Origin of the sequence: Paenibacillus sp. HW567, from assembly GCF_000374185.1 — a bacterium.
In the GTDB taxonomy this organism is placed as follows: Bacteria; Bacillota; Bacilli; order Paenibacillales; family Paenibacillaceae; genus Paenibacillus_AQ.
This window is the reverse complement of the sequence record NZ_KB910518.1, coordinates 125,622-222,566: the sequence shown is the minus strand read 5'-3', so window position 1 is coordinate 222,566 and position 96,945 is coordinate 125,622. Positions and strand designations below refer to the sequence as shown.

85 protein-coding genes, 1 rRNA gene, 2 pseudogenes, 1 riboswitch and 1 other annotated feature (1 of these 90 cut by a window edge) are annotated in these 96,945 nt (G+C 52.4%); of the genes and pseudogenes, 19 read left to right on the top strand and 69 right to left on the bottom strand.

Annotated features, from left to right (window positions below):
• Positions 1 to 201: 201 nt before the first annotated feature.
• The 20 genes from B212_RS0101175 to B212_RS0101075 all read right to left on the bottom strand — a co-directional run bounded on the left by B212_RS0101175 (position 202) and on the right by B212_RS0101075 (position 17,787).
• Positions 202 to 1,752 (bottom strand): 16S ribosomal RNA (locus B212_RS0101175).
• A 402-nt stretch (positions 1,753 to 2,154) separates the two neighbouring features.
• Positions 2,155 to 3,030, bottom strand: a complete 876-nt coding sequence (locus tag B212_RS0101170) for a nucleotidyltransferase-like protein (RefSeq protein WP_019908436.1) — start codon at positions 3,028 to 3,030, stop codon at positions 2,155 to 2,157.
• A gap of 412 nt (positions 3,031 to 3,442) precedes the next feature.
• Positions 3,443 to 5,164, bottom strand: coding sequence for a glycosyl hydrolase family 18 protein (locus B212_RS0101165; RefSeq protein ID WP_019908435.1), 1,722 nt, complete (start codon positions 5,162 to 5,164; stop codon positions 3,443 to 3,445).
• 209 nt (positions 5,165 to 5,373) lie between these two features.
• Complete coding sequence (gene perR, locus B212_RS0101155; protein WP_019908433.1) at positions 5,374 to 5,805, bottom strand: peroxide-responsive transcriptional repressor PerR; 432 nt, start codon at positions 5,803 to 5,805, stop codon at positions 5,374 to 5,376.
• Positions 5,806 to 5,931: 126 nt separating this feature from the next.
• Entirely contained in the window at positions 5,932 to 7,794 is a 1,863-nt protein-coding gene (locus B212_RS35175) for a DUF4097 family beta strand repeat-containing protein (RefSeq protein ID WP_019908432.1), read from the bottom strand.
• 41 nt (positions 7,795 to 7,835) lie between these two features.
• Positions 7,836 to 8,306: a GNAT family N-acetyltransferase gene (locus B212_RS0101145; RefSeq protein WP_019908431.1), complete on the bottom strand. Its 471-nt coding sequence runs from the start codon at positions 8,304 to 8,306 to the stop codon at positions 7,836 to 7,838.
• Between the two features lie 93 nt (positions 8,307 to 8,399).
• Positions 8,400 to 9,833, bottom strand: coding sequence for an Asp-tRNA(Asn)/Glu-tRNA(Gln) amidotransferase subunit GatB (gene gatB / locus B212_RS0101140; RefSeq protein WP_019908429.1), 1,434 nt, complete (start codon positions 9,831 to 9,833; stop codon positions 8,400 to 8,402).
• Positions 9,834 to 9,930: 97 nt separating this feature from the next.
• The gene (gatA, locus tag B212_RS0101135; protein ID WP_019908427.1) at positions 9,931 to 11,388 is read right to left on the bottom strand and encodes an Asp-tRNA(Asn)/Glu-tRNA(Gln) amidotransferase subunit GatA; all 1,458 of its coding nucleotides are present in this window, start codon (positions 11,386 to 11,388) and stop codon (positions 9,931 to 9,933) included.
• A 23-nt stretch (positions 11,389 to 11,411) separates the two neighbouring features.
• Complete coding sequence (gene gatC, locus B212_RS0101130; protein ID WP_019908426.1) at positions 11,412 to 11,699, bottom strand: Asp-tRNA(Asn)/Glu-tRNA(Gln) amidotransferase subunit GatC; 288 nt, start codon at positions 11,697 to 11,699, stop codon at positions 11,412 to 11,414.
• A gap of 311 nt (positions 11,700 to 12,010) precedes the next feature.
• Positions 12,011 to 12,394: a hypothetical protein gene (locus B212_RS0101125; RefSeq protein ID WP_019908424.1), complete on the bottom strand. Its 384-nt coding sequence runs from the start codon at positions 12,392 to 12,394 to the stop codon at positions 12,011 to 12,013.
• A gap of 154 nt (positions 12,395 to 12,548) precedes the next feature.
• Entirely contained in the window at positions 12,549 to 13,322 is a 774-nt protein-coding gene (locus tag B212_RS0101120; RefSeq protein ID WP_019908423.1) for an ABC transporter permease, read from the bottom strand.
• Entirely contained in the window at positions 13,319 to 14,233 is a 915-nt protein-coding gene (locus B212_RS0101115) for an ABC transporter ATP-binding protein (RefSeq protein WP_019908422.1), read from the bottom strand. Before B212_RS0101115 ends, B212_RS0101120 begins: the two co-directional genes overlap by 4 nt.
• The gene (locus B212_RS0101110; protein WP_019908421.1) at positions 14,233 to 14,424 is read right to left on the bottom strand and encodes a PLD nuclease N-terminal domain-containing protein; all 192 of its coding nucleotides are present in this window, start codon (positions 14,422 to 14,424) and stop codon (positions 14,233 to 14,235) included. The genes B212_RS0101115 and B212_RS0101110 overlap by 1 nt, the downstream gene beginning before the upstream one ends.
• Positions 14,425 to 14,472: 48 nt before the next feature.
• A complete protein-coding gene (locus B212_RS0101105) occupies positions 14,473 to 14,694 on the bottom strand; it encodes a hypothetical protein (RefSeq protein WP_019908419.1) in 222 nt (73 codons plus the stop codon).
• Positions 14,691 to 15,017: a DUF5345 family protein gene (locus tag B212_RS0101100; RefSeq protein ID WP_019908418.1), complete on the bottom strand. Its 327-nt coding sequence runs from the start codon at positions 15,015 to 15,017 to the stop codon at positions 14,691 to 14,693. The genes B212_RS0101105 and B212_RS0101100 overlap by 4 nt, the downstream gene beginning before the upstream one ends.
• The gene (gene sigY, locus B212_RS0101095; protein WP_019908417.1) at positions 15,007 to 15,540 is read right to left on the bottom strand and encodes an RNA polymerase sigma factor SigY; all 534 of its coding nucleotides are present in this window, start codon (positions 15,538 to 15,540) and stop codon (positions 15,007 to 15,009) included. Before sigY ends, B212_RS0101100 begins: the two co-directional genes overlap by 11 nt.
• A gap of 60 nt (positions 15,541 to 15,600) precedes the next feature.
• Complete coding sequence (locus B212_RS0101090; protein ID WP_156830042.1) at positions 15,601 to 15,780, bottom strand: hypothetical protein; 180 nt, start codon at positions 15,778 to 15,780, stop codon at positions 15,601 to 15,603.
• Between the two features lie 193 nt (positions 15,781 to 15,973).
• Positions 15,974 to 16,603: an MBL fold metallo-hydrolase gene (locus tag B212_RS0101085; RefSeq protein ID WP_019908415.1), complete on the bottom strand. Its 630-nt coding sequence runs from the start codon at positions 16,601 to 16,603 to the stop codon at positions 15,974 to 15,976.
• Positions 16,604 to 16,609: 6 nt separating this feature from the next.
• On the bottom strand, positions 16,610 to 17,176 hold the full coding sequence (locus tag B212_RS0101080; RefSeq protein ID WP_019908414.1) for a thioredoxin family protein: 567 nt from the start codon (positions 17,174 to 17,176) through the stop codon (positions 16,610 to 16,612).
• Positions 17,173 to 17,787 (bottom strand): DedA family protein, encoded by a 615-nt coding sequence (locus tag B212_RS0101075; protein ID WP_019908413.1) that lies wholly within the window; start codon positions 17,785 to 17,787, stop codon positions 17,173 to 17,175. Before B212_RS0101075 ends, B212_RS0101080 begins: the two co-directional genes overlap by 4 nt.
• Before the next feature lie 261 nt (positions 17,788 to 18,048).
• On the opposite strand from B212_RS0101075, the gene B212_RS0101070 reads away from it, so the two are divergent.
• Complete coding sequence (locus tag B212_RS0101070; protein ID WP_019908411.1) at positions 18,049 to 18,360, top strand: autorepressor SdpR family transcription factor; 312 nt, start codon at positions 18,049 to 18,051, stop codon at positions 18,358 to 18,360.
• Between the two features lie 29 nt (positions 18,361 to 18,389).
• Entirely contained in the window at positions 18,390 to 19,010 is a 621-nt protein-coding gene (locus B212_RS0101065) for an SdpI family protein (RefSeq protein WP_028530533.1), read from the top strand.
• 20 nt (positions 19,011 to 19,030) lie between these two features.
• Here B212_RS0101065 and B212_RS32905 read toward each other — a convergent pair whose 3' ends face one another.
• The 4 genes from B212_RS32905 to B212_RS30470 all read right to left on the bottom strand — a co-directional run bounded on the left by B212_RS32905 (position 19,031) and on the right by B212_RS30470 (position 24,195).
• Positions 19,031 to 21,355 carry an O-antigen ligase family protein gene (locus tag B212_RS32905; RefSeq protein WP_019908409.1) on the bottom strand — a complete coding sequence of 775 codons (2,325 nt, stop codon included), beginning with the start codon at positions 21,353 to 21,355 and terminating at the stop codon, positions 19,031 to 19,033.
• Between the two features lie 141 nt (positions 21,356 to 21,496).
• Positions 21,497 to 22,690 carry a class I SAM-dependent methyltransferase gene (locus B212_RS0101055; RefSeq protein WP_019908408.1) on the bottom strand — a complete coding sequence of 398 codons (1,194 nt, stop codon included), beginning with the start codon at positions 22,688 to 22,690 and terminating at the stop codon, positions 21,497 to 21,499.
• 27 nt (positions 22,691 to 22,717) lie between these two features.
• Positions 22,718 to 23,521, bottom strand: coding sequence for a PhzF family phenazine biosynthesis protein (locus tag B212_RS0101050; RefSeq protein WP_019908407.1), 804 nt, complete (start codon positions 23,519 to 23,521; stop codon positions 22,718 to 22,720).
• Positions 23,518 to 24,195, bottom strand: coding sequence for a DUF6483 family protein (locus B212_RS30470; RefSeq protein WP_019908406.1), 678 nt, complete (start codon positions 24,193 to 24,195; stop codon positions 23,518 to 23,520). The genes B212_RS0101050 and B212_RS30470 overlap by 4 nt, the downstream gene beginning before the upstream one ends.
• Positions 24,196 to 24,438: 243 nt before the next feature.
• Between B212_RS30470 and B212_RS30465 the strand changes: the two genes are divergently transcribed.
• Both B212_RS30465 and B212_RS0101035 read left to right on the top strand, forming a co-directional pair.
• Positions 24,439 to 24,972 (top strand): winged helix-turn-helix domain-containing protein, encoded by a 534-nt coding sequence (locus B212_RS30465; RefSeq protein WP_019908404.1) that lies wholly within the window; start codon positions 24,439 to 24,441, stop codon positions 24,970 to 24,972.
• Positions 24,950 to 26,239 carry an MFS transporter gene (locus B212_RS0101035; protein WP_019908403.1) on the top strand — a complete coding sequence of 430 codons (1,290 nt, stop codon included), beginning with the start codon at positions 24,950 to 24,952 and terminating at the stop codon, positions 26,237 to 26,239. The genes B212_RS30465 and B212_RS0101035 overlap by 23 nt, the downstream gene beginning before the upstream one ends.
• Positions 26,240 to 26,329: 90 nt before the next feature.
• On the opposite strand, the gene B212_RS0101030 is transcribed toward B212_RS0101035, so the two are convergent.
• Both B212_RS0101030 and yyaC read right to left on the bottom strand, forming a co-directional pair.
• Positions 26,330 to 27,115: an alpha/beta fold hydrolase gene (locus tag B212_RS0101030; RefSeq protein WP_019908402.1), complete on the bottom strand. Its 786-nt coding sequence runs from the start codon at positions 27,113 to 27,115 to the stop codon at positions 26,330 to 26,332.
• Positions 27,116 to 27,233: 118 nt separating this feature from the next.
• Positions 27,234 to 27,761, bottom strand: coding sequence for a spore protease YyaC (gene yyaC / locus B212_RS0101025; protein ID WP_019908401.1), 528 nt, complete (start codon positions 27,759 to 27,761; stop codon positions 27,234 to 27,236).
• A 147-nt stretch (positions 27,762 to 27,908) separates the two neighbouring features.
• On the opposite strand from yyaC, the gene B212_RS0101020 reads away from it, so the two are divergent.
• Both B212_RS0101020 and B212_RS0101015 read left to right on the top strand, forming a co-directional pair.
• Positions 27,909 to 28,133, top strand: a complete 225-nt coding sequence (locus B212_RS0101020) for a DUF1128 domain-containing protein (RefSeq protein WP_019908399.1) — start codon at positions 27,909 to 27,911, stop codon at positions 28,131 to 28,133.
• A 115-nt stretch (positions 28,134 to 28,248) separates the two neighbouring features.
• The gene (locus B212_RS0101015; protein ID WP_019908398.1) at positions 28,249 to 28,674 is read left to right on the top strand and encodes a YtxH domain-containing protein; all 426 of its coding nucleotides are present in this window, start codon (positions 28,249 to 28,251) and stop codon (positions 28,672 to 28,674) included.
• Between the two features lie 86 nt (positions 28,675 to 28,760).
• Here the strand turns inward: B212_RS0101015 and B212_RS0101010 are convergent, their stop codons facing one another.
• The 8 genes and pseudogenes from B212_RS0101010 to B212_RS0100975 form a co-directional block, all read right to left on the bottom strand.
• Positions 28,761 to 29,531, bottom strand: coding sequence for a sigma-70 family RNA polymerase sigma factor (locus B212_RS0101010; RefSeq protein WP_019908397.1), 771 nt, complete (start codon positions 29,529 to 29,531; stop codon positions 28,761 to 28,763).
• The gene (rsbW, locus tag B212_RS0101005) at positions 29,528 to 29,980 is read right to left on the bottom strand and encodes an anti-sigma B factor RsbW (RefSeq protein WP_019908396.1); all 453 of its coding nucleotides are present in this window, start codon (positions 29,978 to 29,980) and stop codon (positions 29,528 to 29,530) included. The genes B212_RS0101010 and rsbW overlap by 4 nt, the downstream gene beginning before the upstream one ends.
• Positions 29,981 to 29,998: 18 nt before the next feature.
• On the bottom strand, positions 29,999 to 30,337 hold the full coding sequence (locus B212_RS0101000) for an STAS domain-containing protein (RefSeq protein WP_019908395.1): 339 nt from the start codon (positions 30,335 to 30,337) through the stop codon (positions 29,999 to 30,001).
• A 91-nt stretch (positions 30,338 to 30,428) separates the two neighbouring features.
• Positions 30,429 to 31,646, bottom strand: a pseudogene (locus B212_RS30460) (ATP-binding protein); the annotation flags it as partial.
• Positions 31,647 to 31,668: 22 nt separating this feature from the next.
• A complete protein-coding gene (locus tag B212_RS0100990) occupies positions 31,669 to 32,535 on the bottom strand; it encodes a CheR family methyltransferase (RefSeq protein WP_019908392.1) in 867 nt (288 codons plus the stop codon).
• 505 nt (positions 32,536 to 33,040) lie between these two features.
• On the bottom strand, positions 33,041 to 34,198 hold the full coding sequence (locus B212_RS0100985; protein WP_019908391.1) for a PP2C family protein-serine/threonine phosphatase: 1,158 nt from the start codon (positions 34,196 to 34,198) through the stop codon (positions 33,041 to 33,043).
• Between the two features lie 266 nt (positions 34,199 to 34,464).
• Entirely contained in the window at positions 34,465 to 35,001 is a 537-nt protein-coding gene (locus B212_RS32900) for a hypothetical protein (protein ID WP_019908389.1), read from the bottom strand.
• A 37-nt stretch (positions 35,002 to 35,038) separates the two neighbouring features.
• Positions 35,039 to 35,539 carry a DUF948 domain-containing protein gene (locus B212_RS0100975; RefSeq protein WP_019908388.1) on the bottom strand — a complete coding sequence of 167 codons (501 nt, stop codon included), beginning with the start codon at positions 35,537 to 35,539 and terminating at the stop codon, positions 35,039 to 35,041.
• A 194-nt stretch (positions 35,540 to 35,733) separates the two neighbouring features.
• Between B212_RS0100975 and B212_RS34240 the strand changes: the two genes are divergently transcribed.
• Complete coding sequence (locus B212_RS34240) at positions 35,734 to 35,892, top strand: hypothetical protein (RefSeq protein WP_156830041.1); 159 nt, start codon at positions 35,734 to 35,736, stop codon at positions 35,890 to 35,892.
• A gap of 201 nt (positions 35,893 to 36,093) precedes the next feature.
• Here B212_RS34240 and B212_RS0100970 read toward each other — a convergent pair whose 3' ends face one another.
• The gene (locus B212_RS0100970) at positions 36,094 to 37,164 is read right to left on the bottom strand and encodes a C40 family peptidase (protein ID WP_019908386.1); all 1,071 of its coding nucleotides are present in this window, start codon (positions 37,162 to 37,164) and stop codon (positions 36,094 to 36,096) included.
• A 214-nt stretch (positions 37,165 to 37,378) separates the two neighbouring features.
• Entirely contained in the window at positions 37,379 to 38,248 is an 870-nt protein-coding gene (locus tag B212_RS0100965) for a cation diffusion facilitator family transporter (RefSeq protein WP_019908385.1), read from the bottom strand.
• 137 nt (positions 38,249 to 38,385) lie between these two features.
• On the opposite strand from B212_RS0100965, the gene B212_RS0100960 reads away from it, so the two are divergent.
• A complete protein-coding gene (locus B212_RS0100960) occupies positions 38,386 to 38,571 on the top strand; it encodes a hypothetical protein (RefSeq protein WP_019908384.1) in 186 nt (61 codons plus the stop codon).
• Positions 38,572 to 38,667: 96 nt separating this feature from the next.
• Here B212_RS0100960 and B212_RS0100955 read toward each other — a convergent pair whose 3' ends face one another.
• The gene (locus B212_RS0100955) at positions 38,668 to 40,293 is read right to left on the bottom strand and encodes an ABC-F family ATP-binding cassette domain-containing protein (RefSeq protein ID WP_019908383.1); all 1,626 of its coding nucleotides are present in this window, start codon (positions 40,291 to 40,293) and stop codon (positions 38,668 to 38,670) included.
• Positions 40,294 to 40,521: 228 nt separating this feature from the next.
• On the opposite strand from B212_RS0100955, the gene B212_RS0100950 reads away from it, so the two are divergent.
• Together B212_RS0100950 and B212_RS0100945 are read left to right on the top strand one after the other, a co-directional pair.
• Positions 40,522 to 41,655, top strand: coding sequence for a virulence factor (locus tag B212_RS0100950; protein WP_019908382.1), 1,134 nt, complete (start codon positions 40,522 to 40,524; stop codon positions 41,653 to 41,655).
• A 100-nt stretch (positions 41,656 to 41,755) separates the two neighbouring features.
• Positions 41,756 to 41,965: riboswitch (Lysine riboswitch) on the top strand.
• A 137-nt stretch (positions 41,966 to 42,102) separates the two neighbouring features.
• Positions 42,103 to 43,602, top strand: a complete 1,500-nt coding sequence (locus B212_RS0100945) for an amino acid permease (protein ID WP_019908379.1) — start codon at positions 42,103 to 42,105, stop codon at positions 43,600 to 43,602.
• A gap of 119 nt (positions 43,603 to 43,721) precedes the next feature.
• On the opposite strand, the gene B212_RS0100940 is transcribed toward B212_RS0100945, so the two are convergent.
• The 9 genes from B212_RS0100940 to xylA all read right to left on the bottom strand — a co-directional run bounded on the left by B212_RS0100940 (position 43,722) and on the right by xylA (position 58,494).
• Positions 43,722 to 44,861, bottom strand: coding sequence for a transglutaminase domain-containing protein (locus B212_RS0100940; protein ID WP_019908378.1), 1,140 nt, complete (start codon positions 44,859 to 44,861; stop codon positions 43,722 to 43,724).
• Positions 44,862 to 45,313: 452 nt separating this feature from the next.
• The gene (locus B212_RS30450) at positions 45,314 to 47,695 is read right to left on the bottom strand and encodes a glycoside hydrolase family 95 protein (protein WP_019908377.1); all 2,382 of its coding nucleotides are present in this window, start codon (positions 47,693 to 47,695) and stop codon (positions 45,314 to 45,316) included.
• 106 nt (positions 47,696 to 47,801) lie between these two features.
• Positions 47,802 to 49,541: an ABC transporter substrate-binding protein gene (locus B212_RS0100930; protein WP_019908376.1), complete on the bottom strand. Its 1,740-nt coding sequence runs from the start codon at positions 49,539 to 49,541 to the stop codon at positions 47,802 to 47,804.
• 194 nt (positions 49,542 to 49,735) lie between these two features.
• On the bottom strand, positions 49,736 to 50,635 hold the full coding sequence (locus B212_RS0100925; protein ID WP_019908375.1) for a carbohydrate ABC transporter permease: 900 nt from the start codon (positions 50,633 to 50,635) through the stop codon (positions 49,736 to 49,738).
• A 13-nt stretch (positions 50,636 to 50,648) separates the two neighbouring features.
• The gene (locus B212_RS0100920; protein ID WP_019908374.1) at positions 50,649 to 51,635 is read right to left on the bottom strand and encodes an ABC transporter permease subunit; all 987 of its coding nucleotides are present in this window, start codon (positions 51,633 to 51,635) and stop codon (positions 50,649 to 50,651) included.
• Positions 51,636 to 51,742: 107 nt separating this feature from the next.
• Entirely contained in the window at positions 51,743 to 53,620 is a 1,878-nt protein-coding gene (locus tag B212_RS0100915) for a sensor histidine kinase (RefSeq protein ID WP_019908373.1), read from the bottom strand.
• Between the two features lie 60 nt (positions 53,621 to 53,680).
• Positions 53,681 to 55,222 (bottom strand): response regulator, encoded by a 1,542-nt coding sequence (locus B212_RS0100910; protein ID WP_019908372.1) that lies wholly within the window; start codon positions 55,220 to 55,222, stop codon positions 53,681 to 53,683.
• A 90-nt stretch (positions 55,223 to 55,312) separates the two neighbouring features.
• On the bottom strand, positions 55,313 to 56,809 hold the full coding sequence (xylB, locus tag B212_RS0100905; RefSeq protein ID WP_019908371.1) for a xylulokinase: 1,497 nt from the start codon (positions 56,807 to 56,809) through the stop codon (positions 55,313 to 55,315).
• A gap of 368 nt (positions 56,810 to 57,177) precedes the next feature.
• On the bottom strand, positions 57,178 to 58,494 hold the full coding sequence (gene xylA, locus B212_RS0100900) for a xylose isomerase (protein WP_019908370.1): 1,317 nt from the start codon (positions 58,492 to 58,494) through the stop codon (positions 57,178 to 57,180).
• 309 nt (positions 58,495 to 58,803) lie between these two features.
• Between xylA and B212_RS0100895 the strand changes: the two genes are divergently transcribed.
• A complete protein-coding gene (locus B212_RS0100895; RefSeq protein WP_019908369.1) occupies positions 58,804 to 59,964 on the top strand; it encodes an ROK family transcriptional regulator in 1,161 nt (386 codons plus the stop codon).
• Positions 59,965 to 60,058: 94 nt separating this feature from the next.
• Here B212_RS0100895 and B212_RS35860 read toward each other — a convergent pair whose 3' ends face one another.
• From B212_RS35860 to B212_RS0100875, 4 genes are all read right to left on the bottom strand, one after another.
• Complete coding sequence (locus B212_RS35860; protein ID WP_019908368.1) at positions 60,059 to 60,703, bottom strand: GNAT family N-acetyltransferase; 645 nt, start codon at positions 60,701 to 60,703, stop codon at positions 60,059 to 60,061.
• A 107-nt stretch (positions 60,704 to 60,810) separates the two neighbouring features.
• Complete coding sequence (locus B212_RS0100885) at positions 60,811 to 61,044, bottom strand: glutaredoxin family protein (protein WP_019908367.1); 234 nt, start codon at positions 61,042 to 61,044, stop codon at positions 60,811 to 60,813.
• A 33-nt stretch (positions 61,045 to 61,077) separates the two neighbouring features.
• On the bottom strand, positions 61,078 to 62,019 hold the full coding sequence (gene trxB / locus B212_RS0100880) for a thioredoxin-disulfide reductase (protein ID WP_019908366.1): 942 nt from the start codon (positions 62,017 to 62,019) through the stop codon (positions 61,078 to 61,080).
• Positions 62,020 to 62,225: 206 nt separating this feature from the next.
• On the bottom strand, positions 62,226 to 64,193 hold the full coding sequence (locus B212_RS0100875; protein ID WP_019908365.1) for a heavy metal translocating P-type ATPase: 1,968 nt from the start codon (positions 64,191 to 64,193) through the stop codon (positions 62,226 to 62,228).
• 638 nt (positions 64,194 to 64,831) lie between these two features.
• Between B212_RS0100875 and B212_RS34235 the strand changes: the two genes are divergently transcribed.
• Entirely contained in the window at positions 64,832 to 65,200 is a 369-nt protein-coding gene (locus B212_RS34235) for a hypothetical protein (protein ID WP_019908364.1), read from the top strand.
• Positions 65,201 to 65,437: 237 nt separating this feature from the next.
• Here B212_RS34235 and B212_RS0100865 read toward each other — a convergent pair whose 3' ends face one another.
• The 7 genes from B212_RS0100865 to B212_RS0100830 form a co-directional block, all read right to left on the bottom strand.
• Positions 65,438 to 66,496, bottom strand: a complete 1,059-nt coding sequence (locus B212_RS0100865; RefSeq protein ID WP_019908363.1) for a hypothetical protein — start codon at positions 66,494 to 66,496, stop codon at positions 65,438 to 65,440.
• An 833-nt stretch (positions 66,497 to 67,329) separates the two neighbouring features.
• On the bottom strand, positions 67,330 to 68,622 hold the full coding sequence (locus B212_RS0100860; RefSeq protein ID WP_019908362.1) for a homocysteine synthase: 1,293 nt from the start codon (positions 68,620 to 68,622) through the stop codon (positions 67,330 to 67,332).
• A gap of 234 nt (positions 68,623 to 68,856) precedes the next feature.
• The gene (locus B212_RS0100855) at positions 68,857 to 69,348 is read right to left on the bottom strand and encodes a GNAT family N-acetyltransferase (RefSeq protein ID WP_036668670.1); all 492 of its coding nucleotides are present in this window, start codon (positions 69,346 to 69,348) and stop codon (positions 68,857 to 68,859) included.
• Between the two features lie 102 nt (positions 69,349 to 69,450).
• Positions 69,451 to 70,128 (bottom strand): deoxyribose-phosphate aldolase, encoded by a 678-nt coding sequence (gene deoC / locus B212_RS0100850; protein WP_019908360.1) that lies wholly within the window; start codon positions 70,126 to 70,128, stop codon positions 69,451 to 69,453.
• 111 nt (positions 70,129 to 70,239) lie between these two features.
• Complete coding sequence (locus tag B212_RS0100845) at positions 70,240 to 71,997, bottom strand: methyl-accepting chemotaxis protein (protein ID WP_019908359.1); 1,758 nt, start codon at positions 71,995 to 71,997, stop codon at positions 70,240 to 70,242.
• Between the two features lie 245 nt (positions 71,998 to 72,242).
• Positions 72,243 to 73,322 (bottom strand): bifunctional 3-deoxy-7-phosphoheptulonate synthase/chorismate mutase, encoded by a 1,080-nt coding sequence (locus B212_RS0100835; RefSeq protein WP_019908357.1) that lies wholly within the window; start codon positions 73,320 to 73,322, stop codon positions 72,243 to 72,245.
• Between the two features lie 473 nt (positions 73,323 to 73,795).
• The gene (locus tag B212_RS0100830; RefSeq protein WP_028530528.1) at positions 73,796 to 75,079 is read right to left on the bottom strand and encodes an SLC13 family permease; all 1,284 of its coding nucleotides are present in this window, start codon (positions 75,077 to 75,079) and stop codon (positions 73,796 to 73,798) included.
• Between the two features lie 236 nt (positions 75,080 to 75,315).
• On the opposite strand from B212_RS0100830, the gene B212_RS0100825 reads away from it, so the two are divergent.
• Positions 75,316 to 76,419, top strand: coding sequence for an LLM class flavin-dependent oxidoreductase (locus tag B212_RS0100825; RefSeq protein WP_019908353.1), 1,104 nt, complete (start codon positions 75,316 to 75,318; stop codon positions 76,417 to 76,419).
• A gap of 404 nt (positions 76,420 to 76,823) precedes the next feature.
• Here the strand turns inward: B212_RS0100825 and B212_RS30440 are convergent, their stop codons facing one another.
• Together B212_RS30440 and B212_RS0100815 are read right to left on the bottom strand one after the other, a co-directional pair.
• The gene (locus B212_RS30440; protein ID WP_019908352.1) at positions 76,824 to 77,063 is read right to left on the bottom strand and encodes a hypothetical protein; all 240 of its coding nucleotides are present in this window, start codon (positions 77,061 to 77,063) and stop codon (positions 76,824 to 76,826) included.
• A gap of 4 nt (positions 77,064 to 77,067) precedes the next feature.
• Positions 77,068 to 78,069, bottom strand: coding sequence for a TIR domain-containing protein (locus B212_RS0100815; RefSeq protein WP_019908351.1), 1,002 nt, complete (start codon positions 78,067 to 78,069; stop codon positions 77,068 to 77,070).
• Positions 78,070 to 78,154: 85 nt separating this feature from the next.
• Between B212_RS0100815 and B212_RS34230 the strand changes: the two genes are divergently transcribed.
• Entirely contained in the window at positions 78,155 to 78,331 is a 177-nt protein-coding gene (locus B212_RS34230; RefSeq protein ID WP_156830038.1) for a hypothetical protein, read from the top strand.
• A gap of 2 nt (positions 78,332 to 78,333) precedes the next feature.
• On the opposite strand, the gene B212_RS0100810 is transcribed toward B212_RS34230, so the two are convergent.
• The 3 genes from B212_RS0100810 to B212_RS0100800 form a co-directional block, all read right to left on the bottom strand.
• Entirely contained in the window at positions 78,334 to 79,341 is a 1,008-nt protein-coding gene (locus B212_RS0100810; protein WP_019908350.1) for an HD-GYP domain-containing protein, read from the bottom strand.
• A gap of 114 nt (positions 79,342 to 79,455) precedes the next feature.
• Entirely contained in the window at positions 79,456 to 81,036 is a 1,581-nt protein-coding gene (locus B212_RS0100805; protein ID WP_019908349.1) for a response regulator, read from the bottom strand.
• Positions 81,037 to 81,055: 19 nt separating this feature from the next.
• Positions 81,056 to 82,876 (bottom strand): sensor histidine kinase, encoded by a 1,821-nt coding sequence (locus B212_RS0100800; protein ID WP_019908348.1) that lies wholly within the window; start codon positions 82,874 to 82,876, stop codon positions 81,056 to 81,058.
• Between the two features lie 170 nt (positions 82,877 to 83,046).
• On the opposite strand from B212_RS0100800, the gene B212_RS0100795 reads away from it, so the two are divergent.
• The 3 genes from B212_RS0100795 to B212_RS0100785 all read left to right on the top strand — a co-directional run bounded on the left by B212_RS0100795 (position 83,047) and on the right by B212_RS0100785 (position 86,192).
• A complete protein-coding gene (locus tag B212_RS0100795) occupies positions 83,047 to 83,937 on the top strand; it encodes a carbohydrate ABC transporter permease (RefSeq protein ID WP_019908347.1) in 891 nt (296 codons plus the stop codon).
• Complete coding sequence (locus B212_RS0100790; RefSeq protein ID WP_019908346.1) at positions 83,937 to 84,773, top strand: carbohydrate ABC transporter permease; 837 nt, start codon at positions 83,937 to 83,939, stop codon at positions 84,771 to 84,773. The genes B212_RS0100795 and B212_RS0100790 overlap by 1 nt, the downstream gene beginning before the upstream one ends.
• Before the next feature lie 108 nt (positions 84,774 to 84,881).
• Entirely contained in the window at positions 84,882 to 86,192 is a 1,311-nt protein-coding gene (locus B212_RS0100785; protein WP_019908345.1) for an ABC transporter substrate-binding protein, read from the top strand.
• 81 nt (positions 86,193 to 86,273) lie between these two features.
• Here B212_RS0100785 and B212_RS0100780 read toward each other — a convergent pair whose 3' ends face one another.
• The 5 genes from B212_RS0100780 to B212_RS0100760 all read right to left on the bottom strand — a co-directional run bounded on the left by B212_RS0100780 (position 86,274) and on the right by B212_RS0100760 (position 92,972).
• Positions 86,274 to 87,536, bottom strand: coding sequence for an Nramp family divalent metal transporter (locus B212_RS0100780; protein ID WP_036668668.1), 1,263 nt, complete (start codon positions 87,534 to 87,536; stop codon positions 86,274 to 86,276).
• Between the two features lie 565 nt (positions 87,537 to 88,101).
• Positions 88,102 to 88,296, bottom strand: a complete 195-nt coding sequence (locus B212_RS0100775) for a DUF2933 domain-containing protein (RefSeq protein ID WP_028530527.1) — start codon at positions 88,294 to 88,296, stop codon at positions 88,102 to 88,104.
• A gap of 119 nt (positions 88,297 to 88,415) precedes the next feature.
• Entirely contained in the window at positions 88,416 to 90,101 is a 1,686-nt protein-coding gene (locus B212_RS0100770) for a glutamine--tRNA ligase/YqeY domain fusion protein (RefSeq protein ID WP_019908342.1), read from the bottom strand.
• Between the two features lie 83 nt (positions 90,102 to 90,184).
• Positions 90,185 to 90,447 (bottom strand) — a binding site (T-box leader).
• 50 nt (positions 90,448 to 90,497) lie between these two features.
• Positions 90,498 to 92,054: a tetratricopeptide repeat protein gene (locus tag B212_RS0100765; protein ID WP_019908341.1), complete on the bottom strand. Its 1,557-nt coding sequence runs from the start codon at positions 92,052 to 92,054 to the stop codon at positions 90,498 to 90,500.
• A gap of 39 nt (positions 92,055 to 92,093) precedes the next feature.
• The gene (locus B212_RS0100760) at positions 92,094 to 92,972 is read right to left on the bottom strand and encodes a copper amine oxidase N-terminal domain-containing protein (protein ID WP_019908339.1); all 879 of its coding nucleotides are present in this window, start codon (positions 92,970 to 92,972) and stop codon (positions 92,094 to 92,096) included.
• A 154-nt stretch (positions 92,973 to 93,126) separates the two neighbouring features.
• Here B212_RS0100760 and B212_RS0100755 point away from each other — a divergent pair, with 154 nt between their 5' ends.
• The gene (locus B212_RS0100755) at positions 93,127 to 94,326 is read left to right on the top strand and encodes an oxalate decarboxylase family bicupin (RefSeq protein WP_019908338.1); all 1,200 of its coding nucleotides are present in this window, start codon (positions 93,127 to 93,129) and stop codon (positions 94,324 to 94,326) included.
• A 96-nt stretch (positions 94,327 to 94,422) separates the two neighbouring features.
• Here the strand turns inward: B212_RS0100755 and B212_RS0100750 are convergent.
• A pseudogene (locus B212_RS0100750) lies at positions 94,423 to 94,813 on the bottom strand (ArsB/NhaD family transporter); the annotation flags it as partial.
• A 366-nt stretch (positions 94,814 to 95,179) separates the two neighbouring features.
• On the opposite strand from B212_RS0100750, the gene B212_RS0100740 reads away from it, so the two are divergent.
• A complete protein-coding gene (locus B212_RS0100740; protein WP_019908336.1) occupies positions 95,180 to 96,253 on the top strand; it encodes an LLM class flavin-dependent oxidoreductase in 1,074 nt (357 codons plus the stop codon).
• A 71-nt stretch (positions 96,254 to 96,324) separates the two neighbouring features.
• Here B212_RS0100740 and B212_RS0100735 read toward each other — a convergent pair whose 3' ends face one another.
• Positions 96,325 to 96,945, bottom strand: partial view of an invasin domain 3-containing protein gene (locus B212_RS0100735; RefSeq protein WP_019908335.1) — the 3' end only. It continues 3,672 nt past the right edge of the window; only the last 621 of its 4,293 coding nucleotides appear in the window; the start codon falls outside the window, past its right edge; its stop codon occupies positions 96,325 to 96,327.

Here is a 96,945-nt window from a genome sequence, read left to right as displayed (position 1 = left end):
GTGTTAACACAAGTTCAGCTTAAAGGAATGTTCTAAAACGCATTTTCGTTTCGGTATCCAGTTTTCAAGGATCAAGTTTCTTACAATTGAGAGCTTAAACTCTCAAAACTGACCAACGAGTGAGTCACAGGCCTAAACCTGAGTTGTGGAAGCTTAGCTTCCGATTTGAATGTTCTCATCGCAGAGAACGATTCTCCATAGAAAGGAGGTGATCCAGCCGCACCTTCCGATACGGCTACCTTGTTACGACTTCACCCCAATCATCTACCCCACCTTCGGCGGCTGGCTCCCTTGCGGGTTACCCCACCGACTTCGGGTGTTGTAAACTCTCGTGGTGTGACGGGCGGTGTGTACAAGACCCGGGAACGTATTCACCGCGGCATGCTGATCCGCGATTACTAGCAATTCCGACTTCATGCAGGCGAGTTGCAGCCTGCAATCCGAACTGAGACCGGCTTTGCTGGGATTNGCTCCACCTCGCGGCTTCGCTTCCCGTTGTACCGGCCATTGTAGTACGTGTGTAGCCCAGGTCATAAGGGGCATGATGATTTGACGTCATCCCCACCTTCCTCCGGTTTGTCACCGGCAGTCACTCTAGAGTGCCCAGCCTTACCTGCTGGCAACTAAAGTCAAGGGTTGCGCTCGTTGCGGGACTTAACCCAACATCTCACGACACGAGCTGACGACAACCATGCACCACCTGTCTCAACTNTCCCCGAAGGGCACCTGATGCATCTCTGCTTCGTTAGTTGGATGTCAAGACCTGGTAAGGTTCTTCGCGTTGCTTCGAATTAAACCACATACTCCACTGCTTGTGCGGGTCCCCGTCAATTCCTTTGAGTTTCAGTCTTGCGACCGTACTCCCCAGGCGGAGTGCTTACTGTGTTAACTTCGGCACCAAGGGTATCGAAACCCCTAACACCTAGCACTCATCGTTTACGGCGTGGACTACCAGGGTATCTAATCCTGTTTGCTCCCCACGCTTTCGCGCCTCAGCGTCAGTTACAGCCCAGAAAGTCGCCTTCGCCACTGGTGTTCCTCCACATCTCTACGCATTTCACCGCTACACGTGGAATTCCACTTTCCTCTTCTGTACTCAAGCCATCCAGTTTCCAGTGCGACCCCAGGTTGAGCCCAAGGTTTAAACACCAGACTTAAACAGCCGCCTGCGCGCGCTTTACGCCCAATAATTCCGGACAACGCTTGCCCCCTACGTATTACCGCGGCTGCTGGCACGTAGTTAGCCGGGGCTTTCTTCTCAGGTACCGTCACTCCGATAGCAGTTACTCTACCGGACGTTCTTCCCTGGCAACAGAGCTTTACGATCCGAAAACCTTCATCACTCACGCGGCGTTGCTCCGTCAGGCTTTCGCCCATTGCGGAAGATTCCCTACTGCTGCCTCCCGTAGGAGTCTGGGCCGTGTCTCAGTCCCAGTGTGGCCGTTCACCCTCTCAGGTCGGCTACGCATCGTCGCCTTGGTGGGCCGTTACCCCACCAACTAGCTAATGCGCCGCAGGCCCATCCTCTAGTAGCAGATNNNTCCGCCTTTCATCCTTCCTTCAGGAGAAGAAAGGAATTATCCGGTATTAGCTACCGTTTCCGGTAGTTATCCCAGTCTACAGGGTAGGTTGCCTACGTGTTACTCACCCGTCCGCCGCTAAGCTTCCCCCGAAGGATAAGCTCCGCTCGACTTGCATGTATTAGGCACGCCGCCAGCGTTCGTCCTGAGCCAGGATCAAACTCTCCAAATTGGTATTTAGAAAGAGCGATTCGCTCATTTTGAAACATCTGACGAGAATTTGCATTCTCATTTTGGAAGTCACTCACGTGATTTCCGATACTCACTCGTTGTTCAGTTTTCAAAGATCAAGTTCTCGTTTTTCTTCGTCGTTGCTTGTCAGCAGCGACCTTTATAATATATCACAGCGCCCTCATTTTAGTCAACCATTTTTTTAATTTCTTTTTTTTCGATTGTCTGCCGCTTGCTTTGCAGCATATTGATGCGTCAGAGGGACGAGTTATAATGTACCACAACAACAACAGAAGAGTCAACAATAATATTCCCTGATCTTTGCGGTTCATCCAGGACTAAAGACAAACAAAAAAAGAGAGCATACAGCCTCTCCTTATCCCAGTATTTATTCTCTTTATATTTATAAAGTGTAGCGGACCGTATGCCCATCTCCGGCATCCTCTGCCCAGAAGGCGATTCCCCTTATCAGTGAACGTGATTCCAGCTTGCGCAAAACCAGAGGCAGTTCGGCGCCCAACTGGCTGCAACCGGTATGCTGAAGCAGTTCTTTTATACTCCAAGGCTCTTTGCGGCTGTTCAGAATGTTGAGCAGCATAGTGCAGCAATCAGACATTTTGGACATCAGTGCAAATTCACATGCCAGCAAAATCAACTCCACTCTCTGATCCAGAGTCTCGGTACTTACGGTCAGTTCTTCATACAGCTTATGAACAGATGAATTGAGGCCTTTCACTTGCTCCCATACTGCGGGGTCGGGAAAATATCCAGCTTCAGCGACTTCTATCCGCGCCCAATGATATAAAGCGATTAATACACAATTGTAGGCATCCATGGTACAGCCGGCTTCGAGGTATCGTTTTGATTTCACGTACATATGCAGAAACCTGGCAAACTCAGTGAACAGCACCCGCTCCCTAAGCGGGTTCTGAAACTGCACGATCTCCCGTCGCATTTCTCCGAGGACTCCCTTGGCGTCCCAAATGACTTCACCCGCCATCAGACTGGTTAGAAGCTCGTTGTTATCCCCTGCCATTACAGCTCTTTCTAACGCATCCAGACCTACATGTACCGTCTGTGTACGTCTCTCACCTGCTATAGTATGGGTAATAATGCGTTCTTCTTCCTGTTCCTCATGCACCATCAGTACCACCATATCAAAATCATGGAGAAGCGCACTCTGAAACGGGGCATTGCCCTCCTGCCGCAAAGCGATTGCTCCCAGAATGTTATCATCAAACATTTCTCCACTAAATAAAGTCAAATTAGACAGTTCCATGCTTCCCTCCATCAAATTTGGCGATTTCGCGTCCGTCAGTTGTAATTCTCTTAAACATTAATATTCTACATATTCATATTAGTTCCTCCTGAACAACCGAACTATATTTCAGTTAGGAGCAAATACTTATGAAGTATAAAACGGCAAAAATCAATGTTTTTCGCACATGAGGATTATTGCTTACATGTTAGGAATGGGGCTACCCTACCCACCATGGACCCGGAGCAGGCAACCATCCCCGCAGAGCCGCTTGAAAGCCAGCAGCTTAAGCACTGAACACCCGAAAACGCCGCAGAACTTGGCTCTATCTTCATAGTATTTACTCCTGTATTGAACTGCTGCTGAATAAACGTATAAAAATAAGGAGGCTCCCGGAATGGGGCCTCTTAACTATGACTATGCTGATGCCAAACTACTGATTAATCTCTTGCAAAACCTCCCAGGCCTCCTGGCTTGCGAAACTGCGGTTCCAGGACCCTACGCCTCCCAGCTTAAAGGACTTGGCCAGTTCAACTCTCGCTTCAAGGGAGAGCTTGTCTTCAACCCATATTTTGCGCAGAACACCGTCCTCTTTGTACTCCACGTAGTTCTGTCCCGCCTCCTGATCCAGCTTAGGCGTGAGCTTTTTCTCGGAAATAATGTCCTGTACTGCATTCATGCCAACCGCCTTGGAGCTTACTTTCGTTTTGCCATCCGCTGTGGTCTCTGACCAAATACGGGTGTAAAGCGGTACGCCCAGAATTAGCTTCTCCGCAGGGACGTCATCCTCTTCGAGGATGCGGTTTATGGAATTCTCCACCCATGGGAGCGAAGCAACAGAGCCTGCGGTGGGACTGGAAGCCCAATGCTCATCGTAAGCCATGACAATCATAAAATCCACCACCTCTCCAAGCGCCTTCCGGTCGAGAAAGAGCGACCACATTTCGCTTTTGGATTTTGGGGTTACATCCATAGAGACAATGAGGTTTTTGGCTTGGGCCATAGGCTTCAGCTCACGCATGAACTGCGTAACATTATCTCCGTCCTTAGTATAAACGTTCTCAAAGTCGATATTAATACCATCCAGGCCGTATAAATCAGCATATTCCAGCATCTGAACGATAGTATTCATCCGTTTCTCATAGCTCGATAAAGCCTGGGTGGTAAGATCAGCCTCAAAACTGTTGGTCAGCACTCCCCAAACCTCCATGCCCTGATTATGAGCCCACTGCACATAGGCGCTGTCCGCCTGGCTCCGCACGTTGCCCTTCACATCGACGATCTTGAACCAGGTGGGACTGGCGACATTGACTCCCGGAAACTTACCGAATTTAGCCGGGTTAGGCTTACGTTCATATACAGCTTCCCAGTATAGATTGACGGGTTTTCCTTTCCAGCTACGTTCCGCACGTGTGGGGACTGCCGGTTTCTTGTCCACTGTCTTAAGACCGTTCTCAATAATATCACCTGATTTGACATAGCCCGTAATACCGCTGCCCGTCTGCACATACAGCCAGTCCGCATTGTCTGCGTTCCAGATCTTCACATCAGTTCCCGGAGGCATATCGGCAAGAATCGGAGCATGAACTGTGGCCTTGCTGCGCAAAGCTCTTGTCCTCTCCCCCTTGTCGCCCTTTACCTTGCCCCGTGATACAGTTTCTCCGGCAATCATCAACAGTACAGCTCCGGTGTCGGTATCCTCTTCGACCTCAAAACCGTACAAATTCTCCAGGGTGTCGGCTGGTAGATAGGTGACCCCCTTCTTTTCTTCCGGTGCCAGACGAAGCTGGAGCGGCTTATTGTTCAGACTGGCAGCAGTTGAATCCTCTTGCATATATAAAAGTTCATTGTCTGTCGATAAAATGACTGATTTCGTCTCTTCCTCATAACGAATGGATGCGTCCACATATTTCTGCAGCAGCGGAAGCGGCAAAAGCAGCTTATCTCCTGTGCCTGATGCGGAATATCCCGTAAGCTCTCCTTTGACGAAAACAGGCTGTTTCAACCCTTTCCAGTCAGGATCGGTATGAAAACGGTTAGGCAATACATCATATACAACCCAGTAGGCTGCGGCAGCTATAATGACCAGTCCCAGTAAACGGCGAAAAAGACTTCCGCGCTTCCGGGTGCGTCTTTGTCTCTGTCTTCTATTCAAAATGTACCTCCAAATAAAAAGCTGAATTTGAATGCGGGGATAATCAATCTTAAGTATACGCTATACAAAGCTGTTTGGTTGCGCAAAAATACTTGAAGGTTTGTCTTTTTCTGATAGATTTCAAGGAGGAAATATTCCGCATATGGGTCAAATGCAAAAAAACGTGAGGCCTCCGCTTCCGGATTCCGCACGTTATTCATGCTAATATATCAATGACGCTTCTCGCTGCAGCACTTGCAAACGCCATACAGTTCCATGCGCAGGCCATGAATTTTGAACCCTGTATCCTGCTCGGCACGCTGCTCTACCTCATGAAGTGAAGGATAACTGAAATCCTCAATCTTCCCGCACTCTTGGCAGATAACATGATAATGGTCAGAAACATTGGCGTCAAATCGGCTGGAATTGTCACCGTAGGTCAGCTCGCGGACCATTCCGGCTTCCATGAACATCTTCAGGTTGTTGTACACTGTTGCCACACTCATACTCGGAAACTGCGGCTCAAGCGCACGATAAATGTCATCCGCTGTAGGATGATTCATCGCTTCCATCAAATACGTAAGAATCGCATGACGCTGGGGCGTTATACGGACACCAGTTGTCTTCAATTGTTCCAATGCATGCTGTACGCCACTACCCATCAATGCCACCGCCTTTGAATTAGAAAACATAATAATGGCTCTAATGTAATTGTAAGACCGGCCTTTCAATGTTGTCAACGGAACTAATACATTATATTCATTATTATATAATAAAAATTACTTAATTCAATATTTCCTCACATTTAGGTTGCTGTTTCCTTCGACATGAAGCTTATATTCGCCTGTGCCTATTTGACCGGAGATGTTCTTCTTATCAATGGTCAGACCGGGGAAATCGGATTCAATATTGCCATAGCCGCTTGAACCATCTACTGTGAAGTTCCCCAGCAAAGGCAAATACAGTTCAATGTCACCCACCGCACTGTAAATGTCCCAGTCACCGCCGAAATCGGCTGAACGTACATTTATTGAGCCATTGAGGGATTCGGCATGCAGCTTCGTTCTGGTCCCATCAACAGTCAGGTTGCCATTTTTACTGGAAAGGTCCAATTCATCCCCGCTCCCGGCAGCAGAAATATTGCCAACAGCCGTCGACAGCTTCATTGCTCCGGTAACATCCCAGGCAAACATATTTCCGCCGCTTGTGGCTAGTTCAGCGTTTCCCTGAACGTTTCTGACGCGAACATCCCCATTCAGCGTTTTGCCTTGGACATCGCCGAAAATCCGGTGCAGAATCAGCTCGCCATTTCCGGTCTCTAATGAAATATCCTTGATCGCCTCTACATTCTGCAAGGTAATGCCGCCATTCATCGTCCGTACCTCCAGATTAAACCTGCGGTCTTCGGGGACGGAAATATCTAAATCCATACGCGGCTGCCGTCTGCCGGAATCTCCGTAGGCTTTGGTTTTCGGGATGATTTTAATAGTTGAGCCTTCAGTTACTTCTACAAAAGACTGTTCTGCAATCGCCTCGGCGACTGCGCCCTCCAGTTGATCCACCCATACAGTGGACGAAATTTCAATATTCCGCACTGGCGCACGATGAATCAGAATATCGCCGTTGATGGCGTCGACAGTAATTTTTGAGGTGCCCAGTTCAACAGGTACAAGCAGCGGGTCCTTCACAAACTTACTTCCCTTGGCTTCGCCGTAATCAACGGCCGCTGCGGTCAAATTCAGGCTGACCCGGTTCCATAAATGCAAATAATGCTCTTGTTCCGCAACAATAAATACACTGGCCGCGAGCACAATGGCAGACAATAGTCCGCGCAAATCCATCCGTGCACGATTTCGTGACCTACCTTTGACAAGACGCCCCGAGAATAAGGAAATCAGCAGGTACTCCAGTCCCCAGAGCACAGCTATAATCGGCCACCATTTGAGCAGCAGCAGCATATTGTCGGTTCCGTTTCTCCAGTCCAGGAATAAGAGAACAGCTACCGCTATAAGCAGTGTTGCGGCTGTATATCTGCCCACCCGGCGGCTCCGCCGTTCATTGCTATCGCGCTGAAGCAGTCCCTTCGCAATCTCCCGGATACCAAGGTATACACCACAACCAGCCAGTACTGCCGCTATTGCCACACTCGCATAATGCTCAATAAAATATTGCAGCCAGGCGGGCTTCTGCCGGAAAAGAAAGAGCAGCGCTCCGCCAATCAGCAGCATAAGTCCAAACGAAATCCCCGGTTCGCTGACCAAACGGCGCCGTTTTCTCTTCGAGGGCGGAGGCGGCAGCGATTCAGGGTCTTGTTCCGCAGGCAACCGCAGAAGGCGGTCAGCGGACTGCAGCACATCAAATACATTATAGAAATATAGTACCGGGATCATTAAAGCCAGCAAAATAAGCAGCGGCACATTAATCTGCATCCCTATGGACGAGAAATAGAGCAGTGCAGCAATATCAAGCAAAATTATAAAAATGAAGGAGATCCCTTTACGGAGCAGCCCGAAATACAAATGCCCCGCGCCAGGGACCAGCGCCGCCAGGAGCCCGGCAATGAACTTGCGTTTGCGGCGGGGGCGCCGCTTGAGGCGCGGAGGCAAAGGCGCTGCTGGAAGCTTGGCGGAATCATCTTGTTCAGTGCTCATACGCGGACTCCTCCTTTCATCATAACTTCGCTTCTTGCGCTTCAAATTCTGCCGCTCCGGTGGAATTCAATCAGCTCGACACCGGGAGCAACCTCCTCTACCCCGACTGGCACAAAACCATGTTTTGTATAAAGCGCAACCGCCGGAGTGTTAAGCTTCCCGGTGGATACGATAAACCGGTTCCTTCCGGCATAATGGTCAAAAATAAATTCCAAGAGCTGTCCGGCCACTCCCCGGCGAAAAAAATCAGGACTTACCATCATCCGTGTAACGGTAAGCTCGCCTGGCGACTCTTCCAAGGCCGCAACGGCTCCCATTAATTCATCGCTGTCATCAAAGCAGCCGTAGAATATCTCCTCAGAGTGTCTCAGCATGTCCCTGGTCTCCAGCAGCGGCGGAATCTCATGGAACCCTATCATCTCCGCTTCCAGCCGGTAGGCCTTGTGCTGCATAATCCATAGCTCACTCAGGATGCCGTCATCCTGCAGATCCAGCTTGATTATCTTGTTCATCCGCACATTCCCCTTATATGCCGCGAAAGGCCTGCCGTTGCCGACAAGCCCTAGCGCTTATGTTCCTAAAAGTATATTATCCAAAAACGGAATCTATCTGTTCAGCACTTCGGCCAGCAGCGTATTTACAAGCCCCGGATTGGCTTTGCCTTTGCTTTCTTTCATTACCTGTCCCACCAGGAAGCCAATCGCTTTCTGCTTGCCTGCCTTATAATCCTCCACGGATTGCGGATTTGCGGCTACGACCGCTTCGACAATCTGCTTAATTGCACCTTCGTCGCTGATCTGTACAAGACCTTTCTCCTCAACGATTGCCGCCGGAAGCTTGCCGCTCTCCAGCATTTCCTTGAAGACGGTCTTGGCAATCTTGCTGCTGATCGTTCCGCCTGTGATCAGACCGATCATTTCGCCCAGTCCCTGTGGTGTAATCTTCACTTCGGACAGCTCCAGCCCGCCACCGTTCAAATAGGCCAGCAAATCACCCATCATCCAGTTGGCTACAGCCTTCGCATCCTGCGTATAGGCCAGAGAGCCCTCAAAGAAATCGGCCAGCAGTTTGGAGGAGGTAAGCACACCGGCATCGTAGGCGGTGAGGCCGTACTCTTCGCTGTATCGGCTCTTCCGTGCATCCGGCAGCTCGGGAATGGTAGAGCGGATCGCTTCTTTCCAAGCATCATCAATATGCAGCACAATAAGATCCGGGTCCGGGAAATAGCGGTAGTCGTGAGCTTCTTCCTTGCCGCGCATGGATAAGGTTTTGCCTTGGGCTTCGTCCCAGCGGCGGGTCTCCTGTACTACGATGCCCCCATCATCCAAAATCTCTCCTTGACGGAATTGCTCATATTCCAGACCGCGCAGAACGCCGCGGAAGGAGTTCATGTTCTTCAGCTCCGCACGAATCCCAAACTCTTCCTGGCCTTCCGGACGCAAGCTGATATTCGCGTCGCAGCGCATCGAGCCCTCTTCCATCTTCACATCGGATACGTCACAGTACTGCATAATGGCCCGGATTTTCTCCAGATAGGCCCGTGCCTCTTCGGGAGAGCGCAAATCCGGTTCGGAGACGATCTCGATCAGCGGTGTTCCCACACGGTTGAAATCGACCAGTGACGCAAAGCCGCCATCCACATGCGTCAGCTTGCCGGCGTCTTCCTCCAGATGCAGCCGGGTGATGCCGATCCGCTTGGTCTCTCCGTTCACCTCGATATCAATCCAGCCGTTCAGGCCAATCGGCTGATCATATTGCGAAATCTGATAGGCCTTCGGGGAGTCGGGATAAAAGTAGTTTTTGCGGTCGAATTTGCTGACATCACCAATGGTGCAGTTCAGCGCCATAGCCGCTTTCATGGCATATTCCACAGCCTGGCGGTTCAGAACCGGCAGCACGCCGGGATGGCCCAGACAGACGGGGCAGGTGTGTGTATTAGGCGGAGCACCGAATTCCGTGGAGCAGCCGCAAAAGATTTTGGACTTGGTGTGAAGCTCCACATGAACTTCCAGCCCGATGACCGTTTCGTATTTAGCCATATCTATTCTCATTCCCTTAAAAGTTTTGTGAGCATATACTCCAGTGAGCATTTTCTGGCAAAACCTGCTCTGAAGACCCGGCTTCAAAGACTGCAGTTTATAGCTGCGGAGATTCTTTGTGGTAATCCGTATTCTGTTCAAAAGCATGGGCGACGCGCAGAATTGTACGCTCGTCAAATTCTTTGCCGATAATCTGCAGACCGACAGGCAGCCCTTCGGCAAAGCCGCATGGAATGCTGACGGCCGGAATGCCGGCAAGGCTGACCGGAATGGTCAGAATATCATTCAGATACATCGTCAGCGGGTCTTCCGTCTGCGAGCCCAGCTTAAAGGCTGGAGTTGGCGCAGTTGGTCCAATGACTACATCATATTTGGTAAAGACTTCGTCGAAGTCCTGCTTAATCAATGTGCGCACCTTCTGCGCCTTCAAATAATAAGCGTCATAATAGCCGGAGCTGAGCGCATAGGTACCAAGCATAATCCGGCGCTTAACCTCAGGTCCAAACCCCTGGCTGCGGGAATTATGGTACAGGTCAAGCAGACCTCCCCCATCATCGACGCGCACACCGTAACGCACACCGTCAAAACGCGCCAGATTAGAGGAAGCTTCGGAAGAAGCGAGCAGATAATAGGCCGCTACCGCATATTCAGTATGCGGCAGAGAGACCTCTTCCCACACTGCGCCAAGGCCTTCCAGCACTTTCAGTGCAGACAGCACCTTTTCGCGGACGGAGGCCTCTACGCCTTCACCGATATATTCCTTCGGCACAGCGATACGCAGGCCCGAGATATCGCCAGTAAGAGCGCTAAGGTAATCGGGAACCTCCACTTTGGCTGAAGTGGAATCCTGAGCGTCATAGCCGGAAATGGCTTGCAGCACATAAGCCGAGTCTTCCACATTCCGTGTGATCGGACCAATCTGATCCAGCGATGAGGCAAAGGCTACCAGGCCGTAACGGGACACCAGGCCATAAGTAGGTTTGAGGCCGACTACTCCGCAATACGAAGCGGGCTGACGGATGGAACCCCCGGTATCGGAGCCAAGCGCGAACAATACTTCTCCGGCAGCCACTGCTGCCGCCGATCCGCCGCTGGAGCCGCCAGGCACACGTTCCAAATCCCAAGGATTGCGCACGGGGCCGAAGGAGGAATTCTCATTGGAGCCGCCCATGGCGAACTCGTCCATATTCAGCTTGCCGATGGTAACAGCATCTGCCTGACGCAGCTTGGAAACTACAGTGGCATCATAAATCGGCTGGAAATTGGAGAGGAATTGACTGGCGCATGTTGTGCGCAGCCCCTTGGTAACAATATTATCCTTAATGCCAGCCGGAAGGCCAAACAACAGGCCGCGGGCTGCGCCGGAAGCCAGCTTGTCATCCAATGCACGCGCCGAAGCACGGGCTCCCTCTTCATTCAAAGTCAAAAATGCATGCACCTTCCCATCATGCTCCGCGATGGTTGCCAGTGATTGTTCGGTCAGCTCACTGACTGAAATCTCTTTGCTGTGCAGCATATTATGTAATTCAGGTAATCTATATTGAAACAGGCTCAACATTCTTCCTCCTTTCGTTATAATTATTCCAGAACTGCGGGAACCTTGAAATGTCCGTCTTCAGCCTCCGGTGCATTAAGCAGCGCTTCCTCTTGAGACAGACTCTCCTTCACCACATCATCACGCATCACATTGCTGACTTGCAGCACGTGGGTCGTCGGCTTCACATTCTCTGTGTCAAGCTCATTGAGTTTCTCAGCATATTGTAAAATAGCATTCATCTGTTCTGTAAAGGTTGCCTCTTCTTCCGGGCTTAATTGCAGACGGGCCAGCTTGGCCACATGCTGCACATCTTTGACCGTAATGCTCATTAGAATATCCCTCCTGTTTAAAGGGCTAAAGCGCCCGGATAACGTTTTTAATTATATTGTAGAAGCCTGTACAATTCAATGCGCTTGTGCGTTTCATGGCCATTATAAAAAGAAAAGCCCCACCAGAATGGGACTGCATGCGGAAAGGTGATTGTCGTTCAAGTTAGAATTCAAACACGTAATACAAGCAGAAACGGCTTAGCCGTTCTTAAAGGGACGGTAGCCGTTTCTGAGGGAATATAAGGATGATTGATCGGCATGAAACATATAAATTCTTAATTAGAAAAAGAGCCGGCATACGCCGGCTCTTCCTAAATCCAAGCCCGAAGATTCACCTGTTTGATGAATTCCGCTTGGGACAAGCTTTCTTTAGACACTGTTTCCGTCTCTTCTGTATCCAAATCCTCACCATTCATCAAATGGTGGAACAGCTTCTCATTGTGCGTAGACAAAGCATAATCAATCAACGCTTCATGCGTTGCTCTCTCAGCTTCCACTATCAGCAATTGCTCCTCCGCCTCGATGTCCTCAGCCGTAACATAGAAATTCCGGTTCGCCTGCGGGACACGGATGACATAATCAAAAGCATTGTCAGGATTGCGGTCATAAGCAATCAGGTAGCCGTAGTCTCCGATAGGAAGACTTTGCTCAAAAGCGTCCGCGACAATGACAATCTTCTCTCCTAAACGCAGCATCATCCTACCTCCTGACTGAAATCTATCATGGTTCTGCTTGTTTCCACAGTCTACTAAAAAAAGATAGAGCTGTCCAGCGCAGGAGGAGTGCATCTATGAATTTATATTGAAAATATTCTGAAAACGGATGAAAAGCAGTCATTTGCGCAGTTTTTTATCCATTCGGAAATGAATTCCTGCGAATTAACAGCGAAGCTGACGCAATGCAGAGAATGATCAGCACTCCCGCAGAAAGAACCGGACCGGGACCGGCCTTGCTGCCTTCCGTGAGGAGCTTGGCGGACAGCCCGGGAAGAGCAGCCGGCATCCAGGAGAGCTGTGCAGGAAAAAGGCTGTGGGCAAGCGACATTGCCGCCGAAATCAGCAGCGCAAGAAAAGCGGCGGCGGCTCCGCGCAGGCAGGAGCTGAACAACAGCGCCAGCGAGACGGCGCACAGCAGCCAAAGGCCATACAATCCGGCTGCAGCCAATACGTCGCTCCAGGAGAGCGGACCCATCAGCTCTACAGTATAGTAAGCGGCTCCGGCCGCCCCCAGGCCAAGAGCGATAATAAGCACGGTTAGCTGCGCGGCCCATTTGGCCGAGACGATTGCCGCCGGAGCTACCGGCTTGACCAATAGCAGTTCTGCCGTACCGCTGCTCCGTTCACCGGCCAGGCTGTTCATCACTCCCAATACCAGAATCAGCATGCCGATTGTTCCATATTGTCCAAGCGCTTGCGCCATGACAGCGGCTGCATCCGGCATTTCATAGCCCTCCAGCAGCCCTGGAGGGACGTTGCCCGAAGCCTTGAGAATTTCCGGCATATAATAGGTCGTGAGCGGCTGCAGGATACCAAGAATAATGAATACCGCCGGAACCCAGATCAACTTATAGCTGCGCAGAGCCTCCATCATTTCTTTTTGGTAGAGTGTCCATAGGTTCCTCATGACCCCACCACCTTCATGAACAAATCCTCCAGCGTTGAGGAGCCTGCTTCGAATTGCAGCAGCGGAATGCCAAGCTTCCCCGCTTCCTGCAGGATCGTACGGCGCGCCAGCTCTACATCGCTAACATTAAGAGTAGCCGCTCCACCCGTAATCACGGACTGCTCAACAAACGGTCTGTGTGCAAGATCCTCCAGCCACCGGAGCGCCGCAGCTTCCGGCTCTGTTGTCAGCTTGATGACAGGAAGACTGTACTGTGAGCGGAGCCGGGAGATGGCTCCCTGCTCTGCAATTAAACCGTGATTCATAAGAATCACCTCATCACATATCTCTTCAGCATCATGCAGAACATGCGTGGAGAAAATTACTGTGGTCTCCTCGCGGATGTCCCGCAGCAGCTCCATAACCTCCCGGCGGCCGATCGGATCAAGCGCCGAGACCGGCTCATCAAGCAGCAGCAGCCGGGGCCGGTGCACGAGCGCCTGTGCCAGACCCAGCCGCTGCTTCATGCCGCCGGAATATCCGCCGATCCGGCGGCGTGCAGCATCCCGAAGGCCAACCCGCTCCAGAACAAGAGGCGCCATTGCAGCAGCCTCCTTGGCATTCAGTCCGCTCAGCTTCCCGGAGAAGATAATATATTCCTGCCCGCTCATCCAGCCGTAAAAGGCAGGGGACTGAGGCAAGTAACCAAGCGACTTGCGGTAATCGCCGGGAGAAGCGCCGCCGTCAAAGGAGATCCGGCCCGAAGTAGGCGGCAGCAATCCCGCCAGCATGCGCAGCGTAGTCGTCTTGCCGGCCCCATTCGGCCCCAGCAGAGCCACACATGTACCTGCTTCAATCTTAAAGGTGATCCCGTCTACTGAAACCTGCCTGCCATAGCTCTTGCGTAAATTTACAACCTCCAGCAGCGGCATCAGCTTTCTTTCCTTCCTATGGTGAAGTATGCGACGCTGCCCAGCAAATTGCCAAAAATCAAAATAATCACCCACAGCCATTTCGGCCCGCGGACCCGCTCCGCCTTAGCCAAAGAAATCAGGCCGAGAATGGCAAGCAGAGCTTGCAGGGCCATTAGCGGCCAGATTAATCCCCATTTAATTTCATCCATGATAACACCCACCTTTGGAATTACTGTGCCGGTGCAATACCCGGTTGATCAAGGTCTTCGCTTTGCTCTCCGCCGATCCGGAAGTACTACAAAAAGCAGGTAACAAAAAAGCGGAGTGGGAAAACCGGTAAGTCCCCATAATCCCCAGAACCAGGCCATTCTGCCTTTGCCCCGCTTTTGCGCATTCCGAAACAGCAGGGTTCCCTGCAGCAGCAGCACCGCAGCCAAGCAAACCCACACTACAAAGGGCACATCCTGCAGCTCCTTCACTCTTCCGCATCCTCTCGTCTGCGCCAGATCCGCATTACTGCCAAACCTCCCAGAGCTGCGATTGGAAATGCCGCCTGCAGAACCCAGTACATTACCGGAGCAAACCCTAAGGCGGCCAGAACCACGCCAAGCAGGAGCAGAGCTACAAGCAGGAACATCTGCAGCTCCTTGCGGAGCTTAGCCTGCCTGCGAAGCGCTTCAACAGCAATGAACTGCTCCATTCTCTGCAGGGAAGGCAGAGCGATGTCTTCGTATTGTGCATCCAGCCGGTCAAGCTCCGAAGACAGCTTGCGCAGCAGCTCTTCATCCTTATCATTCTTCATCCTCACTCAGCTCCTTTCGCAGTTGATTAAGACCTGCAGCCACCCGCGATTTGACTGTACCGGACGGAATCTGCAGAATGGTGCCAATTTCATCATAACTATAGCCGTAATAGTGCTTCAGCAGCACCGCTATCCGCTGGGCAGAGGGCAGGCGGGAGAGCGCATCCAGCACCTCGCTCCACTCCATATTCCGGCTCTCAAAACGCCAGCGGATGGAACGGACTCCCTCCTCCTGCCTCCGCCACTGCGCTTCAAGCTTCCAGCGGCGCTTCCGGTCAATATACAGCCGGGTAGCAATGGTGATCAGCCATGAGGAAAAAGAAGAAGCACCGTTATAGGAAGATATCTTCTCCATGCACCTGACCATGGTATCCTGCGCAAGCTCCTCTGCAAGCGAAGGGTCCATAGTTGCTTTGACCAGATATTTATACAGGAAGATATAATGATCCCGCAGCAGCACGGCCAATGCTGAAGAATCTCCCTGCTGTGCCTGACTGATCCTCTCCAGCATCCCGTCGTTCATTGGCTCCTCCATCCGCAGCTTTCATCTACACCTGTAATACGAATATGTATGGCGAATCGTTCATTCGCGGTCCGAATTATTTTGCAGCTCCCATAACTTGCGCCGCCAAGGCTGAATGGCTCCCTTGCCGCCCGGAAAGCTCCAGAAGAGGCATTCCCTCCTGCACCTCTCCTCTGAAGCAGACGCCGGCTTCCCGGCCTCCGCATCTGTCTGGATTTCGCGTTCAATATTATTATTCAAGCCCGTTCCCCCCATTAGCATTCCCCACCTGATTCCTATATGTAGACAAAAAAAGAACGCAAACCGGGATTATTCCACAGTCTGCGTGCTTCGCGAGGTTAAATGTTACATTTAATTAACATTATTGTAGCAACTTTGTATTCTCTTGTCCATCAGTTTTTTGCCGCTTTATGTCGACTTCCTGGATATGTAGTCACATAGGCACGTATGGATTACGAAGCCTTTCAAAACCGATGGTTGTCCGTGGTCCATGACCGGGAAAAACCCTGACTTCTTCATCCAACCTGTACAGCTTGCCGCGGATGGAGTCGATAAGATCGCGTTCACGGCCGCCTGGCAGATCGGTGCGTCCTACTCCCAGCTTGAACAGCACATCCCCGCAAAAGAGATCGCTGCCACAAAGGAAGCTTACGCTCCCCGGGGAGTGTCCCGGGGTATGGAATACACGGAAGGTAAGTCCTAGAAGCTCCAGCACTTGGCCCTCCGCCAAATCATATTCGGCAGGCTCTGTGCGGATAGGCGGCGTAACATCCGGCCACAGCAGCGATCCGTTCAGCTTGGGACTGCCGAGCCATTCACTCTCAAGGGGATGCAGATATACAGGGCATTTCTTGGCTTTGCGAATCTCGTCAAGGCCGGCAATATGATCGAAGTGGGCATGTGTAAGCAGGACTGCCTCAATCTCCATACCTTCAATTGCGCGCAAAAGGGCGGCTGGATTGGCGCCGGGGTCGATAATGATACCCCGTCCCGGATCAGCACCTGTCAGCAGGTAGGCATTCGTCTGGAGCGAACCGAGATTATAGGAACGTATATTGAGCATCGCTTGTTAAAATCCGGAGATCAGACTGCGCAGCTCTTTGGCAATTACTGCGTGTGATTCCGTTCCTTCTCCGTAGGCTTGCCCCATAGCCTTGCGTACTTCAGCGATTTTGCTGTCGTAATCGGCAGCCTCGCGGTCCGGGTTCTCACGCTTGAACGCGTTCATCAGCGCTTGCACATGCTCCGGACGCGGCCCCCAGTGGCCCAGCACATACCCGCCGGTATCGGCAAAGATGACGATAGGTACGGCTCTGCCGCCCATAGTGAGGAAATCATCCATCACTTCCTGATTTTCTTCCAATATCAGCACTTCGGTCTTGATTCCCGCCGTCTCCAGAATGCGGAATACAACCGGTACATTGCGGACAACATCGCCACACCAATCTGCGGCCAGAATTAGCACACGCAGATCGTCGCGGTGATTCAGGCTCTCAAAAAATTCGCGGTCGGCGCTGTCTTCCCAGGCGAATTGTTCATACCAGGATTCGAATGTCTGCCGGTTCTTCGTCATGCCTTCAACGAACTGGCGCGGAGTCAGACCTTTACCATACTTATGGGCCACGTTCTGCTTCATACTGCACTACCTTTCTTCTTGGACTTGTACCATTTGAACAGGAAATAGATAACAATGAGAGCAAGAGCGCCAAGCAGCAGCTCATGGGTATACTTGGCAGCGACTTCATCAATCGTTTCCCATTTATCGCCAAGCGTATAACCCAAATATACAAAAAGCGTGCTCCAAGGAATAACAGCCAGCGTGGTCAGCAGGGTGAATTTGCTCAGAGGCATGCGGGAGATCCCGGCAGGAACGGAGATGGCATGGCGCACAACCGGGATAAAACGCGCTGTGAAGATCACCCCGGTGCCGTATTTGTTGAACCATTCTTCGGAATGGTCAATATGCTTTTTTTTGATGAAAATGTACTTTCCGTATTTCTCCAGCACGGGTCTGCCGCCATACCGGCCGATCCAATACACGAATATTTGGGCAATGACCCCGCCAACCGTACCGAAGAGCACTGCGCCAATAAAATTAATATCTCCCTGCGAGACCAGATAACCTCCAAAGGCCAGTACAATTTCACTAGGAATAATCTCAATCATAAGTCCGATCATAATCCCAAAGTAACCAAGACTCTGAATCCATTCAAACAATTGCGAGATCAGATCAGAAATAACGTGCAAAATGCAGCTCCTCCTCCCGTTTATTTGCGAAAATCGGCTTAATGCCGCTTCCGCTCTATGTACCCAGCTTCTCCTAGCCTATTCTAGCATATGCGGGCTTACGACTTCTACTTAAGGGAATCTGAAAAAGACGGCTCTATCTAGTAAGCTGGGTTCTGTAAATGGTGCTCTATTCAGAGTAAAAAGCGGATTTACAATTATTTGCACCAACCATATTATATATTTAGATAATTATTTAAATATCGAAAGGTCGGGTGAGCAATGAACGAATCCTTCAAAGCGCTGGCAGATCCGACGCGTAGACAGATTTTACGGCTGCTGCGGGAGCAGGACCGGACCGCCGGGGAGATTGCCGAATATTTTAACATGTCCAAACCCAGTATCTCACATCATCTCAGCGCTCTGAAGCATGCAGGCCTTGTGCAGGACGAACGACAGGGGCAATTCATTCTGTATTCGCTGGATACGACCGTACTGGAAGAGGTGCTGGGCTGGTTCCTGGAGTTGACCAACACGGGAAAAGCGAACGAACGGCAGGACATTGATGAAGGACATGGAGGTCGAGTAAGATGAAGAATTTCAAATGGAAATGACAGGACACGCTGATTGTCCTTCTGGGCATTCTTTCGTTAAGTTATGCATTGATTAACTATGGAAAGCTGCCCGATCAGCTCCCTGCCCAATTCAGCATCAGCGGAGAGGTCAATACTTACTGGAGCAAAGATTCGATTATTGCCCTCTTGGGTTTCATGGGACTGATCTTCCCCTTGGGAATGCAGTTCTTCCGCAATAACGATCCGAAGAAAGAGAACTACCTCAAATTTCCGAACGCCTACAAAATGATTAGTCTGGCTGTTGCGGCAGTGTTCGATGCGATGCTGGTGCTGACTGTCGCTTACGGTTTGGATAAAAATTTTGAGGCAGGCAAGTATGCTATGGTCGCTGCAGGACTGCTGTTTATTGTAGTTGGCAACTATTTGCCACAGATTAGGGACAATTATCTTACAGGCATCCGCACACCTTGGACGCTGTCCAGCCCGGAGGTCTGGAGGAAAACTCACCGGTTCTCAGGCAAGATGTGGTTGCTTGGCGGTCTGCTGATCGCGCTGGGGGCCTTTTTGCCGAGAGGCGTGTCCGTCAGTCTGATTATTGCCGCCCTGCTGATTGTCATCTTCCCGCCATTTGTGTATTCATGGCTGATTTCGTCGCGGAGCAAATCTTGAGAAGAAGCGCCCAAATCCGGCTACTGTCGGGATGAGGGTGCTTTTCGCATAATTAAAGCTCTGCGGCTGCTTAATAGAAGGTCCAGACCTTCCATCTCCTTCGTAATTCCGAACCGGCGGTCATTATGCTCCCGCCCCTTGCTGCTGTCATATGCGCTCAGCAGACGGTACTGCCGCAGCAGCTCCATGCCGGCGGCAGCACTTTGGAACGCTCCCTTCCGGTCCCCCGCCTTCATCCTGCGAACGCTCATACGAAGCATTCCTTTGACCGCCTCTTCCCACTTAACGGAATTGAAGGCATCCAGCCGTATGCTTCTGCGAACCTGATACAAAGCCGCAACGGGATCTTCACCTTGCAAAGCCCGCTTCGACCATTCCCATTGCAGAAGAGCACTTTCCGGTGTATACCTCAAGCTCTCCAGCAGCAGTGCCGCCCCCTGCTCATCCGGGAGCAGCCGGGATAACAGAGCAGCCGTCTTCGGCTCAAGAGGGTTCCATTTCAGCGATTGCTGAAGCAGGGACACTCTTTCGGTCTCCTCAGAGGACTCAATTGCCTGCTTGTATAACTCCCGCCCCTTCATCGCGTGCAGGGACATCGTAGCGAGTGTCAGGCTCAAGCCGCAGGCTATAGCCATCATTGCAATATGCCGCATAGCCAAGCGCTGCCGGGGTGAACGGCGGGGCTTGGCTGCCGCCACTGGATCAGGAGCGGTTCCAGCGCTCTGGGCGATCGTGGGTGCAGGCCCAGGAGGAACAGTTGTAAAACCCTGTGCGATTGAGGTCGCCACTGGGATTGTGGGTTCAGGTGCAATAATTCCTGAGTTCAGCCAGACAGAAGTCCCGGCAGAATTTACTGGCTCAGGAGGCACAATTGTGACATCTTGTGCAGGTGCAGCAGATGCTCCGCGCTGCGCCTCTGCACGGGCGAGCGCCGGCAGCAGGAACAGCAGCAGCCACGTGAGGCCGTAGCTCCAGTCGAAATCGACTGCGCCGTGCAAAGCGATGACGAGCAGCGGTGGCAGCAGCCTCGGTGAGGCGGCCGCCACCAGCCAGCCTGCCGCCGCCAGCAGCAGCAAGGCGGCAGCCAAACCGGCCACTCCCGCGTTGAGCAGGAGGTCGAGGTAACCGCTGTGCACCTGGCTGCCTACATAGGGGCGGGACTGGGCGGCGTGGTACGCGCTCCGCCAAGTCTCGCCCCCGCGCCCCAGCCAGGGCGCTTCCGCCGCGAGCCTCCAGGCATCGCGGTACATCAGCCCGCGAGCGTTGACCGTCGGTGACGGTCCGCTGATCCGCTCGCGTACCTGCACAAGGACGGCGCTAGCCGCCGCCGTCCAGCCTACCGCCGCCAGCACCAGCCTGGCGGCCCTCACACCCGCCGCGCCCGGCCCGCGGCGGCACAGCAGCGCGCCCGCCAGCAGCGCGCAGCCCCAAAGCCCGGCCAGCAGAAGCAGGCCGGGCCAAGGCTGTACCGCCAGCCCCGCATGGGCTAGCTGGCGGTACAGCAGCGCCGCGCCGGCCACGGGCGCGGCACCGGCAAGCAGAAGCGGCGCGCAGAGCCGCCGCTTCCAGAGCAGGGCTGCGGCGCTGGCAGCGGCCGCAGCCAGCCAGGCGCCGCGCGACTCGCTGAGCAGCAGCGCGGCCGCGTAGGGGAGCAGCGGGAGCGTGCGCAGCAGCAGGTGCTGTTCCCCGGCCCGTCCCATGCAGGAAGCGGCGGCGAATAGCCGCTCCAGCAGGAACACCGCCATCACCGCGCCGAAGGCGTTCGGATACTGGAGCAGCCCGGCCAGCCGCGCACCTGTGGCACTGACTTCCGGCGATAGGCTGTAAGCAACGGCATAAGGAAGCTCCATTCCCCCGCATACAGCAATCAGAGCGCTTAGGCTGATAGTCATCCCCAGCAAATGCCAGAGCGCCGCGAGCAGACGCCCGCCCAGGCGGTTGCCTGCACAGCAGTATGCAAGGATTGCGAAGGAGGCGTAGAAGCCCCAGCGCAGCATTTCATTTAATGTTCCCTGCGGAGATATCGGCCCACGCAGCCATGCGGCCGCATAAAGGACAAGGATCGCCAGCGGACAGACCAGCATCAGCAATTCTGCTTTTCCCGGCACAAGGCTGCCGCCCATATGGGCTGCCCCCTCTGCCCTCTTATGCCCCCCGGCGGCAGCCAGCCTCCAAAGGGCAAGCACCGCGCACAGCACAAACCATGAGGTCAGCAGCGGATACATCTCCTCAGCAAAAAACAACCCCCGCAGCAGACAAGCCGCCGCACCGGCTGTAAATACCGCCCCAGCATACGCCAATATGGTTGCCTGCTCCAAGCCCCTCTGCCGCTCATTCCGCTCCACCCGAATTACTCCTATACGAATCAAATTTTCTATAGTATCTCCAGATTTCACCAGAACCAAAAGGGGAACGCAAACAGGACGGCCCGCCCCATCAGGGAAGCAGCCGTCCTGCAGTCATGTTAACGTATTAGATTTGCGACATTAGCCTTGCACAGCATCGCCGGCTGGCAGCAGATCGGTGCAGGCACGTTCGAGATACGGCTTCGCACCAAGAAAATCACGGAATGCGCTGTATTCGCGCCATTTAGCCGCGTTGTCTCCGGCCGGGCCTTTGACAGCACGAATCAGAATATTCTTCGGCGTATGCTCCAGGTCAATGAACTCCAGCAGTTGTGTGCGGTAGCCCATTAGATCGAGCAGCTTGGCCCGGATGGCATCCGTAGCCAGAGCGGAGAAACGTTCCTTCAGAATTCCATGCGACAAGAGAGGATTCAGCACCTCGCTCTCAACCTGGGCGAACAGCTCATGCTGGCAGCAAGGAACCGACAGGATTACCGATGCGCCCCAGCGGACCGCTTTTTCCAGTGCAGCGTCGGTTGCCGTATCACAGGCATGGAGCGTTACGACCATATCGACCTGATCCAGCTCGTTGTAGTCGGCAATATCGCCGACCAGGAACCGAAGCTGATCGTAGCCAAGCTTGGCCGCAAGCGCACTGCAGTGCTCGATAACATCGGCTTTGAGATCGAGGCCGACAATATTCAGCTCCCGCTGCTCGCGGACAGCCAAATAATGATAGAGTGCAAAGGTTAGATAGGACTTGCCGCAGCCAAAATCCACAATGGTCAGCGGACGGCCGGACGGCAGATCGGCAAGCACATCCTCGACCATCTCCAGAAAGCGGTTGATCTGGCGGAACTTATCGTATTTTTTGGCCAGCACCTTGCCTTCGCTATTCATAATGCCCAGTTCTACCAGGAACGGCACAGGCACTCCTTCATCCAGCACGTACTGCTTGCGGCGGTTATGGGCCAGGTTCGGAGCCTCCTGCTTGGTCGGCGATTTGGTCAGGATGGATACCTTATACTTTTTACTGATCAGCACTTGATAATCGGCCTCTACGGTACAGAGCAGCCCTTGCCGGAATGTCTCTCTCAGCAGCGACATTAACTCCTCCGCCGCGGCCTCAGCCGGGATATTGCGGTGCTCGACCTTAGGGCCGATATAGTAGGCGAACTGATAATGCAGCTTGCCCTTTAACTCTACGGGTTTTACCTGCACCTTGCTGAAGGCGGCTTCGCCTTTGCTGCGTAGCTGGCTCAGCGTTGCCGTAATCAGAGTGCGGCTATTGATGACTTGTTCAATCAGTGTATTCAAAGCTTCCACAGGGTACATCTCACTTTCACATAAAAAATAGAATTGTCATTGCACATGAAACTGGCCGCTGACGACAGTCACGGCCCGGCCCGACAAGGTTACCAGCTCCGGGGTGACTTCCAGCCGCAGCGTGCCGCCACGCGCAGAGGCCTGATACGCGGTCAAATGCGGGCGGCCCAGTCTGGCAGACCAATAGGGGGCTAACGCGGTATGCGCAGACCCGGTGACAGGATCTTCATTCACGCCAATCCGCGGTGCAAAAAAACGCGATACAAAATCGGCATTTTCCGACTCACTCTCCGCCGTTACAGCGATCGCTCTTGGCTGAAGGTTGCCAAGCAGCGGAAAATCCGGCCTCAGCCGCCGCACAAGACCCTCATCCTTCAACCGCACCAGCACGTTGTCGGCATAAGCCATAGTCTCCAGCACCTCTTCTTCATCAATGCCAAGGGCTGCCGCCAACCCGGTTATCGGGCCGGAAGGTACAAGCGCATACGGCGGAAAATAAAGCGAAATCAACTGATCGGACCTTGCCGCCCGCAGCAATCCGCTGCGGGTGTAGAATTTCGCCTCCGCGCCGGATGCCAGCCGCCCAAATTCCCACAGCACATGCGCGCTGGCCAGTGTGGCATGGCCGCACAGGCTGACTTCAACAGCAGGCGTGAACCAGCGCAGCCGGTAGCCATCCTGCTCCGGCCAGAGAAAGGCCGTCTCGGACAGATTCATCTCCGCCGCTGTTTGGGCCATGAAGGACTCAGGAACAGGTCCTTCCAGCAGGCATACGGCAGCGGGATTTCCGGCAAACGCGCGATCGGTAAAAGCATCAACGATAAATATTGGCGTGCTCAAGGAGTCTTCGCCACCTTACTTAGCCCAGCAGTAAGCCTGCCCCACTCTGCCAGGCCTTGTCTGACCTCTTCCGCAGGGAGGCCGCCGCGTGCCAAATCCTCCTCCGGCTTCAGCAGCAGCCGTTCATACAACTCTTTTCCTTCGGAAGCCACAGCCTCTCCATGTTCCCACAGCCGGTACAGACTGTCTTCCGCCTTGGCATAACGGCCCAAGGATTCCATATAGGTCAACAGCAGCCGTTCCGTCTTTGCCGGAATCTTATATTCCCGGGTCTCCATCAGGAGCTCGTCTATTTCCTTCGTCATCTCCATCAGTTCGCGGTCAGCGCCATGGAGATCGGCATACACAAACAGATGCAGTGACCGCATGGCTCTGAACAAGGCCGCGTCCTTATCCCCAGCCGCAGCGTAAATAGAGCCTTCTTCCTTGAGCAGACGCGCCACGCCTTGAAGCCTGTCGGATTCGACCACGCCCCCCAAGATATACATATCAATGATATCTTCCACGGAGAGTGAATTCAAAAGCCGGGAATTTAAACGGAAATGCCGGTTCAGCAGCTCATCAATCTCCCATAAGGCTTCTGTTGTCTTTTTCTCCTGCTTAAGCGTAAACACCTTGGCAACCATCGCGGTCATATCCTCAATCATCCGTACGATGTAATCTCTTCTGAACATCCTGTTCTCCCCTCTCCTTGGCTAACGAACTGTTCAATACCCACAACGTTTCCCTTTGGATCATCTTAAACCATTCCTTGACTCTGCGCCACTTGCAGCATCTTCCGAAGCAGAAAATCCAGGGTTAACCCAAATGTTCATTTACAAAAAAATACAGGATAAACTATACTGGATACATTCTGATCTGTAATTTAGATCGAACTGCATAACAGAACGAACTACTGCCATACAGGGGGATTTCAAATGAAAGCTGAAGCGGATAACCAAGGGCAAGCTCAGCCCCTGAAAGTATCGCCGGAGCAAAACAAGCTGCTCGAAAGCGCGCTGCGGATCAAAATTATGCACGTGCTGGCAGAAGAACCGCTCACCTCCAAGCAAGTTGCCGGGAAGCTGGGCAAGACGCCGGGGAACATTCATTATCATATTATCAAGCTGTTTGAAGGCGGGCTGCTGGAGCTGGTAAGGACAGAGACAGCCGGAAGCATCATCCAGAAATATTATCGTTCCAAAGGAACCTGGTTCTCCTCAGAGCACTTCAGCGGATTTACGTTCAGACAAGAGGATATGGTGAACCATGCCTCAACCAGACTGACTTTATCGTCCAGCGAGCTGGAACAGTTCCGGAAGGAGATCATGGAGTTCCTCTCTTCCTGGGAATCCAAAGTCACACAAGGCGAAGAGTATGGCGTCGAGGTCATCGTCGGGCGCTTGAGCCCAGAGGAGTCCGTTATAAATTCGGAGGTGAGGTACCAAGATGATCCCCGAGAGCACCTCTGAACAAGCTAAAGGTAGTCCGTTGCGCAGCTTTGCCGCACCTTTTGCCAAATCGCGGGCGTTTCCTTTGCTATGGCTCGGACATCTGATTTCCTTTCTGGGAAGCTCGGTGACGATGGTGATTCTGCCCGTTCTGGTGTATTCCCTGACTGGTTCTACTACAACAATGGGTTTCGTCATGGCGGTATACATGCTGCCTAATGTAATCATGCTGCCGATTTCCGGCCACATTGTAGACCGGTATGACCGGGTGAAAATTATGATGCTGGCGGATATTTTTCGTGCCTCCATCATGCTCCTGACGGCTGTGCTCTCACTCTCCGGGCTGCTTACCATCCCGCTGCTGCTGGTATTGGTCGGCTGCTACGGTTTACTTGACGGTCTCTTCCAGCCTGCTTATGCCGCAGTCCGTGCCACCGTATTTACCCCGGATATCCGTATTGCCGCCAATTCCCTGACGCAAATGACTACACAGACCATCCGTCTGATTGGCCCTGTGCTCGGCGGGCTGCTCATTACCCACCTGTCGGCAGGCGTTGGCTTTGGACTTGATGCGTTTACCTACTTGTTTTCACTGGTCTGCCTCATCCAACTGCGCAAAGTTCTCGTCTCCCGATTACAGCGGAAAGAACACTCCCTTGCAACCGCAGAAGCCCCCTCCACCCCTCACTGGAAGGAGGATTTCAAGGAAGGGATCGCCGTATTGCGCAGCCATCCCTGGCTATGGATTACGATTCTGGCCTTTTCATTCATTAACATTTGCTATGCCGGCATCAGCAGTATTCTTGTGCCTTGGCTTTTTAAGGTACATCATGGCTGGGAACCTTACGTATACGGGCTTGCCGTCACCTTCTCCGGTGCCGGTGCTATTGCGGCAGGTCTGCTGTTCGGCATGAGGAACAAGTGGAGCCACCGCGGAAAAATGGCTTACGGCGGGGTCTTTGTAAGCGGGCTGGCTATGTTCCTGCTGCCCTTCGCCCCCTCTGCTGCGGGTGCGGTCGCCTTGTTTGCCCTTGAAGGCTTCGGACTGATGATCTTCGGCCTAGTCTGGGAGATCAGCCTGCAGGAGCTCGTTCCGCAGGAAGCCTTCGGACGCGTAGCCAGTCTGGACTTGCTGGGCTCCTTCGCACTCCTGCCGGTAGGCTACATTCTGGTGGGCTGGCTGGCCGATCTTATTGGGGGCGTAGCGACGATCTATATTTTTTCGGGACTGTGTATGGCCTGTGTTGCTCTTGTGCTCTGCATTCCGGCTATCCGCAAGTTCCAGTGAAACAAAGAAGCAGCCACGCCGGATTCGGCGGGAGCTGCCTCTTTTGCATTATTAGCACGGGCGTTAGTACGCTCCGCTTCTCTCATGTGATTATTTCTTAACCGCTGCATGTACGAAATCCTTGATGATTTCCGCCAGGCGTTCCGGCGCTTCGTACATACTCATGTGACCTACTCCGGAAATGGTCACCTGGCTCACATTCGGATGATCCGAGGTGAAGATCCGTTCAGGCGATACCTTGCTGTCCTCTGCACCGGCAACAAGCAGCACCGGCAGTACAGTGGCTGAGATGACGTCACGGCGGTCGATCCGCTCACGCATCGCCATGGCGGCGCCTGCCGCCCCTTGGGGAGGTGTTCTGTAGCCGATCTCCTTCGCACGCTCCAGCAACTGCGGAGCAGCGCCTGCCGCAAAAAGACCAGGAATCAGCCCATCCACGAATGCGAAAATCCCTTCATTCTGAATGGTGCTCACACTCTTCAGCCGGTTCTCCTTAGCCGCCTCACTATCCGGGTAGCCTGTGGAGTGAACCAGCCCGAATCCCTTCAAGCGGGATGCATAACGCTGGGCAAAGGAAAGAGTGACATATCCGCCAAGGGAATGTCCAAGCAGGTAGCACTCAGAAATCTCCAGCACATTCAGCAGAGCCAGCACATCATCAGCCATCTGGTCTACACTGTAAGCCCCAAGCGGAGCATCCGAGCCTCCGTGGCCGCGCAAATCCAGAGCAATCACCCGATAATCGCTGCTTAGGAGCGGAATAACCTGCTCCCAATAGCCAGAGCTTCCACAGAAGCCGTGCAGCAGTACAATAACCTCACCTGCACCCTGATCACTGTAACTAATATTGTATCCCTCATAACGAACATTTTCCATGACGGCTTCCCTCCTTCTACAGATAGCTAACTGCACTCGAGCAACCAAGATGATCCGTGGTTTGAGCCGGTTGGCTTGTCTACATTATTTAAGCAGAATTGTCCCGCTTGAAACGCTCTCAAGAATTCAGACCGAACCCGGCCGCCGCCGCCGCCGCAATTTGCCCCGCCATGACCATCACTCTGTGCAGCGGAGTGGTCTGCAAAGTCCGGTAAGGCCGCGGACCGTTCAGATCGACGATCGCCGCAACACTGTAATTCCCCACTGCAGGCAGGGACAGACCGACCGACTGCGCCGGCCGGAGCGGGCCTTCAGCCGCCAAAAAAGTTCCGAGTGCCGCCGGGGGTCCCAGGCAAGCATCCACAGCGATAATAAACTGCCCTTCGGGAATCTCCGCTATCCGCAGAGCCAGATTATCCGCGTCACAAGGGGACGGCAGCGTACCGCTCACATGCGGGAAGCCGTGCTCCACCAGCCGGCTGCCGGTCAGCGGTCCAAGCGCATCGCCGGTAGACCGGTCCGTTCCGATACAGAGGAACGTAATCTGCTCCAGCGGATGCCTGGCCGCGATCTCCTTGAAGAAGGAGACCAGCCCGGAAGCATCCATTTTACTGCGTTTTCTGCTCTCCTGCTCCCTGATTGCCAATGCCCTCTCTCCCCTCAGCTAGTGAAGCCTAATGAATATTTTCTCTAATTTAACATGATTTCAGCGGAGCAGACAAAAAAATGGTGTTTGCCTTCATAAACATGATAGAATATTTGAACTAATATACAGAGAGGACTGTTACACCTAATGGATCTATCCCAGCCTACACAGGAAAATGTTGAATACATGATCGAGGGTATCAAAAGCAAGCTGAAGATGGCAAGCGCGGCGGCCATGCAAGCCTCTGCCTTCCCGGTGAGCAACTACGAGGATATACGCGATATTTATGAGGTGGCTATGAGCAGCGACAGACTGAGCATCGCACAGGTTGAAGCACTGGTCTCCGAGCTTGGCCGCCTGCGGCAGAAATAATTATCGCCCGGAGCAAGGGGGCCTTAATGTTTCAGCCCTTGCACCGAAGTTTATATACCAAGTAAGAACTTTAAGCCATTCTGAAATACAATAAACTTATAAGGAGTGATCCGCGATGAATAAGGCAGAACCGGAAATTCCGGTAGAGAGCGGAAGCCCATTCTTGAAAGGAATTGTTATCGGAAGCTTGCTGGGCGCTGCCGCAGCGCTGTTGTTCGCACCAAAGCCAGGCCGTGAAGTAAGGGGTGCGTTGTCGGATAAATTCTCGGCAGCTACGGACAAAACGAAGGAAGTCGCCGGCATCGTAACCGATACAGCGATAAGCATTGCTACTGCCGCTCAAGAAAAGGCTGCGGATTTAGCGGGCAATGTATCCGCCAAAGCCTCCGATATCTTCACTGCTGTCAGCGACAGCAAGCAGCAGATTGCCGCAACTCTGTCGGACTCGGGCACAGCAATTGCTGAAACCGTCAGCGATGCAGCGGATGATGTTGCCTCTATTGTGAAGGATGCTTCAAAAGAGGCTGCGGATCAAGCTTAATGCTCAGGTAAAACCCATAAAGGACATGCCTGACCCTGACCGGGGGATAAGGCATGTCCTGTTTGTATGTTCATCTATTCGTTTCATCAGTAAGAGGAATTAGCCATAATTTGCTTCAGCTTTTCTGTGGCGCGCTTCTGAATCCGGGATACGCTCATTTGTGATACCCCAAGCTTCTGGGCAATCGCCCGCTGCGACTCTCCATCCTGAAAAGCCAGCAGCAGCACCTGCTGCTCCTGCTCTTTAAGCTGCCCCAGCGCCTGCTGCAGATCCATACGTTTCTCCACTGTCTCATAGTCATTTGCTTCGGAGCTGATCAATTCACCAAGTGTGGCACCTGTCTCCTCTTGCGAGAGCGGGGAATCGAGAGATACATAATGGTAGCATTCTCTTCCCGCCAGCACCTCCACTGTCTCTTCCACCGTAAGATCAAGATATTGGGCAATTTCCTCTATGGCAGGCGAACGCTCTAGTCTGATGATCAGCTCATCAATAGCCTGCTGCACAAGGGCCCCCTTCTCTTTGATCCTTCTGGGAACCTGTATGTACCAGGATTTATCCCGCAGGAAATTTTTCATATGTCCGATCATGCTTTTCATAGCGTAGGGCTCGAAGGGTATTCCCAGACTGATGTCATACTGCTGGAGCAGTCTGATTAACGCCATCTGTCCTACCTGGTACAAATCCTCATACAAATCAGGACGATTGCGGGCGATTTTGCCTGCAGCCATTTTTACCATCGGCTCATATTTGCGGAGCAGCACCGTTGCAATTTCATTGTCTTTGGTCTGCTGGTATTCGTGGATCAGGCTTACCGCCTCTTTTGCGGACTCGGGGGGAGTCACTTTTTCATTCATACTTTCTCCTCGCTGAAATTAAGCCGCTTAGTCAGGGTAACGGCCGTCCCTCTGCCTGCATCGCTCACAACGCTGACGTCATCCATGAGCGCCTGCATTAAGTAAAATCCCAGCCCGCCTACTTGAACGTCATTCAGCTCTTTATCATGCAGCGTCATGCGTTCTTCGGATGGATCCAAACTGTCAAAGCTCTCCCCTTCATCTTTGACTGTAATGGACAAGGCACTTGTACCTACTTCAAAGATTACATCAACCAAGCCGTCTTCCTGGCCGTAAGCATACAGGACGGAGTTGTTACAGGCTTCAGACACAGCAACCTTCATATCCTCAATATCCTCATACGTGAATCCCATCTTCGAGGCGATTCCATATAAATTCAGTCTGACGATATCGACATATTCTGCACTCGCAGGTAACTGAAGAACTACTTTTTGCACATCATCACTCATCCTTATTTCGATCCTTTCCTAGTGGGAATTCTCTTGGGGGGCAAAAAACTTCGAAATTCCGGTCATATCAAATAGCTTCTGGATTTGCGGCGGAACTTCCGCGACTGTAAACTTAACATCCATTCCATGTCTTGCTTTGAGAATCGAGAGCAGAATGCCGATACCGGTGCTGTCGATATATCTCAGATCCTTCAGATTCATGACGAGATCAAGCCCTGTATCTCCTACGAGCGGCTCCATAACCAGACGGAAATCGGGAGCTACCGACAAATCAAGCTCTCCCACTAGGTAAACCGTACATACACTGCCTTCAGTTTCGGTTATTGCATGGAACTTTTCGCTTTTATTTGCATTCATAGACAATCTCTCCTGATAAATGTTTTCTTTACCAATAACCCTAAAGGCGCATTATTGAAACAAAAACTACGACATTATGCTTAGTCGATCATGCATTCCCTCTTACCGGCTCCTCCTCCGGAATCATTGCCTGAATCGTAAATACGAAAGACGCACCCTTCTCTTCAGTAGATTCTACCCGGATATCGCCGCCCATCATCCCGACAAGTGATTTGCAGATGGCCAGCCCCAGGCCCTTTCCGCCATATTTGCGGGACATAGAAGAGTCTAGCTGGGAGAACGGCTGAAATAAACGGTCGCATTTCTCCGGGGAAATTCCGATGCCTGTATCCTTGACGGTAAATTCGACCGTAAGCCTATTATCAACTGCCGGGACACTAGAAGCAACCAGGTAAACACCGCCTTGGTGGGTAAATTTCACAGCATTCGCCACCAGATTGATCAGAACCTGACGCAAGCGGACCATGTCTCCATAAATAAGCCCTGGCAGCTTATGATCAATATAATAAGACAGCTCCAGATTCTTTTTGCCTGCTTCGGCAGAAAACAGGCTTAATACCTCTTCAATCGTGTTCTGGAGCTCAAAGAGCTGCTCTTCCATTTCTATTTTACCGGACTTCATCTTGGTGAAATCAAAAATATCGTTAAAAACGGTAATTAGCGTATCGGCACTTTTACGGATAATCTCCGTATATTCCTTCTGCTCGGGAGCAAGCTCTGTCTCCATCAGCAGGTCAATCATGCCCACTACACCGTTCATGGGTGTACGAATCTCATGGCTCATCATCGCCAGGAATTCCGCTTTGGCTTTGGCGGCGAGCTCCGTTTCTTCCTTGGCTTTGATCAGCTCGGCGTTAATTCTCTCCAGCTCCTGCGTTTTTTGCTGCAGCAGCATGGACTGCATCTGATGTTTCTTGGCGGTCAGGTACATATCTACAAAGCCTTTAATTTTGGACTTCAGAATCTGCGGAATAAAGGGCTTGACCATGTAATCAATCGCACCAGCAGAATATCCCGCAAATAAATGCTCTGCATCCTTGCTGTTCGCGGAGATGAAAATAATCGGAATATCCTTAGTTTTCTCTTTGGCTTTGATCAATTTGGCGGTTTCAATGCCATCCATACCCGGCATCTGCACATCCAGCACAATCACTGCGAATTCGTATCTTAACAGACACCGCAGCGCTTCTTCGCCGGAACCGGCTGTGACAAGCTTATAATGCTGGCTCTCAAGCACTGCTTCCAGCGCCAGCAGATTCTCAGGACGATCATCGACAAGCAGTATATGAATCGGTTCTTGAAACCCCATTTGGCCCCCCCCTAACCCGCTATTACATCTTACGGTAGATTTTTTCCACTGTGTCCATAGGCTCATAGCTGTTACTGTGTCTGGTGAATTGCATGGATTCCTTGGAACCGAGCACCAGAACTCCTGACTGGCTGAGACTCTCATAGAACAAGCCGTGAGCATGATCCCTGAGTTCTTCGTTGAAATAAATCATCACGTTGCGGCAAAAGATTACATTGAATTCATTAAACGAGGTGTCTGTCGCCAGGTTATGCTCTGCGAAAATAATGTTTTTGCGCAGGTACGGCTGCAGCACCACCGAATTGTATTTCGCTGTATAGTATTCGGAGAATAGGCGGGTACCGCCCGCCTCCATGTAATTCCTGGTGTATTGCCTCATCTTGCCGAGCTCGTATACGCCTTCCTTAGCCTGCTGAAGCGAGCGGGCGTTCATGTCTGTGGCATAAAGCTGCGCCCTGTCGTACAGTCCTTCCTCATGCAGCAGGATGGCTATGGAATATACTTCTTCCCCGGTGGAGCACCCGGCATGCCAGATCCGAATGCGGGGACAGGTCCGAAGCAGCGGAATCACCTTCTCACGGAAGGCGCTGAACATTCCGGGGTCCCGGAACATCTCCGTCACAGGGATAGAAAGACTGTACACGAACCGTTCGAAGCAGCCGCGGTCATGCAGCACCTTCTCCTGCAGCGCGGATATGCTTCGCACATTCTCGGCATGCACATGATGCCAGATCCGCCGCTTGAGTGAAGGCAGCGCATAATTCCTGAAATCATATCCATACAGGCGATGCACTCCGCTCAAAAGCAGTTCGATTTCAATCTGCTCAAGCTCCTGAACCCTTCCGGCCTGGGCGGATGGCTCTTCATACCTACGCTCCATAGCTGTCATGTTATCAAGACTCCCTGACCTTTAACGTATTTCCCGACTAGTCCAGCATCAGAGCTAAATCTGCGGGTGAGATCATACCCTTGGGGGTTGGCGAAGAGAACCCGCAGCGGCGGAGTCGGCTCCTTACGGACTTGAGAGCCGCTATTTTCAAGAAAACGCCACTTGTTGCGGCTTAACGGACCGAACGGCGCTTATCGTCTCTCCGAGGATCGTTTAGGAACGGAATTTTCGATCATAAGGCCCGTGGTGTCCGTAACTTCCCCAAGCCGTGACTCTCATCCGAATGAAGCGCACCACAGTCCGTAACGCCGAGCCAAACGCCAATTTAAGTACGAACCCCGTCTGGGAACGGGGACACCTGAGGGAGGATCAAGGGAGGATCGCTCCACGCCTTCCGTCCTTCGGGCATCCCACGCCCCTAGTCCACCATTATTGATCTGACGCTCTACTATATAGTTGTAATTAGTACTGTAAGACTATTACCCAAAAACCATGCTTACGAATACTAATCCTTCAATGAAATCCATACCAGGCATTTATCGTCATCACGCTCCTGATTGGGAACATCCTTCAAGAAAACCGCGCGCATGGCCTCTTCCTGCCATTCATGTCCCTGATTCAAATGCCCGATCATAAATTCAAGCTGCTCCTCCTGCCCGCCTTCCGTCATTTCCAGCAGGCCGTCCGTGTACAGCACCAAATGCCCCTCATCCTTGAAGGTCAGACTCTGCGTCCGGATATCAATACTGTCAAATAAACCAACCGGATGGCCGTTGCTCTCCAGCAATATCGGCTCTGCCGCGTTGCCCTCGAACAAGAGCCCCGGCGGATGGCCGGCATTTACATAATCAATCCGCTTAAGACGGGTATCAATGACGAGATAAATCGCCGTGAAGTAGTATTGGACCAATTGCTTCTCAATGTAGAGCTGGTTGAACCGCCTGTTCAGCTCCTGAATGACCTTCTCCGGCTCCACATAGGTTGTTACTGTATCTTTGAGCACAGATGCCAGGAACATACAGAACAGCGATGAGGAAATTCCGTGTCCCATCATATCCAGCAAGATGACAGCATACCGCCCGTCTCCAAGGAGATACCAGGCATACAAGTCACCCGCCAGTTCGAACGAAGGCTGGTAAAGGGCATGTACTTCAAACGCCTCTTCCTTCAGCGGCTGGCTAAGCACCGCATTCTGCACCATAGCGGCCAGCTTCAGCTCATCCTGTATCCGCTGATCCCGCTCCTTATGCCAATCCTTCTCCCGCTTTAAACGCAGCGCCAGGCGGATGCGGGCCATCAGCTCCACCTTGTTAATCGGTTTGGTCACATAATCGCCTGCGCCGGCATCCAGCGCCTCCGCCAATTTTTTGGAGTCTCCAACGGCGGTGACCATAATAATCGGTATATCCCTAAGATGCTCATATTGCTGGACTACGCGGCACGCTTCGATACCGTCCATTTCCGGCATCATCATATCGAGCAGAATCAAATCAATATTAGCCGGCCGCTGGCCTGCGGCTTCGCTTTCCGAACCGATGCCAAGCAGCTTCAGCATTTCTTTGGCCGAGGCAGCAGTCGCAAAATCCCGGTAACCTTCTTTTTTCAGAATTTCACGAATAATGATGACATTAGTTGGATTGTCGTCTACGATAAGAATTTTCAACCCTTTTCACCCCGCACTATTTAAGTCTTAATTTAAATACCCGCAATTCTTGATATAGCTCTATCATACGATATTTGAACAGCCTCTTTCCACGCAGCAGCAACCCCGGATGAAGACCTTACTTTCGCGTTCAACAAAGTAACCTCCAGCTCCACTGCAGGTAGTGGGACTGGAGGTTACGCTATTGGACTATGGATTCTCCATGCACACAACACCATAAAGCGGAACGTTCTTTCATTAACCTGTTTTGCAGAGCATGAAACGCCTTATGAGGAATTCCCGTCAAACAAATCAATGCCGTCCCATTCACCGGTCAGTGCATGGCGGTATACCTTCAGGGCAACGTTACCTCTCATATATACGTCCCCGTCTTCAGCAACAAAATCAGGGGTGCCCAGCAGCTCAGAAAGATTGCTCCTTAGCGGATCAATCCGCTGTCCATTCATCCTGAGTCCGAATTGCCCGGCCTGATCGGGAGTCACATGCACATAGAGCACGGCATCTTCACAAACTCCGGCCGACAGCTCGGCATAATGGTATTCCTGACAGCCCTGCCAGGGATCAGAGGTGACCGTGAGCGGTGAACCCTTGACCTGGAGCAGTTCCTCCTTGGACATGTACAGCGACACGTCTGCAAGGGAATCAAAGCTGCTGATGTAGGGGCTGATATTCCGACTGTGCTCAAAAGCCGGCACGACGGCCGAAGTGGAGCCATACAACGCGGCAGGAGCCGCCTCCTTTTGCGGAGATGCAGATAAATAAGGAGAAAGGAGACTCAGCAATAGAAGAATAACATTCATCATTACATCCCGCCTTTCATATTCTGCTTCTACCCTCCGGTTACTTGCGGAACTTCTGCCAAATAGCGGCTGCAGCGTCTACGCCTTTCAGAGCCACTTCCATTCTTCCTGAGGATTTCTTGGCATATACGGCATCGGCAGAGCTGTCAGTGCGTTCTTCGGGTGGAGCCAGCGGTACTTTTGCCACAGGTACAGCCTTCCCCTTCTCCTCCCGCGATTTCCGGTATTTCTCAATCACTGTGACCGATACCTGCTTGACAGTAAGCGTCAATTCATTCATAACATCGCCGAGGTTTTTCACAGAGTCCACAATGGGATCAATCTTTTGAATTTTGCCCTGAACATCTGCGGTAATATCATTGGCATGTTTGACGGTAGTTTTCACCTCATAAGTAAGCTCATCAATCGTTTGCTGAACCTCCTCCAGAGTCTGGCTGACCTTCTCGAGAGAATCCTTTGCTGATTTCAAGGTAGCTATCAAAAAGTAAACAAGTATAGCAAATGCGATGGCAACGAGTGCAACGCTAAGTTCAATGATCATTTCCAAAACCCCTTCCACATCCTAGTGTCCGCTTGTGCTGCTGTATTACTGCATAGTTACCCTTACCTCAAAATGCCGAAACAATTGGTCAATCGCCTAAGGAACCGCCCCCCTTATATCTTATTCGCCATACACAAAGTATAGGCCTTCCTCTCTTCTTTTCAGCGCGCGAAAATAAGAGAGTTTGGTTCATCATGAAACCGGCAACACCGGTAATTGTCCTGACCGCAGCAACCCTCTTTTACTTCGCCATGAACAGCGCAGCTCCTGCCGGCTGGCTTGGGAACAAACTGTGGATACACAGGGGCTGTTATGACCGGCAGTGCGGGCAAAATGCATGGAGAGAAGTGTAAACTTGGCTGGGTACAGCATGGATCTAGATCGCTGGATTCTCCCATTTCATTACTCTTTAAGACTACTCAGAGAAAACAGAAATAGAGGCTATCGCTTCAGCAGAATTCTTCCACTGAAGCGGCAGCCTCTCATAACACCCGCCCTAATTCACCCGTCACAAACATGTACTGCTGTCGCTTCCTGTCTCTACAATCTTTATATTAGCGGATAACCGAGCCCCCGTAAAGGAAACGATTCATCCAAGAAGCGCTTAATTTGTCTACCTTCACGCCGCCGGAGGCTACGGAGTAAGTATGCAACAACTGCCCGTCCCCCAAATACATGGCTACATGCGTGATTCTTGCCGTTGATTTGTCAATCGCGGCATATGCGGCCGTCGAGTTTCCTTTGTAATCCATAAAGAACATCAGATCCCCGCGTTTCAGACCGGAAATGTCGGTCACCACCGTGCTGTTCATCTTAATCCAATCCCCCTGCTGCCGTGAATCGGCAGGCAGTCTTAAATTGGCTGCATCCATAAAAATCTGCCGGATAAAATCCGAACAATCGAAGGTGCTCGTATCGTTGCGGCTGGAACCGAACTCATAAGGAGTTCCAAGATAGCCCATGCCTGCGGCAATTACACTCTCAATTACAGCGGCCTGCGATGGAAGCGCAGGTGAAGGCGTTGGTATTGGAGTTGGTACTGGTGTTGGCGCCGGAGTTGGGATTGGAGCCGGTGAAGGCGTTGCTCCGTTCACAGAAATGTACTGCTCCGCGGAACTGGTGTAGCCGACATTGCCATTCGCAGTTCTTACCTTGTACCAATAGCTGTTCGTTGCTTCCAGGATGGTTACTTGATCACCTTTGTTCATATAGCCCAGCACTTGCCCGCTGGTGGAAGGCAGATCGCGGAGACGGACGTTTGCCTGAATAACGGCAGTTTGTGCTGCTGAAGCATTGGCTACGTTGATATACTGCTCTCCGCTGCTTGTGTATCCAACCGTCCCGTCTGCTGTTCTTACTCTGTACCAATAGCTGTTCGTTGCTTCCAGAATTGCCACCTGGTCGCCTGTATTCAGATATTTCAGAATTTGGCCGCTGCTGGATGGAGTATTGCGCAGTCGGACTGTTGAGACAATCACTCCTGTCTGCACAGCGGATGCTGTAACAGCCGTACTTGAAGGCACAGAAGCAGCAAAAGCCTGCTGTGGATTGAATGCTCCCAGAGATACTGCAAGCGATGCCGAGACCAGCAACGATGCTGCAAACCGCTTATGTGATATGATCATAGCGTTCCCCCGCTTAGCATAATGAGAAATTCAACAAGGATGCGCGCTTCGTTTGTTGTTTTCTGCCCTCATTATAGGCTTACCCGGGAATTGGAACATGCCCCAAATTTCACAAATAAGCTTGCCACTTTATGGTAGTATACAGGTCTATAGTCTTGATTTCTCCTTATATTTGGTTAAAATTACAGCGAACTAGGAGAAAATAAGAGGTAACCTACGGCTTCGGCTCCATATGAACCTGCACATTCATCGTGTTATGCAGCTTGCTCATCCGCTCTTCAATGGAATCGCTGATTGCATGGCCTTGCGTGACTGTAATATTGGCATCTACCTCCACAACCACATCGACCAGCACATGATTCCCGTGTACGCGGGCTTTAATATCCTTGATGCCCTCCACACCCGGGGTCCGGGCAATTGTACTGCGCAGATCCAGAAGCTTATCCTCGTCAAAACCATCGGTCAGCCGGTATGTCGCATCACGGAATATATCCCATGCCGTCTTCAGAATCAGCAGCCCGACAGCCACGGCAGCGGCCGAATCAATCCAGGGCAGTCCGAACTGCGCTCCGGCAATGCCGATTGCGGCTCCTATACTGACCATCGCATCTGAAAAATTATCCTTCGCTGCAGCCATCAATGCACCGTTGTTAATCTGTCTGGCGAGCCGCTTATTGTATATATACACCCCCATCATGGCTACAGCACACACAAGCGCGACTCCGGCCGACCATAGCTGGGGCACTGCTTTGGCCCCTTCGAACAGAGAACGTACCGCCTCAACAACCACTTGAATGCCTACCATCGCCATAATAAAAGAAGCGAGCAACGCAGCTACCGTCTCGGCGCGGAAATGCCCGTAGGGATGATCGGAATCCGGCGGCTTGCGCGAGATCCGCAGACCGATCAGCACCGCAAGTGAAGCGACGATGTCCGTCAGGTTGTTGAAGCCGTCTGCCAGCAGTGCGCTGGATGCAAATACATAGCCGCAGACCAGCTTGAACGCAGACAGAATAAGATAGGCAATAATACTGACCAGAGCCCCTCGTTCGCCTTTGCGTATATCCTCATAGATATCAGCCAATGCTTACACCCCCATATTGATTTTCATACTGTTCCCGAGCCCCGGCAAATCATTCTTTGAATTATTCTTGCCCTTGTGGCAGCATTTAAAAACCATTAAAATGTAGGAAGGACTTGCTACCTAAGGGGGTTAACAATATGAGCGAAAACACTGAAAAAAGTAAAATCAATCTGGCGGATGCCATCCGTCAAAAGCTGGAACAGAAGAAGCAGCAAACTTCCGCAAAGCCCGGGTCTTCATTTCAGGCGGGTTCTGCAAAACCGCTGAAAAGTCAAAACAATAAAAAGCCCAACAACCAGCGCCGTCGTACCGGCGGATCATAAAACGGGTTGAACATAAACGGCTGCGTTATCCCTTTCGGGACGACGCAGCCGTTTCCATATGAACTCAAGTCCGTTCAATGCTTGCATATATGGTTCTTATACTTCCACAGGATACATACGGTCACGCAGTTCCTTAATCTCCGGGTTCTCCAGATACTCATCGTAAGTCATGGTGCGGTCGATAACCCCTGCCGGTGTAATCTCGATGATGCGGTTCGCAATCGTCTGGATGAACTGATGGTCATGGGAGGTGAACAGGATAGTGCCGTCGAAATCAATCAGCCCATTGTTCAGCGCCGTGATGGATTCCAGATCCAAGTGGTTGGTCGGCTCATCGAACACCAGCACATTTGCCCCGTTCAGCATCATCTTCGCCAGCATGCAGCGGACCTTCTCTCCCCCGGAGAGCACACTCGCCTTCTTCAGCGCCTCTTCTCCGGCAAAAAGCATCCGGCCCAGGAAGCCGCGCAGGAAGGTCTCATCCTGATCCTTGGAGTACTGGCGCAGCCATTCCACGAGGTTCATGTCCACACCGTCGAAGTAGCTGGAGTTGTCTTTTGGAAAATAGGCTTGGGTTGTGGTTACACCCCAGGAATATTCACCGGCGTCAGCTTCCTTCTCACCCATAATCACATCGAACAGCAGCGATTTCGGCTGGGAATTCGGACCGACAAAAGCAATCTTGTCGCCTTTATTGACCACAATGCTGAATTCATCCAGCACCTTCTCGCCTTCAACCGTATTGGTCAGGCCGGTGATCGTAAGGAGCTGCTTGCCGGCTTCCCGTTCAGGCTTGAAGTTGAGGAACGGATATTTGCGGTTCGACGGGCGGATATCGTCCAGCGTAATCTTCTCCAGTTGCTTCTTACGGGAGGTCGCCTGCTTCGACTTGGAGGCATTGGCCGAGAAACGCTGGATAAAGGCCTGCAGCTCCTTGATCTTGTCTTCCTTCTTCTTGTTCGCGTCACGCTGCAGCGCTTGAGCCAGTTGGCTGGACTCGTACCAGAAGTCGTAGTTGCCGACATACATCTGGATTTTGCCGAAATCAATGTCCGCAATATGCGTACACACCTTGTTCAGGAAGTGACGGTCATGGGATACCACGATAACAGTGCCTTCGTAGTCCATGAGGAAGTTCTCCAGCCAGCCGATGGATTCCAGATCCAAGTGGTTGGTAGGCTCATCGAGCAGCAGATTGTTCGGACGTCCGAACAGGGCCTGTGCGAGCAGAACGCGGACCTTCTCGTTGCCGCTGAGTTCGGCCATTTTTTTGTCGTGCAGCTCACGCATAATGCCCAGACCGATCAGCATTGCAGCCGCGTCAGGCTCGGCATCCCAGCCGTTCAGCTCAGCGAACTCACCTTCAAGCTCACCGGCGCGCAGGCCGTCGGCTTCGGAGAAGTCGCTTTTGGCGTAGAGCGCATCCTTCTCCTTCATGATATCATACAGGCGGGTATGCCCCATGATTACCGTTTCCAGCACCGGATATTCATCGTACTCGAAATGGTTCTGCTTCAGCACTGCCAGCCGTTCTCCCGGGGTCATGTGTACATCACCGGTGTTCGCTTCAATCTCGCCGGACAGGATTTTCAGGAAGGTCGATTTACCGGCGCCGTTGGCCCCGATGAGGCCGTAGCAGTTGCCGGGTGTGAATTTTATGTTTACATCTTCAAATAGTGCGCGTTTTCCGTAGCGGAGTGTTACGCCGCTTGTACTGATCATTAAGCATTACCATCCTTTTCACTTAGGTTTCCGGCTCATTATAGCATAAAATCAAGGGAAAAACCCCGCAGTCCGCCCACAAAATATAGTAATGCATACAAATTGTACGAATACGGCGTAAGGCCGCCTTACAAGGAGAGCCGCTCTTTTGTTTCAATGACGGAAATACGGTAAAATGCGGGTAAAGTACTTACGGTGACAATGCCGTTCAAAAGGGGAGCCTAGCGTATGAAGATCACTTTTATTGAACCAACTCCAAGTCCCAATACGATGAAGCTTCATCTGAATGAAAGTCTGGAGCCTGGAGTACGCCGAACCTACACACCGGAGAGCCAGCGGTCCGCTCCTGCCTGGGCGCGGGAGATGCTGACGATACCGGGTGTTACCAGCATTTATCATGCTGCCGATTTTGCCGCGCTGGAGCGCAGAGGCAGCGCCGACTGGGCCGCGATTCTCCGCGAGGTCCAGGCCCGCTTCGGTGCGGAAGGCCTGAGCACGGACTTCAGCCTGAGCGACGAGAATGCCGGGGCCCACTTCGGGGAATCCCAGGTATTCGTGCAGATGTTCCGCGGCATCCCGATCCAGATCCGCGTCAAAACCGGCGCGAGTGAGGAGCGCATCGCCCTCTCCGCCCGCTTCACGCAGGCGGTGACGGATGTGGCCAGCGCCGTACTCATCAAAGAGCGCAAGCTCACCGATTACGGCGTGCGCTACGGCGAGCCGCCCGAGATCGCGCGGGAGGTCGAGCAGGAGCTTGAAGCGGCGTATCCGCAGGAACGCCTCGACTCCCTCGTGCAGCAGGCTATCGCGCACGGAACGAGCGGCGAGTTCATCGAGCAGCGGCAGAAGAAGGCCCAGGACGAGCTGCTGCGAGACCTGAAGGACGGCGACTGGCGCGTGCGCTACGCCGCGCTGGAGGATCTCGCGCCGGCGGCAGAGCTCCTGCCGGAGCTGCGCGAGGCGCTGCACGACCCCAAGCTGCATATCCGCAGGCTTGCGGTCGTGTACCTGGGCGACATCCGCACGCCTGCGGCGATGGAGCTGCTGTATGAGGCGATGGCAGACAGCGCCCCTGCGGTGCGGCGCACCGCGGGGGATACGCTGTCCGACATCGGCGATCCGGCGGCGACACCGGTGATGACGGCGGCGCTGACGGACAAGAGCAAGCTGGTCCGCTGGCGGGCGGCGCGTTTTCTTTATGAGGTCGGCACGGCTGAAGCGCAGGAGGCGCTCAGCATCGCGGCAGACGACCCGGAATTCGAGGTTGGCCTGCAGGCCAAAATGGCGCTGGAGCGCATTGCATCCGGCGAAGAAGCTGCCGGAACCGTATGGCAGCAAATGTCAGAGCGCCGGAGAAGCTAACGCCAACCTGCCGTAAATTGTCATTGCGCAGGCCGGCAAGTTGCATTATACTAATCCCTGCTAATGTTCATATCGTTATAAGATAGCCTCATCATACCTAAGATGAGGTAGAGGTCGCGGATATAAAGAGTACGCGCGCCGAGACGCCTAAGAGCCGTCTGTGAAGCGCCGCGAAAAGGTATATCCGCCGAAGTCCGTACTGCTGCTCTTATTTGCAGTGCAGGCTGGGGCCGTCGCCGAAAGGCACGGAACTGTCACGGTACAGGCCGCCAGGTTACTGGAGCGCTGACTGTGTTGCGCTATCTAACAGGGAGTATGGTGCGGAGCTGTAAATACAGGAAACCGCAGAATTCGTCTGCGGTTTTTGTGCGCTTGTAAGGCGGATACACTTCTTGGATAGAGCCCTTCATGAACAGCAACATCACAATCAGAGGGAGTGTCCTATTCATGCAAGGAAGGAAAGACAAAGACAATCAGCAGCATATCAGAGCGGGGAGCAGCACTGCTGCCGCTCCAGCGCTGCGCAAATCATTCAAGGCCAGACACTTAACCATGATCGCGCTTGGCGGATCTATCGGAACCGGACTGTTCCTCGCCAGCGGGGGCGCAATCGCCTCGTCGGGTCCGGGAGGCGCGCTGCTCGCCTATACGGCGGTTGGCATCATGGTCTATTTTCTCATGACCAGCCTTGGGGAGCTGGCAACCTATCTGCCCGACTCCGGTTCCTTCAGCACCTACGGCACGCGCTTTGTCAGCCCTGCCTTTGGCTTCGCTATCGGCTGGAATTTCTGGTACAACTGGGCCGTCACCATAGCCGCCGAGCTATCCGCCGCCACCGTAATCATCAAATACTGGTTCCCGGACAGTCCCTCCATGCTCTGGAGCCTGCTCTTTCTGCTGCTCATGTTCGGGCTGAACTTCCTGTCTGCACGCGGATACGGTGAATCAGAATACTGGTTTGCGATTATCAAAATCATCACCGTTATCGTTTTCCTGGCTGTAGGCGTGCTGATGATCTTTGGCATTATGGGCGGCAAAGCAGTCGGCTTCAGCAATTTCCAGCTTGGCGGCAGCTCCTTCCACGGCGGCTTCTTTGCCTTCGTCGGCGTCTTCATGGCCGCCGGCTTCTCCTTTCAGGGTACTGAACTCGTCGGCGTGGCAGCAGGCGAGAGCGAGAATCCGCGCCGCAATGTGCCGCTGGCTATCCGCCGGGTATTCTGGCGCATCCTGATCTTCTATATCTTCGCCATTCTCGTCATCGGCATGCTGATTCCTTACACGAATCCCGACCTGCTGCGAGGCGGCATCGACGATATCGGCGTCAGCCCGTTCACGATTGTCTTCAACAAAGCGGGTCTTGCGATTGCCGCATCCGTCATGAACGCCGTCATCCTCAGTTCGGTGCTCTCAGCCGGGAACTCCGGCATGTACGCCTCGACCCGTGTCTTGTACGCTATGGCCAAGGACGGCATGGCTCCGCGCGCCCTCGGCAAGCTGAACCGCCGCGGCGTGCCTGTAGGCGCGCTTCTCGTCACTACCGCAGTCGGCATGCTGGCTTTTCTCGCCTCCTTTTTTGGTGACGGGGCCGTCTATAATTGGCTGCTCAACGCTTCGGGGATGTGCGGCTTCATCAACTGGCTGGGCATTGCTGTCTGCCATTACCGTTTCCGCCGCGCTTTTGTGAAGCAGGGCCATTCGCTGGAGGAGCTGCCTTACCGGGCCAAATGGTTCCCCTTCGGACCTCTGTTCGCGCTCGTATTATGTCTTATTGCCGTGTTCGGGCAGAATCTCGGGGCCTTCACGGGGGAACGTATCGACTGGTACGGCATCCTCGTCTCCTATGTCAGCCTGCCGCTGTTCCTGCTGATCTGGATCGGCTACGGCTGGTTCCGCAAGAGCAGCATTGTCCCGCTGGCTCAATGCGATCTGAGCACTCACCCGGAGTAGAGTCCTTATCCGGCATTCGAAGCCAATCAACCTAAATAGGGATGCCCCTTCAGCCAAATGGCTAAAAGGGCATCCCTTCCTTGTCTGTTTAGAGTCCATCGGACTCATTCACTAGCTCATTATTGCCAGGTTACATATACCTTCAAATCCCCGGTGTTGTCAAAGGCAGTACTGTTGTACGACAGCTTCTCCAGACCCAAGCTGTACAGCTCCTGCAGATCATCCCTCAGCAGCCTTTCACTGCCCCGGTAGCGGAACAGCAAGGATTTCTTGCCGGAGGCCATTGCCTGCTTCGCCAGCGCTCTCAGTCCAGCAGCAGAGGTAACCACCTGCTCCTCTTCATACAGCCGGTAATCAAGCTTCTTCTGAAGCTCCTTGTAGACAGGCACGCTGCTTCCTCCCCGGCTGACCAGTTCGGACAGCGTCTGGGCATAGCTTATTGAAGCTGCAGGATATGTCTTGGTCCATCTATGATCCTTGCGCATTTGGGCATCCGTACGCATGTAGTAGACTGTGCTGATGCCGCCCTCCGGACTTGGCGTAGGATCATCCCACGTAGTGTCCAGATGATACCAGCGTCCATCCAGTTGCACCAGATTCCAGGCATGCGACTGGGTAACCCCTCCTTCGCTTCTGGCGGTCCCTTCAACAATCTTGTTCGGAATGCCTGCGCCCAGGAGCAGTTTATAGGTCAACAGCGTATAGCCTTGGCACACAGCGCTTCCGGTCTGCAGCCCTTCATAAGCGGTATATCTCCGGTATGTGGTATCATATTTCAAATGCAGCACCACCCAGTCATGGATAACCTTAACCTTCTGGTGATTGTTCATTCCCGGGGTAATGATCTGCTGCAGGATCGCCTTCACCTGCTTATTCACCTGAGCCGTCTGCTGCAAGGTCTCCCGGTACTCCATCTGAACCGTAACATTGGCTGAGCGGCTGCTTCCCCGATAAGAAAAGGCGTAGCTGTCGATAATATAATACAGATAGGGATCGCTGCCCATCGCCTGGTCAATCGCCTTCTGCACCTGAGCCTTCAAATTGGTGGTCTTGCCTTCATACAGGAACGTTATATTCTCCCGGCGGTTATTCATCGCACCGGTCAGCTTCTGCACCATCTCTGCCCCGGAGCGAAGCACTGCCGAATCCGCTGCAGCATAGGCATGCCCCCAGCCCCAGTACAGTACCGGAGGCAAGGCGGCGCTTATAAGCATTCCTCCCAGTATGGCCTTCATCAGCGGCAACTGCTTTTTTCCCATAGATCGCGTATCCTCCTACAAGCCGTACTATGGCTCACCCGGTTGTATGTACTTTATAGTAGATGCCGAAATTCCAGTTTCCACAACCGTAACTTCCTTAATAGGGTTAGTTTATTCCTGCAACGGCCTCACTGCCTATATCAGTTGAACTAAAAAAAACATAAAAAGGGCCGAAGTAACGGAGGGGAAGTTTGGAACTGGAGGAGCGAACGCGTCCGCCTTTGTCTGCGGATTTCAACCGCGAAGAGCGGTACAAATCAAGAAATCTGCAGACAACAGCGGCCGGAAGTCCAAACATTCCCCGCAGTTACGACCAGACCCAATATGAAAATCTATTGTTCAACCTATATAGAATACACTTTAATCTATTATCGGTTCAATACTGCAGCCAAGTAAATACCGCGGCAAAAAAACTGCTCTCCGCATAAATTCTGCAGGAGAGCAATTTCAGCTTACAGCGTGATGAGATAGCTTACTCCCGCTTTGACTGCCAGCGGGCCGCTGGTTTCCACTACTGTGCCGTCAGGAAGCTGAAGCTTCAGCGCACGTGAATAGCTTAGCTGGCATAGTCCGTCACACGATGCAGTAATCCTGGCGGAGACAAGTACATGTTCCTTCCACTCCAGATCCACCTCATAGCCGCCACGGGCCTTGAGTCCCTGGACCCGGCCATTCTTCCAATGCTGCGGCAGTGCCGGAAGGAGGCTGATTTCGCCCAGATGACTCTGCAGCAGCATTTCTGCGATCCCGGCAGCAGCCCCAAAATTACCGTCAATCTGAAATGGCGGATGCGCATCGAACAGGTTCGGGTACACCGACCGGGTCAGCAGTGTACGGACGAACCCGTAAGCGGCGGCACCATCCTTAAGCCGGGCGTACAAATTGATCAGCCAGGCACAGCTCCAGCCGGTGTGTCCGCCGCCGGAAGCAATTCGCTTCTCCAGAGACAGGCGGGCCGCTTCCAGCAGGTCCGGTGTCTCCTTTCCGTTGATCAGATTGCCGGGATACAGTCCATACAGATGCGAGACATGGCGATGCCCCGGCTCGGATTCCGTGAAATCCAGAGACCACTCCTGCAGACGTCCGTCCCCGCTGATCTTCAGTGGAGACAGGCGGGCCAGCGTCTCCTCCAATTGATGCTGGAATGCCTCGTCCATGCCCAGAAGCCGCGCTGCCTGCAGGCAATGTCCGAATAGCTCGCGGATCAGGCTCATATCCATAGCCGAGCCCATAGAGACACTGCAGGGTCTGCCGGCTTCCGTCACAAAACGGTTCTCCGGTGAAGTGGACGGATTTGTCAGCAGCAGGCCATCCGGTCCTTCAACCAGCCAGTCTATACAGAACAATGCTGCACCCTTCATAAGCGGGTATGCCGTTTGCGCAAGATATGCCGGGTCCGGGTTAAAGGCATAATGCTCCCACAGGTGGCTGCTCAGCCAGACGCCGCCCATCGGCCAGAAAGCCCAACTGGCATCCCCGCCCGACGGTGAAGAACTGCGCCAGAGGTCCACATTGTGATGGGCTACCCAGCCCCGCGCCCCGTAATGAATAGCGGCGGTTCTGGCTCCGGTGACGCTGACCTCGCGGACCATATCAATTAGAGGCTCATGGCATTCACTCAGGTTGCCTACCTCAGCCAGCCAATAATTCATCTGGGTATTGATATTGGTGGTGTAGTTGCTGTTCCAGGGCGGTGTTACATGTTGGTTCCAAATCCCTTGCAGATTCGCGGCCTGTGTCCCCGGACGGGAGCTGCCCATCAGCAGATAGCGGCCATATTGAAATAGCAGCGCCTCAAGTGCGGGATCTTCCTGGCCTTCTTTGTATGCAGCCAGCCGCTGGTCTGTCGGCTGCTCACTCGCTTCCCAGCCGCCAAGATCCAGATCCACCCGGCGGAAGATTCTCCGGTGTTCATCCACATGCCGCTGCCGCAGCTCCGCATAGGACCTGGACGCTGCCGCTTGCAATCTCCGGGCACAGTCCTCCGCAGGACTCACTGCCGCCACAGAATCTTCAGCAATGTCTCCCCGGATATGCGCCGCCTTGTTCTTAAGCTCTTCATAAGTGGTGCCGGCGGCAAGCAGCAGCAGTACACTGTCTGCACCGGAGATTACAAGCTTCCCATCCTCAGCCTGGACGCTGCCGCCGGTAACCACAGCTTGCAGTTGCAGCTCAAAGCTGATGCCAAGCCCTTCCTCATATTGAATGGGATAGGGATGATCGCCATGATAGTTGTCTGCGATATGGGTAGGACACTGGCCGCGCAGCACAAGCTGCCGCTCTCCGTACGCTCCCGTTGTATGCTTCAAGGGGCTGTGCAAGGAAATCGTCAGATGAAGCTGACCTTGGGCCTCACTGGCTGTATATACGGCACATACTCCGTCAGGAGCACTGATGAACGCCTCGCGGGTAAATGCTCCATTCCCCGTCTGGTAGGACACACTGGCAATGCCGCTGTCCAGATCCAGCTCCCGGCGATACCCTTCAGGGTTCCCGGCTCCCGCCTGCTCCAGGTACAAATCTCCCAGCGGCAAATACGGCTGCGTATTCACGCCAAGCATATGCCCATTAATGATATCCTCAGCCTCTCCGTAGCTTCCCGCGAAGACCAGTTCACGCACCTGCTTCAAATAACGCTGCGCTTCATAGTTATTGTCATCCCGGGGAAATCCCGCCCATAAAGTATCCTCATTGAGCTGAATTCGCTCCTTGGACGTACCGCCGAATACCATCGCCCCCATGTGCCCGTTGCCGAGCGGCAGCGCTTCTTCCCAAATTTCTGCGGGCCGGCCGTACTTCAAGGTCCAGGCACGCTCCGGGTTATGGTTCGTCATCTTCTCGCCCTCCGATATGAATGTACAGCAAAAGGCCCTGACCAAAGTCGGGCCTTTGCTTGATCCTTGTGGTTAGCGGATCAATGCTCCGCTGTCATAATAGTGCTTACAGATCCTTGCCAGTCCACAGGGATACTCTCGCTTTAACGAGATCAGTATATTCTGCTTCCATTTTTTCAGCGCCGGCTTTGTTCAGCTCAGCGATAAATGCATCATATACCTTGTCGAAGTCAGCAGGTTTGGACAGGATGGCTTCAGGGATACGTTTACGGATAATATCCTGAGTTTTCTTGTAGGTAACCTGATAATCGCCATCTGTTGGAGTAGGCATGTTGTACAGCGCGCCCCATTCCTTAACCGGGAAGTCGGATTCTTTAGGGAACAGATCCTTCCAGGTTGTTGCTCCGTATGCTTTCAGAGAATCCTTCTCTGCCTGAGAATATGCAGCAACGATTTGATCCGGGAAGTTAGTAGTGTAATAGTTGCCTGTGGAATCCTTCACACCATCGCCGTAGTGACCAGTCAAAGCTGTGTACAGGCCAATACCTGTTTCCTTGGCAAAATTGGCAGCATCATCTGTTTTCTTCTTTTGAACATCCGCAGGAATTTCACGTTTGCCTTCTGCGTTTACGGTATATTGTTTACCTTCAATACCCCAGTTCATCAGCACTTGACCTTCATCGGAAGCAAGCCAATCCAGGAACTTAATTGCGCGAACCGGATCTTTACAAGCGGTAGTGATACTGATTCCGGCAGCATCAACGCCTGAAGACTGGAAGGAATGATCCTTATATTGATCGGACATGGTTACAGGGAAGTGAGCATAGGTGTAATCGTCCTTGCCTGCTGATTTCAGGGCATTCTCGCCGTCTTGATACTCCCATTCTTGGGAGATGAGACCGAGCACGCGTCCACTGGCTACTTTAGCCTTGTATTGGTCATCCTTTTGGACAAAGGTATCTTTATCCAGCAGTCCTTGAGCATACATATTGTTCAACCAACGGAAGTATTCTTTTTCTTCCGGACGTTTGTAGTGAAGCTTCGCTTCATAGGTTTTTGGATCTACGTAATATTCACCGTCATCCGGTGCACCGGTCGTAATGAACGCCGGGTTGGTAACGGTAATCATGATTTTCCAGTCGTCTGCATTCAAGGAGAGAGGAATAGTTGGCTGTCCATCCGTTTCAGGATGTTTGGCTACATATTCCTTCAGCACTTTCTCATAATCCGCCAACGTTTTTACTTGAGGATATCCAAGCTCCTTCAACACTCTGTGCTGAATTTCAAAGCCGCCTGTAGCGTCAAAGGATTGTTGGTTAACCCCGGTATTTGTAGGAATGGAATAGATTTTTTGATCGTCTTTGCTATATTTCAATCGGTTCATATTGTCGCCGTAGATCTTTTTCAAGTTTGGCGCGTACTTGTCGATCAGATCTGTCATATCTATAATCAGGCCTGCATCAACCAATTTTGCAATATAACTCTTAGCAAAGATCAAATCAGGCACTTCGCCGCTGGCTGCCATCAAAGAAATCTTTTGTTCGCCGCCGCCGCTGCCCACATCATATTCAGCATTCAGGGTTACACCAGTTTTTTCGGTAATAACCTTACCTACATCATCCTGCATTTTGTTCCAGTTAGGACTGGCATCGGCACCAAAGAACGAGAAGGTAACCGGACTGGTATCATTAGCTGCGTTTGTTGCTGTAGCTGCATTATTGGTTGTGCCTTCTGATTTATTACCGTTGTTAGTAGCAGCATTGTTGTTTCCGCCTCCACAGCCGGCGATCAGCATGGAACTCATTAGCATGAGCGTAAAGACTGTCTTAATACTCTTGCGTTTCATTGTGTATCCCCCTTGTAAAATTGTGTAATTCATCTATGCATATCAGGATAGTCCTGAATATACCATTGACAACGCTTGCAAAACCATTATAAAAATAAATTCAACTCAATGCTCCGGAAGAAATTGGGCGGGAATACCTCTGATCCAGCCAGGGCTGAACCAGAACAGTACTCCCTTCCCGTCTGCCTCACATCTTAAGCCTTAACAGCTCCCAGGGTCATACCATTCACAAAATACTTTTGCAGGAATGGATATACCACAAGAATCGGTACGGTTACTACGATAGTAATCGCCATCTTGATAGATTCCGGCGAAATTTGCGCCATTTGCTTCGCCATATCATTGGCATTGACCATGCCACTGCCTTGGTTCGTCGTTGCCAGCACCTTCATCAGCTCATACTGGAGCGTAGTCAGATTCGGCTTATTGCCGTTATACAGGTAAGTGGTGAACCATTCATTCCACTGACCAACCGCCAGGAACAACGTGATTGTTGCCAGCACAGGCATACAGAGCGGCATGATGATCTTGTAATAAATTACGAAGTCATTGGCACCGTCCAGCTTCGCTGATTCCTGCAGGGCGAAAGGCAGCCCGTCCATAAAGGAGCGGATGACGAATACGTTAAAGGCAGAAACTGCACCCGGCAAAATGTAAATCCAGAACGTTCCGATCAAATTGAGATCTCTCATCAGGATGTACATAGGCACCATACCGCCGGAGAAATACATCGTCATTGCCAGGAAATACGATACAAATTTTCTGGCTCTGAACTCTGGACGGCTTAGTGTAAAGGCCAGCATCGAAGAGCTTATAAGCCCTAGAACTGTACCGGCTACAGTCCGGAGAATGGAAATTTTGAAGCCTTGAACCAGCCCTGTATAGCTGAAGATTTTCTGATAGTTTTCAAGGGTCCAGACTCTCGGAAGGATATATATGCCGCCCCGAACGGTATCTGTGGATTCATTAAAAGAAATCGCTAATACGTTCAGGAAGGGATATAAAGTCACGATCATTATGATTGCAAGAAAAATGTATAGAAAGATGTCGAACGCACGTTCAGACTTTGACATTTGAAAAGCTTTGCTTCCCACGCTTATCCCCTCCTTACATGATGCTTTCTTTAGTGAATTTCTTCATCAGACCGTTGGCTGTAAGCAGCAAGAATACACTGACTACCGAGGTGAACATACTAATGGCTGTACCATAGGAGAATCGCGAGATTTGAATCCCGTACTTAAGCGCATACAAATCCAGTACTTCCGAATAATCGGTAACCAGGTTATTGCCAAGCTGGAACTGCTTTTCGAAGCCGATTCCGACCAGATGGCCAATGGACATAATCAGCAATACCATAATAGTGGTGCGGATACCCGGCAGAGTAATATTGAACATTTGCTTGATTCTTCCGGCTCCGTCTACTTTTGCAGCTTCGTAAAGCTCTTTATCAATACCTGTAATGGCTGCCAAATAGATAATCGCATTCCAACCGGTTTCTTTCCAAAGATCCGCTACCGTTACAACACCCCAGAACATTTTAGCCTTCGCCATGAACTGAATCGGCTCGTCAATAATATGCAGCCCCATCAGCATGTCGTTGACAACCCCTCCGTCGATCGCGAGTGTCTTATAGACAATCCCGCCTACAACGACCCAGGATACAAAGTGAGGCAGATAGGATACGGTCTGGACCGTTCTTTTGAAGACATTTCCCCGCAGCTCGTTGAGCATAACCGCGAACAATATCGGAACGACGAAGCCGAACACGAGTCCGAGCCCGCTCATAGCCAGCGTATTTCTCAGTACCAGATAGAAACGTTCATCCTGGAAAAGCTCTTTGAAATTTTTAAGCCCTACCCATTTCTGATCTCCAAAGGACTTGGCCGGTTTATAATTCTGAAATGCCATCAACCATCCCCACAAGGGCACGTAACTGAAAATAAAGACCCAGATCACGAACGGAAGTGACATCAGATACAAGTACTTTTGCTGCAGTACGCTTTTCCAAAATCCACTATTCCGTTTCGCAGGTGGGACGGGGGTTACGCTTTCATTAGCTATAACACCATTTTCCGTGAGCGCTTTCACGTTCATTATTCCCCCTTCGTTTTGTATACACATATCATACCGTACACCACTTAGAGAGAATACCCGACAGATTTCACGTAAAATCAGTGGAAATTAGACATCGCTTACATTTGCTATGCTTTAGGCTCACGCTCACTCGGAATGGAGAAGAAAATCCGTGTTCCCGTCCCTTGTTCACTCGATATGTTCAGCCCGTGCGCCTCCCCGTAATACATCACCAGACGCTGGTGAACGTTGCGCAGCCCAATGCGGCCCTGCGGCTCCTCCTCCGCCCGGGTAATCACAGACATAATCTCCGCCAGCCGCTCCTCTGTCATGCCGATGCCGTCGTCCGTGACACATACCTGCACTTCATCCTCATGAAGCGTTATGCTGACATGGACATGAACCGTTCCTTCTTTATTCTCCAGTCCGTGAACCACCGAATTCTCGACCATCGGCTGGATGATCAGTGGCGGAATCAAAATATCCGCGGCCTTCGCATCAAAAACAATGTCATACTCCAGCCTGTCCTCATAGCGGAACTTCTGAATTTCCAGGTAGGAGCGCATCATTTCAACCTCTTCCTTGATCGGTGCACGCTCTCTGCCTACCTCCAGATTTTTGCGCATCAGCTTGCCCAGCAGCCGGACAATATTGGCGATTTCCTTGTCTCCCTTTAAGTGGGCATTCATACGGATGGACTCCAGCGCATTGAACAGAAAATGAGGATGAATCTGGCTGGCCATCATTTTCAATTTGATCTCTCTTTGCGCAATCTCCAGCTTGTTGTTCTTCTCGTTGCTCTCCACGACCTGTGACAGCAGGCGGTTAATGCTCGCCACCATATAATTGAATTGGCGCGACAACTGGCCGATTTCATCCTTACCGTCAATCTGCGAGACTACATTCAGATTACCGAGCGCCACCTGATTTAATTGGCGGCTCAAACGGAGCAGACGGTTCGTCATAAGAAAAGAAATGACATAGACCATCACGAGAGCGATCAGCAGAACGCCGATGATAATCATCAGCCCCAGGAGACTTACCTTGGATGCCCCGCTCAGGATGCTTTTCGTCTCGAAGACGGATATGACTTTCAGCCGGCTCACACTAAGCGCCGGTCTGATTTCATCGACAATCACATAGGAATCCTTACCCTTGACCGTTGTCCGGATTACATTTTGGGCGGTATCCGTTAGATCTTTTCCAATATCAAAAGAATTCAGGGTACTCCCTACAAGCTTCGGGTCCTTGGCAGCGACAATGTACCCTTGCTCGTCCGTAATAATCGTCTCAAACGGCTCCTGGTACAGCATCTGGTTCAGCTCATCCTGCACAACCTGCACCATCAGCACTCCCGTTCTTTGATACTCGGGGTACACCACCCGCCGGACCAGACTGAGCTTATTGATCGTAGCTTTGGGACTGTTATTGTACGCCTCTTTATCAGGGATATACATCCAGTTGAGTCCCGGGCTCTGCATAATCTTTTTATACCAGATTCTGGTCTTCAGTTCCGGGGTCAGCGGGGCAACGGACATGTTATCCACCAGGGTAGGGTTGTCGATAAATAAGCGGATATTCGAAATCTCACGGTACTGGAGAATGTAATCCTGGAAATCCGTGTAATTCAAATAAGCCTTCGTCAGCTCCAGGGTATTGGGATAATACGTATTCACCAGCTTCTCAAGATCCTTGTCAAAATAAAGCAGATTCGAAATGTCTGTGGGAACGCGAAGCTTTGTCGTCATTTGAATCTTAATTTTCGCCACATTATTGCTTGCCTGTTCAATCGCTCTGGTTAAGGCCTCTCCGCGAAAATAGCTGATTAAGGTAATTCCCAGGATCAGCACCGGAATCATTACTATAATAATGTAGAAAAAGATCAGCTTATACTTCATCTTCATATTGTTGATCAAACGCACCAGTGTTGTAATCCCTGCTCCTCCTCTCTGTATTTCGAGCCAAATCATGGACAAACAGGCCGTTCCCCGCATCTGCTGCAGCATGGGGAACAGCCTGTACTGATTGTTATTATACAGATATATACCGGATTTCAGTAGGTCTTTTTATTGCTCCTTGCGGAAAGCGGTTGGAGATACACCGACGTATTTGCGGAATTTGGCATTAAAATAATCCGAATTCATATAGCCGACCTTTTCGGCCACTTCATACACCTTCATGCCCTGATTCAAAAACTGCTTCGCCTTCTCTATCCTTACCTTATCCAGATAGGTGTTAAAATGCTCGCCCACCTGATTCTTGAACATTTTGCCCAAATAGGCGCTGTTGTAATTGAATACTTCCGCAAGCGACCCGAGCTTCAGGTTCTCATTGTAACGGCGCTGGATCAGATCGGTGATCCGCTTGATCTCATTGCCCCGTCCCCCGCTGTGCATCTGCTTCGCTATTTGCTCCATATAATCCGATACCACCGTCTCGACATCGCTGAGATAATCGCTGCTGTAGACCTCGCTCACGGGTGAGGCATGCGCCGCTATAAAGGGACGGATATCCGAGTTCACCGCCTCCAGACGGGCGATGGTGCTGCTTACAATCCGTATCAGATTATCCTTGATGTAGGTTTCTTCCCGTTTCACAGCAACCAGCTTACGGATAATTTGTCCCACGAGCGGGGCAATTGCCTCATTGTTCCCCGTCTCGATCGCCAGCAGCAGTTGCACTTCAACATCACGTTCGGGATCAAGCTCCTCTTCAGGCTCTATCTGCGGCTCTGCCCAATCATCCGCAGTTCCGCTAAGAATCGTGCCCTTTCTGCCCAAAAAGGCTCCGTCGAGCAAATGGCTTGCAGCCGTGAACGACCTGGACGCCTCCTCGGGTCCGGCGGCGGCACCGCCGGCAGCGGAATAAAAATCCATACCCTGCCCAGCGATCACCTCATTCAGCTTCCCCCATAAGGCTGTCCGGTCAGCTTCATCCCGCAGCGGCGCCTTTAGAAGCAGTCCCATGTATGGCGGCAGGCTGAAGAACAGCACGTCCTCCTGCTGCCAATACTGCTCAAGCTGTTTCCTTACCTGCTCTTCACGGGCATCTTCACCCTTCTGGAGGTGCTTCAGCTCCAGAAGCACAACCTCGCAGCTATGCCCTTCCAGACCAAGCTCCGCAGTAGCTTCCGCCGTGTCGGCACTGTCATCCTGCGGCTGCAGCAACTGGCGCAGCAGATTATCGCTGCTGCGTGCAGCGCCATCCGCCTGGAACTGGTTCAAAAGCTCCTCACGGCTTATCGTCTCGCGCAGATTCTGCAAATAAGAGACCAGTTCATCCTCATCCACCGGCTTGAGCAAATATCCGTCGATATGATAGGAAATCGCCCGTTTGGCATATTCGAAGTCGGCATGGCCGCTTAGGATCAGCACATGGCAGTCGGCGTTTTCTTTACGCAGCTCGTTGATCAGCTCCAGGCCGTCCATTCCCGGCATCCGGATATCCGCGACAATCAGCTTGGGCTTAAACGTATGGAATTTTTCAAGCGCTTCAAAGCCGTTCGCTGCTGTCGCCACTACGGTGTAGCCCTGCTCCTCCCAGGGAATCAGCGTTCGCATCCCTTCCCTTAGCTTGGGCTCGTCATCTACAATCAGCACTTTTATCAATTTTGGTCAACCCCTAAGGCGTAATCCCGGAGAGGCGCTAACGCCTCTCCGGGATTTCCAAGATGTGAGCATGGACGAACCAGGCTCCAGCTATTTACGGTATTCCGCCAGTTTATCATTTAATGCCCGTGTTTGACCATAGACTTCCTGGTACAATCCAAACAATCCATCATACACTGCTGCCTGCTGCGCATTCGGTGTGTACACCTCCGCAGAACGGATGAAGGCATCCGCGCATTCGCCAAGCGACGTAAACCAGCCGCTGCCGTAAGCAGCCAGCATAGCCGCTCCCATTGCCGGCCCTTGCTCACTCTCCAGCTTGATGATCGAGGCATTGAAGATATCCGCCTGCATCTGCAGCCACGCTTCATTCTTGGCTCCGCCGCCGATGGCTACAATCTCGGTTATATCCTTGCCGGACTCGCGCACGATCTCAATGGATTCACGCAGCGAGAATGTAATCCCTTCCAGCACCGAACGGGTGAAGTGCGACAGGCTATGGCCGGAATCCATACCGATAAAGCTGCCGCGGATATTGGCATCAGGGTGCGGAGTGCGTTCTCCGACAATGTACGGCGTGAACAGCAGACCGCCGCTGCCTGCCGGGATGGAATCTACACCCTTCAGCAGCTCGTCGAAGCTTTTATCCGCCGCAAAGGTTTCCTTGAACCAGGTCAGGCTGTAGCCTGCGGCCAGGGTAACCCCCATGATATAATAGGCATCCTTCTCCCCGTGGTTGAAGAAATGGACTTTGCCTTCCAGATTAAGATCCTTGTTGCTCTCATAAGACAGCACTACACCGGAGGTGCCAATGCTGCACATGGTCCGGCCTTCGCCGAGAATACCGGCGCCGAGCGCTCCGCAGGCATTGTCCGCTCCACCGGCAAACACCTTCGTGGAAGGAAGCAGACCGGAGGCTTTGGCAATCTCAGGCAGCAGCGTGCCTGTCAGATCAAAGGACTCTACGAGCTTCGGACAGAGCGAGACCGGCAGGCCGAAGGCTTCGGCGATTTCTGCACTCCATGTTTTGGAGCCTACATCCAACAGCAGCGTGCCTGCGGCATCGGAATAATCCATAGCATAATCGCCGGTCAGCCGGTAACGCACATAATCCTTCGGCAGCAGGAACAGCTCCGCCTGGGACAGCACCTCCGGTTCATTCTCCTGTACCCAGAGAATCTTAGGCAGGGTGAAGCCTTCCAGCGCACGGTTTCTGGCGATTTCGATCAGCCTCTTGCCCAGCTTCTGCTCAATCTTGCGGCACTGAGCGGTAGTGCGGGTGTCATTCCAGAGAATGGCCGGGCGCAGCGCCTTCCCATCCTTGTCTACTAGCACCAGCCCGTGCATCTGCCCGGAGAAGCTGATGCCATCTACCTGCGAAGGGTCCACGCCTGAAACCTCGATCAGGCGGCGAAGGCTCTCAAGCGTCCCCTTCACCCAGTCCTCAGGATTCTGCTCACTCCAGTTCGGCTGCGGTCTGCTGAGCGGATAGGCTTCCGAGTGCTCAAAGGCCACCTTTCCCTGCTGATCTACCAATACAGTCTTGACCGCACTGGTTCCAAGATCGACACCGATTACATATTTCATAGTTAACCTCCTAAAGGTTGGAATTAGTATATAAACCAAACTTGTGATTGATCTATTTCGGATTCTGGTCGTAACTGCGGGGAATGTTTGGACTTCCGGCCGCTGTTATGATTGAATTTCCTGATTTAAACCGCTGATCGCGGTAGAAATTCAATCATAAAGGCGGACGCTACCGCTCCTACAGTTCCAAACTTCCCCTCCGCTACTTATCCTCATATTTAATTTTAAAAGCATCGGCTTATTTAATATGAAGCAGATTCTCTTCAATTCAATAAAAAAGGGGCTGCCGAAGAATGCTCTCTTCAGCAACCCCCGTTGCATTAATGTAGTGCGGGCTTAAATCAGGGAAGCAGCGCTTCCTCTGGTTTCTACTCAGCCAGGATGTATTGGTTCAATGTCGCTCTAAGCAGCTCTTGACGTCCAGACTCATTCGGACGCGGATTCTCATTGTTCAGCGCATAGTCAGCAAGCGAAGCCAGAGTGGCTTTGCCGGACACGATGTCGGCGCCGACACCTTCGGTGAAGCTGCTGTAACGGTTGTCAATGAAGTTTTCGAATACGCGGTCTTCAAGCAGCTTGGCTGCAACCTTCAGGCCTTTGGCATATACGTCCATACCGGAGATGTGCGCCAGGAACAGATCCTCAGGCTCGAAGGACGGACGGCGTACCTTGGAGTCGAAGTTAACTCCGCCTTTGCCAAGTCCATCGTTCTTGAGCACTTCATACAGAGTCAGTGTAGCATCGTAGATGTTAGCAGGGAATTCGTCTGTATCCCAGCCCAGAAGCGGATCGCCCTGGTTGGCGTCAAGCGATCCCAGCATGCCGTTGATGCGGGCTACACGAATCTCATGCTCAAAAGTATGGCCGGCAAGCGTTGCATGGTTAGCTTCCAGGTTCAGCTTGAAGTGCTTATCGAGATTATATTTCTGCAGGAACGCAATCGTTGTTGCTGCATCGAAGTCATATTGATGTTTGGTTGGCTCTTTTGGTTTAGGTTCGATCAGGAATTGGGCATCGAAGCCGATTTCCTTGGCATAGTCAACTGCCATAGAGAACAGGCGGGCAATGTTATCCTGCTCAAGGCCCATGTCAGTATTCAGCAGGGTTTCGTAGCCTTCACGGCCACCCCAGAATACATAGTTATCCGCGCCCAGACGTTTGCCGACTTCCAGACCTTTCTTTACCTGTGCAGCCGCATGCGCGAACACATCAGCGTTGCAGGTGGAGCCTGCACCGTGCATATAGCGCGGATTAGTGAACATGTTGGCTGTGTTCCACAGCAATTTTTTGCCGGAAGCCTTCATGCCTTGTTCCAGAAGATCTACGATGGTGTCGATGTTGCTGTAGAACTCACGCAAAGATGCGCCTTCAGGAGCGATGTCCACATCGTGGAAGCAGTAGTACTGCAGGTCCATCTTCTCCATGAATTCAAAAGCGGCTTCAGCGCGGGCCTTAGCCTTGTCCAGTGCGCTCAGCTTGTTCCAACTGCGGACTGCAGTTTCAGCGCCGAACGGATCGGCACCGCCAGCAGTTAATGTATGCCAATAAGCCATTGCAAATTTCAGGTGCTCCTCCATGGTTTTGCCGGCTACGATTTCTTTGGGATTGTAGAATTTGAATGCGTAAGGGTTAGTGGACTTGCTTCCCTCGTAAGAGATTTTACCCACTGTTTCAAAATAAGCCATTTGTGAAATCCTCCTCGATATTATTCTTTGCCGCAAGCGTTTACAGCATCATCTTAACACATCTTTTCTACTTTGTATATTGGTTAAACAAAGTTTTATTCAACTTTTATTTTTGCTGCTTCTCCCCTATGTCCATCCCCTTATTCACTGACATACAGTTCCCTCAGGCGGTTCTGTCTATGCGTCCATACTCTCAGCCTTAACCGTGTTAACTGTTGCAATTTGCCGCACATCGCACTAGACTAAATGGCATACTTGAAAACGTTACCCAATTTACATACTTATATTTTCAAAAAGGAAGTGTGCTTCGTGAAGGTAACCGGTGATCAGGCGCTGGTCAAAAAAATCAATAAATCAATCATTTTACATACGATTCGCATGCAATCCCCGATCTCCCGGGCCAGAGTATCCGAAATGACCGGACTCAACAAAGCCACGGTATCCAACCTCGTCGCCGAGCTGTGCGGACAAGAGCTGGTCACCGAAGCCGGACCCGGAGAATCCAGCGGCGGACGCAAGCCGCTGATGCTGCACTTCAACAGCATGGCCGGCAGTGTAATCGGCATCGAGCTGCGGGTGAAGCAGCTCACGGCCGTGCTCTGCGATTTGGGCGGCGGCATCCTTAACGAGCGGGAGTGCAGGCTGGAAACCCATGACCTGTCTTACGTACTGGAGCAGATGAAGAGCATTATCTCAGAGCTGATAGCTGCCGCCCCGGTCTCGCCTTACGGCATTGTAGGCATCGGGGTAGGCGTGCCGGGAATGGTTGATGAGCATGGAGTCGTGCTGTTCGCGCCCAATCTGGGCTGGGAGATGGTCGATCTGCGGGCCATTCTGGAGGATGCGTTCTCGGTCCCGGTCACCATCGACAATGAGGCTAATGCGGGAGCACAGGGAGAGCTGAACTTCGGTGCGGCGCGCGATGTGCGCCACCTGCTCTATATCAGTGCAGGGTCGGGGATTGGCTCGGGAATTATTATCGGCGGGGAGCTGTACAAAGGCGCACGGGGATATGCCGGAGAGACCGGACATATGACCATAGAAGCGGAAGGCAAGCCCTGCAGTTGCGGGAGCAGGGGCTGCTGGGAGCTGTATGCTTCGGAGAAAACCTATGATAATCCGGAGGTAACGCTGCCCGCGCGAACCACACCGGAGCTTGTCCGGCATGCGCTCGAGGGGCAGGAGGAAACTCTGCGCCACTTCTCCGTGATCGGTGAGTATCTAGGTATCGGAGTAACCAATCTGATCAACAGCTTCAACCCGGAGCTGATTGTCATTGGCGGCGCTCTCTCCGAGGCAGAGCCCTGGCTCGGCGAACCGCTGCGCAGAGTCGTCGCAGAGCGGACACTTCCTTATCATAAGCAGCAGCTCGAAATTACCTTCTCCACGCTGGGCAGCCGGGGAACCATGATCGGAGCAGGCTTTTCAGCGGTTATGCACTTTCTCGGAAATATCCGCGTGACTTTGTAAACAAATTGACGTAAATTCTCCGCATTTACAGCAGCGCAAGGTAGAGTAATTGGAGGGGCAATCCTATATAATAAGAGGTGCGCTGTGACATATGTCACTGCATACCTCTTTTTTTGAAATGGAGAGTGAGTCCATGACCTATGTTGATACGTCTGATATTTCGGCGCAGATGTTCATCGCCGTGCTGCTGCTGCTGCTCATCATCGCTCCACTCATCAGCCTCGGCGTGCTGCGCCTGTTCCAATCGCGTAAGAAATCCGGAATTATGCTTATTTTTAGCGGGATCGCTGTCTACGCCATTTTTCAAATGGTCATGTCGATCACCCATGCTTGATAGAACACAACTGAAGCGCTCGGTGCCCGGATACTTTTCGCCCAGACTCGTAATCATAAACCCGCATTTTGTGTAAAAGCCGACGCCATCCTTATCCGTTTCGGCTTGTAGTGTTGCAGCCTTGTTACACTTGCGGAGCTCTTCGATCATTGCCCTGCCGATTCCTCTTCCACGCAAACGGGTCTGAACCGCCAGATGACGGATTTCCACCGCCTCCTTCCCCCGCCGGATACCAAGCAGCCCTGCCAGTTCACCGTTCACAAACGTTCCCATCAGCTCCAGAGAATCCTCAGTTAGATAATTGTCCAGCTCCTCCAGTGCCCGCACTTCTCCTGCCCACATACATTCTGCCAGCAGACGCGCCACCGCATCTTTATCCCAATAGTTTTCCAAACCGATTAGCAATGTTCACAGCCTCCTTATCAGTTGCTCCTGCGCCGGGCAAAGTAAAGACCGCCTCCAGCGCGGAAGCGGCCTGCTCCTCTTGAGTAGAGGAGTTATTGTTAATGCTGTTAAATAGTAGCCAAAGCCTTGTCAAATTGCGTTTTGTTCATGCCTACGATTTTGAAATCTCCGATGACGGTTACAGGTACAGCTCTCATTCCCATATCCCAAACCTGCTGGGCAAAATCATCGTTCTGTTCAATGTTGCGCTCCTCGTAGGAGACGCCTTTCTCGCTCAGGAAGCTCTTGACCTGACGGCAATGCGGACAGTTGGTTGAAGTGTATACAATAACATTTTCCATAGTTAATCTCCTCCTTAAGGTTGTATAAGATTCTTACAAAATAACCGCGCTGTGCTCCAGACTCTCGATGTACTTCTCGGCATCCATTGCCGCCATGCATCCGCTGCCTGCTGCGGTAATTGCCTGTTTGTAGCGGGTATCCTGCACGTCTCCGCAAGCGAATACGCCGGGAATATTAGTCTCGGAGGTGCCAGGTGTGGTTACGATATAGCCGTTCGCATCCGTTGTGATCTGCCCGCCCAGGAACGCCGTGTTAGGGTGGTGCCCGATGGCAACAAACACACCGCTCGCTTCAATGATTTCCTCTTCTCCGGTCTCATTGTTAAGCACCTTAATTCCGCTAACGCCCTTGTCGCCGGCGACGACTTCCAGCGGAGTGCGGTTCAACGCCCAGGCCACCTTGTCATTATCACGGACGCGATCCTGCATGATCTTGGAGCCGCGTAATTCTTCCCGGCGGTGTACAAGAGTTACCTTCGAGGCAAAACGGGTCAGGAAGCCTGCTTCCTCAAGCGCCGAATCACCGCCGCCGACCACCACAATCTCTTTGCCGCGGAAGAAAAAGCCGTCGCATGTAGCGCATGTGCTGACTCCACGTCCGACATTATCCTGCTCACCCGGAATACCCAGGTACTTCGCAGTAGCGCCTGTAGATAGAATCAGTGTATCCGTAATCAGTGTACCCATACCATCCACATTCAGCTTAAACGGACGTTCGCCCAGCTCCACGCTGTTCACCCAGCCTGTAACAAACTTGGCGCCAAAACGTTCAGCCTGCTTACGCATATTGTCCATCAGATCAGGACCCATAACCCCCTCAGGAAAACCGGGGAAATTCTCTACTTCCGTCGTAGTGGTAAGCTGTCCGCCCGGCTGCGGGCCTTCGATAACCAGCGGGTTCAGATTGGCGCGGGCCAAGTAGATGGCAGCAGTCAATCCGGCAGGACCAGTACCAATAATGATTGATTTATACATGACTTTATCCTCCTTGAGTTGGACGGTTAAGACGTCAGCTCTTCATGGTTCTTAATTAAAATAATTATAATCTAGTATTAATTATGCTCAACTCAAGGGAATATGTCAATATGCCAGACACGTTGTAATCGTACCCATTTTGTGAACAATTCAATTTCAAGCAATTAATTTTTCGAAAGGGGTGCAAGATCAGCCGTATCAGGTTTTTAGCGTAAAAGTCTCAGTCCATTAAGGATAACCAGTATCGTACTGCCCTCATGGCCGATGACACCAAACGGAAGGGCAATTCCCTGCAAAAAGTTGCTCAGCATCAGCGTAGCTATCACCGTTACGGCAAACACCATATTCTGCTTCACAATACGCTGCGAACGCCGGGCCAGGGCAACCGCCATCGCAATCTCTTCAATATTATCGTTCATCAGCACGACATCGGCAATCTCCAGCGCCGCACCGCTGCCCTTCATGCCCATTCCCATGCCGACTGTGGCGGTGGCCAGCGCCGGTGCATCATTCACCCCGTCGCCCACCATGATTACATTTCCGTATTGCTCGCGCAGCGCTTTGACATGGGTCACTTTATCCTCCGGCAAAAGACCGGCAAATACAAGATCAACGCCGGTTCTTTCAGCGATCACTTCAGCCGTTGCCGCACGGTCCCCGGTCAGCATCGCCACCTTGATGCCCAGCTCCTGCAGCTTGCGCACCGCAGCTTCCGCTTGTGGACGGACGGTATCCTGCAGAGCAATCATTCCGGCAATGCCCTCACCGGCAAGAATAAGCGATACCGTTTTGCCCTCTGCCTCGAACTGCTGGCGCAGCGCGATCCACTGCTCATCCCCATTCCCGGCTTCGTTGTTCTTCCGTTCGTCCAGCAAATTGGATTTGCCGATTCTCCATAGCTCCCCGTTAATCAGCCCTTCAATTCCCCAGCCGGTCACGGATTTACTCTCCTGGATCGCCGGCAGCTCAAGCTGTTCCTCCTCAGCCAAGCGGACAATTGCTTCCGCCAGCGGATGGCGGGACAATTTCTCAATCGACGCACTAACCGCCAGCAGCTCATTCCGGTCATAGCCTTCTCCGGCGACGAAATCAGTTACCTGCGGTATGCCCTCGGTCAATGTTCCGGTCTTGTCAAAAGCGACCACAGCGGTCTTCGCCATATTCTCCAAATGGACGCCGCCTTTGAAGAGAATGCCTTTGCGCGCGCTTTTGGAGATAGCCGACAGCATTGCAGGCATAATGGAAGAGACCAGTGCGCACGGGGAGGCTACGACCAGAAATACCATCGCTTTGTAGAATGAGGCGCTCCAGCTCCAGTCCAGCAAGAACGGCGGCAGAGCAATTAATGCTACTGTAGCAGCTACTACTACCCGGGCATAAATCGACTCCAGCCGTTTAATGAACCGCTGTGACTCAGGTACTTCTGTTTCTGCTTCTTCAACCATTCTAATGATCTTGGCAAAAAGCGTATTCTCCGCTGACTTCGTTACCTCTATATAAAGCGGCCCCTCCCCATTAATGGTTCCGGCAAACACTTCACTGCCAACTGTTTTCTCAACAGGCAGGGATTCCCCCGTGATGGACGCCTGATTGACAGCCGATTCCCCCCGGTAGATTGTGCCGTCCGCAGGGATCAACTCGCCGGGACGCACAAGCAGCAGGTCTCCGATAGCTAAAAGGTCAATAGCAACCTCATTCATACTCCCCTTTTCAATGCGCACAGCGGTTGCCGGCTTAAGGGCCATCAGCGATGAAATGTCTTTTTTACTGCGCTCCATCGTATAGCTTTCAAGCGCTCCGCTCAGGGCAAAAATAAAGATCAGCATCGCTCCCTCATTCCAATAGCCAATAGCGGCTGCGCCCAGGGCGGCGGCAATCATCAGCAGATTTACATCCAGGTCACGCTCTTTGAGCAGCGTCTCCACACCCTCCTTCGCCTTGATCCAGCCGCCTAGCGCGTAGGAAACGACATAGAGGATTATGGAAAAGACCTCAGACCAGCCGCTGAAGGCCCAGGCAATAAGCATAAGCAACCCGCTGCCAAGAGCAGCCTGCATTTCCGCATTGCCAAGCATGGCCATCGGATCGAACCGACGTGGTTTCGGAGCCCGTGGCTGCTGTGCGCTGCCCTGACGGGCCATTCGTTTAGGCATTTGTTCGGATCTTGCTTGCATAGTGATCACTCTCCTGATTGATTTGCGGGGATATTTAGCACCTTCCCCTGTGAGGTGATATGTGCTGCTGAGAATGAGAGCCATTATTAAAGCCCCTAAAATGACACATGCTGCCCCGGCTCAGCCGGGACAGCATGGTAAATGAGAATGATAATCGTTGTTGCCATTATACAAATTTATTTCCTCAGTGCAACTTATACCACTAATATATCATGTTCACCGGGAAAGTAAAGCTTGAAATTCGGTTAATTTTGCATTTATAGGTTTATGGGAGGGGGAGTTGAGTAAATCAGCATATTGCAATACTAAAAACGTGCTCTACACCACCGGAGTGCCGGTAATAACGCCGCTGTCTACCCGACACAATGGGTGCAGGTGTACCAGCCTGTCCCATCCTTTTCGCTTCAAGCGCTAAGGATATTGAAGTCTCGGCGGCTAATCTTTGAGTGAGTGAAGGCTGCATGCCATAGGTTATAGAGCACGTAGGCAGGGCACTTCTCACGCATCGAGAAGCCCGGCGTGTGAAGGGGGGGAGTTTGACTATAGGGAGGTAATGGACTGACGGGGATTTTATGCAAACTGATATGTGGCGGCGGGGATATAACAACGGATGAGCTTCAACAGCGGCATTTCTGCCGTTGTTGCTGGGCGAATCGGCCGGGGCGGCTTCAACTGCGGCATTTTTGCCGTTGTTGCTAAGTAAATTAGCCGGGGCCGATTCAACGGCGGCATTTCTGCCGTTGTTGCTGAGCAGATCAGCCGGGGGGGCTTCAACTGCGGCAGTTTTGCCGTTGTTGCTGAGCAGATCAGCCGGGGAGGATTTAACGGCGGCATTTCCGTTTCTGCCGTTGTTGCTGGGCAAATCAGACGGGGCCGATTCAACGGCGGCAGTTTTGCCGTTGTTGCTGAGCAGATCAGCCGGGGGGGGCTTCAACTGCGGCATTTCTGCCGTTGTTGCTGAGCAGATCAACCGGAAGAGTGGAGCTTGTCTTCCACTTTATGTTTAGCTTTTCTACAATGTAGGAAAAGCTAAACATGCATAGCAGCGGGCTACAAATTCGCTGCTATGCATTCCTAAGCTCCCGGCGGATTCCCGTTTCCCGCTGACTTAACGGGAATTGCCGCTTGATCTAGCCGAACGTACGCTCAAGCTTTACCGGGTTATCCAGCCTAATATGGGCTAGGCCGGTGATTCTGCTCCAGGCAGATTTGACTGTTACACAGGTCACCTGCGGGTCTGCCGGTTATTGCCATCCACCGGCGGCTGTGCCGGGCTGGTCCTGCCGGGCCATCCAGGTCAGGCAGGCCGCTATAAGCAGCGCTTCGGTCCGCTGGGCCGCGCTGCAAAAGATCCCGCTCAAGCCGATCCGGTACAGATCGGCCAGAGCGTGCGCCGCCGGTGCCCCCGCGGCGAGCACTACCGCCGCCGGCTTCACGCTCCGCACGGCGGCCAGGAGCTCTTCCGCCGCCTGGGCGAAGCCCCCGGCGGCGCTCTCCTCCGGCGCGGCTTCGCCCGCCGCGCCGTCCAGCACAAGGAAATCGGCGATGCGCGCGATTTCCCCCGCGGCGGCGTGCTCTACATCGGGCGACAGAATCGCCCCGATGCGGCACGCCGCCGCGTAAGCGTGGCCGAGCGTCTGTTCGGCCACGTCCTCAATGAATTCGCGCTGCGCCGCGAATTCGGCAGCGCTGGCGGGATACGCCGCCAGCAGGTCCACGCGGCAGTCGCTGCCCTGCCGCTGGCTCTCCGCAACAGCAGCGAACAGCGTCTCAAGCCACGCATCCTGCAGCGCAGCCAGCTTTGCCGGCTGTGCGCTCAGCTCCGGGGTGCAGGGCAGAGTGACTGCCGCCCAGATTCCATCCGCCGACTCCAGCAATGCGGCAGACGATGCCCGCAGCCGGTAGTAGATCCGCTGTAGAATCCGCTCAGCCTGCACTTCGTCCTCACAGGTTAACCAGGCGTCATGTAGTCCGGCCAGCTCCGGTGCCAGCAGCCATTCCTCACTGCGGATCAGGCAAGGCCCCGCCGGATAACCACCCGCCTCCTCCCGAAGGAGCGGGCGCTCCCCGCGCCCGTCACGCAGCACCAGAAAAGCTGGGCGTTCGCCCGGACGTCTGAAAAAGGCAGTGTTCCGCGGCTCCGCTCCCGGCTGCCGCTCTCCTTCAGCAATAAATTCCGCAGCGGCGGAAGCCACGGATGCGGACTTGCTCATCTCCACACCAATTGCGCGATCACCGGCATGAGACTTGAACGGGCGCTCCTCATTGATCCCGTTATGGCCCTGCTGTCGTTCAACCTTCATCACCGCACCCACCTTTTTAGCTTTGGATTGCTGCCGGCGCTCACTTGGATTCTACGATGCCGCCCGGCATTTAACTAAGCTTCATTTTATAAATACGGGATTGCACAGCGAAATATGCAAGCGTTACCAAATGAGCAGTGAATACCCAACCGAGAGGTTTTGCAGCTCCAGCGTTTCAGGGAGCATCCCCTTTCTAAAGGCATATGCTTACAAGGCAGACGATATTCTGTATCCCTTACCAAAGTGGAAAAATATTACATTAAAATGACTACACCCTCCTTACGGATAAGGTCTGTCTGAGACTTATGCTTTCTTGATATTTACGGAAAAAGACCACTCTCCCTATACGCCGTCCCTCTTCCGGTGAACAGGCAACGCTTAGAGGAATATCACCTCAAGCTGCCTGAATTCATCACCGAAAAAAATGACATTCCGTATATGGACAGTGGCCTACATCTGTCTAGTGAGCCTTGTTCCCCAATAGGTGCGGAAACAGGCGCGCCAAGGAACAATAATTGCATTTGCTGCAGTTAAAAAGTAACTTAACCGCTTATTTTTGGAGATAGCTGTATCTCATACAATTAAAAATAGCGATTAGTGTGCTTTTCGTGAATGGAGCGTTATTTAAGTGTACGAAGTGCAATAAACTCTCAATTGTTGCCGTAAACAGCGCTTTTAGTTGCATAAAATACAATTGCAGCCTGGAAGCGTACCCTGTTGATAGAAGAAGTCGCGAATAGCACCCTAAGGCCTTACGCAAGCAGAATTCTGGGCCTCAGCCAAATGCTACAAGCACATTTTTCTTGTCCCGCTAAGCACAACCGCTGCAAAGTCTATTGCTGGCTCGCGGCAATCGCTTGCTCGAGATCATACAGAATGTCGTCGATGGATTCCGTGCCGATGGACAACCGGATCAATTCCGGCGTTACCCCTGCTGCAATTTGCTCCGCGTCGGACAATTGCTGATGTGTAGTGCTTGCCGGATGGATAATCAGCGATTTGGAATCGCCGACGTTGGCTAGATGGGAGAACAGTTTTACATTCTCGATCAGCTTGACACCGGTAGCCGCACCGCCTTTGATTCCGAACGTGAGAATCGCTCCCTGCCCCTTCGGTAAATACTTCTGGGCGAGCGTATAGGACGGGTGGCTTGGCAAGCCGGCATAGCTGACCCATTCCACAGCCTCGTGCTGCTCTAAATACTGGGCCACCTTCAGCGCATTCAGGCTATGGCGCTCCAGCCGCAAATGCAACGTCTCCAGCCCCTGCAGCAGCAGCCAGGAGTTGAACGGGGAAATCGCCGCGCCCAAATCACGGAGCAGTTGGACCCGCGCTTTGATGATAAAGGCAACCGGCCCTACGGCCTCTGTGTACACTAATCCGTGGTAGCTCGGGTCCGGTTCGGTCAGGCCGGGGAACTTACCGCTGGCTTTCCAATCGAACTTGCCGCCATCTACGATAACTCCGCCGATGGAGGTGCCGTGCCCGCCAATAAATTTGGTAGCGGAATGGACAACAATGTCTGCCCCATATTCAATCGGACGGAGCAGGTACGGACTTGGGAAGGTATTATCTACAATCAGCGGGATGCCATGCTCATGAGCGATGGCCGCTACCGCTTCGATATCCAGCACATTCCCCTGCGGATTCCCGATCGTTTCGGCGTAGAGCGCCTTTGTCTTGTCAGTAATGGCACTGCGGAAGTTCTCCGGGTTATCCGAATCAACAAAATGCACCTTAATTCCCAGCTTGGGCAATGTAGTGGAGAACAGATTATAAGTACCGCCGTACAGGCTGGCAGAGGAGACAATCTCATCTCCAGCTCCGGCAATATTGAATATAGACAAGGAAATTGCCGCCGAACCGGAAGCTGTCGCAAGCGCACCCGCCCCACCCTCCAGCGCGGCAATCCGCTGCTCGAATACATCGGTGGTCGGGTTCATCAGACGGGTATAAATGTTCCCAAACTCCTTCAGCGCGAACAAATTAGCAGCATGCTCGGCGTCACGGAATCCATAGGAAGTGGTCTGGTACAGCGGCACTGCGCGCGAGAAAGTGGTAGGGTCAATCTCCTGGCCTGCATGAACGGCTAACGTTTCAAACGACAGCTTGCGGTCTTCTGACATGGGTTATCCTCCCTTGAAATACATAATGGTAAACCTTAACAACTAAAGAATTGTACCTATTCTCTCACAAACTATGTCATTTGAAAAGAAAAAATTCTCATTATTCCCCTGTGTTTTGTCACAATAGAAAAAACGATGAACTTCACACAAATCCTGCAGCAGGGATGCGCTTACATTTATTCGTAACATTTGCCTGAAATAACGAGCCATCCCTTAGGGGTTCGCACAGCAGTATTAGTGTCTTAAATAAAAATACACCAAATCATCCACAAGCTCCGCTTCTCTCTCAAAGCCTAAAACCTCCATCAAACGCATGGATCTTGCATTCCCGGGGTCAACCGTTGCTTCGATCAATTCCAGCCCCATCTGCCCATAACCGAACTCAATCACCGGAAGGAGTGCTTCAGTCATCAGCCCTTGGCCCCAGTAAGCTCTGGACAGATCGAACCCGATTTCCGCTTTTGCCGCTGTGCCCGTTACCCAGCAATGATACCCGCAGGTTCCAGCCAGTTGCCCTGTCTGCTTATCAAATATTCCCCAGCGGCAGCCCGTATCTTCGATATGAAACTGAATAATCTCAATAGCTTCATGAATCTCTCTGCAGGGAGGGATATCCATGAAGCGTGTAACCTCCTCGTCGGAAAAATGCCGAAATACAGCCTCACTATCATTAAGCGTCAGCAATCTCAGGGTAAGCCTGTCCGTTTCTATCATTGGAAAATCCATCTTCACCGCCACACTCCCGCCTACTGTCCATTCTGCAAAAAACGGGGAAACGGAGTTGCCCGTTCCCCCGCCAATTCTTATTCTCTGGCTTGTTCTGCGGTATTAATAGCTGCTCTGGCTCTGCTCACCTTTGGCAATGGCTACGCCGCCGCTGGTGCCGATACGGGTTGCACCCGCTTTTACCATCACCAGCGCATCTTCTGCGCTGCGCACACCGCCGGATGCCTTGACGCCAATATCAGGGCCAACAGTCGCGCGCATCAGCGCGATGTCTTCCTTCGTAGCGCCGCCGGTGGAGAATCCGGTCGAAGTTTTCACATAATCGGCTCCGGCTTCTACGGCAAGCTTGCAGGCGCGGACCTTTTCCTCCTCAGTAAGCAGGCAGGTTTCAATAATTACCTTAGTCAAGGCTTTGCCGCGGGCCGCATCAACAACAGCAGCGATGTCACGCTTAACCAGCTCATTGTTGCCGTCCTTCAGCGCGCCGATATTGATGACCATATCCACTTCCCCTGCACCATTTGAAATGGCGTTGGTGGTCTCAAATGCTTTGGTTTCCGGTGTTGAAGCGCCCAGAGGGAAGCCGATAACCGTACATACCTTCACTTCAGGCGTATCCTTCAAAATTTCATAGGCCGTAGATACCCAGGCCGGGTTCACGCATACCGAAGCAAATTTATAGGTTTTAGCCTCTTCCGCCAGCTTGATGATATCTTCTTTACGTGCATCCGCCTTCAGCAGCGTATGATCAATGATACCGGCCAGTGTGGTTTCACTCATTGTTAATTCCTCCATGACAGTCAATAGTAGATGTTCGCATTCCTTGTAATCATACCAATAGTAGGACACTTTGGAAAGCGGCCTTCTTCCGTGACGGGGCGGCTGACCCGCCTATACCCTCACCTGCCGGATGGCTTCCCGCATGTCGCTTGCATGCGCACTGATGACCGTCGAAGCCTCGTATACCTCTTTGATTTTCTCCAATTGCAAATCGGTCAGCTCACGGATCTGCCGGGTCTGCTCCGATACACCGCCGGCAATATGAGCCATGCTGCCCACAGTTGCAGCCACCTCTTCCGAGCCTGCGGAGAGCTGCTCCGCCGTTGCTGAGACATCAATGATCTGCCCGGCCACCTCACGGAAAGCGCCTGAAGCTTCCCGCAGGGCCTCTTCCGCTTCGGCGGACATGCGCACGCCTTCGCCAACCTCCATCGAGGCAGCCGTCATCTGCGTACCGATGCTTGCCGACGCCGTGCCGATATGAATCAGCAATTCGGCGACCCGCTGTACCGAAGCGGCAGAGCCCTCAGCCAGCTTGCGCACTTCACCGGCTACAACGGTGAAGCCCCGCCCGTGTTCTCCGGCGCGCGCCGCCTCAATCGAAGCGTTCAGCGCCAGCAGCTTCGTCTGATCCGCGAACTGCCCTATTGCCGCCAGTGCCCCTTCAATCTCATTAGCATAGCCCTGCAGCAGCATCGCCATATCCAGGGTCTGCCCGGTAGATGCGGAAATCGAATGCATCTGCCGGTTCATTTCGTTCATGACCGTCTGGGAAGACTCCACCATTTCCAGCGCTTTAACTGCCGATTCCGAGACAAATGAAGAGGATGCCGAAATCCGGGAAATACCTTGCGCCATCTCGTTCATCGCCAGGGCACTGCTCTGCGCGCCCTCCGTCTGTGTGCTGGCGCCGGTGTAAATCTCTCCGATTTTACTATTAACCGCCTCGCTCATCCGCAGGACATCATTGGCATTCCTGGCGAATGTCTCAGAGGAGCCGTACAGGAAATCCGATGCCGTGGACACATGGGATACCATTCCCTTGACTCTTGTGTTCAAACCGTCTGACATCCGCAGCATCGCCTGATAAGCTGTTCCAATTTCCTCTTGAGACTTGACGGGATGCGCATGCAGAATACGGGCCGCTTCCGCCAGGTCCCCCCGTGCCATCATGCCCGCACTTTCTGTAATCGTACGCAGCGGACGCAAGACCCGGGTGATGAACCACCCCATGATCCCCAGTGCTGCTAAGGATATAGCCAGAATAATGCCGTAGAGCGGCAGGCTGCGGATCAGGACATCGCGGGTCACAGTACTGAGAACTGAGACATCCGTATCAATGCCCAGCGCTCCAACCAGAGCTCCCTGAGCATCCCTCATCGGTACGAATGCCGATATGTAGTCGCCATATTCGGGGTTCTTGATCACCGGGGAACTGGCATTTTCTCCGGCGAGCACGGCCTCAACCGCAGCAGCAGGCATATCCGTCTGCTCGTTGATTGGCGAAGCCAGCGGATCTCCCTTGGGTCTGCCGTCGATCATCAAGAGCGGTTGGCCGTCTGTATCAATCCTGACAAAATACACAAAACGCGCGCCGATAGATTTCCTGAAATGATCCAGTTCATCCCGGAGCGACCAGTACAGGTCTGTCTCCTGCGGCTTAGCCAAAAAATCTTTGTAGCGTCCGGAATCAATCTGCGTAACATAATGGCTCGCAATGTTCATGTTGTAGCTGCTGATTGTCCCTTTTACCGCTGATCCGGTGTTCGCCCATTGAAGGGCGATGTTGCCCGCTGCGATACATAGAATGACTGCAGCCATGACACAGAGGATGCGGGCAATAAGTCTTTTTCGGATAAAAGAAAACATGGAGGCCTTCCCTTTCGCGCACGGCAATTGCGTTATTAAAGTAGGGTCTTTTGGGATTACACAATGACAAATGTCCCTCTAACGGAAAATTTCGACAATATTTTTGAAATTCCTTTTTCCTGCGGCAAAAATTTCTTGCATGAAAAGAAGCTGCCACAGAAACTATTGGATAGCTCCTGTGACAGCTTCATAATAAAAGCCATGCATAGATTCAATACCCGCAATTCAAGCCGCGTCTGCAAGCGTTAGTTACGGTAAAGTCCCGAGGCTTTCACTTCATTGAAGAAGGTATTGAACTCCTCGATATTGAGCTGCTGCGCTGCATCGGACAGTGCGGTAGCCGGATCGGGATGCACTTCTACCATAATACCGTCGGCGCCTGCGGCAAGTGCAGCCTTGGCACAAGGAATCAGAATATCCTTGCGTCCGGTGGAGTGGGTCACATCGACCAGCACCGGCAGGTGGCACTCCTGCTTGAGAATCGGCACTGCCGAGATGTCGAGCGTATTTCGGGTCGCTTTCTCATAAGTGCGGATGCCGCGTTCAATCAGCATAATCTCCATATTGCCGCGGGACATAATATATTCCGCCGCATGAATGAATTCGTCCAGCGTTGCGGATAATCCGCGCTTCAGCAGCACCGGTTTATTGACTTCGCCCACGGCTTTGAGCAGTTCGAAGTTGTGCATATTCCGGGCTCCAACCTGAATTACATCCACGTAATCGAGCGCTTCGTCGATATGCCGGGGGTCTACGATTTCGCTGATGGTCAACAGGCCATACTCCTTGGCCGCTTCCCGCAAAATTCTCAGACCGTCCATTCCGAGACCCTGGAAATCATAAGGTGAGGTACGCGGCTTGAAGGCCCCTCCGCGCATAACCTTCACACCGGCCTTCTGCAAAGCGGCAGCAACTGTGCGGGTCTGCAGCTCGCTCTCCACAGAGCACGGACCTGCAACCATCAGCGAAGATGATCCGCCAACGGTTACGTCCCCGGGCAGAACGATCACCGTATCCTCTTTATGATTTTTCCGGGCTACCAGCAGGGATTTCTTGTGGTCCGTGCTTTGCAGATCCAGCGAAGCGGAGAAGATTTGCTTGAAGAGGGTGCGGATCGTTCCGCCTGTGAAAGGCCCTTTGTTGCCCGCAACCAGCTTCTCCAGCATTTGCTTTTCACGTTCGGGATCGAACTTCGGAACGCCCTGCTTTTCTTTTACAATCCCAATTTCCTGCACCACCTCGGCCCGCTCAGAGATCAACACCAGCAGTTGCTCGTTGATTTCATCCAGACGGGCTCTCAGACCATCCAATTCCACATTGCTCATTACCTTCCACTCCCTCTTGTCATTTGATTTGAAATTTATAAACGCAAAAAGGCCCCCCGTCGCAAGGGACGAGGAGCCGTGGTACCACCCTAATTTAGAAATGAATCCCTATGACTATGCAAGTACCGGGAATACCAACAATCTATTCCAGGCAGGAATCACTCTGTCTTACACCCGGTAACGCGGAGCGCGGGCCATCCTACACATACCTTCTGCAGCAGGTACTTCAGGGGCCGACTCGGAAGTGAACTTCAGCGCAAATCGTCTCTTGAGGGTGCTCTCAGTCTCCGGCACACCTTCCCTGTTAAGATCCGCTCTTCACGCTTACTCTCTTCGTCATAGTCATCTTATTATGGACTGGCATTACCTGCACACCAGTTTCTGCTATCTTAATCAAAAAGAGATGTATATGCAAGACATTATTTCACCGCGTACCAGTTTTAAGGCGTTATGGCGGCCAGTCTGTTTGCCGATCAAATCAGATATCTTAGATAGATATACAAGCTGGAGATGACTATCGAGAGCAGCATCAGCGGAAAACCGACCTTCAAATACTTCATGAAAGTGATGGGATGCCCTTCTTTTTCAGCTAGACCGGCTACAATGAGATTGGCGCTCGCTCCGATCAGTGTACCATTCCCTCCCAGGCATGCGCCCAGAGCCAGGCTCCACCACAGCGGCTCCAAATTGCTGATCCCCAGCGTCCCCATCTCCTGAATTAAAGGAATCATTGTCGCTACAAAAGGAATATTATCCAGGAAAGAGGAGGCTATCGCACTCAGCCACAAAATCAGCATGGAAGCCGTCGTCACATTTCCCCCGGTAAGCTCCATAACTCTCGCAGCCAGTTCGGCAATCACACCGGTCTCCACTAGCCCCGACACCAGAACAAACAGGCCAACGAAGAAAAATATTGTAATCCATTCCACGCTCTTAAAAGCCTTGTCCAGCATGTGTTCCCCACCAGTCAGCAGCAGCAAAAGGAACGCCCCCGCAAGCGCCACCGTTGCCGACTCCAAATGAACCGCCTGATGGAGAAAAAAGCCAAGAATGGTAAGCCCCAGCACCACAAGACACTTGCGCAGCAGCATGTAATCTGTGATCATCGCCCGCTCATCCATCTCCAGAATACTTCGCTGAAGCTCCGGAGAAGACTTCATTTGCCTGCCAAACATAAGCAAAAGCAGCGGCATATACGCCACAGTGATAATCAGGATCACCGGTGTCAGATTACTGATAAACGCCATAAACGTCAATTCCTTCACGGCGCTGCCAATCATAACATTCGGCGGATCTCCAATCAGCGTCGCCGTTCCCCCCACATTCGAGGCAATAATCTGCGACAGCAGAAAGGGCAGAGGATTAATGCGCAGTTGCCTGGTGATGCTAAAGGTAATCGGTACCATCAGCAGAACTGTCGTAACGTTATCGAGGAAGGCCGAAGCAATCGCTGTGACAATAAACAGAGCAACCAATATTTTTCTCGGCTTGCCTTTGGCCAATTTGGCTGTCTTTACCGCGACATAAGAGAACAGACCTGTCTCAGCGGTAATGCCCACCATCATCATCATCCCCGTTAGCAGCCCAATGGTATTAAAATCAATATGCTCCAGCGCCGTTTCCTGGCTGACAATTCCTGCCGCAATCATGACCAGCGCTCCAAGCATAGCCAGAACGGTGCGGTGAATCTTCTCCGATATAATTAGTCCGTATGTAAGCAGAAAGATACCAATCGCCCAAATCGCTTGTTGTTCCATAATGCCCCCATTTGTCATTTGCATTAATGCTTCTATTCTGAACTCAATCATATCTCCCTTGGCAATAAAAAAGAAGTTCAAAGTTCACCAAACATTCATTAACAAACTTACATTCATATACTTACATTTTGTAAGTTGTTGTGTTACAATACCTTATATTCTTTCTTACACCCGGACGAGTTTGACTGTGAAGAAGATACTACTATAACATTCTATAGAATAAGGGGTTGGGACAGATGAATAATAATGCTAGAGAAACTGTGCCGGAATTTGAATTTGGTCTCTATACATTGGGAGATATCGTAACTGATTGCCATACAGGGCAGAGGATCAGCCCCCAGCAGCGCTTGAAGGAAGTGATTGACGCAGCCAGGCTGGCCGATGAGGCCGGGCTTGATGTGTTTGGCGTAGGTGAGCATCACCGCCTGGACTTTGTCATTTCCTCGGTGCCGGTTGTGCTGGCTGCGATTTCCCAGGTGACCAAGCGAATCAAGCTGACCAGCGCGACCACTGTGCTGAGCACCATTGATCCCGTGCGGGTATTTGAGGATTTCGCCACGCTTGATCTGCTGTCGGGAGGCCGGGCGGAGATTATCTCCGGCCGCGGTGCATTTTTAGAGTCCTTCCCGCTGTTCGGCTATGAGCTGGAAGACTACAAGCAGCTCTTTGCCGAGAATCTGGATCTGCTGCTGGATCTGAACCAGAAGGAAGTGATGAACTGGAAGGGAACCTTCCGTTCGCCGCTGAACCATGCCGAGATTGCTCCACGGCCATTGCAGGAGAAGCTTCCGCTCTGGGTTGGAATCGGCGGCTCCGCCGAAAGCGCCGGGAACGCCGGGCGGCTTGGGGTTGGCATGGCTATTGCCATTCTCAGCGGCAGCCCGGAGCCGTTCCAGAATCTTGCGGACACGTACCGCAGATATGGAGCGGAAGCCGGACATGCCCCTGAGGATTTGAAGATTGCCATCACCAGCCACGGCTATATTGCCAAGACTTCACAGCAGGCGCTGGACGAATTTTACCCTTATTACTACAGCTACCGCAATGCCATCAGCCCCCATCCCGGACAGGAATACCGCGTCTCGCGCAGTGATTTCGACCGCTTCGTCTCTCCGGTCAACACGCTGGCCGTCGGCAGCCCGCAGCAAATCATCGAGAAAATTCTGTACCAGCATGAGCTCTTCGGCCATAACCGCTTCATGACGCAGCTCGATATCGGCGGGCTTCCGTACGCCAAGGTGGCCGCCGCGATTGAGCTCCTGGCTACCGAGGTGGCTCCGGTTGTACGGCGGGAGATTGCCAAGAAAAAAAGCGGTGTCTCTCCGTCGCAGAAAATTTAACATCATTAATTCTTTATGTTGTTAATGGAGCGGATGAATATGGGGTTCACCGGCGGCCAGCTTCTTATGAACATGCAATCGGGCATTCGGTGATTTCGGCTGCCTCGGGCAGGCTCGGAATAGAGCTGGATAAGGTTAGACGATGCTGGCGCGCTTTTGCTCCTAAATGCCTGAAGGGGAGCGAAAGATGCTGTCGGGGGCAATGAGGCAGTCGCTTCCGCTCCGTAAGTATCCAAACTTCCCCGCACTCCTACCTTTTTATGATTTTTTAAGTTCAAGTTATATACTTTGTGATGCACAAGTGAAACCAGCTACGCCGTCCTTTTAAGGACGATACCCGTTTCAGCGATCTTATATTTGAACAACAAAGGGTCCCCGGCATAAACCGGGGACCCTTTGTTCAGCTAAGCAAATGAAGGTTTGTTGTTGTCTACTTTCCCGCTGATAAGCTTCTTGTATTCGTCGTCTCCGCCTTCCAGTGAAGGCGCAATGTATACGTTGATGGATGATGGAGATAGCTTGGTCGGCCTTCCGGCCCCTGCCTTGCGCTTCGCGCGGCTTTTACTGCCCTCACTGGTGCCGCTGCCGTTTGCGGTTCGGCGGACCGCACTGGATACACTTACTGCGCTCTTCATATTCTTCATAGTGTTAGTCCCCTCCCACTAAATGATTGACGGTACGGAACAAATCCCGGTTGTACGATACGACCTCGGTAAGATCATCCGCCGACAATCCGTCGCTCCCCGAAAAATGTACAGAAAGGACATGCTTTTCACCTAAAGGATAGCATAGGATATATACCTCCGCAACTTCCGTACGCTGAAAAAAGGTCCATTCCTTGGTCAAAAAAGCTTCCATCACCCCCGGACGCATCCTCCTCTCTTCAGTCAATGAAAGAGGATAGACATGCCCGCGTCCCACATTTCCGCCAACCTGGACCAGACCTTCTGCCTCGCGGGCCTGCCACATCGCAGCACCGATTACCCGGCATTGTCTTGGAGGCATGAAGGAATTGCGAATCGCTTCGCTAAGCGCCTGATATTTCTCTCCCTGTTCAGGAGTGGTCACATTACTATTATATTGCCAAAAGAAGTGAAGGATACTTTCTTTCCGCCTAAGCTCATGCTTCAGCTTCTCCAGCTCCTTCAGTGGATCACTGAAGCTTCCATGCTCCTGAATGCTGTCGATAATCTTGCCGCAACTGACATCGACGGCAGCCACCGGATTGTCATGCTGCCATTCGTATTCCAAAGGTGTAAGGCCCGATAAATCGGAGAGCAGATGATATTCTTCAATGTTCTCACCGGGAATAAGATCACTGCGGGCCGGCACCTGATCCGGCAGCAGGCAGAAGACCCGGCTGCGCCGCAGTCTGGACCAGAACAGCCCCATTTCAAACTGAGTGTTATCACGGGTGACATAATAATATTTACCCCGGATTCTGGCTACATCATCAGGCGAGAAGATGAATACGGCAAAATCGCTCTCATCCAGGTTCCTCTCCAGCGCCTCCATCGTATATTCGTTTGCCCGAAACGCACTCGCATACCACGGATTCACCTGGGCTTCCCGCTTCAATTGCTCATGAACCGCCCGTGCATAGCGGATGGATTCTCTGGAGGAGCCAATAAATAATTTCGGTCTGATCACGTCGGCACTCCTTTGTCTGTTTCCCTAATATGTAATAATTATACAGAGGTTTACGATCTCAGAACAGAGGTGTATTTGCGGAACGGTGAAGCGGAGCGGTATTGCCGGAAGAAACGCAGTATGCGGACGTAAGAACAGCCTCCCGGCGGTATTGACGGCGCCAACTGCTCCGGCGATTCCATCGTCCGCACAGCATTTTTGTCAGAAGAGCGCAGTCAATGTTATTGCCGGGGGCTGGCGGATTATTTTAAATTCACGGTAATCCTATTCAATGCTGATGTCTTTGATCTTCAGCGAATTCAGCTTGCTCAGGTCAATATACTCTTCATCAATCTTAATTAAAGGGGTTTCAATATTGTGGGGGTTCAAATATACAATTTCCCCTACCCTCCCATCGGTCAGAGTGACTTCACGGCCTACGGTCCGCTTCACAATATTCTCCAGAAATACCGAGACAATCTGCGGGTCAAGCGCGCCAAAGCTTCCCCTTCTCATCTGATCGACAATGATATGGAAGGGCACCGGATCATGATAGGGGCGTTTGGAGGACATCGCATGAAAAATATCAGCCACAGCAACGATTTTGCTGTAGGCATCAATCTGCTCGTCTTTCAGACCCAGCGGATATCCTCTGCCGTCATTTCGTTCATGGTGCTGGAGCGCCGTCAGGGTAATGTGAGCGTTCGCACCTGTGGTCTCCTTCAGCATCTCGTAGCCCAGAATCGTATGCTTTTTGACCAATTCGTATTCTTGGGTGGTCAGCTTGCCCGGCTTGTTGAGCAGTTCAGAAGGGATCTTCAGCTTGCCGATATCGTGAAGGGTTGCGGCTAGCGAGAGCACCGACAGCTCGGCCTCGCCCATATTCATCCATCTGCCGATAAGCGTGGATAATACGCCCACACCGATATTGTGCTGATAGGTATAGTCGTCCTTCCCCTGAATCGCATGGAACATGGCAAAGATATCCGGATTGCGGGCTATTTCCTGAACAGCGGGCACTACATCCTTGCGGATATCCGCGAGCGGAACCTTGCGTGAAATCCGGACGGATTCAAATAACTCCTTCGACAGGCTCACAGCATTGTAGACTAACTCCCGGCAGGAAGGCCCTTGCCCATCCTCATTTATAAAAATGATATCAAGAATATCTATTTTCTGCTTGCGAATGAGTTCCAGATGTTCTTCATTCAGAATGCTGTTTGCAGGGATGACCGTTACTCCATAGGAATTAATCAAGTCATTTTTAACTTTTCTGCCTAAATACCTTTCCATACCCTGTCCTCCCGAATCCTCCGAATGAATATATGTACAAATACCTATATCATTATATCGGTCAAACGCCAGGGAAAACTGAAATGAATATTTAGGAAAAATCAATGAAATTCATTATGATTTCTCTTCCTGCTTGCGGAATTCACGCGGCGTCTGTCCGGTGGATTTCTTAAAGACACGGCTGAAATATTTCTCATCCTCATAGCCGACCAGCTCGGAAATTTGCGACAGGCGCAGATTTGTATTTTGCAGCAGTGTCTTGGCTTTATCTATTCTCAGGCCGGCTAAATAATCGGACAGGTTCTCCCCTGTGATCTGCTTGAATTTGCGTGAGACATTCTCCCTGCTGATGAAAAAGCGCTCGGCTATATGCTGAAGCGTCATATCCTGCGCATAATTCTGATTGAGATACTCCCTGATTTCCAGAACAAGCCGGCTGTCCGGTGACTGGGAATTTCCTTTGGAGAGGCGCTGCAGCAGCGCCTTCAGTTGTCCCCGCCAATTCGCCACGGAGAACAGCCCTTCACTGTCATAGCAAAGCTCAAGCGTGATCTCCTCTTCCGGCCGCCAGCGCTTCAGCACCGAAGCAATCTCTTCCTGAAGCCGCAGCAAGCTGCTCTCTGTAAGTAGGGACAGCTTGCCGAGCTGCTCAGCCCAATCGTCCACCACCCGTTCCATCTTCTCCACATCGCCAGAGAGGACAGCTATTCCGAGCTTGTCGAACAACGGCTCAGGAGCGTAGTCCTGTTCAGGCATACTATCATGCAGATGTCCCCGATAGGGATGAATACGCCCCTCCCGCTGGAGCAGATTCCGCTCGTTCAGACCTTGCCGCGCCTGCCGGAAGGCCGTTTGCAGCCCGTCTGGAAAAGCATTGACCCGGCTAAGCCCGATATCTAGCTGCACACCATAGGTCTGCCCAATGGATTCATTGATACGGCTCACTTCTTCGTCAGCTTCCGCAGCGGCTGTCCAGAACAGAATCACAAGATCGACTCCGGCCTGCCAGCTACGGAAGGCAAAGCCGCTTTGCTTCTGCGAGAGCACCTCGTTACAGACATTGGCCAGCACGAAAGAGGTCAGTCCCACGTCACCATGAAATCTCTGCAGCAGCCGGCAGTCCGCCCCTTGAAGCGTGAGGACGGCTATTCTGCATTCTGCCGCCGTCTCCGGCATCCCCAGCTCCGCACACAGCGAAGATCTCTGCTCCTGAAAGGAGGCCTGTCCGGCCACCAAGTCTGAAAGCACTTTATCCCAGTAGAGAGGACGCAGCTCGTTCAGCCGCATGTTCTGGCGGTGCACCTGCTGCCGCTCCTCTTCCTCCTCCAGCCACAGCTTGAAGGCATGCTCGGCGGCGGCGATCAACTGCTTGCTGTTCAAGGGCTTCAGCAAATAATCTGTACCGCCGTATACGATTGCCGGCTTCACGTAATTGAAATCCTGATAGCCGCTGATCACGATAGTTTTCGTATTCGGATAATGGCTGTGCAGCCATTCCAGCAGCTCCGCTCCGTCCATGAGCGGCATCCGCATATCCGTGAACACAATGGCCGGCTGCTGCTCCTGCATAATCTGCATCGCTTCCTGCCCGTTGGTCGCTTCGTAAATTCCGCTAATATTATGCTTCTCCCACGGAACAAAATAGCGGATCGCCTCCCGCACATGCTTCTCATCGTCTACAATCAGCACCTTCATGGCCTGCCGCTCCTTTATGTTAGTGGTCGCTGTCCAGCGGAATAATGAGCGTAACCGTTAAACCTCCATCCTCATTATCCCGCAGCACCAGTTGCGCTTCGCTGCTTATCTGCAGGCGGAGCCGGGCCAGCACATTGTACAGCCCGATCTCCTCATGCTCCGTTCTGCCGCTGCTATCAAGTCCGGCCGTGATTTCGGCCAGCCGTTCAGGCTCAATCCCCTTGCCGTTATCCTTGACGGCCAATATTAGCCTTCCCTGCTTATCCAGCGCGCAGCCGATGAAGATCATCCCCTCACGGATGCCGTCTGCGAAGCCGTGCTTGAAGATATTCTCCACAATAGGCTGAAGGATCATCTTGGGAACCACTACCTCCAGCGCGTCCTCTTCCGCATCGACAATTAGACGCAGATTCTCTTCGCCGAACCGCTCCGTCTGGAGGATCAGATAATTCTGCACATGCTCAATTTCGTCGCGGAGCTGTACCTGTATCCGCTCCGTATTCATTGAATAACGCATCATGCTGCCTAACGAATAGATGAGATCATACACCTTCGGCGCGTTGTAGCGCAAGGACAGGCTGGCGATAGACTGCAGGGCATTGTACAGAAAATGCGGATTGACCTGGGCCTGCAGCGCCTTGAGCTGGTTGGTCTTGTTCGCCAGCTCGAGACGGTATTCCTTGAGGATCAGGTCGTTGATTGTCCGGGTCATGCCGGTGATTTTGCGGGTCAGCAGGCCAAATTCATCCTCCCGCTCGACATCCATATGGGCATCAAGCTGGCCGATCTGCACCTTCTGGGTGAAGGAGATCAGCTTCTTGATCGGTCTGGTGAAGCCAATGGAGATGAGAACCGCACTAATTCCGCCCAGCAACAGGAACAATACGCCGATCCCGGTATTGAAGCGGGTGATGATTCGCGCATCCCCATACAGATCCTCATAGGGAACCAGCTTGATAATGCTGCCCTTGAACAACGGGTCCGCGATGTGCCGGTACATTACAATCCCTTTGAAGCCATCCTTCTTCCAGGTGAAATGGCCGCTGTCCTGATCCCCCGGAAGCCGGCTCCAGCCTGCCACTACCGGCTTGCCGATCCAGTCCGGATCGGAAGCAAACAGCGCCTGCCCCTGCTCGTTCAGCACATACAGCCGTTCCGTATCCGAATTGTACATGGATTTGACGATTCCCTCCAGCTCCGCAAGACGGTAGTCAATGGACAGATCAGCCAGGACATCGGAGCTGGGTGTACGGTAGATGGGAAAATGAGCGGTGAATACCGGCTCGCTTCCAGGCTTCAAATTGGGGAACCCGGACTTCACCCCGTATTGATGATCCATATGGGTCACCTCGATATAAGGGCGGTATGTCCCTTCCGGGTGCTCCGTCAAGGCATAGCTGCTGTTCACCTCCCTGCGGAAATAGCCGCCCAGCAGCAGATTGGACTGCCTGGCCGCCCGGACATACAGATGGATTTGGAAGGTATTTTGATCCGAGAGGAACAGGTTGTATAGCTGGGTGGAGATAATGGCCCGGTTATCGGGAACGGCCGCGCCGGCAGCGGCATGATCCTGGCTTTTGGCGGTAAGCAGGGTTGTATAGAAGGAGCTGGGAACATTGATTCCGCTGTACAGCGACATGGCCCGCTGGTTCATTCCGCTGAAATAGCTGCTGAGATTGGCTTCGCCAAGCGTCAACAGCTTCGTGTTCTGCTTCACGGACTGCTCGGTGACCGATTGCTTCGTATAGAGGTATGAGAATGTAACCGAAATGGCCGACGGAATCACCGAGGCCAACAGCACAAGCGCCATCAGCCGGGTTCGGATGCTGTTTCTGAACATGTCTTGTTCCTCCTGAAAGTTTTGCGGCGGAAGCATTCGCTTAAGTTGTGCGATTAAAGCGCTGCAATATAATCCACTTTTATCATCATCAAATTGAGTGTTGGTGATTCCCGGGCCTACCTATAATGAAGGTGTGAACCGGTAGATTAACTATACAAAGGAGACTCCATATGAGAAAAGCTCTGCGCCTGCAAAAAGGCTGGGGACAACAAATCATCTTCCTGTGGCCAAGCCTGCTATTCTTCCTGACCATTGTGGTCATACCCTTCGTTCTCGGCTTCTACTATTCCTCCACCAACTGGAACGGGCTGGATCTGGACAAGGCAGTCTGGACCGGCGCAGCCAACTGGAAACGGATTTTTACAAATGACGATAAGTTCTGGGAATCGCTGGTCTTTACCCTGCGCTTTACCGTGGTATCCGTGATTGCCGCGAACGTTCTGGCACTTCTGCTCGCTTTCCTGCTCATGACGTCGCTGAAGACCAAGAAGGTGCTGCGCACAATTTTCTTCATGCCCAATGTAATCGGCGGCATTCTGCTGGGCTACATTTGGCAGTTTATTTTCACCAAAGGCTTCTCCACTATCGGCGAAATCACCGGCCTGTCCTTCTTTCAGCTTCCTTGGCTGGGTACGCCGAACACCGGATTCTGGGGTCTCGTTATCGTGTTCGTATGGCAGACCGCCGGTTATATGATGGTCATATATATCGCTTCACTGGCTGGGATTCCGAAGGACCTGATCGAAGCCGCCCAGATCGACGGTGCCCGCGCTCCGCAATTGTTCAAAAGCGTCTATGTCCCGCTAATTATGCCGGCGATCACGATTTGCCTGTTCCTGACGACCTCCAACGCCTTCAAAATGTTCGATCTCAACCTGTCGCTGACCAAAGGCGGACCGGGAACCTCTACCCAGTCGCTGGCCTACAATATATATTCGGAAGCGCTGGTCAACAACCGGTACGGTCTTGGAACTGCCAAAGCGCTGCTCTTCTTCTTCGCCGTCTCGCTGATCACCGTCACACAGGTCTGGCTTACTAAACGAAAAGAGGTGTCGGCATAATGCACAGCAGCAGATACCGCCTTAACAATTTTATTCTGGAAATCGCCGCTATCCTCTTGGCTCTAGTGTTCCTGTCCCCGTTCTACCTGGTGCTGAGCAATTCAGTCAAAGGGCTGAAGGATATTCTTATTGATGCCGCATCCTTCCCGCAGGTATCCCACTGGGATAATTACTCCAAGGTGTGGGATGCGATCAACTTCCCTCAGGCGTTCTGGAACTCCCTGCAAATCACTGTTCTCAGTGTGATCTTAATCGTGCTGTTCAGCTCCATGGCGGCGTATCAGATCGTCAGAAAACCGTCGCGCTTCAATTCCTTTGTGTTCCTGATGCTCGTCTCTGCCATGATCATTCCGTTCCAGTCCCTGATGCTGCAATTGGTCCGGGTCACCAGCTTGCTGGAAATGCGCGGAGAGCTGTACGGCATTGTGGCCTGTTATCTCGGCTTCGGGATGCCGCTGTCGGTGTTCCTGTTCCACGGCTTTATCAAGACGGTACCTATAGAGCTGGAGGAAGCGGCGCGGGTCGATGGATCTAGTCCATACGGTGTTTTCTTCCGCATCGTCTTCCCGCTGCTGATGCCAATCATCGTCACAGTTATTATCCTGAATACGCTCTGGATCTGGAACGATTATCTGCTGCCGGTGCTTGTCATTGGAGGGAACAAGGATTTGACCACATTGCCTGTGGCGGTCACGAAATTCTTTGGACAGTACACCAAGAAGTGGGACCTTGCCCTGGCAGGCCTGGTCATGGCGATTACGCCGATTCTCTTGTTTTTCCTGTCGCTGCAGCGTTATATTGTTGAAGGTGTCACCGCCGGCTCCATTAAGGGATAAGCCCTTTGCAACAATATCCACTTTTTCGAGCAAAATATTAAGTGTAAGTCCACTCGCAATTACATTACGATCAAGGTGTAGGAACCACTAGACCAGGGAGGTTATACTATGAAAAGAAAGCTTGCTTTTATTATCGCAATCGTTTGCACACTTATTATCGCAGGTTGCGGCAATAGCGGCAACAACAATTCCGCCACAAGTGGAAACGCTGCCAATTCACCGGATGCCGGAGCAGCGTCACCCGAAGCTACCACAGCCCCGGCCAAGAATGTAACGATTAAAATGTTCCAGTTCAAGGTTGAAATTGCCGAGCAGCTTAACGCGCTGGCCGAAGAATATGAGAAAGAAACCGGCGTTAAGGTAGAAGTGGAAACCCACGGCGGCGGTGAAGATTACGGTGCGCTGCTGAAGGCCGAAATCGCCTCAGGCTCTGAACCGGAAATTTTTAATAACGGCGGCTATACTGCCCTGGTTCCTTATATGGACCGTGCCACAGATTTGTCCAATGAGCCTTGGGCGGCTAATCTTATTCCAACCGCCAAAGCACCGGCAACTGTAGACGGTAAGCTGTACGGCATGCCGATGAACGTTGAAGGCTACGGACTGATCTATAACAAAGACCTGTTCAAGAAAGCAGGCATTACCGAAGAGCCGAAAACACTGCCGCAACTGAAAGACGCAGTAGCCAAGCTGAAAGCCGCAGGCATCACCCCGTTTGAAGCCACCAATGAATGGTGGTCGATGGGAATTCACTTGGTTAACGTAGGTCTGGCCCACCAGCCCGATCCGAAGAAATTCATCGAGGATGTCAAAGCCGGTACGGAAACCATCAAGGGCAATGCCGTATTCAAGCAATGGCTTGACCTGGTAGATGTTATATTTGACAATGCCCAGGATAATAAAATGACGACCGACTACGCTACCCAGGTTGCTGAATTTGCCTCCGGCAAAGCGGCCATGATGATGCAGGGCAACTGGACGCAGGGCGATATCGACAAAATAGATCCGGCGATGAATCTCGGCCTCCTTCCGCTTCCCATCAGCGACCAAGAAGGAACGATTCTCGTAGGTGTGCCTAACAACTATATTGTGAACAGCAAATCGGCGCATCCCGAAGAAGCCAAAGCCTTCCTCAACTGGCTGGTAAGCTCGGAAACCGGCAAAAAATATCTGACCAAAGAATTCAAGTTCATCCCGGCTGAAACCAATATTCAAACTGACGCGGCAGATATCGGCCAGGTTGCGGTTGCCGTACAGGAGAAATCCGCTGCCGCGCTCGGCTGGAACTGGGATATGTTCCCGGACGGCGTAACTCAAGGCTTCGGGGCTGCGATGCAGGAATATCTCGGCGGCCAAGTGAACCGTGACCAGCTTCTGGAAAAGCTCGACAAAGCCGTACAGGATATCGTGAAGCAGTAGCAAGACAGGTTAATCCCATCTCTATCTTGATCATTATAAATAACGGGACCTTCCTGCTCAGGAGGGTCCCGTTGTTTGCTTTTAGATGAACATCTCCACGACAAGGAACACATTCAGCGATACGACCAGCGCCGAGATAAGCCAGCCCAGAACCGTAGTGATCTTGCGGTTCACCAGCCCATTCATAATCTTGCGGCTGCTGGTGAAGATCACCAGCGGAATCAGGGCAAAGGCGATCCCGAACGAGAGCACCACCTGGCTCATGACCAGAGCACTTGTAGCGTTAATGCCGAAGGCAATAATCGCCAGCGGAGGAATAATTGTAATCGCCCGCCGCAGGTAGAGATTAATTCTTTTATTAATGAAGCCCTGCATGACCACATCACCGGCCATTGTCCCTACCGAAGAGCTGGAGAGTCCGGCGATGAGAAGTCCCAGACCGAAGGAAATTGCCGTAACCGGACCGGCCAGATGACTGAACTGCTGAAAGGCAACATCCAGATCCTCCACCACCAGCCCATTTTTGAAAAATAACGCGGCAGACACTACTACCATCGCCATATTGACCGCACCGGCAATGAGCATTGCAATAAGAATATCAATGAATTCCAGCTTGAAAATTTGCTTCTTCTCCTGATCATCAATCCCGACGATACGGCTCTGTGTCAGGGAGGAATGCAGGTAGATCGCATGCGGCATCACAGTTGCGCCGAGTATACCAGCAGCAAGAAGGATGCTGTCCACACCCTGGAACTGCGGAGTGAAGATTCCGGCCACAACCGCCCCGGCATCCGGCTTCGCCATAATGACCTGGAACGTAAAGGCCAGCACGACCATCATCACCATCGCCGCGATCCCCGCCTCCAGTGTACGGTAGCCGCGCCGCTGCAGCTCGAGAATAGCGAACGAACCGACTGCAGTAATCAGTGCGGCGGGCAGCATCGGAATGCCGAACAATAAATATAGTCCGAGGGCTGCTCCGATAAACTCCGCCAAATCAGTGGCGATAATGACCAGCTCACTCTGAATCCACAAGAAAATGGATACGCCCTTCGGAAATCTCTCCCGCGCCACTTCCGGCAGATTTTTGCCGGTGGCAATGCCCAGCTTGGCGGACAACGACTGGATAAGAACACCCATCAGATTCGATGCGAAGATTACCCATAACAGCAGATATCCGTACTTCGAGCCTGCCGTAATATTAGTGGCGAAATTCCCCGGGTCCAAATACGCTACGGAAGCGATAAAAGCCGGGCCCAGGAAAGGAAGGAGCCGCTTAAGTCCTTTTACATCCCCATTTAGCACATCCTGTGCTGAAATTTTGTTCTTACGGCTATTAATCATTGGAGTTGCTTCTGCTGCTACAGTTTGCTCCATCATTTCTATCCCTCCTCTTGCCCGGAAAAGTTGTCTGCATACACGAAAGTTTCCCTGGTGCAACTTTAATTTAATTTTATTATAATCCGCTTATTGAAAAATGTAAATGGGTTTGCGCAAACAAATACTTGGCACTCTTAGCCTAGTGTGAATGCCCGCCATTCCGGGGTTATTCCTGGAGCGAGACGCAATCTGCTGCACTCTCTACAATAGATTGGCTACAAACCCGTTGAAAAACAGAACCTGTTGTATTTGGTGCAGCAGATTTCCGCCGAAAGCTCGGTTTGAACAGAAATCCCGAAAATCAATTGCACAAAATACAGCAGAATGAAAAATATCGTTGCGTCATGGGCATTCTATTGGAGAAAATGCAATCACGTATAGACTTTCGTGGGCTTTCTTATTCATATGAAAAAAAGCCCCACAGAGTGCGGCCTACGTTCAGATGCTTATTTCAAAACAAACGGACGAGCTTCAGGGTCATTCCTGGGCGCTCGCCCGATGCTGGTTCGTGCCTAATTCCTTCATGCCGTTAAGAAGTAATGCTGTGAATATCTGCCCGCATTTTTTCATTTTGCGCTTTCAGCTCATTGAGCTCCTTCTGCAGCTCTTCCAGCTTCGGCTCCCGCCGCGCATGCCCGCCATGCCCATGTCCTCCGCGCATGCCAAACATCATAAAGATCATCATCAGCGGACAGACCAGTGCAATTAACCAGGACCAGTTCATCACTTTGCCTCCTTCAGAATTCAGGGTTCTGAGCTTCATTATAAGGAGGGAATGTGAAGAAAATATGTTGAACATGAAGTTACTCACCCTTTGGTTTTTCAAATTCATTTCATGAAAGCTTATTTTCCTCCTCTCCACGTGTCCTTCAGCGGAACGATACGGTTGAACACCAACCGCTCCCTACTGGACAGCTTGTTGTCGGCACAGAAATAGCCTTGGCGCATAAATTGAAATTTATCTTCAGGTCTGGCGGAAGCCGCAAAAGGCTCCACCAGGCAATGCTTCATCAGCTTCATGGAATCCGGATTAATATACGCCTCCCAGGTTTCGCCTTCCGCCTTGGGACCGTCATTATCCTTCAGCAGCTTCTCATACAGATACACCTCCGCCGCTATGCCGTGATTGGCTGAGACCCAGTGCAAGGTTCCTTTGACCTTCCGTTCGCTAGAGCCGCTGCCGCTTTTGGTCAGAGGGTCATAGGTGCAGCGCAGTTCGCTAATCTCACCGGTTGCCTCATCCTTGATAACTTCATTGCATTTAATAATGTACGCTCCCTTCAGCCGCACCTCGCCGCCCGGGATCAACCGCCGGAAACCCGGCGACGGCTCCTCCATGAAATCCTCGCGCTCAATGTAGACAACGCCCGAGAACGGCACTTCTCTCACGCCCAGCTCCGCATTCTCGCTATTATTGGCAAGCGTCAGCCATTCCGTCGCTGCGGTTTCATAATTGGTGATAACAACCTTCAGCGGGTCGAGCACCGCCATTATACTTGGCACACTGGATTTTAGATCCTGTCTCAGGCAATGCTCCAGCATGGAGAAGTCCACCATCGTCTGGTTTCTGACCATGCCGATCTCCCGGACAAAGCTGCGGATGCTCTCCGGGGTGAAGCCCCGTCTCCGCAGACCGCGCAGTGTGGGCAGCCGCGGATCATCCCAGCCGTCCACATAATTCCCCGCAACCAGCTCTCTCAGATAACGCTTACTGGTGACCACTCCCGTCAGATTGACCCGTCCGAATTCTCTCTGCCTGGGCGCTTCCTCTATGCCCAGCTCCTCCAGCACCCAATCATACAGCGGCCGGTGATCCTTGAATTCCAGCGAGCACAGAGAATGGGTAATCCCTTCAATGGCATCCTGAATCGGATGGGCAAAATCATACATCGGATAGATGCACCAGGCATCCCCTGTGCGGTAATGCTCCGCATGGATAATTCTGTAGAGCACCGGGTCGCGCAGATTGATGTTCGGGGAGGCCATGCTGATTGTGGCCCGCAGCACCCGGGAACCGGTGGGATAGGCCCCTTGTCTCATCCCCTCAAATAGTTCCAGATTCTCCTCCACGGAGCGGCTACGGTAAGGACTGTCCTTGCCCGGTTCCGTCAGTGTGCCTCTGTAGGCCGTCACCTCTTCCGGCGATAAGTCGCAGACATAAGCTTTGCCTTTGCGGATTAAGGCGACCGCGCTGTTATAGATTTGCTCGGAGTAGTCCGAACCGTAGTATATATGCTCCCCCGGGCTGCAGCCCAGCCATTCGATGTCCTCGATGATAGCCTTCACATATTCCATATCTTCTTTGAGCGGATTCGTATCGTCGAAGCGCAGATGGAAGGTACCGCCATATTTTTGCGCGATCCCGTAGTTCGTATGAGTGGCAAAGGCGCTGCCGATATGCAGATACCCGTTCGGTTCCGGCGGAAACCTGGTGCAGATCTCCCTGCTGTAGACTCCAGCCTCGATATCTTCCCTGATCAGCTTATCCATATAATTCTCCGCTGCTGCGGCTTCTGTGCTGTTATTCATGTGTGAACCCTCCTGTGTGTTTGTGATGACCGCTATCAAGCTTTAACCATGCAAAAAAGAACCCCACCTCCAAGACTTATGGTCTTGGGGACGAGATTCTCGCGGTACCACCCCAGGTTTATTAATATGTCGCCATATTAATCTCATCAAGTACGGCATTGCCGGGCAGGCAAGGCTTATACTCTAGCTCTGTAACAGGAGCTCCTGTCGCACCATCCCCGGAATCTGCCGGTTCCGATACGCCACTCAGAGACTTGGTTCAACATACCGTTTCTTGCCCCTTTTCAGCGTCCGGGGCTCTCTGTGAAAGAATGGATATATCTACTCTTCTCATCATCGCGTTTCGATTCAATTGCTAGTAGTTTACAAAAAAACAGCAGCGCTGTAAAGCCGTCATCAGTCTCCGCTGAGCGCAGCCAGCAAATCCAGCGCCTCCTCATGCTCCGGCTCAAGCACCAGCGCCCGGCGTGTATACTCCCGCGCAGCCTCCAGATCCTCAAGCTCATAGCTGCAAATCGCCAGGCAGTAGAGCACCGTGACCACAGGCTCGTCCTCCGTCTCCCTTAGCGATTGCGTCAGGTAACGCTGCGATTCCTCGTACAGCCCCATTTCGAACAGCAGCAGACCGCTGTCGAGGGCCAGATCATACCGCTGCGGCATCGGATAGAACCCAGCCCACATCCGGTCGATCCCCAGCTTCAAATCGAGAATCTCATCGTCGCTGGCATCCTCCAGCAGGCTGGAGATACGCTCCGCGCTCTGGATGAACAGCTCGGCATCGTAGCCGCCTAGCCGCCAGAACGCCAGAATCTGCTGTATTCCGCTGCTGTCGTAGTTCTGGTCGATCCACAGCTTCATGCTGAAGAAATCATCCGGTCCGAAGCGCTGAATAAATCTGTGGTACGCCAAGCGGGTCTGTACATGGCGCTGCGGCTCCTCCAGCATGTAGATACAGCCGACGTTCAGGTTCTTGTAATGATGCTCAGTAAATGAGGATAATGCACCCTTCTGCTCAAAATGACACACCATCGCATGATAATTCGCTGTAAGCGAAATGCTTCCGTGATGAATCAGCTTCGGCGGCTCGACAAATTCCCAGTTCTCCAGCCGGTGGTCGCCCTTGTCGGCGGTCAGCAGCAGGAACCCCGCGCCCGATAGCGCCTTCAGCCGTTCCATACATCCCAGCGCAGCCGCCGGGAAAAGCACATGCGAATCCTCCAGCCGCTCCTGGTAGAAGGCGATAACCTCGCGGTACGGATACGATTCCTCTTCATAGCCAGCCGCCCGGCGGTAGTGATACTCGGGGATGAGATCCCTGAGCACCTCGGAGGTGCCCATCTCTGCCGCTTGCTCCGGGTAGCGCAGCGATACCTCGCATTCATAAATTTTGCCTTCATCCACATAGAGCAGCTCCTGCGGAATACTGTCAAAAAAGTAGTTGGCGATCACCATCAGCGGCTGTGCCAGCGAACCCGGTACAATTACCATGCCGCTCTCTGTCAGGTGCAGCTCTGTATCCGCGACTGCATCGAATCGTGCGAAATCAAGGATGCCCTGCTCCACAAAAGGCCTGAGGCCGGGATGCTGCTGCCAGCCGTTGATATTTTTCCAGGGCAGATCACTCATTACATAAGTGAACGGGGGAAGCGTAAGCCCCGCATATTCAATTAATTGGCTCAGTTGATGCAGCACATGGAACGCAAGCCGCCCCACCCCTGCCCCCAGCTCCAGAATGATGACCCGTTCCGTGGTCTGTCCCAACCCTGCGCGGTCCTGTAAAAAACCGAAGATCATCTCCGCATAGGCGGTCCCGATCATCGGGTTGCTCGTAATATATTGCGGAACCTGGTCGTTTTTCCAGGCCTGCATGCCCAGCTCTTCATAATATTTGCGCTGCAGCTCCCAAATTGGCGCTTCACTGAAGCGGTAGCGTTGTTGTCCGCCATCTGTCATATGTGTGTACCCAGCTCTCTGATTATCGTTAAGATCTACTTACTTCTGTTCCGCGCTTACCATCTGCGAACGGAAAATAACATACTCCGCTTCTGCGGGCACTGCTAAAGAAAATGACGCTCTGCCACCCTTATCCAGCCTTGCTGCAGGACCGGCAACACTCTGGCGCGCGCTCTTGCCTTGGCTGTCAACAGTGACAAGCTCCAGTTCCACCTTGCCTTTATCCAGTAGGAATGGAGAGGAATTCAGCGTTTCCAAGGTCAGGCGGTAGCCTCCATTAGCCGCATGAACCTGCGATAGCGCAGTAGGAAATAACGGGTTATACGTGCCGTCTACCGTCTCCGGGGTATACACGAATGGAGCAAGCAGCAGAAACGGCTGCGTCTGCGGCAAGGTCACCCCCTGTCTCCCCCAGATTACCCCGCGTACTTTGTTAATCAGGTTCGACATGTTCTCCCAGCGGATAGATTTCGAATCCTTCAGAACAGCACTCATGGGAACAAACAGCACACCGTTCTTCAGTTCCGGTGCGACACCCAGCGATGTTTCAAGATTCCCGCTGAATATGGCGTTCATCCGGCCGTCCTTAATTCCGCGTACAGCCTGCCCCATATAAGAGAACGTAACGCTTTTGTCCGCAGAATCATACGTTAGCTGTGCTCCGAGCATATTTGAGAATGCCCGAATCGGCATGAGCAATCTCCCTTCTTTCATATAAGGGGCCAGCTTGCCCGGGAACAGCACATAGCTGTCGTTAATTAGCAGCGGCAACCGCTGTTCTCCACGGTCTCCTGCTGCTGCGAAAGCACTCGCGGGCAGGAGTACGCTGCTTCCTGCAATCCCTACAATAACCAGCAAACTAACGATTACTGCCCTTATTCTGCTTATGCGAAGGGCCGAATGAGTAACCTTTACCATTTCCTGATACCTTCTCCCTATAATTTCGGCTTCGAATTTCGCAGGACACTATCAACTTCTATTCTGGTCATTTACCCGGGTTTGTCAATCATATGCGGCAGAATTTCGCATATATTTCCATGAAGCATTGAGTATCCTGAAAGGAGTCTTTGCCATGTCTGCCAGCAAGTCTGATTCCTTAAGTTCACTTCCGGTTCCCCAGCCGATACGAAGCGACGGCACCGGCAATGTGGACCTCGGCCCCCGCGATGTAATGCGGGACCGGGAGAACCCGGATATGTTCGTCCCGCCCGTAACGGATAACGGATTGATTCCCAATCTGAGATTTTCCTTCTCCGACACCCACATGCAGCTAAATCACGGAGGCTGGTCCAGAGAGATTACCGTAAGAGAGCTGCCTGTTGCCACCACGCTCGCCGGAGTCAATATGAGCCTCACCCCGGGCGGTGTGCGGGAGCTGCATTGGCATCAGCAGGCCGAGTGGTCCTACATGCTGATCGGAAGCGCACGGATTACGGCAGTAGATCAGAATGGACGGAACTTCATTGCCGACGTAGGCCCAGGCGATCTGTGGTATTTCCCTCCGGGTATCCCCCACTCCATTCAAGGTCTGGAGGAAGGCTGCGAATTTTTGCTTGTGTTCGACGACGGCAGCTTCTCCGATCTGAACACGCTGTCAATTTCCGACTGGTTCGCCCATACGCCGAAGGAAGTGCTGTCAGCCAATTTCGGCGTGCCGCCTTCCGCGTTTGACTGTATCCCGAAGGAACAGGTCTACATTTACCAGGATCAGGTTCCGGGCTCCTTGCAGAGTCAAAAAGTACAGTCCCCCTACGGTAACATTCCCCTCAGCTTCAAGCATCAGCTCTTGGCCCAGCCTCCGCTGAAGACTCCGGGCGGCAGCGTGAGAATTGTTGACTCCTCCAATTTCCCCATTTCCAAGACCATCGCCGCTGCGCTGGTCGAAATTGAACCTGGGGCAATGCGCGAGCTGCACTGGCATCCGAACAATGACGAATGGCAGTATTACCTGACCGGCCAAGGGCGGATGACCGTCTTCGGCGGCAACGGTGCAGCCCGCACCTTCAATTACAGAGCCGGGGATGTTGGTTATGTTCCTTTTGCCTTCGGACATTATATCCAGAACACCGGGACGGAAACCCTGTGGTTCCTGGAAATGTTCAAGAGCGACCGCTTCGCCGACGTCTCGCTGAATCAATGGATGGCGCTCACGCCAGAGGCGCTTGTCAGCAGCAACCTGAACGTGGGCCCTGAACTGCTGGACGCGCTGCGCAAGGTAAAATGGCCGGTCGTCACCTACCCCGGATACGGCGGACCGGAACGGAAGGATTAGGCGGTACAGCAGTTGAATGCATGACCCATGACGCGAAACCTATTTAAAAAAAGAACGGTGCAGGCCAAGCGGCCCGCACCGTCTTTTTGGGTCAGCTTAAGTGAGCTTGAGCGTCAAATATAACCCGAGCAATGTAATGAACAACGTTGGTATCGTCAATACAATCCCTGTCTTGAAGTAGGTTCGCCAGGATGCCAGGAAGCCCATTCCCATCGTTGCCGCAAACAGCCCGTGCCCGGCTACGGTATTGATCAGTTCAGCCAGCACATCCGTAAGACCGGCATTCCGCAGCCCGTAGACTACGACATAAATTCCAATTAATAAAAATACAATGGCCCACGGCGCTCCTTTGACTACCTCCATCGTCTTGACCGCAGGGCTTTTGCCCGCCAGCAGCAAGAAACATAACGCAATGACTCCAGCTACCACTGAGACGGGTATCCAAAAATTCGCTCACAAAATAACCTGCCAGCACTCCCCACGACAGGAAGTACTATTTCACTTCACCAGCTCATAGTTTGTATAAGGGGAACGAAGCAGCTTCTTGGAGAGGAGATGCCGTCCGGGCAGAGCCATCCTTAACAGGAATGGAGGCCGGACACCCATGAGTACAGATCAGCTCATTGCACTGCTCGCTCTGGTAATCATGATCATTCAACTCGCCGTCAACAAAAGAAAGCTGTAACCCGCACTTCTGCATCCGCCTGCCGCTCCGCCTTTTGGGAGCTGCAGGCATTTTTAGGTTCAGCTTCATGTATACTATGCGTTGTGCAACAAAAAACTCACTTACGAAAGTTGAGAAACATTAAAAAGTATAGTAAGATGAAATTACGAAAAAAGGAGGCGGATTGAAATGGCCGAAATGGAAAACAGTATGGAAATAGGCATCAGCACATTCCTGGAAACTACACCGGACCCGGTAACCGGTAAGGTAATCAGCCACGCAGAAAGACTGCGCGAGGCGGTGGAGGAGATTGTATTAGCCGATCAGGCCGGCCTGGATGTATATGGAATCGGGGAACATCACCGTGCCGATTATGCGGGCAGTGCTCCTGCTGTGGTGCTTGCCGCTGCGGCAGCTATGACGAAGAAGATCAGGCTCACGAGCGCCGTTTCCGTGCTGTCCTCAGATGATCCGGTGCGTGTATATCAGAATTTTGCGACACTGGACGGACTGTCGAACGGCCGGGCGGAAATTATGGCAGGCCGGGGTTCATTCATCGAGTCCTTCCCCCTCTTCGGCTACAGTCTCGACGACTATGATGAATTGTTCGAAGAGAAGCTGGAGCTGCTGCTGAAAATCAGGGCCTCAGAAAAAGTAACCTGGCGCGGCGGCCACCGCCCGGCCATTGATAACCTTCCGGTCTACCCGCGCGCAGTCCAGGCCCCCCTGCCGGTATGGGTCGCCAGCGGCGGCAATCCCGAATCCGCAATCCGGGCAGGCATGCTTGGCCTTCCGATTGCTTTTGCCATCATCGGCGGCATGCCGGAGCGCTTCGCACCGCTGGTCAAGCTCTACAAGGATGCCGCGGCAAAAGCCGGGCATAACCCCGACAAGCTGCAGATCGCCACACATTCGCATGGCTTTGTCGGTGAAACCACCGAACAGGCTGCCGCCTTGTTCTACCCTTCCACCCAGGCCCAGATGAATGTCATCGGACGTGAGCGGGGCTGGGGTCAGACTTACAACCGCGCGACCTATGACGATGCGCGCAGCCTGCGCGGCGCCCTCTATGTCGGCGATGCCGAATATGTTGCCGAGAAGATTCTCTTGCTCCGCAAGAACCTCGGCGTTACGCGCTTCTTCCTGCATGTCAACGTCGGCACCATGCCGCACCGCGAAGTCCTGCGTGCCATCGAGCTGCTCGGTACGAAGGTTGCGCCTATTGTGCGCAAGGAGCTGGCGAAGAGCACTGTGACAGAATAACAACAAAAGGGATGCTCCAGAGGCCAAAAGGTTCACAGTTGGCGAGTGGAGCATCCCTATTTTATTATGAATCAACCATCAATTAATCCTGCTTGCTGCAGCATCCGGTACAGCAGCACGGCTGTCTCGGCACGGGTTAATGGCTTCTGTGGACGCAGTTCATTTCCATAGCCCTTAACCAAACCCGCATAAATCGCTGTCCGCAGCGCCTCACTCGCCCAGCCGCCGATTTGGCCGCTATCTGCAAATACGGCTAAATCCACTTTCGCTCCGGCACTGCCCGTTAGCGCACCATTATCAGCCAGCCGCAGCGCCCGTATGACCGTAACAACTGCTTCTTGCCGTGATACCTTCTGATTCGGCCTGAATGACCCATCTCCGAAGCCATCCATAATCCCGTATGCTTTTACTGCCGCTATAGCGCCGCTATACCAGCTCAAGCCGCCTACATCACTGAACCCGGCTAAATGGTCTCCTTGTGCCAATCCCAGCGCCCTTGCCAGCATTGCAGCTAATTCAGCCCGGGTAGTTACAGCTTCCGGCGCAAATCGGCCTCCTTCTGTTCCCTGTACGATCATTCTATTGCTCATGCTGGAAATTTCCGGCTCAGCCCAGTGTGTTTGAATATCTGATAATTGGGACGTTGCGGATACCACTGCGTAGGTGCTGTTCGTAAGACTGCGAATGACAGC

What these genes read in the sequence shown, in the direction of transcription:
- perR (WP_019908433.1), bottom strand. Translation starts at nt 5,805, where the DNA reads ATGGGTAGTGGCGTACAGCATGCATTGGAACAATTGAAGACAACTGGT.
- B212_RS30450 (WP_019908377.1), bottom strand. Translation starts at nt 47,695, where the DNA reads ATGACGAACCATAACCCGGAGCGTGCCTGGACCTTGAAGTACGGCCGG.
- sigY (WP_019908417.1), bottom strand. Translation starts at nt 15,540, where the DNA reads ATGAACGACGGGATGCTGGAGAGGATCAGTCAGGCACAGCAGGGAGAT.
- B212_RS0100760 (WP_019908339.1), bottom strand. Translation starts at nt 92,972, where the DNA reads ATGGTAAAGGTTACTCATTCGGCCCTTCGCATAAGCAGAATAAGGGCA.
- B212_RS0100990 (WP_019908392.1), bottom strand. Translation starts at nt 32,535, where the DNA reads ATGACAGCTATGGAGCGTAGGTATGAAGAGCCATCCGCCCAGGCCGGA.
- B212_RS30440 (WP_019908352.1), bottom strand. Translation starts at nt 77,063, where the DNA reads ATGAAGAATATGAAGAGCGCAGTAAGTGTATCCAGTGCGGTCCGCCGA.
- B212_RS0100825 (WP_019908353.1), top strand. Translation starts at nt 75,316, where the DNA reads ATGAATAATAATGCTAGAGAAACTGTGCCGGAATTTGAATTTGGTCTC.
- B212_RS0101030 (WP_019908402.1), bottom strand. Translation starts at nt 27,115, where the DNA reads ATGGAAAATGTTCGTTATGAGGGATACAATATTAGTTACAGTGATCAG.
- trxB (WP_019908366.1), bottom strand. Translation starts at nt 62,019, where the DNA reads ATGTATAAATCAATCATTATTGGTACTGGTCCTGCCGGATTGACTGCT.
- B212_RS0101120 (WP_019908423.1), bottom strand. Translation starts at nt 13,322, where the DNA reads ATGAGGAACCTATGGACACTCTACCAAAAAGAAATGATGGAGGCTCTG.
- B212_RS30470 (WP_019908406.1), bottom strand. Translation starts at nt 24,195, where the DNA reads ATGTTCAGAAGAGATTACATCGTACGGATGATTGAGGATATGACCGCG.
- B212_RS35175 (WP_019908432.1), bottom strand. Translation starts at nt 7,794, where the DNA reads ATGAGCACTGAACAAGATGATTCCGCCAAGCTTCCAGCAGCGCCTTTG.
- B212_RS0101000 (WP_019908395.1), bottom strand. Translation starts at nt 30,337, where the DNA reads ATGAATGCAAATAAAAGCGAAAAGTTCCATGCAATAACCGAAACTGAA.
- B212_RS0100845 (WP_019908359.1), bottom strand. Translation starts at nt 71,997, where the DNA reads ATGTTTTCTTTTATCCGAAAAAGACTTATTGCCCGCATCCTCTGTGTC.
- gatC (WP_019908426.1), bottom strand. Translation starts at nt 11,699, where the DNA reads ATGAGCATTACGGTCAAAGATGTGCAGCATGTGGCCAAGCTGGCCCGT.
- B212_RS0100795 (WP_019908347.1), top strand. Translation starts at nt 83,047, where the DNA reads ATGAGAAAAGCTCTGCGCCTGCAAAAAGGCTGGGGACAACAAATCATC.
- B212_RS0101100 (WP_019908418.1), bottom strand. Translation starts at nt 15,017, where the DNA reads ATGAAGAATGATAAGGATGAAGAGCTGCTGCGCAAGCTGTCTTCGGAG.
- deoC (WP_019908360.1), bottom strand. Translation starts at nt 70,128, where the DNA reads ATGAGTGAAACCACACTGGCCGGTATCATTGATCATACGCTGCTGAAG.
- B212_RS0101020 (WP_019908399.1), top strand. Translation starts at nt 27,909, where the DNA reads ATGGATCTATCCCAGCCTACACAGGAAAATGTTGAATACATGATCGAG.
- B212_RS34240 (WP_156830041.1), top strand. Translation starts at nt 35,734, where the DNA reads ATGAAACCGGCAACACCGGTAATTGTCCTGACCGCAGCAACCCTCTTT.
- B212_RS0100755 (WP_019908338.1), top strand. Translation starts at nt 93,127, where the DNA reads ATGTCTGCCAGCAAGTCTGATTCCTTAAGTTCACTTCCGGTTCCCCAG.
- B212_RS0101125 (WP_019908424.1), bottom strand. Translation starts at nt 12,394, where the DNA reads ATGCTGCGTTTAGGAGAGAAGATTGTCATTGTCGCGGACGCTTTTGAG.
- B212_RS0101145 (WP_019908431.1), bottom strand. Translation starts at nt 8,306, where the DNA reads ATGAACAAGATAATCAAGCTGGATCTGCAGGATGACGGCATCCTGAGT.
- B212_RS0100860 (WP_019908362.1), bottom strand. Translation starts at nt 68,622, where the DNA reads ATGTCAGAAGACCGCAAGCTGTCGTTTGAAACGTTAGCCGTTCATGCA.
- B212_RS0100885 (WP_019908367.1), bottom strand. Translation starts at nt 61,044, where the DNA reads ATGGAAAATGTTATTGTATACACTTCAACCAACTGTCCGCATTGCCGT.
- B212_RS0101170 (WP_019908436.1), bottom strand. Translation starts at nt 3,030, where the DNA reads ATGGAACTGTCTAATTTGACTTTATTTAGTGGAGAAATGTTTGATGAT.
- B212_RS0101035 (WP_019908403.1), top strand. Translation starts at nt 24,950, where the DNA reads ATGATCCCCGAGAGCACCTCTGAACAAGCTAAAGGTAGTCCGTTGCGC.
- B212_RS0100835 (WP_019908357.1), bottom strand. Translation starts at nt 73,322, where the DNA reads ATGAGCAATGTGGAATTGGATGGTCTGAGAGCCCGTCTGGATGAAATC.
- B212_RS0100945 (WP_019908379.1), top strand. Translation starts at nt 42,103, where the DNA reads ATGCAAGGAAGGAAAGACAAAGACAATCAGCAGCATATCAGAGCGGGG.
- B212_RS0100790 (WP_019908346.1), top strand. Translation starts at nt 83,937, where the DNA reads ATGCACAGCAGCAGATACCGCCTTAACAATTTTATTCTGGAAATCGCC.
- B212_RS0100775 (WP_028530527.1), bottom strand. Translation starts at nt 88,296, where the DNA reads ATGAACTGGTCCTGGTTAATTGCACTGGTCTGTCCGCTGATGATGATC.
- B212_RS0100765 (WP_019908341.1), bottom strand. Translation starts at nt 92,054, where the DNA reads ATGACAGATGGCGGACAACAACGCTACCGCTTCAGTGAAGCGCCAATT.
- B212_RS0100975 (WP_019908388.1), bottom strand. Translation starts at nt 35,539, where the DNA reads ATGATCATTGAACTTAGCGTTGCACTCGTTGCCATCGCATTTGCTATA.
- B212_RS0100930 (WP_019908376.1), bottom strand. Translation starts at nt 49,541, where the DNA reads ATGAAACGCAAGAGTATTAAGACAGTCTTTACGCTCATGCTAATGAGT.
- B212_RS0100780 (WP_036668668.1), bottom strand. Translation starts at nt 87,536, where the DNA reads ATGATTAATAGCCGTAAGAACAAAATTTCAGCACAGGATGTGCTAAAT.
- B212_RS0100865 (WP_019908363.1), bottom strand. Translation starts at nt 66,496, where the DNA reads ATGAAGGTTGAACGACAGCAGGGCCATAACGGGATCAATGAGGAGCGC.
- xylB (WP_019908371.1), bottom strand. Translation starts at nt 56,809, where the DNA reads ATGAAATATGTAATCGGTGTCGATCTTGGAACCAGTGCGGTCAAGACT.
- gatB (WP_019908429.1), bottom strand. Translation starts at nt 9,833, where the DNA reads ATGGCTAAATACGAAACGGTCATCGGGCTGGAAGTTCATGTGGAGCTT.
- B212_RS0100800 (WP_019908348.1), bottom strand. Translation starts at nt 82,876, where the DNA reads ATGTTCAGAAACAGCATCCGAACCCGGCTGATGGCGCTTGTGCTGTTG.
- B212_RS0101115 (WP_019908422.1), bottom strand. Translation starts at nt 14,233, where the DNA reads ATGCCGCTGCTGGAGGTTGTAAATTTACGCAAGAGCTATGGCAGGCAG.
- B212_RS0100810 (WP_019908350.1), bottom strand. Translation starts at nt 79,341, where the DNA reads ATGGAAAGGTATTTAGGCAGAAAAGTTAAAAATGACTTGATTAATTCC.
- B212_RS0100770 (WP_019908342.1), bottom strand. Translation starts at nt 90,101, where the DNA reads ATGAATAACAGCACAGAAGCCGCAGCAGCGGAGAATTATATGGATAAG.
- B212_RS0101010 (WP_019908397.1), bottom strand. Translation starts at nt 29,531, where the DNA reads ATGAATGAAAAAGTGACTCCCCCCGAGTCCGCAAAAGAGGCGGTAAGC.
- B212_RS0101085 (WP_019908415.1), bottom strand. Translation starts at nt 16,603, where the DNA reads ATGCTCAATATACGTTCCTATAATCTCGGTTCGCTCCAGACGAATGCC.
- B212_RS0101055 (WP_019908408.1), bottom strand. Translation starts at nt 22,690, where the DNA reads ATGTACCCTGTGGAAGCTTTGAATACACTGATTGAACAAGTCATCAAT.
- B212_RS0100940 (WP_019908378.1), bottom strand. Translation starts at nt 44,861, where the DNA reads ATGGGAAAAAAGCAGTTGCCGCTGATGAAGGCCATACTGGGAGGAATG.
- B212_RS0101110 (WP_019908421.1), bottom strand. Translation starts at nt 14,424, where the DNA reads ATGGATGAAATTAAATGGGGATTAATCTGGCCGCTAATGGCCCTGCAA.
- B212_RS0100915 (WP_019908373.1), bottom strand. Translation starts at nt 53,620, where the DNA reads ATGCTGCAGCAGATGCGGGGAACGGCCTGTTTGTCCATGATTTGGCTC.
- B212_RS0100955 (WP_019908383.1), bottom strand. Translation starts at nt 40,293, where the DNA reads ATGATCAGTACAAGCGGCGTAACACTCCGCTACGGAAAACGCGCACTA.
- rsbW (WP_019908396.1), bottom strand. Translation starts at nt 29,980, where the DNA reads ATGAGTGATGATGTGCAAAAAGTAGTTCTTCAGTTACCTGCGAGTGCA.
- B212_RS0101015 (WP_019908398.1), top strand. Translation starts at nt 28,249, where the DNA reads ATGAATAAGGCAGAACCGGAAATTCCGGTAGAGAGCGGAAGCCCATTC.
- B212_RS0101070 (WP_019908411.1), top strand. Translation starts at nt 18,049, where the DNA reads ATGAACGAATCCTTCAAAGCGCTGGCAGATCCGACGCGTAGACAGATT.
- B212_RS0100740 (WP_019908336.1), top strand. Translation starts at nt 95,180, where the DNA reads ATGGCCGAAATGGAAAACAGTATGGAAATAGGCATCAGCACATTCCTG.
- B212_RS0100805 (WP_019908349.1), bottom strand. Translation starts at nt 81,036, where the DNA reads ATGAAGGTGCTGATTGTAGACGATGAGAAGCATGTGCGGGAGGCGATC.
- B212_RS0101080 (WP_019908414.1), bottom strand. Translation starts at nt 17,176, where the DNA reads ATGAAGCAGAACGTGGCCCATAAGTATGGTAAAGGTCTGACTCCGCGC.
- B212_RS0100785 (WP_019908345.1), top strand. Translation starts at nt 84,882, where the DNA reads ATGAAAAGAAAGCTTGCTTTTATTATCGCAATCGTTTGCACACTTATT.
- B212_RS32900 (WP_019908389.1), bottom strand. Translation starts at nt 35,001, where the DNA reads ATGATGAATGTTATTCTTCTATTGCTGAGTCTCCTTTCTCCTTATTTA.
- B212_RS0100970 (WP_019908386.1), bottom strand. Translation starts at nt 37,164, where the DNA reads ATGATCATATCACATAAGCGGTTTGCAGCATCGTTGCTGGTCTCGGCA.
- B212_RS0100950 (WP_019908382.1), top strand. Translation starts at nt 40,522, where the DNA reads ATGAAGATCACTTTTATTGAACCAACTCCAAGTCCCAATACGATGAAG.
- B212_RS0100875 (WP_019908365.1), bottom strand. Translation starts at nt 64,193, where the DNA reads ATGCAAGCAAGATCCGAACAAATGCCTAAACGAATGGCCCGTCAGGGC.
- xylA (WP_019908370.1), bottom strand. Translation starts at nt 58,494, where the DNA reads ATGGCTTATTTTGAAACAGTGGGTAAAATCTCTTACGAGGGAAGCAAG.
- B212_RS0100830 (WP_028530528.1), bottom strand. Translation starts at nt 75,079, where the DNA reads ATGGAACAACAAGCGATTTGGGCGATTGGTATCTTTCTGCTTACATAC.
- B212_RS30465 (WP_019908404.1), top strand. Translation starts at nt 24,439, where the DNA reads ATGAAAGCTGAAGCGGATAACCAAGGGCAAGCTCAGCCCCTGAAAGTA.
- B212_RS0100920 (WP_019908374.1), bottom strand. Translation starts at nt 51,635, where the DNA reads ATGAACGTGAAAGCGCTCACGGAAAATGGTGTTATAGCTAATGAAAGC.
- B212_RS0100855 (WP_036668670.1), bottom strand. Translation starts at nt 69,348, where the DNA reads ATGGATTTTCCAATGATAGAAACGGACAGGCTTACCCTGAGATTGCTG.
- B212_RS0100960 (WP_019908384.1), top strand. Translation starts at nt 38,386, where the DNA reads ATGAGCGAAAACACTGAAAAAAGTAAAATCAATCTGGCGGATGCCATC.